At 54.7% G+C, this 115,343-nt stretch carries 88 protein-coding genes, 2 tRNA genes and 2 pseudogenes (2 of these 92 running past the window's edge); 46 read left to right on the forward strand and 46 right to left on the reverse strand.

What is annotated here, in order from left to right:
• The 3 genes from ACR3E0_RS13405 to ACR3E0_RS13415 form a co-directional block, all read right to left on the reverse strand.
• A protein-coding gene (locus ACR3E0_RS13405; RefSeq protein WP_480479317.1) for a hypothetical protein crosses the window boundary here: on the reverse strand, positions 1-393 show its start. Its footprint begins 435 nt before the window's first position; 393 of the gene's 828 nt are visible here — the first part of the coding sequence; it begins with the start codon at positions 391-393; its stop codon lies off the left edge, out of view.
• A gap of 75 nt (positions 394-468) precedes the next feature.
• On the reverse strand, positions 469-1,887 hold the full coding sequence (locus tag ACR3E0_RS13410; protein ID WP_480479318.1) for a TolC family outer membrane protein: 1,419 nt from the start codon (positions 1,885-1,887) through the stop codon (positions 469-471).
• A gap of 95 nt (positions 1,888-1,982) precedes the next feature.
• On the reverse strand, positions 1,983-2,636 hold the full coding sequence (locus tag ACR3E0_RS13415; protein ID WP_480479319.1) for a protein-L-isoaspartate O-methyltransferase family protein: 654 nt from the start codon (positions 2,634-2,636) through the stop codon (positions 1,983-1,985).
• A 227-nt stretch (positions 2,637-2,863) separates the two neighbouring features.
• On the opposite strand from ACR3E0_RS13415, the gene ACR3E0_RS13420 reads away from it, so the two are divergent.
• Positions 2,864-2,937 (forward strand) — tRNA-Cys (locus tag ACR3E0_RS13420).
• 73 nt (positions 2,938-3,010) lie between these two features.
• Here ACR3E0_RS13420 and ACR3E0_RS13425 read toward each other — a convergent pair.
• Together ACR3E0_RS13425 and ACR3E0_RS13430 are read right to left on the reverse strand one after the other, a co-directional pair.
• Positions 3,011-4,189, reverse strand: coding sequence for a tyrosine-type recombinase/integrase (locus tag ACR3E0_RS13425; protein WP_480479320.1), 1,179 nt, complete (start codon positions 4,187-4,189; stop codon positions 3,011-3,013).
• Between the two features lie 137 nt (positions 4,190-4,326).
• Positions 4,327-4,923 (reverse strand): hypothetical protein, encoded by a 597-nt coding sequence (locus ACR3E0_RS13430; RefSeq protein WP_480479321.1) that lies wholly within the window; start codon positions 4,921-4,923, stop codon positions 4,327-4,329.
• A gap of 760 nt (positions 4,924-5,683) precedes the next feature.
• Here ACR3E0_RS13430 and ACR3E0_RS13435 point away from each other — a divergent pair.
• From ACR3E0_RS13435 to ACR3E0_RS13450, 4 genes are read left to right on the forward strand one after another with little or no spacing between them, the layout of a single operon-like run.
• Complete coding sequence (locus tag ACR3E0_RS13435; RefSeq protein WP_480479322.1) at positions 5,684-8,038, forward strand: DGQHR domain-containing protein; 2,355 nt, start codon at positions 5,684-5,686, stop codon at positions 8,036-8,038.
• On the forward strand, positions 8,035-8,841 hold the full coding sequence (locus tag ACR3E0_RS13440; protein ID WP_480479323.1) for a DNA adenine methylase: 807 nt from the start codon (positions 8,035-8,037) through the stop codon (positions 8,839-8,841). The genes ACR3E0_RS13435 and ACR3E0_RS13440 overlap by 4 nt, the downstream gene beginning before the upstream one ends.
• Complete coding sequence (locus tag ACR3E0_RS13445; protein ID WP_480479324.1) at positions 8,838-9,356, forward strand: hypothetical protein; 519 nt, start codon at positions 8,838-8,840, stop codon at positions 9,354-9,356. The genes ACR3E0_RS13440 and ACR3E0_RS13445 overlap by 4 nt, the downstream gene beginning before the upstream one ends.
• Positions 9,356-10,495: a DGQHR domain-containing protein gene (locus ACR3E0_RS13450; RefSeq protein ID WP_480481043.1), complete on the forward strand. Its 1,140-nt coding sequence runs from the start codon at positions 9,356-9,358 to the stop codon at positions 10,493-10,495. The genes ACR3E0_RS13445 and ACR3E0_RS13450 overlap by 1 nt, the downstream gene beginning before the upstream one ends.
• A gap of 887 nt (positions 10,496-11,382) precedes the next feature.
• Here the strand turns inward: ACR3E0_RS13450 and ACR3E0_RS13455 are convergent.
• Positions 11,383-12,903 (reverse strand): hypothetical protein, encoded by a 1,521-nt coding sequence (locus ACR3E0_RS13455; protein ID WP_480479325.1) that lies wholly within the window; start codon positions 12,901-12,903, stop codon positions 11,383-11,385.
• A 577-nt stretch (positions 12,904-13,480) separates the two neighbouring features.
• Entirely contained in the window at positions 13,481-13,699 is a 219-nt protein-coding gene (locus tag ACR3E0_RS13460; protein ID WP_480479326.1) for a hypothetical protein, read from the reverse strand.
• Between the two features lie 991 nt (positions 13,700-14,690).
• Between ACR3E0_RS13460 and ACR3E0_RS13465 the strand changes: the two genes are divergently transcribed.
• Positions 14,691-14,791 (forward strand) — tRNA-Ser (locus ACR3E0_RS13465).
• 408 nt (positions 14,792-15,199) lie between these two features.
• Here the strand turns inward: ACR3E0_RS13465 and ACR3E0_RS13470 are convergent.
• From ACR3E0_RS13470 to ACR3E0_RS13480, 3 genes are all read right to left on the reverse strand, one after another.
• Complete coding sequence (locus tag ACR3E0_RS13470; RefSeq protein WP_480479327.1) at positions 15,200-16,132, reverse strand: peptidoglycan DD-metalloendopeptidase family protein; 933 nt, start codon at positions 16,130-16,132, stop codon at positions 15,200-15,202.
• A gap of 16 nt (positions 16,133-16,148) precedes the next feature.
• Complete coding sequence (locus ACR3E0_RS13475; RefSeq protein ID WP_480479328.1) at positions 16,149-16,487, reverse strand: STAS domain-containing protein; 339 nt, start codon at positions 16,485-16,487, stop codon at positions 16,149-16,151.
• Between the two features lie 142 nt (positions 16,488-16,629).
• On the reverse strand, positions 16,630-17,760 hold the full coding sequence (locus tag ACR3E0_RS13480) for a DUF7005 family protein (RefSeq protein WP_480479329.1): 1,131 nt from the start codon (positions 17,758-17,760) through the stop codon (positions 16,630-16,632).
• A gap of 173 nt (positions 17,761-17,933) precedes the next feature.
• Here ACR3E0_RS13480 and ACR3E0_RS13485 point away from each other — a divergent pair, with 173 nt between their 5' ends.
• From ACR3E0_RS13485 to ACR3E0_RS13510, 6 genes are all read left to right on the forward strand, one after another.
• Entirely contained in the window at positions 17,934-18,914 is a 981-nt protein-coding gene (locus ACR3E0_RS13485) for a hypothetical protein (RefSeq protein WP_480479330.1), read from the forward strand.
• A gap of 63 nt (positions 18,915-18,977) precedes the next feature.
• Positions 18,978-20,231: an NHLP bacteriocin system secretion protein gene (locus tag ACR3E0_RS13490; protein ID WP_480479331.1), complete on the forward strand. Its 1,254-nt coding sequence runs from the start codon at positions 18,978-18,980 to the stop codon at positions 20,229-20,231.
• Between the two features lie 46 nt (positions 20,232-20,277).
• Positions 20,278-22,515 carry an NHLP family bacteriocin export ABC transporter peptidase/permease/ATPase subunit gene (locus ACR3E0_RS13495; protein ID WP_480479332.1) on the forward strand — a complete coding sequence of 746 codons (2,238 nt, stop codon included), beginning with the start codon at positions 20,278-20,280 and terminating at the stop codon, positions 22,513-22,515.
• Positions 22,516-22,528: 13 nt separating this feature from the next.
• The gene (locus ACR3E0_RS13500) at positions 22,529-25,501 is read left to right on the forward strand and encodes an NHLP bacteriocin export ABC transporter permease/ATPase subunit (protein ID WP_480479333.1); all 2,973 of its coding nucleotides are present in this window, start codon (positions 22,529-22,531) and stop codon (positions 25,499-25,501) included.
• A complete protein-coding gene (locus ACR3E0_RS13505) occupies positions 25,498-26,430 on the forward strand; it encodes a M23 family metallopeptidase (RefSeq protein WP_480479334.1) in 933 nt (310 codons plus the stop codon). Before ACR3E0_RS13500 ends, ACR3E0_RS13505 begins: the two co-directional genes overlap by 4 nt.
• Before the next feature lie 7 nt (positions 26,431-26,437).
• On the forward strand, positions 26,438-27,631 hold the full coding sequence (locus ACR3E0_RS13510) for a hypothetical protein (RefSeq protein ID WP_480479335.1): 1,194 nt from the start codon (positions 26,438-26,440) through the stop codon (positions 27,629-27,631).
• A gap of 63 nt (positions 27,632-27,694) precedes the next feature.
• On the opposite strand, the gene ACR3E0_RS13515 is transcribed toward ACR3E0_RS13510, so the two are convergent.
• The 10 genes from ACR3E0_RS13515 to ACR3E0_RS13560 all read right to left on the reverse strand — a co-directional run bounded on the left by ACR3E0_RS13515 (position 27,695) and on the right by ACR3E0_RS13560 (position 40,907).
• Positions 27,695-29,314, reverse strand: coding sequence for a hypothetical protein (locus tag ACR3E0_RS13515; protein WP_480479336.1), 1,620 nt, complete (start codon positions 29,312-29,314; stop codon positions 27,695-27,697).
• Positions 29,315-29,376: 62 nt separating this feature from the next.
• Positions 29,377-30,528, reverse strand: a complete 1,152-nt coding sequence (locus tag ACR3E0_RS13520; protein ID WP_480479337.1) for a YcaO-like family protein — start codon at positions 30,526-30,528, stop codon at positions 29,377-29,379.
• 74 nt (positions 30,529-30,602) lie between these two features.
• On the reverse strand, positions 30,603-31,898 hold the full coding sequence (locus ACR3E0_RS13525) for a TfuA-like protein (RefSeq protein ID WP_480479338.1): 1,296 nt from the start codon (positions 31,896-31,898) through the stop codon (positions 30,603-30,605).
• A 3-nt stretch (positions 31,899-31,901) separates the two neighbouring features.
• A complete protein-coding gene (locus tag ACR3E0_RS13530; RefSeq protein WP_480479339.1) occupies positions 31,902-33,716 on the reverse strand; it encodes a sulfotransferase in 1,815 nt (604 codons plus the stop codon).
• Between the two features lie 25 nt (positions 33,717-33,741).
• Complete coding sequence (locus ACR3E0_RS13535; RefSeq protein WP_480479340.1) at positions 33,742-35,592, reverse strand: PP2C family protein-serine/threonine phosphatase; 1,851 nt, start codon at positions 35,590-35,592, stop codon at positions 33,742-33,744.
• The gene (locus ACR3E0_RS13540) at positions 35,589-36,368 is read right to left on the reverse strand and encodes a hypothetical protein (protein WP_480479341.1); all 780 of its coding nucleotides are present in this window, start codon (positions 36,366-36,368) and stop codon (positions 35,589-35,591) included. The genes ACR3E0_RS13535 and ACR3E0_RS13540 overlap by 4 nt, the downstream gene beginning before the upstream one ends.
• Complete coding sequence (locus tag ACR3E0_RS13545) at positions 36,365-37,450, reverse strand: ABC transporter substrate-binding protein (protein WP_480479342.1); 1,086 nt, start codon at positions 37,448-37,450, stop codon at positions 36,365-36,367. Before ACR3E0_RS13545 ends, ACR3E0_RS13540 begins: the two co-directional genes overlap by 4 nt.
• A 16-nt stretch (positions 37,451-37,466) precedes the next feature.
• Entirely contained in the window at positions 37,467-39,701 is a 2,235-nt protein-coding gene (locus ACR3E0_RS13550; protein ID WP_480479343.1) for an MFS transporter, read from the reverse strand.
• Positions 39,701-40,465, reverse strand: coding sequence for a hypothetical protein (locus ACR3E0_RS13555; RefSeq protein WP_480479344.1), 765 nt, complete (start codon positions 40,463-40,465; stop codon positions 39,701-39,703). The genes ACR3E0_RS13550 and ACR3E0_RS13555 overlap by 1 nt, the downstream gene beginning before the upstream one ends.
• A gap of 16 nt (positions 40,466-40,481) precedes the next feature.
• Positions 40,482-40,907, reverse strand: a complete 426-nt coding sequence (locus ACR3E0_RS13560; protein ID WP_480479345.1) for an ATP-binding protein — start codon at positions 40,905-40,907, stop codon at positions 40,482-40,484.
• Between the two features lie 260 nt (positions 40,908-41,167).
• Between ACR3E0_RS13560 and ACR3E0_RS13565 the strand changes: the two genes are divergently transcribed.
• Together ACR3E0_RS13565 and ACR3E0_RS13570 are read left to right on the forward strand one after the other, a co-directional pair.
• Positions 41,168-42,127 (forward strand): pyridoxal-phosphate dependent enzyme, encoded by a 960-nt coding sequence (locus ACR3E0_RS13565; RefSeq protein WP_480479346.1) that lies wholly within the window; start codon positions 41,168-41,170, stop codon positions 42,125-42,127.
• A 265-nt stretch (positions 42,128-42,392) separates the two neighbouring features.
• On the forward strand, positions 42,393-42,722 hold the full coding sequence (locus ACR3E0_RS13570) for a Nif11-like leader peptide family RiPP precursor (RefSeq protein WP_480479347.1): 330 nt from the start codon (positions 42,393-42,395) through the stop codon (positions 42,720-42,722).
• Positions 42,723-42,881: 159 nt separating this feature from the next.
• On the opposite strand, the gene ACR3E0_RS13575 is transcribed toward ACR3E0_RS13570, so the two are convergent.
• The 4 genes and pseudogenes from ACR3E0_RS13575 to ACR3E0_RS13590 form a co-directional block, all read right to left on the reverse strand.
• Positions 42,882-44,342 carry an NAD(P)/FAD-dependent oxidoreductase gene (locus tag ACR3E0_RS13575; RefSeq protein ID WP_480479348.1) on the reverse strand — a complete coding sequence of 487 codons (1,461 nt, stop codon included), beginning with the start codon at positions 44,340-44,342 and terminating at the stop codon, positions 42,882-42,884.
• Between the two features lie 24 nt (positions 44,343-44,366).
• Positions 44,367-45,623, reverse strand: a complete 1,257-nt coding sequence (locus ACR3E0_RS13580; RefSeq protein WP_480479349.1) for an FAD-binding oxidoreductase — start codon at positions 45,621-45,623, stop codon at positions 44,367-44,369.
• Between the two features lie 198 nt (positions 45,624-45,821).
• Complete coding sequence (locus tag ACR3E0_RS13585; RefSeq protein WP_480479350.1) at positions 45,822-46,151, reverse strand: Nif11-like leader peptide family RiPP precursor; 330 nt, start codon at positions 46,149-46,151, stop codon at positions 45,822-45,824.
• Positions 46,152-46,803: 652 nt separating this feature from the next.
• A pseudogene (locus tag ACR3E0_RS13590) lies at positions 46,804-47,450 on the reverse strand (IS6 family transposase).
• Between ACR3E0_RS13590 and ACR3E0_RS13595 the strand changes: the two are divergent.
• The gene (locus ACR3E0_RS13595) at positions 47,370-47,603 is read left to right on the forward strand and encodes a hypothetical protein (protein WP_480481108.1); all 234 of its coding nucleotides are present in this window, start codon (positions 47,370-47,372) and stop codon (positions 47,601-47,603) included. The pseudogene ACR3E0_RS13590 and the gene ACR3E0_RS13595 sit on opposite strands and share 81 nt — an antisense overlap.
• Before the next feature lie 138 nt (positions 47,604-47,741).
• Here the strand turns inward: ACR3E0_RS13595 and ACR3E0_RS13600 are convergent.
• Positions 47,742-48,449: pseudogene (locus tag ACR3E0_RS13600) on the reverse strand (IS6 family transposase).
• 1,065 nt (positions 48,450-49,514) lie between these two features.
• Here ACR3E0_RS13600 and ACR3E0_RS13605 point away from each other — a divergent pair.
• The gene (locus ACR3E0_RS13605) at positions 49,515-50,183 is read left to right on the forward strand and encodes a hypothetical protein (protein WP_480479351.1); all 669 of its coding nucleotides are present in this window, start codon (positions 49,515-49,517) and stop codon (positions 50,181-50,183) included.
• 951 nt (positions 50,184-51,134) lie between these two features.
• Here ACR3E0_RS13605 and ACR3E0_RS13610 read toward each other — a convergent pair.
• A complete protein-coding gene (locus ACR3E0_RS13610) occupies positions 51,135-55,511 on the reverse strand; it encodes a hypothetical protein (protein ID WP_480479352.1) in 4,377 nt (1,458 codons plus the stop codon).
• 558 nt (positions 55,512-56,069) lie between these two features.
• Between ACR3E0_RS13610 and ACR3E0_RS13615 the strand changes: the two genes are divergently transcribed.
• From ACR3E0_RS13615 to ACR3E0_RS13635, 5 genes are all read left to right on the forward strand, one after another.
• Positions 56,070-57,641: a TolC family protein gene (locus ACR3E0_RS13615; protein WP_480479353.1), complete on the forward strand. Its 1,572-nt coding sequence runs from the start codon at positions 56,070-56,072 to the stop codon at positions 57,639-57,641.
• A gap of 50 nt (positions 57,642-57,691) precedes the next feature.
• The gene (locus ACR3E0_RS13620; RefSeq protein ID WP_480479354.1) at positions 57,692-59,848 is read left to right on the forward strand and encodes a type I secretion system permease/ATPase; all 2,157 of its coding nucleotides are present in this window, start codon (positions 57,692-57,694) and stop codon (positions 59,846-59,848) included.
• Positions 59,835-61,142: an HlyD family type I secretion periplasmic adaptor subunit gene (locus ACR3E0_RS13625; protein WP_480479355.1), complete on the forward strand. Its 1,308-nt coding sequence runs from the start codon at positions 59,835-59,837 to the stop codon at positions 61,140-61,142. The genes ACR3E0_RS13620 and ACR3E0_RS13625 overlap by 14 nt, the downstream gene beginning before the upstream one ends.
• 345 nt (positions 61,143-61,487) lie before the next feature.
• Positions 61,488-62,540: a hypothetical protein gene (locus tag ACR3E0_RS13630; protein WP_480479356.1), complete on the forward strand. Its 1,053-nt coding sequence runs from the start codon at positions 61,488-61,490 to the stop codon at positions 62,538-62,540.
• Between the two features lie 485 nt (positions 62,541-63,025).
• Positions 63,026-63,574, forward strand: a complete 549-nt coding sequence (locus ACR3E0_RS13635) for a LabA-like NYN domain-containing protein (RefSeq protein ID WP_480479357.1) — start codon at positions 63,026-63,028, stop codon at positions 63,572-63,574.
• Between the two features lie 1,010 nt (positions 63,575-64,584).
• Here ACR3E0_RS13635 and ACR3E0_RS13640 read toward each other — a convergent pair.
• The 3 genes from ACR3E0_RS13640 to ACR3E0_RS13650 form a co-directional block, all read right to left on the reverse strand.
• Positions 64,585-65,718, reverse strand: coding sequence for a CaiB/BaiF CoA transferase family protein (locus ACR3E0_RS13640; RefSeq protein ID WP_480479358.1), 1,134 nt, complete (start codon positions 65,716-65,718; stop codon positions 64,585-64,587).
• A 16-nt stretch (positions 65,719-65,734) separates the two neighbouring features.
• Complete coding sequence (locus tag ACR3E0_RS13645; protein ID WP_480479359.1) at positions 65,735-67,123, reverse strand: MmgE/PrpD family protein; 1,389 nt, start codon at positions 67,121-67,123, stop codon at positions 65,735-65,737.
• Between the two features lie 110 nt (positions 67,124-67,233).
• Positions 67,234-68,613: an MmgE/PrpD family protein gene (locus ACR3E0_RS13650; RefSeq protein WP_480479360.1), complete on the reverse strand. Its 1,380-nt coding sequence runs from the start codon at positions 68,611-68,613 to the stop codon at positions 67,234-67,236.
• Positions 68,614-68,738: 125 nt separating this feature from the next.
• Between ACR3E0_RS13650 and ACR3E0_RS13655 the strand changes: the two genes are divergently transcribed.
• From ACR3E0_RS13655 to ACR3E0_RS13705, 11 genes are all read left to right on the forward strand, one after another.
• Positions 68,739-69,683 (forward strand): LysR substrate-binding domain-containing protein, encoded by a 945-nt coding sequence (locus tag ACR3E0_RS13655; RefSeq protein WP_480479361.1) that lies wholly within the window; start codon positions 68,739-68,741, stop codon positions 69,681-69,683.
• Between the two features lie 95 nt (positions 69,684-69,778).
• A complete protein-coding gene (locus ACR3E0_RS13660) occupies positions 69,779-70,588 on the forward strand; it encodes an enoyl-CoA hydratase/isomerase family protein (protein WP_480479362.1) in 810 nt (269 codons plus the stop codon).
• 5 nt (positions 70,589-70,593) lie between these two features.
• Complete coding sequence (locus ACR3E0_RS13665; RefSeq protein WP_480479363.1) at positions 70,594-71,526, forward strand: hydroxymethylglutaryl-CoA lyase; 933 nt, start codon at positions 70,594-70,596, stop codon at positions 71,524-71,526.
• Positions 71,527-71,654: 128 nt separating this feature from the next.
• Entirely contained in the window at positions 71,655-72,647 is a 993-nt protein-coding gene (locus ACR3E0_RS13670; RefSeq protein WP_480479364.1) for a TRAP transporter substrate-binding protein, read from the forward strand.
• A complete protein-coding gene (locus tag ACR3E0_RS13675) occupies positions 72,648-73,130 on the forward strand; it encodes a TRAP transporter small permease (RefSeq protein WP_480479365.1) in 483 nt (160 codons plus the stop codon). It abuts the gene before it with no gap.
• Complete coding sequence (locus ACR3E0_RS13680) at positions 73,127-74,431, forward strand: TRAP transporter large permease (RefSeq protein ID WP_480479366.1); 1,305 nt, start codon at positions 73,127-73,129, stop codon at positions 74,429-74,431. Before ACR3E0_RS13675 ends, ACR3E0_RS13680 begins: the two co-directional genes overlap by 4 nt.
• An 8-nt stretch (positions 74,432-74,439) precedes the next feature.
• On the forward strand, positions 74,440-75,516 hold the full coding sequence (locus ACR3E0_RS13685) for an alcohol dehydrogenase (protein WP_480479367.1): 1,077 nt from the start codon (positions 74,440-74,442) through the stop codon (positions 75,514-75,516).
• The gene (locus ACR3E0_RS13690; protein ID WP_480479368.1) at positions 75,464-76,999 is read left to right on the forward strand and encodes an aldehyde dehydrogenase; all 1,536 of its coding nucleotides are present in this window, start codon (positions 75,464-75,466) and stop codon (positions 76,997-76,999) included. Before ACR3E0_RS13685 ends, ACR3E0_RS13690 begins: the two co-directional genes overlap by 53 nt.
• A gap of 51 nt (positions 77,000-77,050) precedes the next feature.
• On the forward strand, positions 77,051-78,262 hold the full coding sequence (locus ACR3E0_RS13695; RefSeq protein WP_480479369.1) for an aminomethyl transferase family protein: 1,212 nt from the start codon (positions 77,051-77,053) through the stop codon (positions 78,260-78,262).
• Positions 78,263-78,321: 59 nt separating this feature from the next.
• Positions 78,322-80,577, forward strand: coding sequence for a molybdopterin guanine dinucleotide-containing S/N-oxide reductase (locus tag ACR3E0_RS13700; protein WP_480479370.1), 2,256 nt, complete (start codon positions 78,322-78,324; stop codon positions 80,575-80,577).
• Positions 80,578-81,718: 1,141 nt separating this feature from the next.
• On the forward strand, positions 81,719-82,738 hold the full coding sequence (locus tag ACR3E0_RS13705; RefSeq protein ID WP_480476947.1) for an IS110 family RNA-guided transposase: 1,020 nt from the start codon (positions 81,719-81,721) through the stop codon (positions 82,736-82,738).
• Positions 82,739-83,136: 398 nt separating this feature from the next.
• On the opposite strand, the gene ACR3E0_RS13710 is transcribed toward ACR3E0_RS13705, so the two are convergent.
• Positions 83,137-84,159, reverse strand: coding sequence for a permease (locus ACR3E0_RS13710; protein WP_480479371.1), 1,023 nt, complete (start codon positions 84,157-84,159; stop codon positions 83,137-83,139).
• 85 nt (positions 84,160-84,244) lie between these two features.
• Here ACR3E0_RS13710 and ACR3E0_RS13715 point away from each other — a divergent pair, with 85 nt between their 5' ends.
• Positions 84,245-85,102: a LysR substrate-binding domain-containing protein gene (locus ACR3E0_RS13715; RefSeq protein WP_480479372.1), complete on the forward strand. Its 858-nt coding sequence runs from the start codon at positions 84,245-84,247 to the stop codon at positions 85,100-85,102.
• Here the strand turns inward: ACR3E0_RS13715 and ACR3E0_RS13720 are convergent.
• The 3 genes from ACR3E0_RS13720 to ACR3E0_RS13730 form a co-directional block, all read right to left on the reverse strand.
• Positions 85,086-85,286: a hypothetical protein gene (locus tag ACR3E0_RS13720; RefSeq protein ID WP_480479373.1), complete on the reverse strand. Its 201-nt coding sequence runs from the start codon at positions 85,284-85,286 to the stop codon at positions 85,086-85,088. The two genes, ACR3E0_RS13715 and ACR3E0_RS13720, sit on opposite strands and share 17 nt — an antisense overlap.
• A gap of 30 nt (positions 85,287-85,316) precedes the next feature.
• Positions 85,317-85,448, reverse strand: a complete 132-nt coding sequence (locus tag ACR3E0_RS13725) for a hypothetical protein (protein ID WP_480479374.1) — start codon at positions 85,446-85,448, stop codon at positions 85,317-85,319.
• Between the two features lie 316 nt (positions 85,449-85,764).
• Positions 85,765-86,799: an aldo/keto reductase gene (locus ACR3E0_RS13730; RefSeq protein WP_480479375.1), complete on the reverse strand. Its 1,035-nt coding sequence runs from the start codon at positions 86,797-86,799 to the stop codon at positions 85,765-85,767.
• Between the two features lie 169 nt (positions 86,800-86,968).
• Between ACR3E0_RS13730 and ACR3E0_RS13735 the strand changes: the two genes are divergently transcribed.
• Positions 86,969-87,874, forward strand: coding sequence for an AraC family transcriptional regulator (locus ACR3E0_RS13735; protein WP_480479376.1), 906 nt, complete (start codon positions 86,969-86,971; stop codon positions 87,872-87,874).
• Between the two features lie 137 nt (positions 87,875-88,011).
• Here ACR3E0_RS13735 and ACR3E0_RS13740 read toward each other — a convergent pair whose 3' ends face one another.
• The 6 genes from ACR3E0_RS13740 to ACR3E0_RS13765 all read right to left on the reverse strand — a co-directional run bounded on the left by ACR3E0_RS13740 (position 88,012) and on the right by ACR3E0_RS13765 (position 97,139).
• On the reverse strand, positions 88,012-89,622 hold the full coding sequence (locus ACR3E0_RS13740) for an FAD-dependent oxidoreductase (protein WP_480479377.1): 1,611 nt from the start codon (positions 89,620-89,622) through the stop codon (positions 88,012-88,014).
• Between the two features lie 165 nt (positions 89,623-89,787).
• Positions 89,788-92,931, reverse strand: a complete 3,144-nt coding sequence (locus ACR3E0_RS13745) for an efflux RND transporter permease subunit (RefSeq protein ID WP_480479378.1) — start codon at positions 92,929-92,931, stop codon at positions 89,788-89,790.
• A 1-nt stretch (position 92,932) separates the two neighbouring features.
• Entirely contained in the window at positions 92,933-94,060 is a 1,128-nt protein-coding gene (locus ACR3E0_RS13750) for an efflux RND transporter periplasmic adaptor subunit (RefSeq protein ID WP_480479379.1), read from the reverse strand.
• Between the two features lie 313 nt (positions 94,061-94,373).
• A complete protein-coding gene (locus ACR3E0_RS13755; protein WP_480479380.1) occupies positions 94,374-94,649 on the reverse strand; it encodes a nuclear transport factor 2-like protein in 276 nt (91 codons plus the stop codon).
• Between the two features lie 1,179 nt (positions 94,650-95,828).
• Entirely contained in the window at positions 95,829-96,257 is a 429-nt protein-coding gene (locus ACR3E0_RS13760; protein ID WP_480479381.1) for a DUF3768 domain-containing protein, read from the reverse strand.
• A gap of 336 nt (positions 96,258-96,593) precedes the next feature.
• A complete protein-coding gene (locus ACR3E0_RS13765) occupies positions 96,594-97,139 on the reverse strand; it encodes a TetR/AcrR family transcriptional regulator (RefSeq protein WP_480479382.1) in 546 nt (181 codons plus the stop codon).
• Between the two features lie 475 nt (positions 97,140-97,614).
• Between ACR3E0_RS13765 and ACR3E0_RS13770 the strand changes: the two genes are divergently transcribed.
• On the forward strand, positions 97,615-98,316 hold the full coding sequence (locus ACR3E0_RS13770; protein ID WP_480479383.1) for a transglutaminase-like cysteine peptidase: 702 nt from the start codon (positions 97,615-97,617) through the stop codon (positions 98,314-98,316).
• Between the two features lie 189 nt (positions 98,317-98,505).
• On the opposite strand, the gene ACR3E0_RS13775 is transcribed toward ACR3E0_RS13770, so the two are convergent.
• From ACR3E0_RS13775 to ACR3E0_RS13785, 3 genes are all read right to left on the reverse strand, one after another.
• Positions 98,506-99,558 (reverse strand): helix-turn-helix domain-containing protein, encoded by a 1,053-nt coding sequence (locus ACR3E0_RS13775; RefSeq protein ID WP_480479384.1) that lies wholly within the window; start codon positions 99,556-99,558, stop codon positions 98,506-98,508.
• 1,486 nt (positions 99,559-101,044) lie between these two features.
• Positions 101,045-101,368, reverse strand: coding sequence for a hypothetical protein (locus ACR3E0_RS13780; RefSeq protein WP_480479385.1), 324 nt, complete (start codon positions 101,366-101,368; stop codon positions 101,045-101,047).
• An 875-nt stretch (positions 101,369-102,243) separates the two neighbouring features.
• On the reverse strand, positions 102,244-102,576 hold the full coding sequence (locus tag ACR3E0_RS13785; RefSeq protein WP_480479386.1) for a Nif11-like leader peptide family RiPP precursor: 333 nt from the start codon (positions 102,574-102,576) through the stop codon (positions 102,244-102,246).
• 254 nt (positions 102,577-102,830) lie between these two features.
• Between ACR3E0_RS13785 and ACR3E0_RS13790 the strand changes: the two genes are divergently transcribed.
• From ACR3E0_RS13790 to ACR3E0_RS13810, 5 genes are all read left to right on the forward strand, one after another.
• A complete protein-coding gene (locus tag ACR3E0_RS13790; protein WP_480479387.1) occupies positions 102,831-103,538 on the forward strand; it encodes a VOC family protein in 708 nt (235 codons plus the stop codon).
• 221 nt (positions 103,539-103,759) lie between these two features.
• Positions 103,760-104,083, forward strand: coding sequence for an ArsR/SmtB family transcription factor (locus ACR3E0_RS13795; protein WP_480479388.1), 324 nt, complete (start codon positions 103,760-103,762; stop codon positions 104,081-104,083).
• A complete protein-coding gene (locus ACR3E0_RS13800; RefSeq protein WP_480479389.1) occupies positions 104,073-104,543 on the forward strand; it encodes an SRPBCC family protein in 471 nt (156 codons plus the stop codon). Before ACR3E0_RS13795 ends, ACR3E0_RS13800 begins: the two co-directional genes overlap by 11 nt.
• Positions 104,536-104,937, forward strand: a complete 402-nt coding sequence (locus ACR3E0_RS13805) for a GFA family protein (protein ID WP_480479390.1) — start codon at positions 104,536-104,538, stop codon at positions 104,935-104,937. Before ACR3E0_RS13800 ends, ACR3E0_RS13805 begins: the two co-directional genes overlap by 8 nt.
• 10 nt (positions 104,938-104,947) lie before the next feature.
• Positions 104,948-105,376: a YybH family protein gene (locus ACR3E0_RS13810; RefSeq protein WP_480479391.1), complete on the forward strand. Its 429-nt coding sequence runs from the start codon at positions 104,948-104,950 to the stop codon at positions 105,374-105,376.
• Between the two features lie 347 nt (positions 105,377-105,723).
• On the opposite strand, the gene ACR3E0_RS13815 is transcribed toward ACR3E0_RS13810, so the two are convergent.
• From ACR3E0_RS13815 to ACR3E0_RS13825, 3 genes are read right to left on the reverse strand one after another with little or no spacing between them, the layout of a single operon-like run.
• Positions 105,724-107,052 carry an ATP-binding protein gene (locus tag ACR3E0_RS13815; protein ID WP_480479392.1) on the reverse strand — a complete coding sequence of 443 codons (1,329 nt, stop codon included), beginning with the start codon at positions 107,050-107,052 and terminating at the stop codon, positions 105,724-105,726.
• Positions 107,052-107,711 (reverse strand): response regulator transcription factor, encoded by a 660-nt coding sequence (locus ACR3E0_RS13820; RefSeq protein ID WP_480479393.1) that lies wholly within the window; start codon positions 107,709-107,711, stop codon positions 107,052-107,054. Before ACR3E0_RS13820 ends, ACR3E0_RS13815 begins: the two co-directional genes overlap by 1 nt.
• A 44-nt stretch (positions 107,712-107,755) precedes the next feature.
• Positions 107,756-108,355: a PepSY domain-containing protein gene (locus ACR3E0_RS13825; protein WP_480479394.1), complete on the reverse strand. Its 600-nt coding sequence runs from the start codon at positions 108,353-108,355 to the stop codon at positions 107,756-107,758.
• Between the two features lie 199 nt (positions 108,356-108,554).
• On the opposite strand from ACR3E0_RS13825, the gene ACR3E0_RS13830 reads away from it, so the two are divergent.
• Positions 108,555-109,643 carry a hypothetical protein gene (locus ACR3E0_RS13830; RefSeq protein ID WP_480479395.1) on the forward strand — a complete coding sequence of 363 codons (1,089 nt, stop codon included), beginning with the start codon at positions 108,555-108,557 and terminating at the stop codon, positions 109,641-109,643.
• Positions 109,644-109,864: 221 nt separating this feature from the next.
• On the opposite strand, the gene ACR3E0_RS13835 is transcribed toward ACR3E0_RS13830, so the two are convergent.
• On the reverse strand, positions 109,865-110,053 hold the full coding sequence (locus ACR3E0_RS13835; protein WP_480479396.1) for a hypothetical protein: 189 nt from the start codon (positions 110,051-110,053) through the stop codon (positions 109,865-109,867).
• A 331-nt stretch (positions 110,054-110,384) separates the two neighbouring features.
• Here ACR3E0_RS13835 and ACR3E0_RS13840 point away from each other — a divergent pair, with 331 nt between their 5' ends.
• The 5 genes from ACR3E0_RS13840 to ACR3E0_RS13860 form a co-directional block, all read left to right on the forward strand.
• Positions 110,385-110,774 carry a hypothetical protein gene (locus ACR3E0_RS13840; protein ID WP_480479397.1) on the forward strand — a complete coding sequence of 130 codons (390 nt, stop codon included), beginning with the start codon at positions 110,385-110,387 and terminating at the stop codon, positions 110,772-110,774.
• 403 nt (positions 110,775-111,177) lie between these two features.
• Positions 111,178-112,209: an L-glyceraldehyde 3-phosphate reductase gene (gene mgrA / locus ACR3E0_RS13845; RefSeq protein WP_480481045.1), complete on the forward strand. Its 1,032-nt coding sequence runs from the start codon at positions 111,178-111,180 to the stop codon at positions 112,207-112,209.
• A gap of 507 nt (positions 112,210-112,716) precedes the next feature.
• Positions 112,717-113,484, forward strand: coding sequence for a MerR family transcriptional regulator (locus ACR3E0_RS13850; protein ID WP_480479398.1), 768 nt, complete (start codon positions 112,717-112,719; stop codon positions 113,482-113,484).
• A 23-nt stretch (positions 113,485-113,507) separates the two neighbouring features.
• Positions 113,508-114,791: a winged helix-turn-helix domain-containing protein gene (locus ACR3E0_RS13855; protein WP_480479399.1), complete on the forward strand. Its 1,284-nt coding sequence runs from the start codon at positions 113,508-113,510 to the stop codon at positions 114,789-114,791.
• Between the two features lie 154 nt (positions 114,792-114,945).
• A protein-coding gene (locus ACR3E0_RS13860; protein WP_480479400.1) for a peroxiredoxin crosses the window boundary here: on the forward strand, positions 114,946-115,343 show its 5' portion. 262 nt of this gene lie beyond the right edge of the window; the window shows 398 of its 660 coding nt (coding positions 1-398); its start codon is at positions 114,946-114,948; its stop codon lies off the right edge, out of view.

The raw sequence follows: 115,343 nt of genomic DNA on the forward strand, positions 1-115,343 counted from the left end.
CTCGAGCGCTTCGATCTTGGCGCTCAGACTGCCAGTCAGGTCTTCGGAAGCGGCGGGTTCAGCCTGTATTTCGGACGCGTCGGGCGCAGTCGGCAACCCGGCCTCATCCTGGTTTGCCGCCGTTCCCGCACGCACAATATCGCAGGCCCGCAACAGCATCGGCTTGGCCGAATCCTCGGCGCTGTATTCCGGCTCCAACTTCAGAGGACCGGCATCACCTTCAACCTTAGCGGGTTTGCTGACGCGGAGCGCATCCGTCAAAACAAGCCGTCCCGGCTTGCGCGCGGCTCCTTGGTCATCTGGTCCGGAACCCTTGCGGCCCTCTTCACTGACCAAACGTTTGACCGAGGACAACACGTCCTCGATACCGGCTTTTACGACATTATCTGTCATTGTTCTTTACCGCTCTTACCTTTGGGTACGAGTGTAGCCAATCAATCCGGTTCGAACAACAGATAGTATTGCCCGTCAGTCGCGCCGCAATGCTTTGAGAACCCGATCCAGATCGCGGCTCTGTTTGCTGACCTGTGAGGGCGCCTTCTTGACGAGGTTATAATACAACGTCGGGTCGTAGATCTGTACCGCCAGACCCAGCCGCTCGGCTGTCAGCAGCCCCTGCGCCTGCAACAGCTGATACGCGGCCAGCGACCGTTCGGTGCGCGAGGCAACCTCGGCCAGTTGTGCATCCAGCAAATCCTGCTGCGCGGTCAGAACATCCAGCGTCGTACGCGCGCCCAGCGTCGCCTCTTCCCGAATCCCGTCAAAGGCGACCTGCGAAGCCCGGACCCGCTCGGTCGATGCTGTCAGGCTGGCCGTTGCGGTTTCAAACCGGACATAAGCATCCGTGACACCCTGCGTGATATCTTTCTGTACATTCAGAAGGTTCGCCCGGGAGGCATCCCGGCTGGCCATCGCACTGCGTACGGCAGCGGCCAGACTACCGCCGGCATAAATGGGTTGAGTCAGGCTCAGCGAAACGCTCGCGTCATTTGTGTAATCGTCGTCGTCAAAGTCTTCAAGGACCCCTGCGTCGGCACTCAGGCTGACATTCGGGCCCAGATTTGCGCGCTGCTGTTGAACGATCAAATCCAGAGCCCTCACCTGGTGCTGAGCGGACAGGATGGCAGGGTGATTGCGCTGTGCGAGGTTGAGCGCCGCGGATTGCGACTGCGGCAAGTTCGGCAAGCCGGGCTGACCCGCCGTACGCCCCGGCAATTTACCCACGGCGTTCACATATTCCGCCTGCGCTGTACTGAGGTCACCGCGTGCATCGGCAAGATCTGCGCGCGAGCTGGCCAGCTGTGCTTCGGACAGGGCGACGTCCGTGCGGGTCACCTCACCTACTTCGAACCGATCATTCGAGGCGCGCAGTTCTTCACTGGAGAGGTCTACGTTGTTCTGACGAATCTGAACCGTTTCTTCCTGCAGCAAGACGCTCAGATACGCGGTCGCCGCGCGGAACAGGACCTGCTGTTCAATGTCGATCAGAGATTGACGGGTCGACAGAACAGTTTCCTGCGCCGATTGCTTGCCCAGCACGGATGCTCCGCCGTCGTAGATCAGCTGGCTGAGTGTCAACCCGGAGAAGAACCGGGTCGGATTGCTCGACGAAACCGTGGTTCCGCTCCGCGTCTTCGTATAGTCCTGACTGACCCGTGCGGTCCAATTGATGATCGGTCGCAACGCAGCCAGAGCGATGGCCACGTCTTCATCTGCGGCACGCAACAGCGCACGGTTCTGCTCCAAAAGCCCGCTTGTGTTGTACGCTCCAATAAAGGCATCGGTCAGATTGTCAGCCCACACCGCACGTCCGGGTATACTGCTGAAGGCAATACAAGCCGTCACAGCAAGCGCTTTGACCAGCTTACCCTTTGCCATTCCACGCATAACCAAATCCTCTCAAATCAAAATTACGCTGCCCTGAAGGCAGTTTGCGTCTTTGTTTTTAACTAATCAAGGCAACAGAGTATTCTATCGTCTGACTATAGCGAAAATGCACACTCGGCGGAAAAACTCTCAAGAACCGGCGCGTTGGCGTTAAACGCATCGCGCCAACTGATGCGTCCGGCGGATTTGCGCCCGACCCGGACAGTGCCCAGCCCGTTTTCGACGAACAGGCATGCGATGCGGCCGTGGTCCTTGAGTTGATCCACCAAACCATCTGGCACACGCTCCACCCCGCCCTGAACCATGATGACATCATAGGGGCCGTGTTCGGCCGCACCCTGCGCCAATGGGCCGGTGTGCACGATTGCGTTGTCTGCATCCGCCTCGGTCAGCAAGATTTGCGCTTCGGACGCCAGAGCGTCCTCCTCTTCCACGCCGACAACCAACTGGGCCATCTTCGCCGCAACGGCCGTGGAGTATCCCAGCCCCGATGCAATATCGAGGACGATCTCATCATTTGTAATGTTCAACGCGTCCAGCATCTTGGCCAATGTCCGCGGCTCGAGCATGCAGCGCCCGTTGCCAAGCTCGATCATGCCCTCGACATAGGCCGCCTCCCGCTGCGCATCGGGTACAAAATTTTCACGCGGCACGGACAGCATGGCGTCAATGATCGGGAATTTCGTCACGTCAGACGGCCGGATCTGTGTATCGACCATTGTGCGGCGCCGGGTTGCGAAGTCTGTCATTGGATCGGTCGTCCTGTTCCCTTGGATGCCCGGCTTGTGCCACATCATGCACCGACCGGCAACGCCTCAGATGCCGCAACCCTGCCCCCGTGACAAGTACGCCATCAAGAACCCCGCGATATTCCCTGGACCGACCGTCAAAATTGCCCGCAATCCTCTGGACGCCCCCGGTGAAAGCTGATAAAACCCCAGTCGCATCACGGCAAGTATCTGATTTTACTTGAAAAGGCGAGTTGGCGGAGTGGTGACGCAGCGGATTGCAAATCCGTGTACACCGGTTCGATTCCGGTACTCGCCTCCACTACTTTTCAATGGGTTAGAAGCATTGGCAATTTCTGCCGAAGCGCATTTTACAATCCATTTTACAATTCCGTTCACGCTTTGCTCTCCTTGGCCTCACTTAGAAGCGTCAAAACGTCATCAGTTTCACCCGGCGAAACCTGCGCGTAACGCTCAATCATTGCCGCAGCAGTGCGTAGAGACCACCCCATGCATCCGGCGATCTGAGAGAGAGATAGACCCGCCCGCAAAAGCCTCGTGGCTGCCGTACCACGGGCGTCGTAGAGCCGCAGGTCATAGCCTAAGCTCTGAGGTGTTAGCCCTGCCTTGTCGCGCCACTGACGCACGCCCTCAGACGCGCGATGCTCGGTCAAGGGCTTGCCACTGGCGTTGGTCAGGATAAGCAGTCGATCATCAGGTGTTGCGTCAATCACTTGGGCCATAGCTTGACCGACCGGCACAAACGCAGATTTGCCACGCTTGTTGGTTTTGATGCGAATCCGACGACCGCCCGGCGTTGGCTCAACGTGGGCGCGCGATAGCCTTATCAGATCGCCGGGGCGCATACCTGTTTCACAGGCGGTCACCAAAATACGCACCACCCATTCCGGCGCCAGCTTTTTGACAGCCTCAACGTGTTCTGGAGCCCAAACAACATCGGATCTGTCAGACCGGTACACTTTTTTGAAACTGCAATGGTGCTCGGCGAGCTTTCCAGCATCCCGCGCCCAATTCAAAATTCTGGTTACTACGGTTCCGGCATAGTCATACTGTTTCGGCGAGTGAGCCCATTGCGCGCGCCATTCATTCACCTCGGCACGCGATGCGGCCTCTTCAAACATAGCCACCGGGTCTTTCTTGAATTCTGTTGAGAACCGAAGCGCCCATTTCTTGTAGTCAGTTTGCGTTCGCGGCTTTAGCGCCTGAAATTCTGCAGACTGCAGGTACGCTTCAACTAAAGCCTCAGTCATGTTCCGATCAACCTTGGGCGCGGCGGCGTCCATCGCAGCGGTGTAAGCTGCAAAGAACTCGGCATTTTTCGGAAATGGCCGGGGGTCTTTCCAAAAACCAGTTCCTTTGCGACCACGAAGCGAGAAATAGTAACAGACAGAGCCATCGGCGAGTTTGGCTCGCACGCGATGAACTTCCGGGGGCAAGTTACCGCGCGGCACGGCGAGCCCTCCTTGCTGCGACCAAGCTATCATTCTCGCTGCCATCTGAAGAATGAAGCCCTTGAGCTTCATCAAGACGGCGGCGAACCAAAGCAGGATCAAAATAGCCTCGCCGCCCCGGAACAGGCGTTATGCGCATCGACGCGCACCAGTCCCGAAAAGCAGCGTTCGTGCCCGAATACCCAAGGCGATGTGCAAGGTCATCCGATGTGACCAGTTCAATACCGAAGCTGCCGAGGTTATACATTGTCGGCCTCCGCGAAAAAAACGGCGGTGAAGCTGAGACTGAGAGACGCCGCAATATGACCGCAAATATTGGAAAGGTTTAGCACGATCCGAGGCGCGGCCCCGCGCCCCTCGGCTGCCCCGATCACTGCGCCAGGAACACTTTCTCCCTTATTCAAATCAAACATGGGGTCAGCGTCTGATACAATCGCCAACCGCCTTTGCTGCCGCTCTGCCCTCTCATTCGCAAAGATCAGAAATGTATCACCAACGACAAACAACTTACCCGGCGCCCGAGTATACGCTGATCTGCTTTGAATTTGATTGGGATTAGGTTGCTGACCATAGTACGCGAACTGCGCTCCCGCCCAATACGCCTCGCGAACATCGACTCCGCAGTCGATCAGTGCAAATGCTATAGCCCCTTGAACAACTGTCTCGAGCGAAAGCTGCCGTAGCCTCCCGCGCCCCGGTCCTCTTGATGCAACGGATTTCACCCCTTCCGGCACGAACACCTTGTTCATGTCGAAGTGGTTTTGCCAGCGACGGGACGTATTCCCCATCGCAATCAGCGCCTTATCGGCAGGAAAATATAGTCCCTCGGACGACATGGGAAACGCTACCTCCACGCATATTAAATTACAACAGGCATGGTGAATTTATTACCATAGGTAGAATTATGTTGCGCGAAATGGCGGTTTTGTACGGTGGCGCTAATTGGCGCAACGAAACAAGTGCCCGGCAGCCAGAGGCGGAAGGAATAAGGAAATCACCACTTAACGCCTTGAACAAAAGCGTTTTTTGTTAGGCCAATCATTCTCAATCGACTGCACAAACTCTGTTCTGTGGATCAAGGGGGGCGTCACGGCCCCCAAGCATAACACCAAGTGACCCAGCGGTATTTCTGATCAAAGTCGCTTATTTGTCCAGCAAGTCAAACCCGCGTATCGCCAAAGCACGTTTTGGAGCACTTCGTCATTCCTGTACTTTTTTAGACTATCCAAGCGACGGTTGCAGTCTGACACTTCCGACAAGCAAACAAGCACGAGTTCCTGCTCCAATGCCTCAACGTCTTAGGAGAAGAGATTTCCTTCAAAACCGGAATTCATGGGGGCATTGAATATTGAACCGAGCGAAACGAGTTCTGCTTTTGATCTCTGTTGTACCAGTTAACGTTTCAAATCAGATACGGCGTTACGCGAACTCTAGTCGTACAAACAACACCAAGTGGCGCAATACCCGATGAGCACCGCAACCTTTTCGAGAGCAGCACATCCGCACCTCTACCTAGCGGGTATTTTCGGTCGCTTGACATTCCACATCTTGTGCTGCTCTTTATGCTTCAACAGCAGATGTTGAAATCAATTTTACGTGACGACAAACAAAAATATGCAAACTGGCAATCAGGTATCGGTTCTAACAGAGGACACAAACTTTCTGTCCCCGCTTGTTGATGACGAAAAGTCGCTTAGTTCAGAACAACGTAAACGTAAGAGCCCTAACAACTACAAAAGTGTCCACCCTGCAGACGCCCCGGAAGCCGAGGCGAAGGGTTGGGTCATTCAGAAGGCTGGCGTACGTTCCAGCCGATTGAAGCGGCCCAAATCCCACGACAAATGGTTAGAAGACCGCGTTTGGGCATTGATGCGCAATATGGGCTTCAGCGTTCTGAACGGCGACAACTTCAAGATTTCCTTTGAACGCGATGATGGCTCGACTGGCCGCAAACAGATAGATGTGTATGCGGAGGATGAAGAAACTGTCCTCGTTATTGAGTGCAAGTCACGAGAAATCCGGGGGCGTCGGTCGTTACAGAAAGATCTTCAGGAAACCGTTTCTCTCCAAAAATACTTCCGAGACTCGATCAACTCCCGTTTCGCCGGAAAAGCCAAACCTAAGATTATTTGGGTTTACGCCACCAACAATATTCTTTGGTCAGCACCTGATATCGAACGAGCCAACGACGGCGACATCAAGGTGATTACCGAAAACGAACTTCAGTACTTCGAAACATTCGTGAAACACATGGGCCCGGCAGGGAAGTACCAAATATTGGGAGAGTTTCTTAAGGGGCAAAAAATTCCTGGCCTCGCCAAAGTTAAGCTGCCTGCCATTCGAGGAAAAATCGGACGCGACGTCTACTATAGTTTTGTGACGACACCGCGTCATTTGTTGAAGATAGCCTTCATTAACCACCAAGCACTAAATCACCCAGATGGTAGGCCAGCGTATCAAAGGATGATCTCCTCATCTAGGATCAAAGAGATTGGTGGCTTCATCGAAAGGGGCGGCTATTTCCCCACAAATATATTGGTGAATTTTTCTGATTCACCACGTTTCGACCTCATCTCAAATGCCGAGAACACTGATCCGAACATCAAATTCGGCTGGATCACCCTTCCTCCAAAGTACCGCTCGGCATGGATCATCGATGGGCAGCATCGGCTGTATGGATTTTCCCGATTAGACGACGAGTATCTTGACCAAAGCCTTTTTGTGCTCGCGTTTGAAAAAATGTCTGTCCAGAAAGAGGCAGACCTGTTCATCACGATCAACCACAAACAAAAGAGCGTACCAAAGAGCCTACTTGTCAGCTTGCTAGCCGATATCAGAATGGGTGACAGCGACCCTTCCACAGCCTTGTCCGCGCTCGGTTCGGCAGTGGTGCGTACTTTGAACACCGACAAGACAAGCCCGCTAGCGCGTCGGTTCTCAATCCATGGCGTGCCTCCTGAACCGAGTCAGAATTTGACGATTTCCGAAGTAGTAAACGGAATACGCCGATCCGGGCTAGTCGGTAGAATTGCAGGTAAGACTCTCGTCCCCGGCCCATTGTCTGGCGCAACCGACGAACAGACGGTAGAAAGGGCGTCAAGCGTGCTGAACGAGTATTTCGAGGCCGTTCGGCAATCACACCCTGAACGGTGGGAGGCGGGCCGTGAAGCCTATATCGCGGTCAATCCCGGCATACGTGCCCATTTGATGGTGATCGCTGAAGTGGTGGCTTACTTGACGCATAAGAAGGGATTAGATTTTCCGCTTCTGAAACCGGAAACATTTGCGCAGCATGTATGCGAATTCTGCAGGCCCGTATTTGAGTTCATTGCTTCGGGAACTGACGAAGAAATCAAGTCTCGTTTTTCTCGTCGTTTCGGCGAAGGCGGAGTGAAAGAATACAGTTACCATCTTATGAACATTCTTGCTGAAACGCACAGCGATTTTGGAACTGAAGAGTTTCAACGGTGGTCTGAACAGAGTAGTTCCGAAAAAATAGACGAAGTGAACCAGTTCCTGATGAAGCTTGCAGAGCGGCTAACCAACTGCGTCATAAACACGCTCAAGGAGGTCCATGGTACACACCGGCTCGCGAGCGACGAACAAGCCTTTTGGGAAATAGGCGTTCAAAGCGACCGTATTCGTACAAATGCCTTCAAGGCCCAACAAAACGACAAAACGCGGAGAAAGCCTAAAGAAGCTTATCTGAATATTGTCGACTTAGCAGAGATCGTGAAGCAGCAGAACAACTGGCCACATTTTGAGCATGTATTCAAAAACGCGCGCCCGGGAGAACGGGCAGGTCAAAAGTACTATCTTGGCTGGATCCAAACGTTTAATGAACTGCGGAACATCGCTGCCCATAAGAACCAACTCAAGACATACACCGATGATGATCTTGAATTCGTCGAATGGTTGCGAACCGAAGTTGATCCAAAGGTTCCAGAATGACCCAAGCGAGCTTAAAACCATTCCTGAAGTGGGCCGGAGGAAAACGCTGGTTGTTCGAGAGCGGACAGTTCTCGCTACCTGACTTTCCCGGTCGCTATATCGAACCCTTCCTCGGCGGAGGGGCTGTGTTTTTTGAGAACCGCCCCCAAAATGCTATTCTAAGCGATGCTAACGCGCGGCTAATTGAACTTTACGTCGCAGTGCGTGACGAACCAAAGCTCTTTGAACGACATCTTCGTCACCATGCCCGCGAACACTGTCAGAGCTATTACTACCGTGTAAGGAGCCGCAAGTGTCGCAAGCCCGTCACGCGAGCTGCTCAGTTCCTTTATCTTAATCGCACCTGTTGGAACGGCCTATACCGAGAAAACCTCAAAGGGCAGTTCAACGTGCCAATTGGGACAAAACAAACCGTTATTTTCGATACAGATGATTTTTGCGAATGGTCTTCGGCCTTAAGGCGGACCCAAATTGTCAACCGTGACTTCGAGGTGACAATTAACGAAGCTAAGCAAGGTGATTTTGTGTTTGTTGACCCGCCCTATACCGTCCGACATAACATGAACGGGTTTGTGAAATATAATCAAAACATTTTTGCGTGGGAAGATCAGATACGGTTGAGAGATGCCCTGGTCAGAGCGTCGAAACGAGGTGTATCTTTTGCAATGACGAATGCTGACCATGAGAGTGTCCGGGAACTCTATTCAGGCTTCGGCGAACATAAAAAGCTATGGCGACAGAGCGTAATTGCAGGGAAATCCACTCATCGAGGAAAATCCAGCGAACTACTGGTCATTGGATGACGAGCTTTTTTAGAAAGTTACGGTTTGATCCGTTCGGTAGAGCTGCGACGGAAATCATTGTCACCGTCATTTTCACATTCTTACCAATCCTCCTTTTTTCGATTCCGATCATTGCAGGTGGTGATGAGATTTCGGCTACGACAGTCGGCGGGAATTTCTGGTCCTATTGGAACTCGGGTGAACTGGTGCTTCCGCTACTTGGTCTTTGTGGCACAATTGTCGCTCTGATTTCATTGAACAGTAGCTTGCTTCCAGGGTGGTTGAGAACCATTGGCCTAATCCTCGCCCTGATTGTATCGGCAGGAGGCGGCTATCTTCTCGGCACAAACCGTGGTTTTGGCGAAAGGCTTCTCACCGAAGTTGTGGTTGCTACATTTGTCGTCTATCTGATCGTGATTTTCTTGTGGTTTATCCTCGCTGTAATGGTAAACCACGGGCCAAAATCCGCGCCTGATCACGAAGATAGGGCTGACGATCTTCTTCTAGAAAAACAACGTCGGGAGGCGGGTTCGTGATGAAGAGCCTCAAAGTTCTAAAAGTACACCAGCCCATCGGCGAATTTTATATCGGAGCGATCCCGAGCGACGATCTCTTAGAGATTTCGACAGTAGATGTTCGTCAATTCACTCAAGGACACGGAGAAAGCATCGATGGCATTCAAAGAGAACTTTCGAAATCAAGATTGAAGGATTTGCGGGATTACGTAAACCGCGACTACGCGACTTTCCCCACATCAATAATATTGGCGATCGATGAGCGTTGCGTTCACCTCAATCCAGTCCTTGATTGCGATGGCCTTTATGACCTTCAGGTTACAGGTTGGGGAGGCGATGATGAAGAACCGCCGATTCCACTGGAAGCATCTGCTTTTGTCATTGACGGTCAACATCGCCTTGCCGGTCTTGAGAACCGCGATCCCGAAAAAGAGCCTTTCTATGTGAATGTGTCTATTTTTGTTGGTGCTGACGTAGCAGATCAAGCTGAGATCTTTTCTAGGGTCAATCTGGCCCAGACAAAAGTGAACAAGTCGCTTATGTACGACCTTCTTGATTACGCTAAAGAAAATAGCCCCTTTAAGACGGCGCATGATGTGACTGTTGCTCTAAATCGTGATGAAACTGGACCATTCTACAAGAAGATTAAGCGCCTTGGGGTGAAAACTCCGGGTGTCGACACTGAAACTCTCGCCCAAGCCACAGTAGTCGACGGTTTGCTAAGGCATCTTCCAAGGAACCAAGAACAAGAACGATCAAAGAGCATTCTCGGTTGGGGTGCTAAACCTGAACCACATGAAAACTGGACTGATCGTATCTTTGTAAAGTTCTATCGAGCTGACGATAACGTTTCCATTTTGATTACGGTTTCGAACTATTTCGACGCAGTGAAGGAAAGATGGCCTCAAGCGTGGTCCGACCCTGACGAAGGGCAAATTCTCTGCAAGACTACAGGTTATATTGCGTTAATTCGTTTCTTGAAGGATGCATTCTTATCGCTAGTAGATGAACCTCGAGTCGTTGGGAAGGCCGAGTTTTCGGAGATCTTCAATAAAGTTGCGTTAACAGACACCGATTTTAACAAAGAGCGCTTCATTCCCGGCAGCTCTGGCGCAAGTGATCTGTACAACACTCTTAAGGATGAAGGCTTAGGCTCTTGATCCATGCCCTATCCAAGAGGTCCTTATGGACAAACACAGGGCTTCAATTCTCGGATGGAGCCCACCGGCACAGAAGTTCGAGGTCTTGGCCGTTTGCAAGGGCGAAAATCTGGATCTCGTTTCGCACGGCAAGCCCTTGAGTGAATGCAGAAAAATCACCCAAAAATGTGGCTTGATAGACCGAAGGACTTTTCGCGCGAAGAGTTCGCCCTTCTCAGTTGACCTTGCTGCAATTAATCTTGGGTGCCCTTCCAAATACAAGCGGCCTTTAGTGCGCGATTTCGTGCGTCCAATGCGGACTGAGCTTTCTTGACCTCTTCTTCTAAGCGGATATAGACAGGTAGAAACTCGTCACCATCCCGTGCGACTATTTGGGCGGCGATAGCCAATGCACGCTTGTATTGCTGTAGGTTAGTTTCAATGTTTGTAGAAGTCACGCTTCCCTCCACTAACGATTGGACTGATTGCAGTTGGCGCCCCGCTTTGTGCGTTTCTCTATTCAATCAACGTCAGCGCAAATCACTCATCAATCAACATCAAAGATGACCAAAAAGCACAAATCGCTGAGTAGCCAAACAAATGTCAGCTAGATTATCCAAACCAAAAGTGTCGCCTCAGCTTTGTTGCCGCCGGTTTTGAGCGCGCAACAAAATTACTTGGTTTAAAGCCATCGGGTTTCTATCAGCGGCAATCCCATGGTCGAATACTTACATGCCCATGTAACCCATTTTTCTGCTGCCACTGCTTCGCAATTCACGCCCTTTCGCACCTGTAAGATTGGGATACGTTGAAACCCTTGCTAAGAGCCTTCCAGTCAATTCTTACTGACGGACATCGGGGAACACCTAGTGGTTCGATACGAATTGGAAGCACATGTTGAATGAAGATCAAACGAAGAAAGAGCCCACTGTTTCGATAGCCTTACTTACGGCAGTGATGAGACCCGAGGACTCTTTAATGGCACCAAGAATCATCTTGCCATTCAGTTCAACTTTCTCTTTTCTTGGCTCTTCTGCAGAAGCTTCTTGCGCAAGCTCATCGAAATCACGCGCAAGTGTCTCTGGTTTCTCGACCTCGCCAGATTCAATCGCTTGATCTATCAGTTCCTTCAGCTCCGCTATAGCTTGAACCAATTCAGTGTTTGATGTGTTCTCTTGGAAACCGTTGAACGATTTGTCTATTTTAACTTGCGCATCCCTACCAGCCTGAGCGAGCACCACACCAGTTGAGTTTGAAACGTTCTGACTGTTATCCACGTTAAGCTCCCTTACGTTGAAATTTACTATGCCCGACCGCTCCTCAAGGGTCTTGAGCAGACCGAGCACTTGATTTTGATTACTTGTCCATTTGAATTTAGAGTTGCGAAGCGCATTTTGCACTTGCTGGTGAAGCGTTGGATCAAGATCGTGTATCGATACGCTCGCGAGATCAACTATACTTGGTAATCTATCTTGTTCTTTTGGCGCAAGTGACCCAGACCTCGACATCTTCTGCTCTGCAGTCCTCACACGCTTCAATACGTCTTTGAGATAATCCTCAAAATCCTCTGGGAGGAAGCTATTCACGATAGGTATCAAGCCGCGCTCTACAGAGCGAAGAAGTACCTTTATGCATTCATATTCCGCATGCAGCCTGCGCAAGAATAGCGCCAAATCACGCACATCGCGGGTATTGACTTTCTTTTTCGTTTTAATCGCCCAAACTGGGATGTCGATGCTGCTAAAAACACGCACCCTATCGTGAAATATATCAAGGTATTTGGAGGTATTGTTTTGCACTTTGATGAAGTCTTCACCAAGTTCGACTGCGTCGTCAGGCTCGACTATATGAACAATTGCAGGGCGCATGTATTTTATTAGTCGCCGCACCTCGTGCAAGCTTGCAAAACTGCTAGCGGATACTGTTCGAGCAGCAAGCGCCCGAGTATGCAGCAGTCCAGAACGACCAAAATCAACGTGCTCAAACTGGTCTTTTTCTGTTCCTTCATGAGTTCTAACTTTCAACTTTAGGCTGCATAGGAAATCGTTGACGGCATCGAAAGCAACAGGCGCGGATAGGTTTGAAAGGTCAATATCAAAGTGATACTCAACCCGCCCGGAGCACTGCCCATCAAAAAAAAGTAACCGATTTTCAACCCGCCATTGTCGTGAGGCGGACGGTACTGTCATCGCAGGCATATTGTGAAACTTGGGGCCCCTTTTTGCATCACACACAAATGGCTCCATGATCCAGCCTGAGAGTCCCCGCAAAGGAAGACCAACGTCTTCTGTCGGTTTTATGCCGCCGAGTGCTCGAATGAAGTCTTTATGGCGTTCAGGTAAGTTCCAAGATGGCCTCTGCAAATAGGTATCAGAGCTTCCGGCAAAGCGCCTAAGATCACAAATCGGAAAAATTACAATAGTCTTCAATGAAAGTGGCCCCTAAACAACCATTAAAGAATAAGGGCCACTCCTGGAATTTGGAAGTGGGGATGGGTCTTTCAACCCATCCCCCGCCTACTGATAAGCAGGCGTCACTATAGATACAGTAATACTATGTATCCATAGTCACCTTCGGAGACCGAAGGCCCATCGTCGAAATATACTAGGATCGTACATATAGTTTCTCCTTTCTAGTTTCGACAAGAAGCATCCGATGCATTCGACCGCCGAGCCTAGAATTTTTCCTCGGCATTGAACTTTTTTGAACGCCACGACGGATTTACCCTCGATGACGGACGACTATCTCTGCCCGCGATGGATGCGGTCTGTCGGCAGTAGCGTGTTTAGCGCAACGACCGACAATGCCACACTACTTGTCGAGAGGTCGCAAATCAATGTTTGACGACTGCGATAGACAACAGCTGCCGTAAGCAGTGTGTTCTTTGCCTTGGACTTCGCCATTAAGTCTATGGAAATCACTTTGTTGGTGCGCAATTGCAGAACTCTTCTGCCCTTGTTGAAGACATCGATTTGGAAATCGCATTAGGGGTATGGGAATGGTGCTTCAAAGCATCCCTTTGCCCGCGCCCAGCCATGCCCGCTCAATCACACCAATCTTGGAGTCCAGAACGGGCATGTGGTCTTTCAAGAGGGGAGTAGCGCCAGAATTCAGGCGGGTCAAATCCACCTCATAGGTGCCGTGCCCCAGAACTTCCCAAAATCCTTTGCGCGTATCTGGGTTATGGCGCAGGTATGGGGTTTCGGAAGAGAACGAGATTTTCAATATGCGTTCGTCTTTCCCATTTGGCTGGATTTCTATGTCAAAAGATGAACGTTTCAGCGTCTTATCCTCAACTCTGTAGAGTATTTAAAATACTCCATTTTTTTTGATTGTTGCGCCGATTTGAGAGAGCGTCCGGTCCGAGATTGAGAATTTTCGGTGCGGTACTCTTCCCGCGCCCGAGAACCGGTCAAAGCTACATGCGCCCACCACAAACGTCTCTGGTTGCGCCTGCTTGGCCGACCTGGACCTCGGGCGGGATGCAAGCCGATTGAACTTGATGCCAACTAGCAGTCGCGGAAAACAACAACCACAACCCAAAGCGCTGGCCGCCAGAAAATGAAAAACCTCACGGGGCACATGCGCTCGAATTACCCATGACAGATCGCTTGCCAAAGAACCTATGAGGGCTTGGGCTGGTAAGCGTGGTGGTGGAGGTGAGTGCGTCTCAATGTTTTTAGTTTTTTTGGTATATATAAATTTTCTCACGCGTAATAGGGCTATCACCACCCTCACCCCTTCCACCACATCCTTTATTTTCATATAGTTAGAGGGGTAAATAGTGGTGAGTTTGTGGTGACCGTGGTGACTTTTGGATGCTGATATGGTGTTTTTCGCACCATTCCTTCTCTGCCGGACTACGGCAGAGGCCGCACTAGTCTCCTGTATTTGAGTAATCGGGGTGATTTTTTTGCACCCCACACCACCCGGGGCGCGGGACAGCAAGCGCAAGAATAGGGGAGCCGATGACCCCCGGCGTTGAGGTGAATGAATAAGGCTTGATAACGGACAGCCGCCATGAAAGGCATTTCGGCGCTTTCTATAGAGACCTCCGCGCAATGACTGCCCATTGCGCCCGATTGAGGTGGGCCAGCGACTGGCCATGTGCTGAGGGCCAATCATGCGAATTTGTTTTGAAGCGCCGCAGCTTTGCGGCTCGAGAAGACCAATAAAACCCTTTTACCCGCTGCTGCTAAACTATTGATCTTTCGTGGGCGGGAAGAGGCGCATTTTACAGATTTATGTATTAAAAACAGCAATCTAATGTGGATTGCAAATCCGTGTAAACCGGTTCGATTCCGGTACTCGCCTCCAACATTTTCAATAGCATAGCTACTTTCCTCCTTTTTGGTGTCACCTGGGGTATCTTTTTCATGTTCCGCCCCCTTTTCGTTCTTCGTGTCGTGCCGATTTCCTACCGCTTTGCGCGCAAGCATGACTCGTCGAGCTTCACCGGCATGTTTCCGAACCATATCCAATCTCAATTCAAAGAAGTCCTTGCGAGATCGTTACCGCGCGGCTCACATCAGTGGTGCAGAGCCTCACCATCAACCGGCCTCGATCAAATGCCCAACGTTTAAGCTGTCGAAAGAAACTGCTATCTGGCAGCCAACGCCTGTCAACAAGGCCGCAATCCCATGGTGCTTACGGATGAAGTTCACGAAAGCCAATTACCTGCATAAAGCCCAGATCCCCCGACGAGACCCATATTTGGTGTGATACCTAGTCCGGAATGATAAAAACTCGGTTGCGCCGCAACGCTTTCACGCCTTGGAACTTGAACGGTATTGGCTCACCGCTCAGTGGGTTGCCCGATCCGTCGGGCCGATGCGCATGGATGTGCAGATGCGGATCTGAGGAGTTTCCCGAGTTGCCGACTTCACCCACAAGCTGCCCGATCTTGACCACATCCCCCTTTGCAACCGAAACACTGCCCTGGCGAAGATGTGCCAGACAAACCTCGACGCTGCCAAACTCGGGATCGTCACACTGAATGCAGACATGGTTTCCCAAGGGGGCTTTTCGGTCCGAAGCGCCCAGCGCCTGGTCTTCGGCCCCGTCGCTGGCGGCACTCACATGGCCGGCAATCGGTGAAACCAGTGGGTGTCCATGTATCCAGAAATCAGCCACACCTCGCGGCCAAATCTTCCGGGTTTGCAGGCCGAGTGGACCCACGGCAACAATGTCGACCCCATAGGATTGGCCACGAAGGTCCGGAACATACATGCATTTCAGGTGATGATTCAAAAACCGGCTCGCCCCACCTTGTATGACCAGAAATCGGCCGCCTGATACCGGGCTGTGCAATTGCAACTGGTTCATTTCGGTAAGTCGTCGGCGCGTCACAACAAGGCAAAACGCACCCATTGCAAGGCTGATCGACAAACCAACAAGAGCGTCCAACCACGTGCCTACCGGTAAGCCACTCTGCACTATGATGGATATCGTTATGGCGACGCCACTAACCAGAATGATCCACCTGTCCCATGGCGGCGTGCGCGGCAGCATGATCTGGAAGAACAGGCAAAACACAACAAAAGTCAAAACGCCGGATGCTTGCACGGCCAGACTGGATGCAAGCACAACCTGAGCTGCCATCAAAGGCGGCAGCACAGTGTTCGACAGGGCTGCCAGAAATGGGCGCGGGAAATACATCGCCGCGCAAATCCCCCTAGTTGTTGACTTGGCCCACACCGTCCTCAAGGCTGTCGGCAATCGACAGAATGCGATCAAACCCGCTCATTTTGAAGACGTTGCGAATATTGTCGTTCATCGCGCAAAGAACCATTTGCGCAGCAGTTCCCTTGACTTTTTTCGCGCCCATCAGGAACACCCTCAGCCCTGCACTGCTGACGAAATCAACTTCTGTCATGTCCACGAGCGTCGATGTTGCCGCACCGTCAAGTTGGGCGATCAGTGCACCTTCGAACTGAGGGGCGGTCGAACTATCGATACGGCCAGTAACAACCAGTTGCGCGTAGCCGTCATGCTGGATGACATTAATCTCCATCGGTTGCTCCCATCTCGCCCAAGGGCTGCTTCTGCTCTTCTTATTCGGTGCTAAACTGGCAGGCTAATCAACCAAAAGTCAATTGATGCCACCGCGCAAAACCGCAAAAACTTCGCCATGCAGTCCAAGCTTCGGTTGCCTGTCATTTAGCGCACGCCCAGTCGAGGTTCCGGATGAATCGGTTTTCTATATCCTCTGCCGCGAAGTCTTCGAAGCACAATGCCGAAAGGGCCAGCAAAACCTGCCCGAGACCTGGGGCGGCGCCCAGTCGTGGTACAACATGGTCCTTGTGCAACCTGTCCAGTGCCGAAGCCGCATGTGCCAGCAGCCTCAGCATGCCGCGCTCGGCGGCAGGCGTGAGATCCGTGTTCAAGTATATCCGGGCGCGGGCCTGAGGCTTGAGTGTTCGGTCTGATGTCAGCCCGATCATCTTCAGGAACAACTCCGCATCGAACTGACCGGTCGCGGCAACAAGCCCGGCATAATCCGCCAAAAGCTCGTCATACAGGTCGTTGCGCATTTGCCCGCAAACGCGCCGCGTGAAGTAATGGGCGCACTCATGTTCCAGCCGGATCACCCGTGATAACTCAAGGACCTTGTCCTGACCCCCGGGCAAATCATCGGAGGTCACGTTGCTGTAGGTTCCGCGTGACAGAACTATGAACCGATCCTGATAGAGGGGTTTGTTGGGCACAATTTCCGCTTTGAAATGCGCCGTCCAGCCAAGCTCGGGATTCCCACTGGCAAGCCAGTCTTCCTTGAGCCGCGCTATTCGGTCCCAATTGTTGAAGCCCGCCACCATTGCCGCCCCCATACTGCGGGGCACAGCAACGGGCTCGCAGCGATACAAGAAGGCACGCAGGAGAGCTTCGAAATCCGATCGCGTGGCGGGCTCGAGGACAGGTATTCGCCCGGCCGCTGTCTGGTGTAGCGTCACGGTCAAAGCCTGAGGCGCTTCCAGTTTCAAACCCTCCCCGGGCTCGGGCGCCATTGACAGGTCCCCCCGCTTGGTCGCGGCCAGATAGGCCGGGTTCTGACTTTGCATCTCCGAAATCTCGAAGCGAAGCTGCGGGAGCTTGGTGGACAACGTCAACCAGACGTCAGGGCTGCTTGCGTAATTGTCCCATGCTTCTACGAAGGGTTCATCCGGTAATGGGAATTCTGGAACCTTGTCCGGACATTCGAATGGCGGTGAAAGCGCTGCCATAAGGCTTTCGGCATCTGCGCCAGTCACACCTGCGATGCGCAACGCGTTGGGTGCTTGCTCAAGCATCGTAAATCACCTTTACTTCTCAATACATGCCAGGTGCGGTTACGGCGAAGGCACGGCGTCACCAGACATTCTTAGCAATCTCAGAAGGTTCCATGTCAAGACTATTGCTGCACGTAGGTCACTCCAAGACAGGCACCAGTTTTCTTCAGGCGCTGCTGAGGGAAAATCGATCCATGTTGGCACGGTACGGCTATGATTACCCGCCACCTTTCTGGCAGGAGAACGAAGAAGACCACGCCGAGGTCGGTCAGGGCAATGGCCTCGTTGCAGCACAATCGCCGCATGCGATGCAGGCCTTGCTGCGCGACCACCCTCGCCCAGATCGGGGGCTGATCCTGTCCAGCGAAGAGTTCTTTCCGCAATTGGCGACGGCCTCCGATCCCAAGCGTTTGGGGCAATTGGCCCTTGAGGCTGGTTATGACGAAGTTTCTATTTTACTTGCGATCCGAGACCCTGTTTCGCACGCGGCGTCTCTGTGGATGCAATATGTCAAACGTGCGGGGGGAACTGCGCCGCTAGAGCGTTTCTTTGAGTTTTATTCCGTCCCCGATCTCGTTCTGCGATTTCTGAACGCGTATGGCGATCAACCGAACGTATCGATCAAAGTGTTCAACTACAGCCGTCACAAGGCGCATCTTGCTGATCGACTCGCAGACTGGCTTGACCTCGATACACTAGAATTCGATGCACCAAAGGCCCAAACAATCAATCGGGGTTTGACCAGCGCTGAAACAGTATTGCAACTGGCGTTGAATGCGGAAATCGGCCGGCGCGGACGCATTCTCTCTGACGCCCTGTGCAGTGCGTTGCCAGAGATCACCGCGCACGCGGCCTATCCTGCAAAAAGTGTGCAGACCGCAATGTTATCCAGACTGTCATCAACCCTGGAACATCTGAATGTGCGTCTTGAGGCAAACGAACAGTATCAAGATGCCCTGCATGAGCCGGAGACGCGACTTTCCCAAGACCAGACAAATTCTCTTACACCGTTTGAGCTTACACAGTCTCAACTTACGGTTGCCGGATCTGTTTTGGGACAAGAGATCGGGAAGCTATTGAAGTCAAAAGTCGATGGGCCCGGTGAAGCAACCGATGATTCTCTTGACGGAACGGTTTTCACCGCAGAGAATTCAATCAAAGGGTCCACCGAATAGATGTGTGGCGGATAGCCGCAACACATCCGGAGAAGGACCCGCAAAAACGCCGGGACCTGAGAAATGAGCAAGAATATCTTCCGCAAAAGTGCGATGGACCGACTTGCCTCACCAGAGCAACTCGACAGGTTGGTACCGGTAACGGACAGCAAGGCCTGGCTCGCCATATTGATGCTGATGTCGATGCTCGCCGCAGCCGTCGCCTGGAGCTTTCTGGGCTCACTCCCGTCTCGCGTAAAAGGTGATGGCATCCTGATCATCGAAGGCGGGCGCGTCTTTGACGCTGTAGCGCAGGCCGACGGGATCGTGGAACGGCTGGAGGTGTCGATCGACGATCTCGTCGAAAAGGATCAGATCGTTGCGCGCCTTTCGCAGCGGGATCTGCAGATTGAGTTGGACAACATGATCGCGACCGTCGGCGAGGCAAAGACCGAGTTGAGCCGGGTTCAGGCTGATGTGCAACGGCAGTCAGAATTGCAGGACGGTGCGCTTCAAGAACAGATCGACGCAACCAATGAGCGGATAGCCGTCGCCGAGGAACGGCTGGCGAATGCACGCGAACGTCTGGAAGAATTCGAAGACCTGTTGGAACGTGGACGGGCCACCAACGATGCTGTTCTTGAGCGGCAACTCGCCGTTGACTCCATCCTCAAGGAGTTGGGTGAACTGCGGCAGGTGCTTTCCGACATAGAGGTGCGCCGTTTCGACGCCTTGGTGAGCAGTAACGAGCGGGTCGAACAGGCCCGGCAGCGTGTTGCCGAAGCCGAACGCCGGCAAACCGCGCTCGAAAGCCAACTAGCGCGCGGTTCGGTCATCATTGCGCCCGCTGCTGGGCGCGTCACCGAATTACAGGCCACGGCTGGCGAGCTTTTGGGGCGCGGCGAAGCTGCATTGTCATTTGAAACCCTGGGCGACAGCCTTGAGCTGGTTTTGTATGTCGGTCCATCCGACGGCAAGTCGGTGGAACCGGGCATGCAGGTTCAGATTTCACCGTTGACTGCGGCCCGTGAGGAATATGGCACCATTCGCGGACAGGTCACGCAGGTGTCCGAGTTCCCTTCGACCGTCGATGGCATGATGGCGGTGCTGCGCAACAGCGAGCTTGTGCGGCAGTTCTCTGCTTCGGGCCCGCCCTACAGGGCGATCGTACGACTCGACCGGGATCCGAATTCGGTTTCCGGCTACGCCTGGACGTCTGACAGGGGCGCAGGGCTGGAACTGCGCTCGGGCACATTGACCGAAGGGGAGGTGACCGTACGCACCCAGCGTCCAATTGAAATGGTGATCCCGCTGCTGCGGGAATGGACGGGGCTCTAAGGTGCCCCGCGCTGCACTCCAATACTTGCACAAGGCTTAATCTGACGTGTTTTTCGGCTCCCAATCCAACGCCTCAGACGATCAGAGCGCTGACGAGGAACTGCAGGCCTTCAAGGACGCGGCCCGTAAAAAGGGACGCAGGAAGTCCGTTCCAACCGTACTTCAGATGGAGGCCGTGGAATGTGGCGCCGCAGCTCTGGCCATGGTTTTGCGCTATTATGGTCGTTATGTCCCACTTGAACGTCTGCGCACTGAATGTGGCGTAAGCCGGGATGGCTCGAAAGCGTCGAACGTTCTGAAGGCCGCGCGCGGGCACGGTTTGACGGCAAAAGGATACAAATACAGCCTGCCCAAGCTGCTCGACGTCAAGATGCCTTGCATCGTGTTCTGGAACTTCAATCACTTTGTGGTTCTGGAAGGCATCCGAGGAAAGAAAGTCCACATCAATGACCCGGCGATGGGTCCGCGCACGTTGAGTTTTGAAGAGTTCGACGAAGGTTACACGGGCGTTGTACTCGAATTCGAACCGGGTCCAGAGTTCAAGAAGGGCGGTGAGCGCCCCAAGGATCTGGCCGGTCTTTTCCGCCGCCTGAGCAGTTCAAAAACAGCCGTGACCTTCGTACTTCTGACCAGCCTGTCTCTGGTCATACCGGGGCTGGTCATCCCTGTGTTCTCAAAGATCTTCGTTGACGAAATTCTGATCCAGAACCTCGACAACTGGGTCATGCCACTGCTGATCGGAATGGCGCTCACCGGACTGATGCGCGGGGCGCTGACATGGTTGCAACAGATCGCGCTGGTGCGGCTCGACACCAAGATTGCATTGACACAGGCATCAGCCTTTCTGTGGCATGTTTTCCGACTGCCCCAAGGATTCTTCGACCAGCGTTTTGCCGGGGACATCCTGTCACGTGTAACGGCAAATGACCGCGTGGCGACGTTGTTGTCCGGTCCACTGGCAACCAATCTCGCCTCACTTCCGACAGTTGTCTTTTATCTGGCCGTGATGTTCGCCTTTGACCCTATCATGGCGATGGTGGGTGCCGGGCTCGCTCTGCTGAACGTGCTGGTCCTCAGGTTGCTGAATCGAGTGCGCGAAGATGGCAGTCGCCGGCTGATGCAAGATCAGGGCAAGCTTGCCGGAACGTCGGTTGCCGGCATACAGTTAATGGAAACTCTGAAGTCATCGGGTCAAGAGGATGATTTCTTTGCCAAATGGTCCGGATACCAGGCCAAGTATCTGACTTCCCGGCAGGAGTTTTCCTTCTTCAGTACGATCTTGAGTTCGGTGCCCGTCTTGGTGTCGGCTTTGATCACCGTGGCGATACTGTTTCTCGGCGGGCTTCGGGTGATGGACGGGGCGATGACTATCGGCATGCTTGTCGCATTCCAAAGCCTGATGCGAAGCTTCACCGGCCCGATCGAACAAATGGTCAACCTCGCAGGCAGCCTGCAGGAGATCAAAGGCGATCTGGCTCGCCTCGACGATGTTCTCAACCATGAGCTTGACCCCCGGTCCGGCGTGCAGGATGAGAAAACGCCAGCCGAAGCAGCCCTCATGAAGTTGAATGGTCGGATCGAATTGCGCGACGTTGTCTTTGGCTACTCCAAAGTCGGCCCGCCCCTGATCAACGGGTTATCGCTGGTCATTGAACCGGGTCAGCGTGTGGCCTTGATCGGCGGATCCGGCAGTGGCAAATCAACGGTGGCCAAGCTGATTACAGGGCTCTATGCGCCGTGGAGTGGAGAAATCCTGTTCGACGGTAAACCCCTGAACGAAATTCCCCAGCGGGTGTTTTCGCAATCGCTCTCGACCGTGGATCAGGAGATTTTCCTGTTCGAAGGGTCGCTGCGCGACAACCTGTCGATGTGGGACGCGATGGTGCAGGAGCGTGACATAGTGAACGCGCTGCGCGACGCTGCCATTCTGGACATCATCGAAGCACGCGCCGGGCGGTATGACACACAAGTGTCAGAGATGGGGTCGAACTTTTCCGGAGGACAGCGCCAGCGGATCGAAATCGCCCGTGCTCTTACGGTTAATCCTTCGATCCTCGTGTTGGATGAGGCGACCGCAGCGCTTGATCCGATTGTGGAAAAACAGATCGACGACAATGTCCGGCGGCGCGGTTGCACAAGCCTGGTTGTGGCGCATCGGCTTTCGACCGTTCGGGACAGCGACGAAATCATTGTGCTGAGCCAGGGATCGGTGGCGCAGCGTGGCATTCATGAAGAAATGATCGAACAGGACGGGCCCTATCGCAGCCTGATGCAGGCGGAATAGGAGGTTTGAGAACATGACGCAAACAGACATGATTCAAACCGAAACTCGGGACGCTTTTGACGCCGAACTGCTGGGCAAGATCACTGGAACGCGCATGGCGGTGGGTGGACACCGTCCCTTCCTGATCGAAGACACTTCGAAAATCTGGCTGGTGCTGGTGGGATATATCGACGTCTATGCGATCGAGATGTCGGGAGACCGGGTGGTTTCGACCGGGCGGCACGTCATGCATGTTGGCCCTGGCGCGGTGCTGTTTGGTGTCCCCAGCCTTGAACTGCCCAATGGAAATCGGCTGGCATTGCGGGCTGTGGCGTCCATGGGCACGCAGCTTTACGAAGGCCATGCTGCAGATGTTCAGGGCGAAGACTTTGACATTATCGTCGTGGACTGGATCGACACGTGGGTCGGGCTGTTGTCGCACGCCATGGTCCAGAACCGAATTCCGCGCAACGCGCTCGTGCTTGAAGCGGAACCGGCTCAGGCGTTTTCAGAGGGCTCAGATGCCTGTGCACAGTTCCAGGATGTAGTCTGGGGCACGCTGGACGAAGGCGAAGCCAAGTTTCTGGACCGCGACGAATGCCCATTGGAGCAAGGCGGGGTCGCGGTTCCCATCACGGATCAGAGCTGGATCAGTTTTGGAACCGACAGCACGATCAGTTGCGCTTACACCCCGACGCTTCTGTTTTTGGGCGGTCTCTGGGAAGCCATGGACAATTTCCATCGCTATTTCCTCCCGATCATTCAGGAAGAGATTGATCAGGCTCGCACAGAGGCGACAGAAGTACGCGCGGCACGGTTCGGACAGCGACAAGCCCGTTTTACCGGAGCCCTGGCCACACTAGGGAGCGTGTTGCGCCCGGATTTGGAGCACCTCGCGGAGGCCGCCGGGGATACCGACACCGGCGAAGACCTGCTTTTCACGGCGTTTTCTCATGTTGTGCGCAGCCAGGGCTCTGTGGCCAAAAAACCCAAGCAGGGTACGCATCGCAAATGGGTTGATCAGCTCAAGGAATATGCCCGCGCGTCAGGCCTGCGTATGCGGCGCGTTGCACTGCGCGACAACTGGTATCGGTCGGATACCGGGGCGCTTGTCGGCTATTTGGACGAGGACGAAACACGACCCGTCGCCCTGATGCCAAGCTCTGCCTCTGGCGACTATGTCATGATTGACCCGGCATCGGGTACGCGCACCAAACTGACCCGGCAAAATGCACGCGAATTGAATGCGTTTGCCTACATGTTCTATGTGCCTTTCCCATTGAAGGGGCTGGACGTTAAGGAGGTCCTCTCATTTGGGTTGCGCGGCATGCGGCGTGAATTGTGGCTGGTGCTCTGCTTGGGGCTGCTGTCCGGCCTGCTCGGCCTCGCAGTGCCGATTTCAATTGGCTATCTGTTCTCCGACGTTGTCCCACGCGCCGATCTGAACACGTTCACGGCGGTCATCGGTGCTTTGATCCTGGCGGCTCTGGGTGTCTTCATCTTTGACATAACCCGTGGCTTCACCGTTTTGAGAGTGACCGGCAAGATGGACGGCCGCATACAATCCGCTGTCTGGGACAGGTTGCTTGCGCTGCCGTTAGGGTTTTTCAGAGATTATACCTCGGGCGATCTGGCTGACCGGGCCAACAGCATCAATTCGATCCGCGAAGTTCTGACCGGCGCCACGTTGCAATCTGTTTTTTCGCTCATTTTCTCGCTCTTTTCCTTCGCGCTGCTGTTCTACTACTCTTGGGAACTCGCCTTGGTGGCCACCGGGCTGATCCTGATCGTCATCCTGGTGACGGCGTTTTTCACCTGGGCGATGGTTCCGCACAAACAGGCCGCGTTGGAAACGATGGGCAAGATCGAAGGTCAGGTCTTCCAGTTTCTCGCAGGTATCGCCAAGCTGAGAAGTTCCCATAGTGAAAGCCGCGCCTTTGCGCGTTGGGCAAAGCTCTACCAAAAAACCAAAAGTCACACCTACGCCGCGTCCCGTTTGAATGCCGGGCAAGAAGTGTTCAACGCCATGTTTCCGGTGGCTGCTTCGATCACCGTGTTCGCCTATGTCTACTACCAGCTGAATGACTCCAGCCTTGACGGTCCCAGTTTCACCATTGGCGATTTTCTCTCCTTCAACGCAGCACTGGGCCAGTTCAACGCCTCGGTCATGGCGTTCGCCGCGGCTGCTTCGCAGATCATCGAAATTGTTCCGCTCTATCGCCGCGCAGACCCGATCCTCAAAGCGGTGCCCGAAGTCCGCAGCGATGCCGTCGACCCGGGAGAACTGACGGGTCAGATCGAGTTGTCCAACGTAACTTTCCGCTATGACCCGGAAGGTCCTCCGGTGCTTGACAACGTTTCGATCAAAATTCGCCCCGGCGAGTTTGTTGCCTTTGTTGGCGCGTCCGGTTCTGGAAAATCCACAATCCTGCGCCTGATCCTTGGCTTTGAACAAGCCGAAGCGGGCGGCGTTTACTTTGACGGGCAGGATCTGCAAGGCTTGAATCTTGGTGCTGTGCGCCGCCAGATCGGTGTCGTTTTGCAGGGCAGCCGTCTCACGTCAGGCACGATCTTCGAAAACATTGTAGGCTCCACGCGGCTGACACAGGACGACGCAATGGAAGCGGCGATTGCCGCCGGGCTTGAAGACGATATCGAAGCCATGCCCATGAAGCTTCACACGGTGGTTTCCGAAGGCGCGGGTACTTTTTCCGGCGGCCAGAAACAACGGTTGATGATCGCACGCGCGATGGCCCAAAAACCCCGCATCCTGATCCTTGATGAAGCCACCAGCGCGCTGGACAACAAGACCCAGGCGATCGTGAACGAAAGCCTCGACAAGCAGAACCTGACCCGGATCGTCGTCGCACATCGCTTGACGACCATCGTGAACGCGGACCGGATCATCATGCTGGAAGGCGGCAAGATCATCGAAGAAGGGCGCTATAGCGAACTGATGGCCCGCGATGGATCGTTTGCCGCTCTGGCGCGGAGGCAACTCCTATGATCCAGAGCCAATGGCTGGCCTTGTTCCTGACCTTTGGCCTCCCACTTCTGTTTGCACTCGACCTGACCTTGAGACGACCGCGAAGCTGGGCGGATTGGCTTATGCGATCGGCACTGGTGTTGAGCTTGTCGATCTTTTTGTTTCTCGGTGGCGTCGTTTGGCTGGCCATCGGATTGCCGTGGCGATGGGTCCTGATCGTGCTGGCAATTGCCGCAACGATCTGGTCCTGCCCGATCCGTCACTCTGCTGGAACACGATATCTCCCGAGCAGATGGGGTGGATGGATATCACTAGTGGCGTTTACAGTGCCCACTGCCGTATTCCTGTCCTATCTTCTACAGATCGAAACGGCGGAAAGAGTGCCCTCCGCGGCTGTGGACTTGGCCCTGCCACTCAGCGGTGAACGCGTGGCCGTCATGCATGGCGGGCAATCGATTATCATCAACCACCATTTCACAACACCAAGCCAGAAATATGCCGTGGATCTGGTCGCCCTCTGGCCCGACGGCCAGCGTGCCAAAACCCTGTCCTCTTCAAACCCGGAGGATTACGCGATCTTTGGAATGCCCGTGATTGCGCCCTGTGACGGGGATGTGCTTGCGGTGCGCGACGACCAGCCTGAAACGCCCATAGGGGGCGCAAACCTGCAGGCGCCGGCCGGAAACTTCGCGCTGCTCGCTTGCGACGGTGTCACCGTCTTGCTGGCCCATCTTCAACCGGGCAGTTTGATTGTCGACGCGGGAACCCATGTCAGCACGGGACAGGAATTGGGACGCGTCGGCAGCTCCGGCAACTCGTCGGAACCGCATTTGCATGTCCATGCCGTGCAAGGCAGGGTAGATGAGATCACCGCCGCGATCTCAACGGCGACTGCGGTCCCGATTACATTCGATGGGCTTTTCCTGACCCGAAACATGGTTCTGAGGTAGCAGGGACATGACCACCCCTTCAAGCTCGGCCACATCATCCACGATCGCAGATGATGTGCTGAATGCACCCGCCACCAAAAAGTCCCTTGCTCCGCATTGCCGCAGCATTGGCGACGTCCTGCGGCTGGTCGCGCCGCGCATTCGCCCCGAGCTTGTCGACGCAACCGGCATGGCCCGCCTGTATCACGTGGCCGATCAACTGCCGGCAGAGATGGCGCCGTTTTGGGGTCTTGAACTTCGGCTGGGTGATCCTGCGGCGCGTGCAGACATTCTGTGGGAAGTCGCGCAGGGCAACGGATCGATCAGCGCACTTTCCGGAGACCACGTGTCGGCACCGTCAACATCTGTTTTAAAGCGGTCTGCATTCTGGAATGATATCTCAGCCTTTGCACTTGACTGGCGCGACGGGGCGCGGTGGAAACCAATACTTGGCAATGTCTGGCTGGAAGTCGACAGCGCAAGCGCCGACGGGCGCGAGTTGGAAAGCTGCCTCGACAAACCCTGCATGTTCTGGGGGCCAAACAAACAGTCCAAAAGCTCAGACCGTGCTCTTCTCGCCGCGTTGCCCAAGCTTGGGCAGCGGTTCTTCCAATTGGAGATCGACAGCAATCAGTTGGCGACGTTTGCCGATGCGCTTCCCGACGGTGCGACCGTCTTTCAGATGGGTGTGATGGGAGCCCGAGATGTTGTTGTTACCCGATTATGCCTGAAAGGACTGGATTGCGACGCCGCAATCGCCTGGCTTGACCAGATCGGCTGGCCCGGAGACTTGGGAACGCTCGAAACGGTTTGGAGGACATATGCAGACCCAATGGGCGAGCCTGCTCTCAATGTCGACCTGATGCCGGATGGCGTTGGACCCAAGCTGGGTATCGAACTGTACGCGAAGGAAAATGCGTTCTCAACGCAACCGTGGGACACTGCGCTCGGCCAGCTTCAATCCGCAGGTCTGGCCCTCCCCGAAAAGATCGGCGCGCTGCGCGAGTTGCCGTTTCTTGAGCACTATGCATTACCCACTTGGTCCCCTGACGGTCCGCAAGTGATTTATCCCGCCCTGTCGTGCAGTCTGCACCATCTCAAGCTGGTGATCGTTGGAACCGAGGTTATTGAGGCCAAAGCCTATGTCGGTGTGCTTCGCCCACCCTTCAATCAATCACCAACCCAAGGTGATGAGGCCGAGGGCGGCGGCGGTTGGCGGTAAAAGGCCAACAAAGAAACGGCGACCAAAAAGGCCGCCGTGTCAAACTCTGGTTTTGCCGTCAATCTAAGCGATCTCGACATCCCGCAGCGATGGATTTTCTGCTTCCTTCCTGGCTCGGTAGTCCTTCGTGATCGCCATCTCGCAGAGATACCCATTCGAGAACAGATTATCGAGCATCGCCATGGCCGCCATCGGACCAATGTCCGGATGGTCGGACAAACGATCAAACACTTCGCCGTAGGTATGCGTGCCCTCGGAAATCAGCGCACCGGTGAGCAGATGCAGTGTTCCTCGCCGGAAATCGCGCCGTGTGGTCGGGGAGATCAAGGTGAAGCCATCCTCCTGCTCGACGAATTTCAGATCGTCGCGCCACTTCATCGGCATCTCCTGATAGGGTGCGGCGACCATCGACCGGGCCACGATCTTTTCAAGCACCCGCTTAAAGTCTTCTCCGTCTTCAAATGTCGCCTCGTCAAACACCCGATAGCCATAGCGGTTTTCCAGCGTGGTATAGCAGGGGCTGATCAGCCGTACAGACCGGGTGACCATGTTGATCAACAGGCCAGAGACACAGGCGATCGATCCCTGGGGTACGTCGAACCCGTCTGGCAGATTGTCCGTATCGATGTTTCGCAAGTCGTCTGACTCGACCAATTGCTGCAGCATACGCTCGCGACCGCCGGGCACCTTGGTCCGGAACACCTCGGCGTCAGCCTGTTGCATCAAAAGGATCGTGTCGCGCATTTCCGAAGGCGTGAACGTCTTGTGCAGCCGCCGCATGATGTTGCGCGACAGGACGCTGATACGCGGCCACGGCGCCGGAACTTTGCTGTAAAATCCGATCAGTTCGCCGACCCAGTCCTCCTTGGCACGCGCCGTCGCGGTACACAGAGACGCACCGGTCACCGATTGCCAGATCTCCAGCAGCTTTACGTAGTGCGGATTGTCATGGGGTTCCGTACTCCAGTAGAGCATCCCATGCGCGGCCGGCCAGCCCAGTACGTCCGCCATACCCTGCGCGACACCCGCCACCATCTCCTGATTTTCCGGAACGGAAACGTCGTAGACCTGCTGCAGTTTCGGCGCGTCGAACGCGCAGAAATGGCAGCCAACAGAACACCCGACGGCCATCTCGACCGCATGGCAGGGATGGTCGATATCCCAGCCGTAGCTGCCAAGCTCATTGCGTGTGGTTGCGATGCGTCGTGCGCGCCAGACCGTATACTCATCGCTCACCGACCGGGTGGACAGCACCATTTTCTTCTGAACAAAGCCGATCTTCTCACGCCGGAACCGCCATAAAAACCACGCGCGCAACCGCGGATAACCTGCCAGGGTCTCGTGAATTTCGGTCGGCAATTCTTCAAAACTGTCTACCGGAAACGCGTGGCGGCTAAATTCGGCGTTGAAGCCCGGCTGCTCCCAAAGCAGGGCAAGCTCTTCGGGTTCAAACGTCACCCCGATGTCTTTCAGCATCTTGCGCTGATCGTCCGAGAAATTGCCACCGCCATCCAGTGCCGTGCGGAAGTCACGATCACCTTCATAGCACTCAATGAAGCGCTTCACCTGACAGAGGCTCTCCATCTCTTCAGGCGAAAAATCGCTAAACGTGTCGACATAACGGTTGCGGTTGCGCATTTCTACGGTGGATTCTCCCCGCCCAGTCTCGATGGTGCCAGTCACGATATCGCTCCTCCAAAATCCGCGTTGCCACCATAGTTCCGCACTATTTCACGCGACACAACCTAAAATAGTGCTTTGTCGAATTTGAGCTTGGGGGCCAAAACCCGAGCAGCAAAGAAACTGTGCACCGGGTCGCTCAGATCGAACCCGAATATCGGGCCACGGCCGTTTTTCTCAAGCGCATCCACAATCCTTGTGATCGCGATGTCCGACCTTTGCCCCCAATCCAGGTACGGGGCATTGGAAATCGTGGCCCAGGAGGTATCGGACCTTAAGCGTCGAAAAAATGCAAAGATGGGACTCGCTGCCGGACCTTCCACCGCGTGGACGGGTTTGCGCAGAATGTCGTCCCGGGCGCCATGGATCATGCCTAGCCTGGACTGAGCCGCTTCGGTGATGGCGCGGTGAAGCGCGATCTGAGGCTGTGCATGGCATCCCCAACCGACATTGCAACTCGACCGGGCGGAACCCGAGCTTTGATCCAACAAAACAGCCCAGATGACAGGCAAATTCACCGCTCCGGGAAGTGCGAATAGTCGCATTTCCGAACCCGTTTCGTGGCAACGATCAAGGATCAGCCGCGCGACCGGATCGTCGACGCTATCGGGGTCGATGATCTGCGCTCTCTGCCGGAGCAACAGCTTGCCATTCTGTCGAAGGGCGCACATCGCATCGCGCTCAATGACTTCGTAAAGACCGTGCAGATAGGCCTCTGCCAACGAATTCCCAGAGGCGAGACCATTCGAACTGGTCTCGTAGAAACCTGGCCTGCGCAGGAAATAGACGGCGCTGGAGGGCACAAAACACGGTTGGCCATTGCTCAGGTCTATGCCCAGAGTCCATTCCCCCACGAACCCGTCGTCATAGTAACGCGGCAACATACCCGGCAGCTCGTGGGGGCGCAGGATACGGTCGGCACCCCCCTCTCGCTCGTTTGGAAGGGATTGGCCCGAGGCCTGCCAAATCTGGCTGGACAACGGGTTTTCGGCCCGATGCAACTCGCAGGCCTCCATGGCAGCGGACACGCACGCAGCAGCGTCAGACAACCCCTTGCCATTGGAGACCTGAAGCACCTTGCCACCTGGGCGCACGGCGACCCAGGACGGCACGCCAAGCACATCCAACTGCGTGATGGGTGCCACGCGAGTCACACCGCATGATTTCAGGTCCGGTTGGATACGGGTCCAGGTTTCGTCCACCGAAAACTTGCGCATCTGGCCGATTTGGCTCGATTGCTTCCTCAGTCCTGCTGCGAATTGCAATCCGCTCAGATCATGCACGCTGGTTTTCATACATCGGCCCACGCGAACAGCTGATTTCCAGCGGTTGACGTATCCAGCAGAGCGACGTCCTCATGCCAGTCCACAGCGCCAAAATACAAGGGCCCCTGTTGCACGAGCCAAACGGCAATCGCAGTTGCTTCTCTTGCCACATCCTCCGGCGGTGTGACGCCAGAGCGTGCGGCCCAATCAAGCAAAACAGCCATTTCGGAAGGCACCTCAGGACCAAACTGACATATCAAGTTAAGGTCATCGACAGGGCGCCGCGCAATCCAGTCGCTTGTGGCGTGGCCCTTAAAAACGGATGCGAGCTCGTCAATTTGCAACCCGTGCATTGCAAGCCAACTTTCTTCGGTTTGGCCCAAAGCCTCCGCATATTCGCGCGCTGCCTGAGCCGCAAACCGGGAAATCTCTGCTGCTGTCGGGCCTTGCCCTGTCAATGCACACCAGTCTTGAAGAAACCAATGACGTCGACTCAGTCGCCACGCGTCCGACAAGGCTCCGGGCTGTTCGGCGCGGGCCTGCAACTGCTCGCCCAAGGAAAGCAGTCGACCATCTGGGCCATTCACCAGGCGCGATAGCCGCGGCTCAACATCAAGAAGCACGGGGCTCGGGAACGGCCACTGGTCAGCCTTCTTGCCACCGCCAGGCCCGCTACCAGCCAGCAGTATCAACGCGCCCCTTGCATCCAAGGTTTTCAATCGGATCCGGTTTTCAAGCGAGTGCCTCAACTCAGGGCCGTCCAGCCCCAGCTGATCGGCTGCGGCGACGATCCGCTCCACCGTTCGCGTCACGTGCCCCCAGGACTTGACCTGCGCGATCAGATTGTCAGCCTGCGGGTCATTCCCGAATATTTCTCCCACGACCCAACGCAGATCAACCAGCGGAACGGAGAGCTCGATATACCCCATCTCAGCCGGGCCATGGCTGAGCGCCACTTCGTCATCACCTTCGATCTTGCCGCTATCGAACAGTCGAAAAACCTCTCCCAACCCGACCATTCCATACGGAGCCAGCTCTAACGCCCGCAACGCGCCCATGCTTGATGCCCCGAAAACCTCGATCCCGGCCTGAAGCGCCGAAAGGATCTCGCGCTGCCAGATCGGTGTCTGCGCGTGAAAATACCCGTCGATGATCAGCACGCGGGCCGGCGGGTTCGCCAGAACGGCATAAAGGTCACCAAACCCGATCGGTGGTCGAAAAACGGCTTCGGGATGCAGGGCCACCGCCTCTTGCAGGGGCAGAGATGGTCCCAGAAAGACGATATCTTGACCCGAGAGCATCTGGGTTTTCCGCGCTGTCATTTTTTAAACAGGCACCTCGTGCACGTCCGCTTCGTCACTTGCGGCAGAATAGGCAGAGCCACAGATTTCCTGCGCCATCTGCGCCAATTCCGGTCTGGAAATTCCTTGCAGAACGTCTGGGCCGGGTGGGCTGATATTGGCATGGCTTTCCGTCGTGAGCTGCCTTTCAGAGATACCGGCCAATCGGGCCAGGTCTCCACGGCGTTTGCCCAGATCATGCGTGTGCAACACAAGCCGCCGTTCGGGCGGAAGAGCATCGAGTGTGCGCCACGTCGCATCAGCCCAATGAACAAGAAACCGTTGCGCAACCACTGGCATGAAACGTGTGCGTGCCTCTTCCGAGGCAATTTCCGCCCAATCAAAGTGACCAAACAAGCGTTGACCATACGCTTGCATCCAGCCTGGTGGGGTGCGGCCTTTGGCTTGAAACCCGTCATGCCAGCGCAGCAGCATCTTCAAATAGCTCTCGAACCACTCCGCAGGCGCCCGGATGGGCAGCACGAAGCCCGCGTCTGGGCACTGGGCCACCAGCTCGGGTGCCGCGAGATGCAAGAAACTGGCAGCATCCATCTCCAACGCGCTTTCGCGGTCACGCCGTTCCAAAAACAAAGCCAGATCCGAACCTGGCAACTGACTGCTCAAAGCTTCGATCGTTGCCTTCTCGGCGTACTCGTTCGCAGCACGCATGGGGCGAAAAAGAGTAAAAAGCGACGTCGTCCCTGACCTGGGCAACCCCATGCACATCAAATGAAATCGGCGCTTTGGCCAAGTCACAACCAATGGGGCCGAAAGACGCACAGCATCGCAGTTTCTCAATGCAGCCCGTATTGTGCCGGGCAGGATAACGGGGTCGGCGGTGTCTTCTTCGGCCCTTAGTGCGACATCCTCCGCAAACAGGTGACCGCTTTGTTCTCTCAGAGTTTTTGCAATCGAAACCGCATCCAGCAGCATCGCGTACCACAGACAGGTTTGGCCGCGCCCGGCCAGCAGAGCCGGTACAACCGCCTCAAAAAACTCATAAACCTGACCGTCGCTCCAAGCCAGTTTTGTACTGCGCCAGGCGGTTATCTCGTCATAGCCGTCCAATCCGGCAACCTGTTGAAGCCCCGGCATTGCCAACAAGAACTTCCGTGCCTCTGACTGGGCCATTGACTGCACGATGGCACCGATTTCACTACAGATCCTGTATGTCATGGCCTCTGCAAGGTCAGGTCGGATTTGCGCTGCCAGGTCCGGAGACCACCCGGTGCCAAAAGGCAGGTTCTCTCCGCCTCCATGCAAGTAAACCAATACGGCATCCGCCGTTTCGAGCGCGGTCGAAACATTGCCTTTTGCCGCCTGAACCCGTACCCAAAGGTGCAGTGTATGAATGCGCCCGATGTGCATCAGGTCATAGCCAAAGTCCTGCTCCAATCGCGTGTCGTCCGCCATGGCCCGTTCCAGCCGAACCTCAGCAGACTCCAAATCACCGAGCCGGACGTCGTAAAAGGCCATGGCCTGCTCGATCCAGCTTTGCGCAAGGGTGTTCAATTCCGGGTCTGTCTCCGCCAGCGGCGCGGCCAAACGCTGCGCCTGTGCAAAGACCCCGGCGGCTGCGTCGGTCCCCTCGCGATGAAGCACCGCTATCGCCTCTCGCACGGTGTCGCGAACTGTTCGATAGGTGACCAGTCTGTCTGCGGACAGTTTTTCGGCTATCTGGGCCTGCATCAAATCGGCAAACAGCTGACCCCTTGGCCCGGCTTCCAGGGAGGGGGGTAAACTCCATCCGATACGGGACGCGCGAACAACATGCACCAGCCAGGTTGCAATGGTTCTCATGCCCTCCTCCCGTCAAGCTGCCAGGTCACGCCGCCTGCCCCGCAGCATCCCCATCCGGCTGCGCCGACGGACCCTTGAACTCTATCGACAGACAGGTGATGTCATCACTGGTTTCAGCCCCTACCGTGAAGTCCGCAACCGACTGCATGATGGCATCAAGCTGATCCGACGGCGTGGCCCCCATCAGCGGGCGCATCGCCTCAAGCAGACGCTCTTCGCCATACTCCTCAAGCTCGACCGACATCGCCTCGGTCACGCCATCTGTGTAGCAAAACAGCGTCTCTCCCGGGTTAAGCAAGCCGGTCTCTTCCTCATAGTCAAAATCCTCCCATACTGCCAACGCGGGCTGGCCCTGATCGGACTTCAGATACCGTGGTTCGGTTTCCGGGCCGACAATAACCGGCGGATTATGCCCCGCATTGCAGAAGACCATTGCCCCGGTATGCGGGTCGATTTCGGCATAGAACAAGGTGACAAAAAGCATCGCATCATTGTCGACGCATAGGTAGTTGTTCACCATCGTCACGCAGTCTGCGGGCCCCTGCGCCGAGGCGGCAGTCGCCCGCATGACGGTGCGCGAGATGGCCATGAACAAGGCCGCCCCCATGCCTTTGTCCGAGACATCGGCAATCACGCATCCGATCTTGCCTGACGGCAGGTCGAACACATCGTAGAAGTCCCCTCCGACTTCGCGCATCGGCACCATGTCCGCAGCAAAACCCATTTCCGCCAATTCGGGGAACGTTGTTGGAAGGCATTGCTGCTGGATGCGTGTCGCCACATCCAGTTCGCGGTTAACCCGCTCCAATTCGCTCCGCGCTTCCATGCCTTTGCGAAAGACTTCGAACGTGCCTGCAAGTCGGCCAATTTCGTCGTCTGTCTTCGGTACGTTCACGGCCTGGTCTGTTTTGCCTTCCGACAATGCGTCGAGCGACCGTATGACTGCATTCAAGGGAAAGAACGAATGCCTGAGTGACCAGTTGATAAACGCAAGAAACAGCGTAAGACCACTGGCAAGCGCAAGCGCGGATATGGCGTTCCCGATCCGGGTTTCGCGCAGAGCTTCAGAGGCATCTTGAATGCCCACCACGTATAGCGGCGCGTCCAGAAACGTGCTTGGAACAGGCAAGCTGGCAATCTGAAGAAATCTTCCGTCATCTTCCAAAAGGGAAATGCCCGACCGGGTCACCTGCGCGCTGATCTCGGTACGCTCCTCTTCGACCATGGTTGTGCCACTCCGTTGCAAGACGTCTCCGTCCTGCGAAAGGGTCAAAACCTGCGAACCGAATCCCTTGGCCAACTTATCGGTCGTGCGTTGAAATGGGCTGACGACGACAGCGGCAGCCACCGGACGCGCGTGCGAGAAGAGCGGAACGGCCGCGACATGGACCAAAGACCCGTCTGCCCCGAATATCAATCCCTTGGTCACGCGCCCCTGAGCCCGCAACAGATCGAGATGCTCCGAACTCAAAATCGGTGTTTCGACCAGCGGACTGTCCGAGCCGCCAAGATACTCGCCATCAAAGCTGACAAACTGCGCAGCAGTGGGATCAAGGTCGGCTTGCAGTTCCACAAGCTGAAGGTCAATCAGGTCGGTATCTCGGTCAATCAATCCCTGAGCGAGCTCACGGTTTTCCTGAAACCGGCGCGCATAAGCCTCTGCACGCTGAAATTCGACGTCTTGCAAGCTTTCCAGATTGAGCTGAAGGCTGCTCAGCAACGCGTTTTCCAGCCGCGTTTGCATCGCGCGTTCACGGCTGTGCATCTCGAAAAGCAAAAGCGCGGTCAGAACAAGAAACACAACACAGACGATAGTCGTGATCCGACTGCGCAAACTGAGCTTTGCAAGTGTTGCGGTGTCGGAGCCGGACGTCATTGGGCTGCCTCCGTCCCCCGCTTTGCATAGACGAGCGACAAGGTGCCGCCGACATCTTTCAACGCGACACCCACATAGCCTGCCTGCAAACACCGTTCATGTTCTTCCGCGTTTGCCAGCAGCGGCACCGTGACCGGATGGCGGTCGCCCTCATGTATCGGTTGGCCCGGCAAAGCCCGGACCAGAACAAAACGTAAAGCATCATATTTGCGGATCAATCGTTGAACCGTCAGGCCGCATTGCAACAGGTTTGACAAAGAATAACTGTTTTGCGGTGCTGCCATGGAAATCACGGTTTTGCGCCCCAATGTCCGCGCCCGCTCCATACGATACCCGGTCAGATGGCGTTGCACGCCAAACCCGCGCCAGTGCGGCAAAACACCTGTCCCGTCCAAATGCGCAACCACGGCCAGCTGCGCCTCGTCCTTTATCCCAAGGTCACGGCCAAAATTTGCCGGATCGGAGGCAGTCGGCAATCCAATAACAGTATATCCGACCAGTTGGTTTTTGGGTTCGGCATGCTCCCAAAGGCCCCAGACTTCCCCTGCATTGGTCAGGTGCGCGGAGAAGAACACATCTTCTTCGCGCACGAACGGAGCAGGCTGCTGGTCACTCAACTGGTGCAACTCAGCGTGCAAGGCCGTCAGCCTGTCCAAATCGCCTATGTTCATTTTGCTCAACACGAGACCGGATGGCAGGGCGCGAGGCCAAACCCCTTGCAACGGCGCGTTGCCCCCGGCCACGTTGGCCGGACCCTTGGACGCAGCGGCCATCATTCGGTCTCTCCTTCGAGAATGAGGGCGAACTCCAGTATATCCAGAGGTGGAAAAACGCCGATGCGCAGCGCCACGTTCATGCGCACGATATAGGTAAACCGCGCCAGTGTACTGACCGGAATTGCCTCAGGCGCTTCACCCTCCAGAAGGATCCGTTCCATCAGCGATCCGTTGAGTAGTCCAAGGTTGTAGTATGGCGTGACCAACCCAACCAACGCATCCCCATCAAGAATTTCAAACTCTGTGCCGGTAAAGCTTGGAATACCATGCGACAACGCCTCACCAATAATGGTCTTCTGGTTGGTCCCTACAAAGTTATCCGGCCCGATATACAGAAACTGCACGTCCTGTGCGGCCATCCGGGCAATCAACTCTGGCAGGGTCGAAGGGTCAGGCTGGCCTTCGGAAACCTCCTCTTCGCCGCTGTCAATCTCTGTGCCGGGATCGGCCTGCCGCTCTTGCAGAGGCACCGGAATGGCCACAAGCTCAATGCCGGTCTCTTCGGTGAGTGCACGCATCTCGTGCATGTTCAGGACCGAGTTGACCTCGCGCGGATTGAAGATCATCCCAATCCGGACCACGTCGCGGTAGGCCTGCATCGCCTTGAGTTGAGAGCCCAATGGCACGGTATGCGAACTGCCCGTCAGGTTTCGCTCACTGCCATCAAAACTTGGCACGATTTTTGACTGAACCGGATAAGACACCATCGTGAAAAGGACCGGCGTTTGCGATGTCGGAAACGCGGTAGCATCATCTTCATATGTACCTACCGCAGCCAAAGTTGCAGATGTCCCCCATGTATACAACAGGTCGGGCTCCAACTCCTTTGCCTGCTCAATCAGCCGGGCGAAACGCGAGCTGTCGCGATCGGCACTGAGGCAGGTGACATTGAAACTCAGCTCACGACTGTCCAGATAAGCCTGAACCCCTTGTTCAACGGTTGTCGGACCGCGCCACAACACCATCACGACATGCGGTGCGCCCTCGATATGAGGACGCTCGCAAAGGTCCGGCAACTGGTCCTGCGCCTGCAAACTTCCGGCGCCGAACAGTATCCCAAACGTCAGGACGCACCAGTTCACAAGAACGACGTGTGGGTTACACAGCCTCAACATCGTACCCCCTTGTGCCGCGCGTTTTCAGGTCGTCATCCTCGGACCGCAAACCCGAAACCAGGAAGAAGGCTGCAAAACCGGTGCCGGTGACAACAGACAGCCCGCCAAGAATTGCAGCCGCGCCTGCAAAGCCCCAATACTGCGATAGAACACCGGCAATCAGGGGTCCGATGACCGAACCGGCCCGTTCGGTCATGCGATAGATACCCAGCACCCGGCCCGGCCCATACGTCTCGATCTCGCGTTTCGCCAGTATGGTAAACAGGGCCGACTGTGCCGAAATGCTCATGGCTTGCGCCACCCCAAGGGTCAGAACCGACCACGCCACGGCCGAGACCGTGGCGCCATAAGCCAGGGGCACCAGCCCCCAGCCCGTCAGCAGGGCCCCGACGCTCACCATGAAGGCATGCAGACCGAACCGGTCGCATAGCCGCGAGAACAGCGACATAAGGATCAGCGCCGACGCCCCGTATAACATCGTGATGCGGCCAATTTCATTGCTTGACGCCCCGATGTCGGTCAAGAGCAGCGGTACCAGGAAGAACAAGAATCCCGACAACAGGAGTTTGGCCGGCAATGCTGCAAGCAGCGCGGCAACGACAAAGCGCGGTTGACTCATGCACTCAAAGACAATTTTGGGTTCGAAGCCGAAATGCGTTGACTTGTAAGACTGCGCGCCATCGCTGCGCCCGTCCAACAACCGCATCGCCAGCAGAATGCTGAACACGCCCAGCCCCGCCGCGATCAAAAGCGCGAGCTGAAAGCCAAACTGTTCTGCCAGAATGCCGCCAATCGCCGGCCCGCAGACATCCGCCGCCATGATACCGCCCACAAAAACAGACATGCCGCGTGTACGGTTGGCCGTTGTGGTCTGGTCTATCGCCTGCCCCTGGCAGGACAAGAAACACAATGCGTACCCAACCCCGGAAACAGTTCGGGCCAGGATCAGAACCGCGAGGCTCGGAGCAAATGCGGTCACCGCAAGCCCGAGGCTTGCCAATGCCGCGCCGATCATGAAGCCGTTCCGGCGCCCGACCCGATCGGCCCAACCCGCGGCAAGCGTTCCGACCACCGCAGCACCCAACATAAAGGCCGAGATCGGAACAGCGATCAGAATGGTGCTGTCCATTCCGTCGAAGCCTTGGGCGGGTCCGCTGCCTAGCACTTCCGATATGAACTGTGGCAGAAACGGTCGCGTCAGTTCTTCCGTCATCACAAACAAGAACGCCGCGCCGCGAACACCTGCCAGATGGGCCGCCGTACCGATCTTGTTGCGCCCATCCTCGACGAACTCACCAACAGATCTGAGGCGGGTGCGCATCCGATCTGCATCGGCGGCATCAGCCAGTGAGGTTTCAATGCGCGTCTTTAAATCCGCCATCCGTGCCGACAGCGTTTCCAAAAGGGCATTCCCCGCTCGTATCGCGCGGCGCATAGACGCCCCGCCAGCCGGTCTTTCCTGCCGACGAAAATCCCTGCCCACAAGCGCATTGAGCAATCTGGCCACCTGTGCCAGAGGGCCCCCGATGCTGGCAGATGTCACGACCAGCAAAATCTCAACTGCCAGAACCACAGCCACAAAGACCATGACCAAAATATCGGCCGCAGCGTCTAACAGTTGCTGCGCGACAAAAGTCTGGTCGATACGGGTGACGATCTGACCGAATTCGGTTCCATCTGCGGTTCGCAGCGGCAGGGCAACGACGCCGCCTCCGGTGGTGTCACTTTGCGTTAGTATTCCAGCCGCGGACATCTCCGGTGCCAGCCGGCGCAGCAGTTCGCTTTGCAACGTGGATGGCAATATCTGCAGGCCACGATCCCGCGCACGATCGGGCTCTGCCTGCTCAGAGCCACTCGACGCCTCGGTTTCCGATCTGGCTTGGTTCGGGCCCGACTGCGCCCGGCCAGAAGTGTACATCACCACGCCGCTGGGAGACGTCAGCACGATGCTCGAAATGCCGTGGCTGCCTTCCAGCGCGCGGTCAAGATATTCGTCTACCTGCGCCAACCCTTCGTAGGGTATTCCCATCGCCACCGCACTTTCGATGCGGTCACGTACGCGTTCGGTGACGACCATCGCATTGGTTTCAAGAATGGGTCGAACATTGCGCTCGAGCAACCCGATCGACCGCAGACCCAAGGCACCCACGGACAGAACGAGGCACAGGGCCGCGAGCGACAGAATAAAAAGGGCCAATCGTCTGGACATCTGATCCATCAGGTCACCCCCCTACCCGGCTCGGCTGTTTGCGATGGGCGGGACAAGCGCTGCAACTCTGCGTCCAGATCATCCAGCTCTGTTTGGCTCGTGCGGTAAGCTTGCATGGCACTTTGCGTCAGCTGATCCAGCTGGTCGCTGCTCACGGCGGGTGCTGTTTCGGATGACACACCGCTTTCCAACTGCGCCGTCAGCCGGTCCAGCCTTTGATCGATGCGCCGCGCGGCCATCAGGCTGGCCACTCCGATCACACCGATGCAGGCCACAAGCAATACGGCAGCTTCCATAGACAGAATGCGGGCGGACTCAGCCAGAATTTCTTGCGTGCCGGTTGGATCGTATGACACTTCCACGCGACCCACTTCGACTCCGAAAGAGTTTATGATCGGTTCGGATACCATTGCGATATCCTCGGGCAACGCGCCTTCTCGCCCTTCCGTTTGCGACTGCAGCGCCAGGATTTCCTGGCCATCCAGGGCAATCAGCCGAATGGCCAGAATCTCGGTGTCAGACTCAAGCCTGTCTTCAACCTGCGCCGATACATTGGATACGATCTCTTCGACCGCGAGGCCAAAATTCACCCCGGTCTCGATATTTGCGCGCAGGTCCGAAGCGACAATTCCATAGCGCCCGTCAACAGCCTGCGTAAGCGCGGTGGACAGCTTTGCCATCGTTAGGGCGACTGCCGCAGCCAAAGCAATGGCAAGTGCCACCGCCAGATAAGCGATGAGCCTTGCCGCAAAGCTCCCAACCAGCAAACGCACCATTGTCTCCGCCTTCCTACTCGCCTTCTCGGCCTAGCGTTTTACGCAGACGCATCACATTCATATTGCCGGCTCTTTCATAGCTAACGTCGTCCATGACCTGACGAACGAGAAACACGCCGAGCCCGCCGACCTTGCGATGGTCAACATCCAGCGTCACGTCTGGCTCGACCACATCCAGAGGGTTGAACACCCGACCATGATCTCTCAATTCGCAGATGAGATCCTCGTCTTGACGCCGCAGGGCAACCTCAAGCTCCGACGTCTGCCCCTCGTCAAACCCATAGTTTATGGCGTTGGTGACCAGTTCTTCCAGCGCAAGTTTGACTTGAAATGCGTCGGCATCAGGCACATCCATAGCGAGAAGGGTCCGATCCAGTTTGTCCAGTAAATCCGGTACAGCTGAAAGTGTGTTGGTGAGCTGGATTTCGGCTTTCATCATCTGAAATGTCACCTTCTAATCCACCGACCAAAACAGCTGCATAACTCGCGATTTTGTGCTGGCTTTTGTTTTCGATACTATAGCTTCGCCCAAAAGACAGCTAGAAGAAATTTCGACCATCCCCCTCGGAGGGCACGGCTGTGCAAATCGAATCTTCAAAAGCCTACTTTCGGAAAGCCCATTGGTCGCCCTTGTCTACCGGAACGGTATTTGCCTCGCAGTCTGACAGAATCCTTTCGAGCATCGCAGAGTATCCCGCGATGACGCAAACCCCATTGATTGCAGACACTCACAACAGTGACAGCTGTGTAACATGTTGGATCAAGAACGAAGGCAAACGCTTTGCGGATGAAGGCCTGTCCTGCTTCAAGGCGCTCGGTGTTCTTGGGGTGCTGGCCGCAAAACCGGACCTGGCAAACGCGGATAGGTTCGTCTGCGCATCGGACGGCAACCATGGTCGCGCTGTCGCCTGGGCCGCACAACGACTTGGGATCGCCGCGACAGTCTATATGCCGAGTTCCGTGCCACAAGAGAGCTTTGATCGGATCACGCAGTTTGGTGCGCAAACCGTCGCGGTCGAACGCGGCTACGACCAGGCGATTGCAGCTGCAGCCGAAGACGCCCGGGCGACTGGTGCTGTCGAGTTTTCCGATACGGGGCGCCCCGGTTGCGAGGAAATTCCCTACCTGACGCTCTTTGGCTACGGACGGATCGTGGATGAAATCCTCGAGCAATTGCCATCACCGCCCACACACATCCTGGTGCCGGCAGGTGTCGGGGCTTTGGCGGCTGGCGTGGCGGCTCGGTTCGCTACGAGACTCGGCGCCCGGATGCCTCGCATCATCACCGTCGAGCCACTTCATGTGGCACCGGTTGCCGCCAGTTTGGAGGCTGGGAATCTCCGCAGCGTTCCGGAAGGAGCCGCAACTTCAATGGCCTGCCTGGCGTGTGAGACACCATCCAACGTGGCTTGGGATATCCTCCGTGCCAGACTCTTCGGAGCTGTCGCCATTTCTGACCAGGTGGCCCAGAAGGCAATGAATGATCTCCGGTCTTCGCGTGCCAAATCCCGGGTCTTCACTCAGCCATCCGGGGCGGCTGCGTTCGCAGGGTTGCGGGAAATCCTCTCAGATCCGGCGCTGCGCACCCGCGCCGGGCTCGACGGGATGGCCAATGTGGTCTCTCTCGTGACCGAAGGTCCATCTCTGGCTTCGCGCTAAGCACAACCGTTGCCCTAAACCAATCACCGTTGTTGGTTCGCTGAAGCCGGGGTGCCGAATCATGCAGCAGGCGGTGGGGTTAACTGCACGCTGGAAGACTGGAGCACGGACTTTCAGCTTTAATATTACTGTGCTTGATTTTTGATAGGTGCTCGGTACAATTTTATAGTGTGAACAAAAACAAGGCCATTTGGTTTGGTTGTGCGCCCGGTCCTGCACCAGTTATTGATTTGACCCATGGCAAAACGTGAGAAGGGACAATGCAATGAGTGTCGAAGACCTAAAGGAATATGCCCGCCGCTGCGCCAGTGACTCCGATTTGCGGGCCAAGGCGAAAGAGATTGGCGCAACCAATCTAGATGGCCAGATTGAACATGCGGCGTCCATGGGTTTGAATTGGACCAAGGAAGACATGGTGTCTTTCCAGGAAGAGCTGCAAGCCGATGGCGAGCTTGGCGAAGATGATCTGGAAAAAGTTGCCGGCGGCGTTGTGACCGCCACGGCCGCCGCCGCTGCAGCCGTTGTTGGTGCAGCGGCAGCCGTAGTCGGCACAGCCACTGCAGTAACAACAACTACAACCGGTAGCGGTTGGTAAACCAGTTAGCAGAACGGTTCGAAAGGGCGGAGTAAATCCGCCCTTTTTTGTTCATGACCTGAGCAGGGATTCTACCTCAGGCTAAAAAACGCAACGTGTGGCTATGAGAACCACGAGCCCCACATCATCCATCAGGCAATGGGGGCAAGGTTTACTTCTTTAGGTGACCAAGGCGGCAGGCGTGAGAATTCGCGACGTATGTGCTGGCATGCTCCATTCACCATACTCATCGACCGCCAACACATTGCGGATTGCAGGCAGCGCTGCAATTGGCGTCGCCTTGGGCGGGCCATCATAGGCCAATTGATAGGAATTGTACCCACGCATCATGGTCAGGTTCCTCTGCGCCTGTGCGTGCAAGTCTGCGTCGGACGACGACGCACCACCAACATTCAACCCGCCGGGGTTGTCCAAGGACTGCCCCCATTCCATAAGCACCCCATTGCTGTTTTGTAACAACGCACGGAGCCAGCCAACATAGTCCTGCGACCGCTTCTCCATGTCGTAGAGACCCGAAAGACCGGCGTAGAACACCGAAAATTCTTGTCGCAGGCGACTCTCGTACTCGGCCATGGCAATATCTTCCGGTACCGCACCCGAGAGAGTGGCCTTGATCGATCGGGCTGCCAACAGCGCCCCATAGGTTGCCAGATGTACACCTGACGACAGAAGCACATCTACGAAACAGGCGGCATCACCGATCTGCACGACGCCCGGCGCACTGAAGGCGTTGGAGGCATAAGAGTAATCCGCGCACAAGCTCACCTGATCGTAGGGCGCATGCTTTGCCGGCGTGGCATTGTGCAAAAGCTCGGTGATCCGTGGGCATGTCGCCAGCCAGTCCACCAAACCTGCCCGGGGGTCGACACGCAGATTGGCCAGGCAATCACGCGGTGCAACCACGCCCACACTGGTCAGTCCGTTTCGCAAGGGAATATACCAAACCCAGGCTGTTCCATGGTCAGTCTCCAGAGTCTCGAAAAAGACATTCCCCTCCAGAGGAGCATCCAGTCGCCCTCCGCCGGTCCAGTATCCCCAAACTGCCACTTTGCGAAAAAAGTGCGAATGCTTGCGCGCGTCCAGTTCAGGAATGTTCAGGCGCATTTGTCCGGTGGCGTTCACAACAAATCTTGCGCGCAACGCGTCTTGCGTCGCGCTCTCTCGGTGAGCGTAGGTCACGCTGCGACCGTGCTGTGCGTCACCGTCACCAACGGAGATTGCGTCACATCCTCTAAGCAGCGTCGCGCCGCATTTCTGCGCGCTGGACAGCAGGATTTCATCAAAACTCGCACGATCGACATTAAGGGCAAGTGGGGGATCGTCGGCTTGGTCTGGACCGAAAGCGAGGGTCCAGATGTCCTGTTTGTCAGCACCCCAGCAGAATGTGGCACCCCGCTTCACGGTATAGGCTTCGGCATCGACGGCGTCCTGCGCGCCGATCAGGGGCAAAACCTGCCGCAACGTGGCAGGCAGCAATGACTCACCGATGCGATAGCGCGGCCCGGTCTCTCTTTCGAGAAGCACGGTGGACAGACCCGCCTTGGCGCAAAGCCCTGCCATCACCGATCCAGCGGGGCCACCGCCGATCACTGCGACATCTGCCGTGTGCGTTTCGCTCATGTTCGCCTCCCGAGGTGAAAGGAGCTATGTGTTCAAAACACGCTGCGTGGCTGCCGCAATCCTGCGAAGCTGCGCAACGGTTACGGGTTCTGTCTCTTTTGATCGCTGCAACTCCCCGATGTTCACAAGGCTTTGCGGATCATATTTTTTCTTCAAAGCACAAAACTTTGCCCAAGTCTCTGCGTCGTAATAGTCGGCATAGTCCAGCGACCGGCTCAGATTCTCAGCTTGCACGTAAAGACGGCCGCCTGCGTTGAGAATGGAGGAAACGAAATCCTGCTCGGCTTCGATCAGCGCGGTTTCCACCTCGGGTTTGCCGATGCCACGGCACAGAGCCATGACGCCCATAAGAACAAAATCTTCATCCCATGGGTACAACAGCGGAGGCACCGGCGCACGCCGCTTGACAAGATACCGGAAACCGATGGGCTCCCCATTCAGAGACGGTCCAACCCAACCGCCACTGGGTTCAAGCGTGGTGGAGTGTCGGTTGGCCCAGTCTCCAAGCAATGTCCAGAAACGGTTCTCTTGATCGACCGGAACCATGGCCGAGAACCAATACAGCCAGTCGATGCCATCCGTTCCCGGCAGATCGTTTGTTTCGGATGGGTTAAGAGGATTGGTGACAGGAATTCTGCCTGATTGACCAACCTCAAGTTGATTGGCCGCGCCCGGAATGGCCTGAAGCCGAAGGGTTACGTCCAGGACCAATCCAAATTGACCCATTGCAGCAAATACCCAATGAAAATCAGGCGCATCGGGGGTCAATTCATGCAAGTCACCGCAGCCATCAATCAAAGTGAGAGCGGCGACATGGGCCCAAAAACCGCCATGCGTTTCTGAGATTGAGACATAGCCTTCATTGGATTTGCCACGCGCTGCAGCTTCTCGGGTGGTTGGCGGCACACGTAACCCCATGCCTCCGGCGTTGACATAGCCGCCCAGTGTAGGGCCCGCCCATCCACCATTGAAAACCGGCAAGCTCATTCCATGAGCGGTCACGAAATCGCGGATGTCCCACATGATGGCGCCGCCACCGACCCGCAGCAGATCGGGTTCCACGACTTCGAACTCGTTAAGGCCATGCGTCAGAAACAGTGTTTCTCCTCTTCTGGGCAGGCTGGCACCGCTCAGGCTATGGCCGCTGCCCCGTAGACGCAGCCGATGTCCGCGAGAGAGTTCCTCGCGCCATTGCGAGATAGCTTCCTCAGCAGACTGGGGGCGACGCAGAGAAGGCTCGAGCGGTGTAAGATATAGTTTTCCGTAATCAGCGAGTGGCATCAAAGTGTCTTTTTGCTCATGTCTGACAAAGCGAAACAGAGTGGCTGCACCCTGCCAGCCTTATTTGAGAAGCGCGAGTTACGATAGCAAATGGTCTATCGCCAGGCCGCTTCACTTTCTGTCAACAAAATACCCTCCGGACACCTGTCCGGAGGGCTGCGTTGAAAATACGCAAGCCCCGAAGGCTGCGCCAATCTGTTACCAGCCACTGCCGGTTGTTGTAGATGTAACCGCAGCCGCGGTCCCAACCACTGCGGCGGCTGCGGACACAACGCCCGCTGCTGCTGCTGCTGTGGCTGTCACAACGCCGCCGGCAACTTTTTCCAGGTCGTCTTCGCCAAGCTCGCCATCGGCCTGAAGTTCTTCCTGGTAGGCAACCATGTCTTCCTTGGTCCAATTCAAACCCATGGATGCGGCATGTTCAATCTGGCCGTCCAGATCAGTAGCGCCGATTTCCTTGGCCTTGGCGCGCAGGTCCGGATCTGCGGCACAACGACGGGCATATTCCTTTAGGTTTTCAACACTCATGCTAAACCTCCCAGCGATATCAACGCCACCATACCGAATTCCGAAACCGGTGCTGTTCATTAATCACCGTATTTCCGAACACTGACCGAGATGGCATACAGGTCAGTGTCGCTATAGTTGTGAAGAACATGCGACAAAAAATCAAGCGACGGTTGAAGCGGATAGAAAAATAGTACCGTCGACGATCATGACCAACCAGTTCATCCAGAAGCGGTTTTGCGGAGGCAGCATCTCTGATCGGAACGCGGACAGGATCCCGACAGTCAACAAGTTTCAGTGCCTTCGACTTCCGATCCAAATAGTCCACCTGCCCGCGTCGTACATCGAAAAGGAACCACACGGTAACCGTCCGAGGGCGGGCTGACCCAGGACTTAAATTCCCTGAATCCGCAGTACGAGGCCCGCGCAGCTCGTGTCATCAGCCTCCGACACACAGGTTGGGCGTTATTGCGCCTGCGCTACAACAAAGGGGGCCTTTCTGGCGACACGCTCGAATAATCCGTCTTTCACCATCTCTTCGCCCATGGGCCGGTTGACCCCAAACGGACTTCTGTCTTTTGCCCAACTCGACCGGAAAGCCACTGTCAAGCGTATTCGCAGGTGCTGTCAGACGAATTCGAACCGGTCTCAGTTTGCCGCGGAAACCGCGAACCTATCCGGAACAAAGTTGACGCCACTCGGCAAGAGCGGCGGTGCGCGTCAGCTTGAAGCTGTCTCGGCTGGCGAGCAATCTTTCCTGGTTAAAGTGGTTATGGGCAGAGGAGCGGACGGAGGCGAATTTCTGCAAACTTCGCATACGCCTGAAACGCTGCATGGCGCGTTCTCTTCATCGGAACGGCAGGTGCGAACTCTCAACGCGGTTGTTGAGCTACCTGCCCGTCCTTTGTTTTTCGATTGCACCCAATTGTCTGAGCGCAGCCCTGTAGGATGCAAAACGGACGGTCACGATCTCATCGGCACAACTATGGCGCTTCATTAACGTCTTGAGGGATTTCAGTGCTGCAGCTTTGTTACGGCGTTTGGTGACAACGATTTCCAGCACCTCGCCTTCGTGATCAACAGCCCGCAAAAGATAATGCCGCTTGCCATTCGCCTTCACGAAAACCTCGGCCACGTGCCACTTCTATCTGGAGAACGCGCGCAGCTGTTGAACACGCTTCCGACTGATCTCAGCAGCAAACATCGGGCCAAACCTGTTCCACCAATATCGACAGTTTCGTGGCGCACGTCGATGCCCCGCTCGTGCAGCAGATATTCGACATTCCGAAGCGAGAGCGGAAATCGGATGTTCAGGATCACCGCAAGGCGGATAATTTCGGGACTGGTTTTAAACATTTGAAAGAGGCAGGTCTGGTCACGGGCAAGCACTACGTCACCGCCCTGCCCCACAAGCAAAGTTCTTCTGACAAGACCCTGAATTGTGCTCTGAGTGTACGGCCTGCCCATCTCTGATTGACAGCGCATGCGCCAACTTTCCGGAATTTCGGCACAATTCCGGATCAGGAAACACAACTCAAGTGAGACGAGTAGGCTGGCGGTGCTGTCAGACGAATTCGAACCAGTCTCAAGTTTGCAGCGGCAAGCGTGAACCTATCCGGAACAAAGTTGACGCCACTCGGCAAGAGCGGCGGTGCGCGTCAGCTTGAAGCTGTCTCGGCTGGCGAGCAATCTTTCCTGGTTAAAGTGGTTATGGGCAGAGGAGCGGACGGAGGCGAATTTCTGCAAACTTCGCATACGCCTGAAACGCTGCATGGCGCGTTCTCTTCATCGGAACGGCAGGTGCGAACTCTCAACGCGGTTGTTGAGCTACCTGCCCGTCCTTTGTTTTTCGATTGCACCCAATTGTCTGAGCGCAGCCCTGTAGGATGCAAAACGGACGGTCACGATCTCATCGGCACAACTATGGCGCTTCATTAACGTCTTGAGGGATTTCAGTGCTGCAGCTTTGTTACGGCGTTTGGTGACAACGACTTCCAGCACCTCGCCTTCGTGATCAACAGCCCGCCAAAGATAATGCCGCTTGCCATTCGCCTTCACGAAAACCTCGTCCACGTGCCACTTCAATCTGGAGAACGCGCGCAACTGCTGAACCCGCTTCCGTCTGATCTCAACAGCAAACATCGGGCCAAACTTGTTCCACCACTAGCGTATGGTTTCGTGGCTCACCTAAATCCCACGTTCGTACAACAGGTCTTCCACATTTCGGAGCGAGAAAGCAAACCGAACGTACAGCATGACTGTTAGGCGAATGATCTCAGGGTTTGTTCTGCAATACTTGAAGGACGAACGTTTATCCATGTCCGAAGGCTACGAGAGCGCCCTACCCGCCTCAACCTAAGTTCTTCTGGCAAGACCGTTCAAACGTCCCCTGCATGTCACCGCAGCTACGCATCGTCTCCAGGTAACCCATCTCGACCAAGGACTGAATTGCAGCACCTAGTGAGATCTTGTCGATACTGCCACTCAGGGCATGATCGTGAATTGTCGAAACATCAGTTGATTGATCAGTTGTATCGTCACATATCAATCGCACTGCACGTAGAACATTTAGTTCTATATCTGAGAGACAATCAAGGCCGAGGTCCCTTTCGAAGGTGACCAACAGCTCGCGACCTCGAGCAAATGTCGTTGTTCCAATTCTGTCGCCTGTCATAAAACTGGGCTCGCAGGTCTGTTCGCCTGTAACGTCTCATGAATCGACCTGCAGTCTCTACAACGCGATGGCCTGCAACTCACAGAGCGGGCACAGTCTGCTTGCGGGGACAGTGCACGCAACTCAATTGCAAGAGAGAGGCTTGGAGTAAAAACAATTTGATTATCACGCCTTGTCTGTCTCAAGGTTCTCGTACCCGCCAAAAGAAGCCGTCGTGTATTCCAGTGTTACAAAAGTGAGCCGCAAATTACCCTGACTCACGCGCCAAAAACAAGTCACAATGATTGCATGTTGACCCAACGTAATCTCCCACTGCTTGAGCAAGCTGCTCGAAGCCTGACGCATATGCAGCACCAAAATGGCAACCGTCCGCGATCACAACGAAACTCAATCGCCTTCAGAGGTCTAAACACAACCCACCTGATAATGTCTGACCAATCCCAAAATTAACCAAACTCATCACACGATTCATCAATGGGTTCTTGCCACGAGCAAAACAAAAATATTCGGCGCCATGATTTTTCCACCAAATTCTATGCTACGAAAGAACCTGCGATCATGGGTAGTGCGTTCCTTCAGCACTCCAATGGCCACACCTGAACACCTGGCAGGAGGCGCGACCCATGCGCCGCCACTTCGCACTTGCTTGCGTTTCCAACTTTTTCCGTCTAGTACGATGAAATCATTTTGATTATTTTCGTGGGGGAAAAATGTCCATTTCAGCTTTGCTCGAGGCTAGAGAATGGCGGGCCGCAAGAGTGCATATCCGTCGACTGATCGAGTTCAGTGTCCTGCACGGCGTTGCGATCGCCATTACAATTTTTGTATCATACCCCGTCCAGCATTTCCTCATACGAGACGGGCTGGACGAAGCCTTGTTTTTGACGCCTGCGCTTTTATTTTTTCCGGCCATTATCAAAGCATTAGCCGCATGGATGTATGGGTGGTGGGCAGTCCTGTACATACTGCCGACAAGCCTTGTTCTACATCACTACTTTTTGGGTAACCTTGTCGAGTTGAAACACCTAGCGATTGTCGCAGTCTACGCAATGACCGCACCCGCAGTAAAGCTTTGCCTGGAACGGTTCGGCCTGGATTTTGCAACATCAAGAGAGCTGCATACATGGAGATCTCTTATTATCATAATGATTATTTCATCCGTGATAACGGCGAGTTCGATACTAGCCTTTCTTGGTGACCCAAGTTCTGCTTCGGAGGTTGTGCTTTTTGCTTTGCTGTTTGTTTTGGGCGATGCTTCAGGGGCGGTACTGTTCCTTTTTTCATTTTTGATCTATTTCCGCCTTAGGGAAAAGTCGGTGGGTGGCCCGGCGCCCCCAAATCCGGCTCAGCCCATTTTGACAGTCAACCACGAAAAATAGACGAGAGTCATTGAACAAGCGAGCGTGCTGGGCGTCTGGCCCCAAGATGCAGGCATGTTAGGCATTAAGAAGCGTGTCAAGTGCAATTCTTTGGTACACCGGTCTCGAATGGGTTTACTCTGTCAATCAACTCCCACGGCGACAACACGAAACCACCTTTAGGTAGACCCAGGTAAGATGACATGTCATCAGGTACTTATTGAAACACGTCACAACCTTGAGTGGCGCAAGCAATCAGGTTGACTTTTTACACACACGCGGATAACCGATATATAAGAAGCACCAAAACACTATATAGGAAGTATCAAGCCGGCCGTGGTTACGTTCTGTTGAACTCCACGAACGATTGTAGCGACTAAATGGGGAAGCATTCTGAACTTATTCGGCGAGTTGCAACCAATTTGGTTGGTTCTTGCGTAGCCAATCCTTTGTCAGGCTCATTCAGTAATTGAAGCGTCTGGTTTTTGCAGAGGCATTCTGCCTCAGAATCACCTCAAAACCCTTTACCGCTGTATGTCAGTGGATCTGTTTATGTGACTGATAATGAAGACAAAATATGGCAGGTAGCACAAAAATTACAACCGTAGCACGGCTTCGCGATCTCCTCGCCACCCTAGAACGTGACCTTGGTTTTGAATCAATTTCGCCCAACGAGTTAGACATACTTTATGTAGTTCGATTGCTTTGTGACGAGTCCGCGCTAGGCACTGCTGAGACAGCAGATATTCGCAATCACAAAATTGTGAAAGGCATGAGCCAACCAACGTTCAACAGGGCGCTTCGGTCACTGATAGATCAAGGTTACCTCGAACCCGCCCCGAATTACAAAACGAGGCACTACCGGCTTGGACCCAAAACAGCGGAAGCGTAGTGTCCCTAGCGCAATCACCTCCTCCGGATTGTAGAAAGTAATGGGTCAAGCCCACTCGGCGAACGTTAAGCCCCACAAACTCATGTATTCGCCTGCACCGCGGAGAAGTCATAGAGATTGTCATCCGTTAGAGTGCCGACCGATGTGTCCTCCAAAATGGCAAGTCCCAATACCCGATCAGCATCCTCAGCCGTTTTGTCCAGGTCGACACTGACCACCAATGTGTCATCGCCGCTTGAGTCTGAGACAGCAACCTGAATGCTGCCATCCTCGCCGTCCACCAAGGGATCAACGGCGTCCAGGATCGCGGAGATATCCGCGCTTTGTAGACCGGACAGGACCACTTCGTCGGAGGTCGAAACAAGGCTGACATCTGCCAAAGTTGCGAAGCCTGTCTCTGCGTCAAGCGCATCATCATCGAATAGCACTTCGAAACCAGATCCGCGCAAAGCGGTGTCGAGACCCGCATCCGCACGGAATGCAATGACATCCTTTCCGTCCACATCCGCTGACCCGGCAGTAAAGCCCTGAATCTGGTTGAGGCCTTCCGTTGGTTCATCGATGGAGAGCAGGATGAAGTCGGAACCGCCCGCAGACACATCAATCACGTTTTCGAGGATGTGGTCGATAATTACGTCGTCGCCGTCGGTACCGGTGATCGTAGACAGCAAAGCCTTGTTATTGTCAGGGTCGGAGGATGGCACTATCGCCGCATTGGCCCATTCGCCGGGAATCTCGACTGGCTCAGGTCGAGCGAAATACACCAACACTTTATCGGTTTCGGCCACATATTGGTTGCCCGAGAGAGTCAACCCACCGTTTTCGTGGTCGCCGCTGAACCCGATGGCCTCATCATTCCCGTCAAATGTGCTGTTGATGACAGTCAGGGTTTCGGGGTCATCAGTTCCAATACCCGCTGTATTTCCCGTGAACACCGCGCCATCAATATACAAATCGACCCCGCCATCTCCATCTCCTGGATTGAGGTAGATGCCGCTTGTGAGGTTTGTAAACGAACCGCCTGAAACGTTGATGTCCGCTTGAGTTCCTGACTCGTTGATAATCCCACGAGTCGCCGAGCCGGTGTCATCCGTGATATCGACGTTCTCAACATTGAGCGTAGTGCCGGATCCTTTCAAATAGATGCCATAGGATGTTCCCTGCCCAACCTCAATATCCAGCCCACTAACGTTAACAACGATATCTTCGGTGTTGTCGGACTCGACGAGAAACCCGCCTTCTAGCTTCGAGCCATCGACCCCGATGATTGTCATCGAAGACTGGATAACAATCTGACCTTCGGTATACGTGCCACTTCCAACTACGATGTATGCACCGGCATTCGCCGCACCGATGGCATCACTCAGGTCGGTAAACGGGGTGATCCCGTTTGAGGCGTCACCGTCGGCGTCAATAACGCTATCGCCATTCAGAACGTAAATGCTGTCCGGAGGCATCACAAAGTCGTTGTCCGAAGAAAACCCATTCGCGAAGTCCCAGACCTGCGTTGCCAATAGATCGTCAGTATTTGCTAGACTACCGCTGTAGATTGGCCGGTCACCAAACTGCAGGCCGGCTGCATCCCGGTTGTCCTCGGCCAACTCATTGGGTACCCGAGCGTTGATCGCGGCATCGGTGATGTTTCCAAGTAGGTTGTCGTGCAAAGACTGCTGCCGCGCATCGAAGTCTGGCTCACCGCCAACCTTCGTCTGCACAATGTCCAGCAATGGCTCACCGCCGTCTAGGAGGTACTGAGCGTAGACATTGCCAAGCTCGACATTCGCCGCGTTCACGTCCGGGGTCCCGCCGGGGAACGCATCGTAGTAGCTGTTATCTGCCTGGTTCCACAGCAGTTTGAAAGTGTCCTCGACACTGCCCGCATTAAGCACATCAAAGAGATCGGCGGGCGAGTTGGAGCCGTTCACGGTGATGCCAGAGAGATCGATCTCAGGGGTCAGTGAGGGATTATCCACGCTCAGATCGGCGTAATCGACGTCGATGTTGAGCATGGCATCCGCCGGCAGATCGATCTGCAGGCCGTTGGCTGCGTCAGCGGTAAGGATCGTGTCGAAGCCGGTAACCTCCGTGGCATTGATCGGCACCGTGATGCCGGTGAGATCAACGGCGGCATCGAACTCTCCGACAAGTTTGACGGTACCGGAACCGCCGATCTGGAGGCCGTCAGCCTGCGCCGGCGTCAGGGTCAGTTGAACATCAGGCGCGACATCATAGGGGATGTCAGCGAAATTGACCTGGTCAAAATCTGTAAGGTCAGTGTCGACTTCCACAAAGTCCCCATTTGCAGAAAAGTCATCCCAGTAGATGTCATAGGCGGGACGATCACTGCTGGGGTTATTGGGATCTACACTGTAACCGTTATGGCCCTGCAGTATAACGTTATCCAAAGAGGACACGCTGAAACCGCCGTTATCCATTCCCACCGTCTGTGTTAGATTGCCCACCTCAAAGGTGACTGATCCATCATCATTCACTGACATCTTTAGGTCTTGGAAACTGCCGTACTCAAAACCTTCCGGCAAACCGAGATTGATCCATTCTGCAGCTCCACTGGATCCGACACCAGTATACACCCGGAATGTATCCTCGCCATTCAGAGTGGAAAACTCAATGATTGGATAGTGGAGGTTCCCTTCTGAATCGAGCGCGGTGGCCCAAAAACCTGCTTGGCGGAAGCCACTTGTGGCGTCCTCTGCGGGTTCCCAAGCAGGGTCTATATAGAGCCGAATCGAAACTTCGGTCGACCCGTCAGGTATATCGAATTTCCGACCTTGCGTCTGATCAAACGCTGTCTGATCCTCGACAAACTCAGTCGTCAGTTTCAGAACAGATTCGCCGTCAAACGTTGCATCGCCGATTTCGGCACCGAAGTCCGAAACTGTCTCGAAACTGGCTGGCGCGTATCGATCTACGTACCACACCCCGTGCTCCGACGCCGATGAATCACCAAGCTCAACAGCATCACTGAATTCCTCTAAGAATGCGGAACCAAAGTTTACTTGCCCATCCACAACGTCCTGCGCGTTGTCAGCGGCATCCTCAATATCACTTTGATCGACTTCGGTGACACTCTCTTCGGCCTCGACCTGTTCAGCGATGTCTTCGGCGATTTCGTTCTGGACAACCTGCTGCACATCGGCAGCCGCTTCAACTACATCCTCGTCATTTGCGGCGGCTTCCTCGACGGCGTCATCAACGGCAGCATTTGCATTGGTCGCCGTGTTCGCCACAGCGGCGATATCGCCCGCGTCAAGATCACCCTCTAAAGCACCTTCAAGCACCTCCTGAACCGTGCCGGCGTCGCTCAGAATATTGTCCGGCGCGTTGTCGGGATCTGCCGCGGCTTCGCTAATCTCCTCAGCCAGCTGCGCGATGATTTCGTCTTCTTCCGCACCTGCGGCAACGCCCAAATTGACGATGTTCACCACTTTCGCGCCGGCCGCAAACAGATCATCATTCCCCGATGCAATCGGGTCTTCATTCAACAAGTCGGTATCTTCATCCAAACCAAGCGCAGAATTGACCTGCGCAATCGCATCATCGACCGTGATTGTGTCGGTATCGTCCGCTTCAAAGATCTGCTGCACCAGGGTTGTCACTGGCGATATCACCGTGGAACCGGCCGGTGCCTTCAGAGTTCCTTCAAAGTTCAAGCCAGTTGAAATATCAACGCCCCCAACGGACACGATTGGTTCATCGCTATTGCCACCGAGCGAAAACGCCCCCTCGGAGTTTGTTGTGGTAGAGACTTCACCCTCGTCAAGTAAACCATTGTTGTTGGAGTCGCGAAATACGGTGGCGCCCGAGATGTAGCCATCAACTACGAAACCAGTGGTAGAACTGGAACCGCTGGCGTCATCACCTCCGCCGCCACCTGCGGCAGCCGCCCCACCAGCTACTGCAGCGCCAAAGCCCGCAAGAAGTCCACCCGGTGCTGCTGCCGGTACAACTCCAGCCGCTTCCAACCCCGCAAGCGCTTCAGCATCAAGCACATATTGCCCATCGGCCGTAACTGTGTAGTTGTTCGGATCGACACTTACGCTGCTGCCATCCTCCAGTTCAAGCCGCAGACTGCCGTCTGATTGAACCGTCGCACTTTCAACACCGCCTAGGTCACTAAGCAGTGTACCACCCTCTGCTGACGCCGAACTCGCGAACATCGGAATGACCAAGAGACTAATTGCGCCACCGGCGGCGGCGCGCCTTTTTTGGTCCTTGGCCCAGTCAGACAGAAACTTCACACGTGCCGCTTTTTCAGTTGGTATCTCGACTCGCTTGCAGCCCGGTTGATCTGCTAGTTCACTCTGTGTTGCTAGGTCGGAACTTACAGCGACATTCGAAATCAGTGTTCCACCATATGAAGCTGAGCGGAATCGCCCAAATGAACCCAAGACTGATGCAATCCCTCGATCAATGAACGGCTTGTTGAACGTAATCATGTGTGAGCTCCATCAATCCTAATATAGTCATTTTGACTACTTATAGCCACTTGAGTTGTCAACGACTATCTCAAAAAGATCTGCTTTTCATTGGAGAGTAAGTGGTTCATGCCTCGGACCCGTCAGAGAATCAACAAATATTCATGCAAGATAAAATCCATATTGATTTTTTAAGTGGCTTCCAACCAGTCTCAAAACGCTAAGTTTTGGCGTACAATTCCGACACGGAACGGCCTTTTCGGCCACCAGCATCAGCGCATTTCAAGTCAAAAATTATTTTTAGTCTTCGCCAGGTCTCACAGCAGTTAAATTTTTTCTATTTAAAAATAATATGTTATGTCTGTTTTTATCAAACCTTAGCTTATCACGTTGACTATATGCCCGCAATTTTATAATCATTTTGACTTGTAAAACAACTTGCCGTCGCCAGAGTTGGTCGACCAGGACAAGTGACAATGATTAGGAAATCAGGCTGCTTCGTGGTGTCTTGCCCATTTTGAAGGTAGCTTTTTGGTGCCGAGAGGAAGCGTCGTGAGGTATCCTCGCTGGAGTTTGGCAATGAAGGGCCGTGCAACGCGACACATATTGCAAGCCAGCCAGCTTCTGCATGTGGTTACGTTACGACCAGCTTTGAAAGATCAGACCACGTTGGGTCGAGCCGTTCTGAGGAATGACGCCGGAACGCCGTACGAGTACAAAAATCCTAACAAGCACCGATCGATTCCAGCGAAATGGCGCGGCGGAGTCGCTCTCCGCCTAGTGGCTCTTGTTGGATGTGGAGCATGCACAACAATCTATGAAAAAGGAATAGACACTGCAGACCAACTAATCAAAGAAGCTGGCTTACATGACGAGACTGTAAACCGGAGATCGACTCAACAAATCAGTTTGGGTACTGGTTACAATGATACAGAGTTTGGTAGACGAATTCACGACGCGGTTCTGAAGTTCCCGGCGCTCACCGGCCAGAACGCGCGTATTGCCGGATCTCTAGCGCGTTTGGATGCACTGAAGGGGAGCCTACGGCCGCAAGTCTCGTATGGTGTGACTGCAGGTCAGGATCTCATTGATGGCACCAGTGAGGCGTCAGCGAATGCTGGTATCACAGTAAGGCAGCTGCTCTTTGATGGAGCTGCCACCCAAAACCGAATTGCGAACGCGCAAATAAACCAGCAGATTTTGAGCTCTGAGTTCGATGTTCTTTTGTCAACTGTGGCGCGTCAAATGGCAGCTGCGGAGTTGGATGTTTGGCGTCAAAGAGAGCTCTTGGCGCTCGCCGAAGAAAACGTCGCAGCTCATAGATCATTTGTGCAACAAACTCGATCTCGAGCGCTGGGAGGCGTAATCGCCGAAAGCGATCTTCTGTCCGCAAGTAGCCGCTTGTCGGATGCGAACGCGAGGCTAGCGCAAGCTGGCTCCGCACTTGCCGGAGCAGAGGCAAACTACAACGCACTGATAGGTCCAGTACCCCACCCGCTTAAACGCCCGCCAACCCCACCTATCATGGCAGCTCAGGTTGCGCGGCAACGCATCCAAACGGCAGGTCAAGCAGCTATCGCCCGTTTGAGGTTGGCCGACGCCCGGAGCCAATATGATATCGCACTTTCCGGGCGATACCCAGGCGTTTTTCTAGAAGTTAGCGGGGGTCGATCCGACGTGTTTGGCAGCAATCCGGAAAACGAGACCTTTGCAGGATTCTCGATCGATCAGTCCTTGTTCCAAGGAGGTCAACAGAGAGCAAGGGAGCGCGAGAGTGCAAGCGCAATTGCCGCCGCAAAGAGCAATTTGGACGAAGTCGAAGTCCAATTGACAAGAGTAATCGAAGTAGCATTGGCCACTCGCGAGACCACCGCTTCCGAAATCGCAGCAGCTGCGGAAGCCGCCAGGTTCAACGCAGAAAACCTGGCTGCAATCCTGCAGCAGTTCCAGATCGGCAGACGGGATACATCAGATATTCTGGACGCTCAGCGCGATCTTGTGAACGCGAAATCGCGCATCATCAACTTGGAGGCTAACAGCATCGAAACCGAGTTCCTCATTTTAGAAGCAACGGGCGATTTGGCCTCCATTTTTGGCATAGATCGAAGCGCACTCACGCATCGCGGCTTGGATAGAGCGCTTAATGAATAGTCAGTGTCAATTTCGCTCAACTGTACTGATCGCAGGAGCAGTTGCTGCCGATGCGTGAAACAAGCTCTGGTGTGGCAGCCAACGACCCGCATCCCTTCGAACTATGCCTTGTTGCTGCCGCTCGGCATTTTGGTTGGTCCGTGTCACTTGCAAGCCTGCGAGGGTTCTCGTCGGTATCGGATGGTAATCTATCGATTGAAAACTTGGTGGATATCGCAGAACGAGCGGGATTCATCGTTGGTGTTGGTGAGATAGACTTAGCCAAAACGGATGCGGATCTTTTTCCCCTGATACTGACGACGCCCAAAGGTCGCGCCGCTCTGATAACCGGAAGATCAGGTGACCTTTTTTCTGTTCTGGACCCTGCCGTGTCTCCTACAGAAATTGGAATGCTGGACCTAGCCGAAATAAAAGGTACATACGAGAGCCAGGCCATCCTTCTGCGAAGGCGTGACAGAGCGACCGATAGCCCAGACCAACCAACGGTCGAGGGGCATTGGTTTTGGTCAACACTACTAAAAAGCAAATGGGCATACACCCAGGTGATACTAGCGGCTGCCGTCTCGAACGTGCTCGGTTTGTCAACGTCGATTTTTATCATGGTCGTCTATGACCGCGTGTTGCCAAATGAGGCAATTGAATCTCTTTTGGCTTTGACCTTCGGGATTGGTCTAGCGCTGGTTTTCGACTTTCTAATTCGTTCGTTGCGTACCGGATTCATAGACAGGGCGGGTCAAAAGGCAGACTTGGTGATGGGTCGCCTGATCTTCGACCGGCTTGTCGACATGCAAATGCACGCGCGTCGCGGCTCCGTCGGTGCAATGGCAAGCATCATGCGAGAGTTCGAGTCTCTGAGAGACTTCATTACTTCAGCAACACTGGTTACCATCGTCGACCTGCCATTTGTAGTACTGTTTATTTTCGTCATCAGCTTGGTTGGCGGCCCATTGGCTTTAGTGCCTGCCGTGGCTGTTCCAACGGTGTTGATCGTCGGTATCGCAGTGCAGCCAATTCTGAGTAGGATGGCACAAAGAAACCATTCGGAGGGCCAAAGCAAGCAAAGCGTTTTGGTTGAGACTCTTTCTGGACTCGAAACCATTAAGACAATTGGCGCTGCTCGGGTAATGAGAGCAAGGTGGGATCACGCACTTTCCCTTCAATCTGAGTCTTCCGCGCGCTCTCGAGCGGCTTCGCAGTTTGCGCTGAACTCAACTGCTTTTGTGCAGCAGGCTGCACAAGTGATGGTGGTATTCTACGGGGTCTTTCTCATAACCTCTAACACGGTAAGCATGGGAGCCCTAATCGCGTGTGTGATTTTGACCGGTCGAACCCTCGCGCCGCTTGCGCAGCTAGCACAAACAATGACGCGATTCAGCCAGGCCAAGGCTTCATACCGTTCGATAAACTCGCTTATGCAACAACCCGTCGAAAATCGATCGGATCGCAACTGGCTAGCCAGACCTCATCTTAGCGGTCGAGTTGAGTTTCGGAACGTCAGTTTTACCTATCCAGATCAAAAAAATGAAAGCCTTACAAACGTTTCATTTACAATCGAACCTGGTGAAAGAGTTGCGATTGTTGGCAAAGTTGGGTCTGGCAAAAGCACGATCGGACGGCTGTTGGTGGGCCTGTATCATGCCAACTCAGGGCAAGTTATAGTTGACGATAGTGACGTTACTCAAATTGCGCCGTTTGATCTGCGAAGCAACATTGGAGCATTGCTCCAAGATATCTGGCTGTTTTCCGGAACTATTCGGGACAACATCGCTGTAGGTGCAGAAAGGCCGAACGACGAGCAAATCCTTCTTGCTGCAAAGCAGGCTGGCGTCCACGACTTTGTTTCCAAACATCCAATGGGATACGACTTAAAGGTTACAGAACGTGGCGCTACATTGTCTGGTGGTCAGCGCCAGTCGATTGCGCTGGCGCGAGCGCTGCTCGGGCAAAAACCTATCCTTTACCTCGACGAGCCGACCAGCGCTATGGATGTTCAAAGCGAACAATCGTTGATCGACAACCTCAACGATTTGGGCTCGGAGCGAACCATTTTGCTTGTGACTCACCGCACCGCTCTTTTGGAGGCAGTTGATCGCGTAATTCTGTTGGAAGGTGGCAAACTTTCGTACGATGGGCCCAAGGAAAGGCTTCTTAGACGCGTTAAGCCCGCACAAGAGGGACCAGTGGTCGTTTCAAATGCCAGGCGATGATACCTTTCAGCTTGTACTCAAAAAGAGGACGAGCGATCGCGGCTTTCGCGCGTCGATCCTGTTGTTCCTGATTTTGACTTTGCTGGCCTCAGTAATTGTTTGGTCCGCATTCACCGAGATTGACGATGTTACGCGGGCGGAGGGACGCATAGTGCCCGGCAGTAATCTGCAAGTCGTGCAGGCTCCAGAAGCAGGAACTATTGAGCAAGTGTTTGTGCGCGAGGGGGACATAGTTGAAGTCGGACACTTGCTTATGCAAATGGACCGCACCCGTTTTGCGGGACAACTAGATCAAGAACAACAGCAGGCCTATGCGTTACAGGCTCGATTGGTTCGGTTACAAAGCGAGATTGATGGCTCCGAACTCGTCTTTCCATTGGAATTGAGGATGAGGGCACCGGGGATTGTTGCCTCAGAAAGCAGCCTGTCGGCGGCTCGACGCACTCAGCTAGAAACTCAAGTTCAAGTATTGATGTTACAAGCTGAGCAGCAGCACGAAGCCTTGTCCGAAGCTGAGGAACTCCTTCAACTCGCCGAAAGTACTCTTTCTCTGGTGAATGAACAGATCGAGACTATCGAACCATTGGTAGAACGTGGGCTTGAACCGAAAACCTCCCTGATACGCACGCAGATAGAGGTGAGAGAATGGCAGAGCCAATTGGCGCAAACGTCTTCGCGCATTCTGCGGGAACGATCACGTTTGCGGGAAACCGAACAGCGTATCGCAGCTTTAGAAAGCCAGTTCAAGTCGGACGCACTAGAGGATTTTTCTCATACTAACAATGAGTTGGCAAGCCTCACGCCGTCAATTCCTGTTTTGGAACAACGCGTTAAACAAACTGACATCGAGTCACCAATCCACGGCGTCGTTAATCAAGTCTTTTTCTCACACAAAGGGGCGATCGTATCCACCGGGGCAGACCTTATCGAGATCGTACCACACGCAGATGAGCTAGTTGTCGAAGCGTTTGTCGCTCCAGCCGATATTGCGTTTCTTTACGTCGGACAATTGGTCAACGTTAAAATTACCGCATACGATTTCTCTAGGTATGGCGCCTTGGTTGGCGAGATAATCCGGATTGGCGCAAGTCCAGTTGCGCATCCAGAACGCGACTACAACGTATTTGCTGTCGAAATCGTCACATCGACCACCTTATCAGACTCTGTGGGAGAACCCTTGCCAATTGTGCCTGGTATGGTCGCAGAGGTGGAATTCGTCTCTGAAAAAAAATCGGTCCTGGAATACATCACTCAACCCGTTGTTCGTGTGCGCGAGCGGGCATTCCGCGATTAACAACTCGTTCGGGCTTCTCCCGCCAACGGGATCCTCGGCCGACTTTTTCCCGCTCCTTGCCGAGTTTCAATCAACGCCTAGGGAACTCTACTTTCTCGGATTTCAAATCTCCTAAATGTCCCGAGTTCTTAAGCCCAGGCGTTAGGACCAATGCGCAATGCAATATCATCATCGCCCAGCTAAGTAAATTTTTTGTCATATTGACTTTTTATAAATGCTGTGTTGACGTTGACATCGAGGAAGTTGGATTACCCTCTCGAAACGCTTGAAACTGCTGAGGCTGGAATAATGCATGAAGATGCTAGTTATGGTGAACTAGTAGCCGCGAGCAGGTCGGACGCTGTGTTGAACCTGGCGATCATCGCTTCTGGAGCTATATGGATATCCTTGGCGGCTTCAGTCTTGTTGGGGGCTCTGCTTCCATCAAGCACGATTTTTCCAATTTTTTCCAAGTATTTGTTTTTCACACTAGTGATCGTTACGCTCTCGGCTGTAGTCTGCGCCATCCTTACCAATGTACGTTTTTGGCTCACACCAAACGAAGGCACCGCTTCGAAACAACTTCTCAACCCTCACAACTCAGATAATCAGACGGTTCTCCGCGTCGCACACGGGTCATCACCAGACAATTTCCAGCGTAGAATCTTGACAGCCGAAAAAAGTCAAATCGAATACTGCAGGAAAAGTGCTCTACGACATGACAAGACTGAAGGCAATCGCACCCGTCAGCTGTGGCGGAATGTGACGAGACTTGAAGAAGTAGCTTGCCGAATTCCATCGGAAGAGAAATTCGCTTCTGTTCGCCGCAAGGCAAGTCGTAAACTGTCCTGGTCCGGCGATTTGCCGCTGAGTTTGTGGTCTGACGCGACGACCGTTGACCCCCTTAACCCCAAGAAGGCTCTGTATCCGGAACAAGTTTGCAATGAGCTTGTTGATCGGCTTGTTGCGGCAGCAACTAGCATCGAGCAAGAGTCCAAGAATAGATCGACCAGCATTGTTGGGTACTTTGGGCATGATGACAGTTTGGACCGAAAGCCCATTGAGACTTGGGCTGACGAAACGGGAAACACTGTTATCTGCGTGTCTCCCGACGAAAACTGGAAGACCGTTCAGTCGTTTCTTAGAATAGCGGATCTTTGTTTCGTGGACGCCGATATCATGGGCGATCTGGAAGAAACTATATCGTTTTGCCTTGAGCTTCGGAATTTCGATCCAGGCGCCACAATAATCCTGGTCTCCAGCCAAGTTAGGGGTCACGACTTGACGGCCGAAAGAGCGGCAATTTGCGACGCCACGCTGAAATCACCCCTCACTTTAGCCGCAGTGACCGAAGGAGTTTCGGCTGCAAAGACGAATTCAGACGGGAGGCTTTCTTTCGGGAACTATCCCCTTCTCTAAGGGCAATCTATTGAGAATATGCAGCTTGATCCAGGACCGCAGCAGGTTTGTTTTTGGGATGGTGAGATTGAGTGTTTCCCACCCGCGTTGGGGTGGTGGCTGGATTCCCAAAACAATACCTAAGTCTCTCGCACTATTACACATTCCTTCAGCGCACTGTCGAAATAGAAGAGCGGCACACAACATCATTCCCCAACTCTTGCAAGCGCTCTCGGCGTAGAGCCTAACCGCCTCTCGCTTTGAAGGCTGCGGAGCACAAACAACCAAAATCCTAATGCAAAATTCACCCAATAGGAGCAACGGAAACAAACTGGGACGCCCTTTGTGCATAGGTACCAATGTTACTAAATTGGGAAAACCAAACCGATGCACGCCCATGAGGTTTCCATGAAACAAAGATGCCCGGCTACCCTTTACTTTTCTACATTCACCCAAGTCGACAACCCATAGAAACTGTAAACCATTCCTTTAGAAGGTAAGACTGGATGTTCTATAAAGGTGAAAGGTTGGCGCTATTTATTGATGGTCAAAATCTATTCGCGGCGGCAAAAGCTCTTGAATTTGACATAGACTACAAACTGCTCCGAGCAGAGTTCATGCGGCGTGGCCAACTGGTACGTGCGTATTACTACATGAGACTTTTGGACACCGCAGAGTATTCGCCCATTCGTCCGTTGTTGGATTGGCTGGCACATAACGGATTCACGGTTGTTTCAAAACCTGCAAAGGAGATCACCGATCCACTAAGGCAAAGCAGAGTAAAGCTCGATATGGATATTGAATTGACTATTGATGCACTGGAACTGGCACCGCGCGTCGATCATGTTGTGTTGTTTTCAGGAGCTCGGGATTTGCAGCGCCTTGTAGAAAGCTTGCAAAGACAAGGTTTACGGATATCAATCGCGTCTACCATACGCACTCGGCCTCCTTTGATTGCAAACGAACTGCGTCGACAAGCAGACAGTTTTATCGAACTTAATGACCTAAGGGGGACAATCGGTCGCCAGAAAGGAAAGTTGGAGCCAGGCGGCTAGGATTTGCCTCGGAGCACCTGGGGCATCCATAAACAGACCCACCCGGCTTATATACAGTGACTTGAAGTCAAGACTTAACTGAGGGTTCAGAACGTGAGCTCAGAAACGATGTAAATGGCCGATGGCGACAAGCCCATATCCTTCGTTGCGGACCGGGGTGCGCCGCCACTCCTTCAACCCTGCAACGGCATGCTCGATACCGTGACACTTGCAAAAGAACCCCTAGATGGAGGTTGTTGACATAGTGCACTGGGCTCTTGATGGGTTTCAAATGCTCAATCCCAGATAGTTCGGAAAAGTTCGAATTCAGCCCACGCCGCGACCTCCACCTTGGCAACTGCGTATTCCGAAAGCACACTGCATGACGTCCATTTTTGCAGCAGCATGGAATCCAATTTGATGCAACAGGCGCAACGGTAGCCGAGGCGGGAAGCGCGTAGACCTCAAATATCGCAGCGGTTCCCGCCTCGGCGGCCATTTGGGTCGAGCCAGAACAGCCCTTTCCCGACTTTGGTTGTGTATACGCGATGCTGCGATCGAGTCCGCTTTCCCGACATTCGCTGCGTGCGCGAAATCCGGTTATGCTCGTACTCACGGTCTGCCGGACAAACCGGACTTGTGCGGTTGCAGCTAATGCTGTTGCAGAAAACCTTCACTCCCGCAGCGCGAAATTTTCCGAAATGCGGCGAACTTCCCGTTTGCGTTCATTCGCCCTGCGAAATTTGCCGGAGCCAAACCGCGCCTCCGCCGCTGTCAAATTGGACAGACGAGACGCGGGACTATGCGGACATTATGACCTACACCTGTTTTGCCTACGTGGAACTTCTTTGCAATCGCAACGCAAACAATTCTGAGGTGCAGCAGCGTGCCTCGACGGTTAGATCCCGTCAACACGAGTTGAATTTAACCTGACCCTTCGCAATGATTTGACACAGCGATTATGGAACGAGAAAAAGCGAATAACGAAGGTGCAGACTACTGATTTCCTGATAGATCAAACCACATAACGGCTATGGGATGCCGAACTCCCCAAATACACTTTTTGTGTGCTGACCCAATTTCGGGGGCGGTGGCAGGCTGTCATCTGCGTCGATAGAGCGAATAATAGGCGGTGCAGCCATGGTAACTTCCGAACCCTTGGTCGTCGCCACTCGGACACGCTTCAGCCCAGCATGATCTGCAAGTGCCGACACAGAATTGATTGACCCATAAGCTATATCTGCCTCGGCTAAAAGGCCGGTGAATGCCTGCCGCGACAGGGATGCTGCGACACTGCCGATGATGTCGTGCAGTGCCTCAACATTTTCGACTCGGGCATTGTTGCTGTTAAACCGTGCATCCGTCGCCAGGTCCGGTTGCCCCAATACCTTGTCGCAGAAACGCGCAAACTCGCGTTCGTTCTGGATGGCGATGATGACTTGGGAGCCGTCGTTCACCTTGAAGGCGGCATAAGGCTGGATTGTCGGATGCATCAGGCCGACCCGTTTGGGCGCCTTGCCGCCGTATTCGTACTGCATCAAAGGAACGTTCATCCACTCCGAAGCCACACCGAAGAGCGATACGCTGACGCCATAGCCTTCGCCGGTGCGTTCGCGATAGAGGAGCGCTTCGACGATCGCCGCGTGCGCTGTCATCCCTGCGCCAATGTCGCAGATCGAAACGCCGATGCGGCCAAGGTCCTCCGGTGCACCTGACACATCCACCAGACCACTTTCAGCCTGAACCAGGAAATCATAGGCCTTGAGTGAGCTTGCCGGGCCATCCTCGCCATAGCCGGAGATATCGCACGTAATGAGACGTGGGTTCACTTTGCGCATCTCTTCCGAGCCGAATCCAGCGCGTGCCATTGCACCGGGCGCAAGATTTTGAACGAATACATCGGCTTTGGCCAACAATCGCCTCATCAGCGCTGCATCTTTTTCGGACTTCAGATCGAGTACAACCGATTCCTTGCCGTGATTTGTCCAGACAAAATAGGAGCTGTCGCCGTCAACGGCCGCATCATAGCCCCGCGCGAAATCGCCCCCGGCGCGCTCGATCTTGATCACCCGCGCGCCCATATCGACAAGGCGCGATGTACAAAGCGGAGCTGCCAGCGCCTGTTCGACGGACACCACGAGAAGGTCAGAAAAAGGATTGCTCATGTGGCTCTCTCCAGATTTAGGATTGAGCCGCGCCGAGTGCTTTGGTGACCTCGCGAAGATCAACGGCAGCTTCCAACGCGAGAATGTCAGCAGACACCTGGCCAACACGCTCGACTCCAAGCGCAACAGTTGCCAAAGTTCGAAACTTTGCCGTGATCTCGTCCGGTGTCATGCGATTATTCGGGTCGCCTTTGGCGTAGATCTGTTCACCAGAGAAAACCCGTCCGTCGTGGGTCTTTACGTCAACCAAAGCAGCAACCGTGTTGGGGTATTTCTCGGCCAGTTCCATGTCAGCCTCGATCTTGATGCGGGGCATCAGATCGTTGATTTCCGGATCGACCAGAGTTTCGTCCGAGAAGCGCTCCAGCGTGACCGCCCCGTCCTTGAGACCCAAAGACACGGCAAATGGGGTGCTGAGACGCGCAGCGAGTGGGCTCTGAGGTGCGTAGTTCATGCCCTGTCCAGGCATCGTTTCCGACTGAACAATACTGACTTCGGCAATGTCTTTCGTTTCGAGACTGTTTTCCGCGACCAGTTCAAGTGTCTTTGCCACGGCTGTATGGCTACACTGGATTGTCGGAAGCGATTTCAGGCCGCCAACGCTGATCTCGTAGTATTCGCCCAGCCGATCCAGCAGCGGCTCGGGATTGGGTTCTTCGGAGAAGGCATTGAAGAAGCCCGATGAGTATTCAAGGATGCCACGCGGGCCTGTTGCACCACCCTTGACCAGCTGTGCGAACAAAACCGCCTTCATCGCGGCCATGGCTGGGTGCAGGCTCTTAGAGAAATCGCCATTGTCGACACCGTAGCGAAGCCCGCCTGCGGCGTCCGCGGCGAGACCCATGGTCATCTCGATGCCAACTGCATCCAGCTTCAGAAGCTTTGCCGCAGCAGCAGCTGCGCCGATGCCACCAAAAGTGGCCGTCGGATGCCAAAATTTGTAATGGGTCGGCATGGTGCAACGCCCGATGCGCCCGGCCACATCGAAGCCCAAGACAAAGGCTTCGATGATCTCCTTGCCGCTCGATTGCAGTTCCTCGCCCAGGGCAAAGGTCGTGGCGACGAGGGAAGATCCGAGGTGGGAAATCGACGGCATATGCGTGTCGTCAAAATCGATTGTGTGCGCCATGGCGCCATTAGTCATTGCGGCTGTAACAGCGCTGGTTTTTCCCGCTTCGCCAAAGACGGTGGAGTATCCACCCGCTTTCTGAGCCGCGGCGAACCCGGTCACCCAAGAAACCTCTTCCTTGGCTTGAGCACGCCCTCCCAAGGCACAGCCGAGAGTATCAAGGATGAAGAGTTTCGCCTGTTCGGCGACTTCGGTTGGCAGATCATCGTAGCTCGTTCGAGCAACGAATTCTGCAAGCTGTCGGGTCAGGTCCGTTTTTTCTGTCGGTTGTGCCATGAAAATCTCCGGTTCGCGCAATTCTTGACGAGTTGTCTGTTCGAACCAGAAATCGCATCTGACAGGGCATTCAAAAACTAAAATGCATGGATAGGTGCTATATCAGGTTTTTATGATGCAGCTTGCTTGGCGCAGGTGTCTGGGTCATTCTGACCCCGCAACCATTCATCAAGGGAGGCAGGGTCCGCTGCCTCCACGGCATCCCAAAGATCGGATGCCGAGTCTTTGCCCAGCAAAGCCTGAGCCTTGCCCTTGATCTTCTGCTCGCGAAACGCGAGCCCGCCTGTGCGATCAATGTCGTGGGTGATTTCAACGGTTCGGCCATCATTGGCCGTGATCCGGGCCGTTGCTTCCGTTTCCGCCAGCCCGTCAACGCCATTCACCACAACGCGGTCGCGCAGGGCAACGAGGTCCGGGGCGTGGCAGGCGGCATCAGAATAGGTGGTCAAGGCGGTTGTGTCCCGGCCCGCGAGAACCATCGCTGAACACAGGCGGTAGCTGAACTTCGCTTCAAGCCCCGTTTGGGGTTCAAGGATATTGCAGACCTTCAGATAACGCGGTGGCACCGAAAGTGAGACACTTGCAACCTCGTCCGGGTTTACGCCCAGACTGTCACGCGCTTCGATCAAGGCCTCCAGCGACGCGTGTGCACCGTGACAACAAGCATGAAACTTGTGCAGCACCGCTTCGAACATCCATGACTGGCCTAGGCTGTCCAGTATCTCGTCCGGATCCCGCATTTCTGCGGCGTGCGTAGTCGCGAAACCCTGGTCGGTCTCCAGCGCGTCAGGACGGGACACAAAGCCTGCCTGGGCAAGAAGCGCTGACTCAACACCATTGGACGCGGCCATGCCGGCATGAAACGGCTTGCCCATCGTTCCGAATTGCGCCCGCAAACCCGAGGCGCGCGTCGCGACCAGCCCGAGGGCGTTTCCCGCGCCCTGCACGTCCAGCCCCAGCAAACGGGCCGAGGCCAGTGCCGCGCCGAAGGCACCTGCTGTTGCGGTGGAATGAAACCCGACGAAATGGTGGTGGCGCCCGAGCCAGGCACCGATGCGGGTTGCGGCCTCCATACCGACAAGCGATGCTTCCAGAAACGTTTTGCCACTCGCTCCGGTCTTTTGCGCCAAAGCAAAACTTGCGGGAAAGACGGCGACGCTGGGATGCCCGAGATAGGCGAAATGGGTATCGTCGTAGTCAAGGGCGTGACTGATCGTTCCATTGGCCATTGCGGCTGCCCGCGCCGGCAGCTTCTGCGTCGTTCCGACAACTGTAGCTTCAGTGACACCGCCTTCGGCGGCGACATAGTCTCTGACGATTCGACTGACCGGCTCGTCCTGCCCGGCGATCGAAACAGCCAGCCAGTCGAACAGTGATATGCGTGTCATGCGCCGCGCCGCCTCAGATCGGCCCTCATCCAGAGAACCCGTCGCAAAAGCAGTGATGGCTTCAGTGATCGGAGCAGAGTTCAAGGTGTCAGATTTGGTCATTGGCAGTTCGTTCTCACAAGTCAGATCGGGCCTTCTTGGATACCACGCCCATTCTCTTGCATTGACGGGGATAAAAGTATGCGAAAGTAAATATAGTCACGATAACGGAATTCGAAGGTATTGGCGTGGATATCAAGCAACTTAAAACGTTCATCTGCGTTGCGGAAACCGGATCTCTTAGCGCGGCTTCGGACCGTTTGCGACTGGCGCAACCGGCTCTTTCGCGTCATATCAAGCTGTTGGAGCATGAGATCGGCGTTCAGCTTTTTGCACGGCATGTCAGGGGCATGACGCTGACCGAACCGGGAGAAAAACTCCTTGGGCGTGTTTCCGGGCTGATCCGCCAGTTGGAGCAATCGGTTGACGACATCCGCTCGAATGACGAAGTGGTCAAAGGCAATGTGGCGATTGGGTTGATGCCAAGCGTGAACACCGTCTTCGCCGTCCGTCTTGTGGAACGGGTAAGGCGCGAGTTGCCGGAAGTCACACTTCGGGTGGTCGAAGGGTATTCAGGCCACCTGATTGAATGGCTTCAGCGAGGCGATCTGGACATTTCGTTTCTCTATGGACCTGCAGCCGACCTGCATCTGCGCTGCAAGGAACTGCTTTACGAGGATATCGGGCTGATCAGCCCCCCCGGATCATTGCCCGCGTTGGGCCCACAGATCCGGATCGCTGACGCGGCGCACCTACCGCTTGTGTTGCCCAGCCGTCCGCATGGAATTCGAATGCTTGTCGATAACGCCGCTGTCAAGGCAGGTGTGTCTCTGAACATCGCGCTGCGGGGTGACGCGTTCTGGGTGTTGAAATCCCTTGTGATCGATGGGTCATATCACGCCTTCATTCCGCTCTCGGCGGTCACGGAGGAGGTCAAGGCGGGACTGCTGGAAGCCCGGACCTTCGTTTCGCCCTCTATCCGCCGACAACTTGTTATGGCGATGCCGCCGGACCGGTCAAACACAAGGGCCACAGATGCCGTCATCAATATTCTTTCCAGCGAGATCGCCACGATGATCGAGGAGGGTGTCTGGAAAGCTGACCCTGACGAAACTCTTATGGATCGCAATTGAAGCCGCCTCGAAAGCCATAGAAATGTTGCATGGCATTGTTGCCAACATTTTAATTGTTTGATTGCTCGAGACCGCTGATCTTGTCGAAAACGGCAATGGATCACCTCATGATAGCTTTCTCATTTTCGACACTTGAGATTACAACGCCGCGCGACCATGTGCAGCAGGTCACCCTGAACCGGCCGGCATCTGCGAACGCCTTCAATACGCAGATGGCACGTGATCTGGTTCAGTTCTACGAGGATCTGGCACTTGATCCTGGCGTCATACGATGTGTGGTTATGACTGGCGCTGGCGAGAAAGCTTTCTGTGCCGGTGCGGACCTCAAGGAACGCGACGGGATGTCGGATCATGACTGGGGTCTTCAGCATCTGGTCTATGAACGTATGATCCGAGCCATTCTGGGCTGCCCTGTACCGATCATCACCGCCGTCAACGGTGCGGCCTATGCGGGAGGGTGCGAAATCGCAGCAGCGGCCGATTTCATCTATGCCGCTGACAATGCGCGCTTTGCCCAGACCGAAACCCGGATCGGCATCATTCCTGGTGCCGGTGGCACCCAGACCTTGGCACGGGCCATCGGCGAACGACGCGCCAAGGAGGTGATCCTGTCGGCCCGCCCGTTCAGCGCCAAGGAGGCGTTGGATTGGGGGCTTGCCAATGCGGTATACCCGATCGGCGAACTGGTCGGCGCAGCGCTGGACACAGCCGAAGGCATTGCCAGAAATGCCCCAATCGCTGTCCGGCAGGCCAAGCAAGCGATCTATCGCGGGGCGCAGATGTCCTTAGCCGACGGTCTGGCCTTCGAGATCGAAGCCTACAACCGCACGATCAACACCGAGGACCGGCGCGAAGGCGTGCGGGCGTTCAACGAAAGACGTCAGCCAAAGTTCAAGGGGCAATGACTCGCATGACTCTCCCCGATAACGTCACCTTGCGTGAAGTTGGCCTTCGCGACGGTCTGCAGATGGTCGGTCAGGTCCTTCCGACCCAAATCAAGCTCGACTGGTGCCGAGACCAGGTGGCTTGCGGGTTTTCGGAGATCGAGGTGACGTCTTTCGTTCCGCCATCCTCCATTCCCCAATTTGTCGATGCGGCCGAAGTTCTGAAGGAAGCAAAGGCCATCGGAGGTTTTACCGCGGCGGTGCTTGTGCCGAACCTCAAGGGCGGTATCCGCGCGCTCGAGCGCGGGGCTGATAAAATCACTTTCGTTCTGTCAGCCAGCGAAGCACACAACATTTCCAATGTCCGGCGCCCGACCGACGCGTCGGCGGCAGAGTTCGAAAAACTTGTAGAAGAACGTGATACGCGCGGGTTGAAGGGCAAGGTTGCCCTGTCGGCGGTTATCGCGACCGCATTTGGGTGCAGCATTCAGGGCGAGGTGCCCGAAGACCGCGTTCTGGCATTGTCCGAAAGACTGGCCGCCGCCGGGGCGAACGAGTTGAACATCGCCGACACCGTCGGCTACGGCAATCCGCTTCAGGTGCGCAGAGTCTTTGCCTCCATTACCAGCTTGGTCGGACCGCTCCCACTGGCGGCGCATTTCCACGATACGAGAGGCACGGGGCTGGCCAATGTGGTGGCGGCCGTCGAGGTTGGCATCCGGCGTTTTGATGTGGCGCTTGGCGGGCTGGGTGGCTGCCCCTTCGCACCCGGCGCAACCGGGAACATCGCGACGGAGGATTGCGCCTACTTGCTCGAAAGCATTGGCTTGGGCACTGGGATCGATTTCGAGCGGCTATTGAAGCTGCGCGCCAAGCTTGAGGAATGGCTGCCGGGTGAACGCATCGAAGGTCGGTTGAAACAGGCAGGTTTGGCTAAGACCTTTGTTTCCGCCGCCTGACAGAGCGTTGCAATTATGTTATAGCGTCCATATCCGCGTTATAATTTTGTCACCGCATGGCATTTGTAAGGCTGCACCTGCAAAGGCGTCCTTCCTCGGAGGGGGCGCATCAACCATGGGAGGACAATATGATCATCGCAAAACTATCAAAATATGCTGCCGTATCAGCTCTCGCCTTGGGCCTGTCGGGCGCAGGCGCGATGGCGGAGTCACTGAAGCTGCTGAGCTCTTGGGCATCAAACCAGGCGACATACCGCGTGAACGTTGAAACTTTCGTGGCAAAGGTCGAAGAGTACACGAACGGTGACGTTGAGTTCAGCATTATCGGACCGGAATCGATCAGCCCGCTGGAGCAAGTCGAGCCACTGCAAACAGGCATTGTGGACCTTGTTTTTTCCCACCCCGCATATCACGCTGGCACATCCAAAATCGGCATGGGGGCCGACGGTATCGCCGTTGACCCGCAAAGGTGGCGGGAGACAGGCATCTTTGATGCATTCGATGAATACTATCAAACACTCGGCATCAAGGTCATTGGCATCATGCCGCTTGGCGAAAGCGGTTTCCGTTTTGTCACCAATCAGGCAGTCGATGGGCGAGATCATTCCTTCGAAGGCATGAAGCTGCGTGCAAATGCATCGTATATCAACATCATCGAGAAACTTGGCGGCAGTCCGGTTCCGCTGAGCGGCGGTGAAATCTACTCCTCGCTGCAAAATGGCGTCATTGATGGTGCACCGTGGGGCGCGGCCGGCATCGTGGACTTCAAGCTTTACGAGGTTTCAAGCCACGTTTTGCAGCCGGACTTCGGATCGCTGTCCAACTGGATGTTCATGAACCTCGACAAATGGAACAGCCTGGACGCCGAAACTCAGGAAGCGATCACAAGGGCCGCCGCTGAGACCGAGATGTACGCTCTCAGCGAGATCACCCGGATCGCAGCTGACGAGTTGGCCGTTCTTCAAGAGAAGGGAATGGCGATCACAAACATGAATGAAACTGAACAGGCGAACATTGACGCGTGGATGTCCGAGGCAATGTGGGGGCTCGCAATGGAAACCGACGCGGACGTCGCCGCAGGCATTCGGGCATTGGCAGTCGAAGCGGGGCTTTCTCAGTAAATGCACTTACTGAAGCGTGTTGAAAAGAGAGTTGCGGAGGGGATGCTTATCCTCTCCGCACTTCTTCTGGCAGGAATCGTCGGGCTTTTCGTGATGGAGATATTCATGCGTTATGTCATGAATTCACCAACTAAGTGGGGCAATGACGTCATTAGTTTCATCATGCCTGCAATGATTTTTTTTGCTCTACCTGAGGTTACGCGCCGCAATCAGCATATCGCGATCACCTTTCTTGTGGAAATCATGGGGGGCCGACTTGCAGAGTATTGGGGGCGCGTGTTGGCGTTCGTTTCAGCAATTGTTTCGGTTTTTGCTGCGTATATCGTCGCTTCATCTGCACTGAAGCAATTCTCGACAAACATCATGACCAACACTGTTGTTCAGGTGCCCAAGTGGGCGTTGTTGTCACCTATTGCGCTTAGTTTCGTAATCGTCGCTTTGGTCTTTCTCGTCACCGCCTTGGCTGGGAGATCAGAGATATGAGCTGGGCCGAAACACTTCTCATCCTGCTCGGGCTACTGCTAGGTTCCTTTGCAACGGGCCTTCCGGTTTTCATCGCCTTTTTTGCGATCTGCATTGGCGCAGTCCTCATGCTGTTTGGTTCGAACGGATTCGGGCTGGTCGCGAACTCGATCCTGACGGCGACTTCCATTGTATCCCTGAGCACGGTGGCCATGTTCGTTCTCATGGGCGATCTGTTGTTTCGTTCTGGGTCGACCGATGTTTTGTTCGATGCGGCGAACCGGGTTTTTGGTCGTTTACGCGGGCGATTGTATTTCCTTGTAATCGCTCTTTCGACAATATTCGGCGCCTTGTCAGGCTCTATCGTCGCGGTAACGGCCATGCTCGGGCGTTCGGTTCTGCCTTCTATGAATCAGCGCGGCTACGACGAAGGCCTCTCAATAACCACGATCTTATCCGGAGCCAGCTTGGCACCAATCATCCCGCCTTCAATCGTTGTCATTATCCTTGGCTCGTTGGTAAACGTCTCGATCGCGGGACTGCTTGTGGCGGGGTTATTGCCGGGGCTTCTGATTGCAACATTAACCGGGCTCTATGTCTGGGTGCGGATCAAGCGCAATCCGAACCTTGCTCCTGACGACGCAGCCGAATTGGCGGAAGACGGCGACAGTATCGGATGGATTTTGTTGAAGTGCCTGCCTTTTCTGATGGTTATTTTCTCGGTCATTGGGTTCATTCTTCTCGGCGTTGCCACGCCCTCTGAGGCCGCAGCCAGTGGGGTCGTTGGTGCCTTGATCACAACCGCGCTTTACCGAAAGCTTAGCCTGCCATTTCTTTTTGACAGTCTGAAAGAGGCAGCGCTGTTGACCGGTTCGATCATGGCAATCTTTGCCGCTTCGAGCCTGTTTGCCCAGATCCTGTCTTTTACCGGCGCTTCGCAAGGCTTCCTGAAATTCTTCCTGGCGCAAGACCTCACCGGCCTAACGGCCTTCCTGGCTATCATGCTAATCACCTTGGTGGCCTGCATGTTCATTGATGTGATTGCCTACATGTTGGTCAGCGTTCCGATCTATGCGCCGATCGCGGATGCCTTTGGGTTCGACCCGATCTGGTTTTGGGCAATCTACCTGATCAACGTCACCCTTGGCTCAGTGACACCACCGTTTGGCTACGCGCTTTTTGCGCTTAAGGCTGCTTCCCCAACCCTCCCGATGGGCAAGACCTACCGTTCTGCGTGGAGCGTCGTAGCCATTTTCGCAATAGCGATCACGTTGCTCTACCTTGTTCCCGGCATAGTCACGTTGATCCCATCTTTGCTGTGAGACACCTCATGACCGATTACACCAGCTACGATCTCATCGAATGGGGTCAGCCCTTTGAAAAACGCCGTAATGAGCTGCCGGAACCGGTCGGGACCGAAGTCTTGGTCCGGGTTACCGCCGCGGGGCTCTGTCACTCAGACCTGCATGTCCAGAAGGGATTTATGGACCTTGGCGAAGAGGGACAACTTACCTTTGCGGAACGCGGTGCCCAATTGCCGATGACTTTCGGACACGAGATTGCAGGCGTTGTTCAGGCAGTGGGTGCAGACGTAACGACTGTCTCGCCGGGACAGCAGGTTCTCGTCTTTCCCTGGATCGGATGCGGGGAATGTGAGGCATGTCGCGAAGACCGTGAGAGCGACTGTTCGGCCATGCGGATCATCGGGTTGAAGCAAAAAGGCGGCTTTGCCACCCACTGCCTTGTTGAGAACGAGAAGTTCCTTGTCGATATCGAGGGGCTTGATGCGGCCGACGTCGTGCCGCACGCCTGTTCGGGCATCACCGTCTACAACGCCTTGGAAAAGATGGGCGCGCTGCGGGTCGGCGAGTGGATGGCAATCATGGGCTGCGGCGGGCTTGGCATGAACGCCATCGCAATCGCGCGGGCCATGGGGTTCGAAAACATCATCGCCGTCGATATCGACGACACCAAGCTCGACTCAGCGCGCGAGATGGGCGCTGCGAAGGTAATGAATAGCAAGCGTGATGACGCGGTCGCCGAGCTTCAGCGTCTGGCCGAAGGACGCCTGATGGGCGTGATCGACACCTTCGGCGGAGCATCGACAGGCAGGATCGCCGTGCGCGCGCTGGCGAAAGCTGGGCGGTACATCGTCGCCGGTCAGGCTGGCGGGGATTTCAAGATGCCTCAAGTCTGGCTGCCGCAGAAGGCGATGACCGTGCGCGGCAGCCATGTTGGAAACTCACCGCAACTGCGCGCTCTGATCGAAATGGTCCGCGCAGGCAAGATCAAGCAGATGCCGATCGAGCGGCGTCCGCTTTCACAAATTAACCAGGCAGTCGAAGATCTGGAACATGGCCGGGTCACAGGCCGCATCGTTTTCCAGCCCGACCAGCACGACGAGTGACATCATGAAAACCTATCAGCATTACATCAACGGCGCCTGGGTCGAACCAGCGAGCGGCGAATATTTTGACACTGACAACCCCTACACGGGCGAGGTCTGGGCGCAGATCGCCAAGGGAAACACCGAAGATGTGGCGCGCGCCGTTGCCGCTGCCAAGACCGCCTTCGAGACGGGGCCGTGGGCCGAGATGCGCCCGACGGCGCGGGGAAAGCTGCTGGTCAAGCTGGCCGAGATCATCGAACGCGAAGCCGATCGCCTAGGCGAACTGGAGGTGCGCGACAACGGCAAGCTGATCGCCGAGATGGGCACCCAGACCCGCTATCTGGCCGAGTGGTACCGCTACTATGGCGGTCTGGCCGACAAGGTCGAAGGCGCGGTTCTGCCCTCGGACCGGCCGGGCATCTTCAATTACACCAAGCATGAACCCCTTGGCGTGGTGGCGATGATCACGCCCTGGAACTCGCCGCTCCTGCTGCTGGCCTGGAAGCTCGCCCCGGCACTAGCGGCTGGCAATACCGCCGTGGTAAAACCGTCCGAGTTCACCTCGGCTTCGACCCTCGAGTTCATGGAACTGGTCAAAGAGGCTGGTTTCCCCGATGGCGTGGTGAACTGCGTGACGGGGTTCGGCCTCGACACCGGCGCGCCATTGGTGGAGCACCAGGACGTCGCCAAGGTTGCCTTCACCGGATCTGACTTTGCTGGGCAAAAGATCTATGAAGCGGCGGCGAAGAAGATCATGCCGGTCACGCTGGAACTGGGCGGCAAATCCCCAAACATCGTCTTCGAAGATGCCGATTTCCAAGCCGCCGTGATGGGCGCGATTTCAGGTATCTTTGCCGCGACCGGTCAGACCTGCATTGCCGGGTCGCGGCTTCTGGTGCAACGCTCGATCCATGACGCGTTCGTCAAACGTCTGGTCGAAGTGGCCGGAGCAGCCAAAATTGGCGATCCGATGTCAATGGACACCCATGTCGGCCCTGTGACCACGCAGCCGCAATACGAAAAGATCCTGCACTACATTAACGTTGCGCGAGAAGACGGGGCGACGTGCGTTCTGGGGGGCAAGCCATATACCGGCGACGGCGCGAAAGGAGACCGCTTTGTCGAGCCGACGATTTTCACCTGTGTTTCCAATGACATGCGCATCGCGCAGGAGGAGGTGTTTGGTCCGATCCTGTCGGTTATTCCCTTCGACACCGAAGAAGACGCGATACGCATTGGAAACGACATCATGTTCGGATTGGCCGCTGGGGTTTGGACCTCGGACATCGGCAGGGCCTTCCGGATGTCGGACAAGCTCAAGGCGGGTACTGTCTGGGTCAATACATATCGCGCTGTCAGCTTCATGACACCCTTCGGTGGCTTCAAACGCTCCGGTCAGGGCCGCGAAAGCGGACAGGAGGCAATCAAGGAATTCTGCCAAGTGAAATCCGTCTGGATCGCCCAGCAGACCACGGCGGCAAATCCCTTCATCATGAGATGACCGCGGGGCTTTCCCGCCCTTCAAAGAGACTTTCATCACGGAATCCAGTAAATGCACGAAAGCATCCTGAGCAAACGCTACACCATCAAGGCAGTGCCGACCGAAGACCGCCGTCCGATCGAGCTGAGCTCGACTATGAAGGCGCACCCCTTGTCCTTCATGGAGTTGCCTTTCGACCCGGAATACTCGCTTTACTGCAACCGCATGACCCCGGAACGGTTGAACCACGTTACCGATGACGAGCAGTATTGGGCTGTCCGACAGAAGGTCATCCTGCGCAATACAGGGGAACTCCCGCTGGAAATCTCGGGGCCGGATGCCGAGATATTTGCGAACCGGGTGTTTTCACGTGACGTGAGCCGGGTCAAAGTCGGTCGTTGTTCCTACAACTTCGTCCTCTATCACCATGGTGGCATGATCACTGACGGCGTCATGCTGCGTCTCGCGGAAGACAGGTTCTGGATGGCACAGGCCGATGGCGAGCTTTACACGTGGTACATGGCCCACGCGCATGAGTTCGACGTGACGATTTCGGATCCCAATGTCTGGGTCTCACAGGTGCAAGGCCCCCGATCGATGGACGTACTGCGTGACGCCATTGACGGTGATTTCCCCGATCCATGGCGCTATTTCGACATCGCGACCATCTCGATTGCAGGGGAAGAGGTCATCATCACCCGCACCGGGTTTTCCAATGAGCTTGGGTGGGAATTCTACCTTCGGCCGGAAAACGATGCCGAGAAGGTCGGCAACCGCATCTGGGAGGCGGGTCAAAGGCACGGGATTATCCTGACCGGCACGCCAGTATTCCGTGCGCGCCGTATCGAAGCAGGGCTGATGAGCCAGGCGGAGTTCGACAGCACGACCACGCCCTTTGACGCTGGGCTCGGCCACTTTGTTCAGATGGACAAGCCGGACTTCATCGGCAAAGAGGCGCTGGAAAGGGCCGACAAGCGGTCGCGCACGTTCGGGATGCGCGTACGAAGGGGGATTGCTGCACGCGGACATACGATTTCTGTGGATGGTGACATCGCTGGGCAGGTCTGCTCGTCAACCTGGTCACCTTTCCAGCAATGTGGCGTCGCGCTGGTACGAATGGATGACCCAGAAATGGGGCCGGGCACCGAAGTTGAAGTAACCGGAACAGATGGAGCAACCTACAGCGCGCAGATTTGCAGCTTGCCGATGTATGATGCCGAAGGCGCGATTGTCCGTGGACGAACCAACGAAACCCCCGAGGGCCCTGAGCCCTGGGAAGGCTAACGCGGTCAACTCATCTGGTTGGTCGCGGAACTCCAGACTTATGATAAATGAAAGTGACTATGAGCAATCGGGACCTACTGACGAGCGCACATTGGGGCACCTATCGGGTCGACGTTGCAAAGGGCAAGGTTACCGGTTTGCGCGGGTTCGAGCATGATCCCGATCCATCGCCGATTGGTGCAGGCATCGTCGATGTGTTGGAAGGACCGGAACGCATTACCGCCCCAATGGTGCGCAAAGGTTGGATGGAGCAAGGTCCGGGTGAGACCGGCGAGATGCGCGGTTCGGATGAGTTCCTGGAAGCCTCCTGGGAGGAAGCAAACCGGTTGGTTGCCAGAGAACTCGACAGAGTACGGCGCGACCACGGCAATCGGGCGATCTATGCGGGGTCCTACGGATGGGCCAGCGCGGGTCGTTTTCATCATGCACAGAGCCAGCTCAAGCGTTTTCTGAACTGTATTGGCGGCTTTACGTTTTCAAAGAACACCTACTCCTTTGCTGCGGCCGAAGTGTTGGTGCCTCATGTATTGGGCACGTTCCGGGGGCATCTCGATGAAACAACCGGTTGGGAAAGCATTGCCTCGCATTGCGAGCTGTTTGTCGCCTTTGGTGGCGTGCCGTTGAAAAACGGGCAGATCAGCCAAGGCGGAACCGGCGCGCATGTTCAGAAAGGTGGGCTTCTGACCGCGCATGAGGCCGGGATAGAGTTCGTAAATATCTCGCCTTTGAAGTCGGACCTTCTGGATCACGTCAGCGCAGAATGGCTGGCGATCCGCCCCAACACGGATGTGGCGCTGATGCTCGGCCTCGCGCATGTGCTTATCAGCGAAGATCTGCATGACCGCTCTTTCCTGAACCGCTACACAGTTGGGTTCGAGCGTTTTGCCGGTTATCTGTCAGGCGATCCGGATGGCATTTCAAAATCACCCGAATGGGCTGCGGAAATCTGCGAAATTTCTGCCGACACCATCCGTGACCTGGCTCGCCGCATGGCACGCAGCCGTACTATGATCTCAACCGCTTGGGCACTGACCCGACAGGACCATGGAGAACAGCCTTTCTGGGCCGCAATTGCGCTGGCCGCCATGCTTGGGCAAATTGGGTTACCTGGCACCGGTTTAGGTTTTGGCCACTCAGCGACGAACAACTCTGGATTGAATCGCACCCAAATCAATTATGCCTCCTTCCCTCAAGGCAGGAATCCTGTGCCGGAGTTCATCCCGGTAGCTCGCATCACAGAAATGCTGGAAAATCCTGGCGGGTCCTTTGATTACGATGGCCAGATCTATGAATACCCTGATATCCGGCTTGTCTGGTGGGCAGGCGGCAACCCATTCCACCACCATCAGGACCTCAATCGGCTACGCAAAGCCTGGTCGCTCCCGGAGACGGTTATCGTCAATGAATGGTGTTGGAACCCGCTTGCGAAACATGCCGATATCGTTCTGCCTTGCACAACACCGCTGGAACGCTCCGACATAGCTCTCACGCCCAAGGATCCCTATCAGGTCGTTATGGACAAGGCCATCGAACCGGTGGGACTGGCGCGAGATGATCACGAAATCCTGCGCGGCATAGCTGCAGAAATGGGTGTGGAAGAAGCGTTCACCGAGGGCCGCAGCGCAGAAGAATGGCAGCGCTGGATCTGGGATGTTTCGCGTCAGCAGGCTGCGGAGCAGGGCGTTGAATTGCCCGATTGGGAGACGTTCCAGAGAGACGGCTGGGTCAAGATACCTGAGCCAAAGAAACCAACGATTATGATGCAGGCGTTTCGTGAAAACCCCGAAGTCTATCCTCTGGACACACCGTCAGGAAAGATTGAGATATTTTCGGAGACTATCGCAAGCTTTGACTACGATGACTGTCCGGGTCATGCAACCTGGATAGAACCGGTCGAATGGCTGGGCAGAGCAGGGCCGGATCATCTTCATATGATTTCAAACCAGCCGCACAACAAGCTGCACAGCCAACTGGATCATGGATCAGTGAGCTGCGCCAATCGTCCAAAGGGGGCGGAGCCCGTTACGATGAACCCGACAGATGCCAGGAAACGCGGGCTTCAGAACGGACAGATTGTTCGCATCCACAACTCCCGCGGAGCATGCCTTGCTGAACTCAGGGTCAGTGACAGTATTCGGCCCGGCGTTATCCAGATCGCCACCGGCGCATGGGTTGACCCGGATGGAAGCCTTTGCCGCCGTGGCAACCCGAACATGCTTACCCTCGACAAAGGCACGTCAAGTCTGGCCAGAGGGCCGATTGCACAATCCTGCCTTGTGTATGTCAAAGCTTTCACAGACGTGTTGAGCGAGTAGTTGGTACTATACCTGCGTGACGAGCCAAGCGCAGAATTCAGCAACCTCAGTATTTTTGCCCTGGAAAACACTACACATGGGCGACCCTTGAATTAGTAGTTTGAAGGACATCGCACGCTGACTGAATGGCAGGTTTGCCGGCCTGAAGATCAGCGGCAAGCTAAGGCCGTCCGATACTGAGAGAACCGTGCTTGTGACGCAGATCCAGGCTATCGCTGCATTTGCGCAAGCGCACAGAAGCGGTTTGGTGGAGCTCGGCGTGAATCCGATCATCCTTGACACCGACGGGCGTGCGACGCCGGTAGACGCGTTACTCCGGCTCGCCCGGGAGTAACTACCGAGTCTCGCGAAGACGACATTGGCGCGCGCGCAGTTCTTGTCGGCTTCGACCCGCATAGTGTGAATTCGGCGTCTAATACGTGCTGCGGTTAGCATGGATGTTCGGTCCTTCCGCTGCCCGGCGGCATCGAATTTGACGCGCATGCAGCATTTCAGGTGCTGCGCGCGCACGCAGCGAGAAACTCCAATTCACAGGTTGGGCTCTTCGCGGCCATCGGGACCGGTGCAGCATTCCTCCTGGGGTCTACAACTTCCCCGTTGCGGACGGCCCACACGAGACATTCATAACCAACCTAGAATGCTGCGGTCGCAGCCCGCATTGCAGCCGTTCGCTGCACGCGCGAAATCCGAAGGTCGTCGAACTAGCAATTCGCAGGACAAACCTGACTTAGAAGAGTCGATCGATCTCCTGACGCTAGTTTTGTCATTTGAAAACCAGAAGCATTCACTCGCTTAAAAGTTTGACGATAGTCGGGTTAGGGCTTGCCTCCAACGCCCCAATACTCCTTATCAGGCTCCCGATATCCAGTCCCTTCATCGCTGTCATAGCTGCATACCCTCACAACAATGATTACGAAGAGTGCCATGAGGATTGCTCTGGCATTCGGGGTTTGGAGCAAGTATTTCACTATTCTATTCTAATGTTGCACGATTGACCTGGCAAAGAAGCCCCGCGCCTTTTCTTTGCGCCCGCCAGTAGTGCCGAACTAGACTTTGCGGATGAGGTGGGTGGCTCCTGCTCCACCGGCATCGAATGTGCCAAAGTGCAGTTGTGATTGACTGCAAGGAAAGGAGCCACCCAATGACAGTAAAGACCGTCGGCCTCGATCTGGCCAAGGATGTTTTTCAAGTGCACGGCATTTCGGAGAATGGCCGTGTGATCTTCAACAAGGCGATCAAACGCGCGAAGCTGTTGGCGTTTTTTGAGACGTTGCCACCGTGTACGGTTGGCATGGAAGCCTGCGGCTCGTCTCATCACTGGGGCCGTCAGCTGCGCAAATTGGGGCACGACGTGAAGCTCATGCCCGCTGGATACGTCAAACCCTACGTGAAGCGCGGCAAGAACGACGCCGTTGATGCTGAGGCAATCTGTGAAGCGGTCCGTCGACCGACAATGCGATTTGTCGAGATCAAGACGGAAGAGCAGCAAGCCATTCTCTCAATCCACCGGACTCGAGATCTGGCCGTCCGGCAGCGCACCCAACTGGCCAACATGATCCGCAGCCTTTTGCGTGAGTTTGGGCATATCTTGCCCATCGGGATCGAAGCCGTGACGGCTTTTGCAAAGCGTCACCTTGATGGCGACCATCCAGAAATGCCGGAGATCGCCAATGGCATGCTCGGTATCCAGTGCTATCAGTTCCTCGGCCTGAACGAACGCATCGATGGCTATTCTAAGATGATCCAGCAACATGCCCTTCTGAATGCAGATGCGCGTAGATTGATGCGTATGCCTGGTATCGGCCCGATCACGGCGTCGGCGATTGTCACTACGATTGGCGATGCAAAACAGTTCCGGACTGGACGCGATCTGGCAGCGTGGTTGGGACTGACCCCGCTCAACAAATCCAGCGGTGGCAAGGAACGTCTGGGCAAGATCACAAAGCAAGGTGATCGCTACATTCGCAAGCTGTTGGTCGTAGGTATGACATCGCGCGCTGTGATGGCGAAACGTTCGCCAGAGAAGGTCGATTTGTGGACAGCAAAGATCATCGCAGACAAACCGTTCCGACTGGCAACAACTGCCATGGCCAACAAGGCCGCTCGGGCCATCTGGGCAATGCTCACGAAGAAACAGGAATACCGGCAGCCTGCGTTCTAACCGCGCCGATTGCCCACGAGATGCAAGACGTTGAAGTGATGATGCGGAAGTAAGTCAACCAAGAGCAAGGACACTCCGGGAACGGCAGCGGCCCTCTGAGGTCGATAAGCCGATTGGAACCTCGCTTGCGGAACTCATCAGGGCCAGTGGAGGCAATGCCAAAACATAAACAGGCCGGACAGACGACGGTACTGACGAAAACGACCGCAAAAATCACCAGAAAACACTTGCAATGCAGGAGCCACCCACAGAGGAGGCAATGCCAAAACATAAACAGGCCGGACAGACGACGGTACTGACGAAAACGACCGCAAAAATCACCAGAAAACACTTGCAATGCAGGAGCCACCCACAGATGCCGTTCTCTGAATGTCGGCTTCACGCTACATGACTGAATCTCAGACGATCCACCCAAAGACATACCCCGCCCCGAGCGACCCCAGAACTGCAAGCAGCAGATAGAGCATGAACGGTTGCAATTTGAGCACCGGTGCGATGGCCATAGCACCCCAGATGCTGACCGCGCCGCCCGAAACCAGGAAGGCCATTGCCGCGCCTTCGGACATGCCGTTGTCGATCAACCCTCGTGTCAGAGGGAGCGCGGCGTACCCGTCGATATAGGCCGGAGCGCCGACGAAGACAGCAGCGGGGATGGCCCACCATTTTTCTTCGCCAATGTAGCCTGCCAGTGCCCCCGGTGTCAGTGCGGCGTTCAGGGCATATTCGGCGACAAATGCCGGGATCAGGCAGATCAGGATCAGTCGCGTGGTTGCCCAAAACTGTCTGCCGAACGATCTCCGCCGCGCCTCAGACCGCCATACCCACGGATCAAAAGGCTGATCCCTACCGCATCGTGCAGCACTCAGTTGGCGCGCCAAGCCATTGTTTCGAAGCGCATTCATAGCCCAGGGTGTCTTTGCGAACAGCCCGGTGATCGCGCCACCGAACAGGCCCAATCCGAAGGCGGCAAGCGTCTTGCCAATCGCAAAGCTCAGACCAAGGGTCGCCGCTGTTGTCGCGAGCATTGCGGGGTCCGTTATCGGAGAGGACAGCCAGAAGGCCATGATCGGAGCAAGCGGTACGCCCGCAGCCAACAATCCGGCCATCAAAGGCAGCACGGTCACACCGCATACGGGCGTGATGGCTCCAATTAGCGACGCAGCCAGAACCGCTCTCAGTGTCCAGCCCTCGAAGGCCCCAGCGATGTGGGTATCCGCGCCGCTTGCGATGATCCAGGCTGCAAGCACGATGCCCGGAATGACGATGGGGGCCACGACAATCAGGCCCCATAGGACAAACTGTGCTGCGTTTGCGGCTTGTTCCGGCCAGGCAAGACAGACGCCTGCCAGCAGCAGCAAAGACACGCCCCACACCAGGGGTTTCCGGTTAGATGGTTGGTGGGCAGCTGTCTGATCTGACATGGGATACTCCTCTGACCTTGAAAAATAGTACGGCATAAGGCATCTGTAAAACGCATAGTTTCAATTTCCGATATTGGAGAAACAGATGGAAAATCTGGATAGCGATCTTCTGCGAACCTTCGTCGCCGTGGCTGATGCCGGAAGCGTCACCGACGGTGCTGCCCGCATCCACCGGTCGCAATCTGCGACAAGTCTTCAAATCAAGCGCCTCGAAGCGATCCTGGGTCAGCCGGTCTTTGACAGGCATGGTCGCGGGGTGGTCCTGAGCGACACGGGGCGAAAGCTATTGCCAGTCGCTCAGGAAGTGACGGCACGTCTCGACGCGACACTACGAGAGATTTCACAGAACACAGTAAGCGGCAAACTGCGTTTGGGCATACCCGACGATCACGGTCGCGCCAGACTTGCGGCAATCATTGCGACCTTTGCCCGTCAACATCCGAAAGTCGAACTGGATGTCACCTGCGCCTTGAGCACAAGTTTTCCAGAAGCCCTCGATAAGGGGTCGCTGGACCTTGCGGTCTATGAGGTCGAAAGCCCGTCCAGTCACGAGGAGGTTGTTTATGAAGACCCGACATGTTGGGTGTCGCCGGCGCACCGGCACTTTTGGGCCGATGAAAGCCTTCCAGTGGCCTTGTTCGATCATGCGTGCTGGTGGCGCGACGCGGCGGTCAATTCATTGCGAGCCCGTGGAAAGCCATATCGCGTTGTCTACTCCAGCCAAAGCGTCTCTGGTGTGATCGCAGCAGTAGAAGCCGGGATCGCAGTGGGTCTGCTCGGTCGCTCCTCGCTGCACGGCGGTCTATCGGTGGTGAACGATGCATTGGGCCTCGGAAACACGCCTGCCTCCAAGCTGGTGATGGCATCCAGCAAGCCGAAAGAACAAGGGCCTCAGGACGCTATGAAAGCCGCGATCCGAGCCGCATTTATGGCCAACCCATGAAGAACCGGGCCTTCGTTTGATCGAAGCCTATGTCCGCGTCGCGGGACGAGCCTGCCTCGCGCCCCGCAGTTTTGCGGTCATCCAGCAGGGTGACGATGGAGATGCCGGCAACCGCGCCGATCACGATCAATGTGCTGATCCACTGCAAAGCTTCCAACTTCTCGGACAGTATCAGCCAAGCCAATGTGATTGCGAAGACCGGCACAAGGCTCAGTTAGACGCCAGCTTTTGAGGCCTCGGTGTTTTGCAATCCTATCAGGAAAACATAAAACGCTGCGCCATAGTGGATCACGCAGGTTCCAAGCGCTGAAAGTGCCATGAAACCCGTTCCGGTCATCCAGCGCACTGATATGAAACTCGATCAGAGGGTTACTGTTGCCATAGTCTTCGAACGCGAGCGTTGCGCCGCAAATCTCGCAGAATTCACCAGAGCCAGCAGAACACCATCGTGCAAACAGCCCGGACAGACGACAGTACTGACGAGCAAGACCGCAAAATCGCCAGAAAACTCTTGCAATGCGGGGGCCACCCAAAGAGGACTTTGAGCATGTCATTAATTGCGGCAATGCTGCGTTCCCGAAACAGACATCAGAATTAACTCAAAAATCTGTCCCCGAGCGCAGGCTGTCTAAGCGGGTCGCCGAAGCGGCCCGCGGAAGGCGTCATTTTGACTGAAGCATGTGTGATCGGTATTCGCCTTGCCGCTCAATCATCCAGCCCGGGTACTCTGGCGGAAGCTGCGTAATATCATCGAGCGCGGCTAGATCTTCTGGTGAAAGGGTGACGGCGGCGGCACCAATGTTGTCGGCAAGCTGTTCTGGACGTTTTGCTCCCAGTACAACGCTTGTGACAACCTGCTGATGGAGCAGCCAGGCCAACGCGACCTGTGGTATCGTGTATCCCTTTTCCGTTGCGATAGTCCGCATCACGTCGATTGCAGCATAAGCCCGGTCTTTATCGATCGGCGGGAAGTCGAAACTCACACGGCGGCCTTCGGCAGTCTTGCCTTCGCGATCGAACTTGCCAGAGAGAAAGCCACCTGCAAGAGGGCTCCAGACCATCAGACCGATCTGTTCGGCTTGCAGCATCGGTGTTAATTCACGCTCCAGGTCTCGACCCGCGACGCTATAATACGCTTGCAACGACGTAATCGGCGCAAGTTGTCTCGCCTCCGTAATCCCTACTGCTTTTACGACCTGCCACGCGGCCCAGTTCGAAAGGCCGAGATACCGGACAAGACCTTGTCGAACAAGCGTGTCTAACGCCTCAAGTGTCTCGACGATCGGCGTGGCCGGGTCGAAACCATGTATCTGATACAGGTCAATGTGATCAAGCTGCAGCCGCTTCAGGCTCGCTTTTGCCTGATCCAGGATGTGTCCGCGTGAAGAGCCGCGCGCATTTGGTCCTTCGCCCATCGGACCGTGAACCTTGGTAGCAATCACAACATCTTCCCGAGCCACACCGACATTCCTGAGAGATTGCCCGAGTATCTCTTCGCTTTTGCCCGTCGCGTAGATATTGGCGGTATCGATGAAGTTAATGCCCGCATCCAAAGCCATTTTTAGCAGTCTGTCCGCTTCGTCCTGCTGGAGTTTGCCGATCTGACCCCACATATCGTCCGATCCGCCAAACGTCATGGTGCCAAGGCAAAGCTCTGAGACAAAGAGACCGCTGTGACCGAGGCGATTGTAACGCATGATTCTTTCCTTCATTGAAAGTGCCCAGACCAATGCGATCCGGGCTCAATGACGATATGCGATCTCACAGTCACTCCATGCCACTCCGATCCTCGCGAAACCTTGCACGATCCTCTCAAACCTCGGGGATTAGTCTGGTCACCTACCGGTGAAAGGGTAAAGTGACGATATGGCTGAACCGCATCTTGAAACACTGACAGAATGGGCTTTAGATCTTTGGCGGATCCATGGGCGCGAAACTCCGCTCCCCGGTGTTTTTCTTGCGGTATCCGAAGAACCCACAGGCCCTCTGCACGGCGTTTATCAGCCCTCGCTCTGCGTAGTTCTTCAAGGGGCTAAGATCAGTCGGGTCGGACACAGAACTTATCACTACGATGCAGGAAATTGCCTGATTGCCTCATTGGATGTGCCGGTGCGCGCAGAAATCATCACCGCTTCGAAAGCACACCCCTATGCGGCCATGATCGTCAGTATCGATCCAGTGGTTGTCGCCGAGTTGCTGCTTGATCACCCAACCACAGGAATGAAAGCTGAAATCACATCTGAAACACTCGCTGTGCATCCTCTTTCCGGCGATCTTATCAATCCGCTCGAACGGCTTTTGGCATTGGCCAAGCGTCCTCGTGACATCCCGGTCCTAGCGCCGATGATACAGCGAGAAATCACATGGCAGCTTCTTAATGGGCCGCAAGCCGGACTGCTGTGCCAAGTGGGTTTGGCCGACAGCCGCGTTGCTCGCATTGGCAATTCGATTGCCTGGGTAAGGGAAAACTTCGCGGAAGTTCTTAGCGTTCCCCACTTGGCAACGCTCGCTGGGATGAGTCCGGCAACGTTTCACCGGCAGTTCAAGGCCGCGACTGCGATGACACCCGTTCAATACCAGAAGAGCCTGCGTCTTCAGGAAGCTCGACGATTGCTTTTGTCGGAAGGGGCGGATGTGGCTCAGGTCGGTTTTGCCATTGGCTACGAAAGCCCTTCGCAATTCAGCCGCGAGTACCGCCGGATGTTCGGCGCACCCCCCGGGCGCGACGGAGTTCAGCTGCGCAGTGCCATTACGGCCGAAAGTCACGGATAGATGGTTCAGAGCGCATAAGGGCTTGAACCAGCGCCTATCGGATAGAGGCTGAAAACAAATCCTTAAAGCCGCAAGGCATGCGAGGGGTGTCGTTAAGCAATAGTCAACAGAACTGGTCGGAAAGCGCATCATGGCAATCAGTTTTGCAGGTAATCCCAAGCTTGAGATATCACAACCGAGCCTTCACCCACCGCAGAGGCCACGCGCTTGACCGACCCTGCGCGAACGTCGCCTACGGCAAAAAGCCCGGGATGAGAGGTCGCAAAAGATGATCCCGCACCGGCCTCGGTGCCTGTGACCACAAATCCGCATGAATTGAGATGGCAGCTTTGTGACAACCATTCGGTGTTGGGTGCGGCTCCGACCATTATAAAGGCGGCGCTACATTTGAGGTGCCAATCCGAACCGTTGCGCTCGATGACGACGCTGGACATGGCTTCGTCTCCGAGAAGCGCCTTTAATTGGGAGTTGTAGTGGATGGTGATCGCCGGGTCGGCCTCCAACCTTGACAACAGGTAGTCTGACATGGAAGAGGCTAAGCTCTCTCCTCGCACCAGCACATGGACATGTTTTGCTGATCTGGAAAGATACATTGCGGCCTGGCCGGCAGAGTTGCCGCCTCCCACCACGACTACATCAGTGCCCTTGCAATAGCGCGCTTCCATTTCGGTGGCCGCGTAGTAGATGCCTAAACCCTCAAAGTCCTTCAATCTTTCCAGAGGCAGACGCCTGTACTGGACCCCCGTGGCGACGATCACGGAACGTGCCCGCAGCTTTTGTCCATCATCCAGCGTCACACAAAACACTCCGTCTGATTGCGGCTGCAATTGGGTGGCTCGTTTCGGGCGAACAAATCGAGTGCCAAACTTCATGGCCTGGACTTCTCCACGCCAAACCAGGTCAGCACCCGATATCCCTGTAGGGAAGCCCATGTAATTCTCGATCCGGCTGGATGTTCCTGCCTGTCCACCGACTGCAAGGTCTTCCACAACAATCGCAGATAGACCTTCGGCACCGGCGTACACCGCGGCCGCCACTCCGGCCGGACCACCTCCAACAATCAAAACATCTAAGACTTCTCCACAATCGTAAGACTGCTCGAGCCCAAGCAATCGGGCGACCTTAGCTGGGGTCGGGTTGTCAATCACCAAGCTGTCGCCAAAGATCACCGCCGGTTGATGACCTGTCAGGCGACAGTTCTTTGCAACGTCACCGGCATCCTTGGAACCCAAATCCATCGTCTTGAACGGGATCTTGTTTCGAATTGCAAACTCTTCGATTTGCCGGATATTGCGATTCTGGTCGGCGCCGATCAATTTTAGAGAACTGTCTTGATCTTCGATTTGACGTCGGCGACGTGCGGAAAAAACAGTGATTACGATATCTGACATTTCCGGAATGCGGGACATTGCGTCCAGCATCTTCTCGCGCGGCACAGAAATTGCATGCGTGTTCTCTCGTGCGCGCATCGGCAGCGAGTAAACCCCGCCGCTGAGAAACGCGATCTCTCCCAGAAACTGCGTCGGCCCAAGAGACACCGGTAAATAAGCTTCGCGCGTTTGTGGATCGATCACCTCAACCCGACCGTCGACAATATAGATAAACTGGTCCATTGGATCACCGACCTCGGCAATCATCTGGCCCGCCTCAAAACTCACCTCAGTACCTAGTTCTTTCAAAGTTTCGACATGGCTCTGGTGCAAGGGCGTTCGCGTCATTTCGCGAAGATCGGCAGCGAGGCTTTCCATGTTCGGTTCTCCTGATGAACGGCGCTGTTACAAGACCTAGCGGCTGTTTCGAGATTTTCACCTATTCCTTCGGCACGACGGCCTACGTTATGGACCTGCCGACGTTATGCATGCTGATACGCGCGCCGTGAGCCTTACAAATTGGTTGATCACTGCCCTGTTGACTTACGCCGTGACTTGTCGCGTTGGGAAAACCGTGCGCATGGCCACATAGAAAACAGGTGTGAAAAACAGCCCAAGCAGAGTTACGCCCGACATGCCAAAGAATACTGCCGTTCCAAGAGCCTGTCGCATCTCTGAACCGGGACCGACTGCAATCATCAAGGGCACAACGCCGAGTATAAACGCGAATGCGGTCATCAATATCGGCCGCAAGCGCAATTGGCTGGCTTCAACAGCGGCATCAATTGCTGACAACCCACGTTCTTCCTGCGCTTGTTTGGCGAACTCCACGATAAGAATGGCATTTTTTGCTGCAAGCCCCACAAGAACAATCAATCCAACCTGCGTTAGAATATTGTTGTCCATACCTCGAAACATCACCCCCAGCATCGCGCCCAATACAGCGAGAGGAACGATCAAAATAATGACCATCGGAAGCGTCCAGCTTTCGTAGAGCGCCGCGAGAAACAGAAAGGCAAACAGCACCGAAAATGCAAAAATGTATGCTGCCGTATTGCCCTGATTTCTTTCCTGCAAAGCAAGCTCGGTCCATTCAAAATCCAACCCTGGCGGCATGACGGCTTGTGCAAGCGCTTCCATTTCAAGCAATGCCTGGCCCGTTGACACACCGGGCGCTGGCGACCCCTGAACTGGCACAGACACCTGTTGATTGTAGCGCTGAACCAATGCGGGGCCTGCGGTTTCTCGGACGGTAACCAGAGTGCCCAACGGAACCAGTGCACCCGTTGCGGAACGGACGCGCAGACTTCGAATATCACTCTGGTTCAGACGGAACGGCTCATCCGCCTGCGCGCGCACCTGAAAAAGACGCCCGAAAGCGTTAAAATCGTTTACATAGGCCGACCCGAGATTGATAGAGAGTGCTTCGAATATCTCTCCAATCGGGACGTTGAGCATTTGCGCACGAACGCGATTGATCTCAAGGTATAGCTGCGGTGAACCCGAAGAAAAGGTTGTGAACACGCCCTGAACTTTGTCCGACTGGCTAGCACTGCCCATGACGGCATACGCAGATTGCAGTACCCGGGACATGTCAGCGCTTTCTAGCTCTCGAAGCTGAAGCTTGAAACCGCCACCAGTACCAACCCCGCGGACCGCCGGAGGCGCAATGGCGATGATAAAGGCTTCGCGCAGGGCCTGCATCCGGCCAAATAGCTGGCCCACTATGGCACCTGCAGTCAGCCCGCTTTCTTGGCGGTTTTCAAAGCTTTCAAATGTGGTGAAAATCACACCTTGATTGCTTGCATTGGTAAAGGTTGCCCCGGAAAAGCCCGCAAATGCCACGGCGTTTGTGACTCCGGGTGTTTCCAATGCTATTTCAGTGGCTTGCTTGATGATATCGTCGGTCCGATCTAGTGCCGCACCGTCCGGCAGTTGCACCACGACGATGGCGTATCCCTGGTCCATTTCCGGGATGAAACCGGTCGGCACTTTGGTCGTGATCCAGTATGTTCCGCCCATCAATCCGGCAAAAACCAGCAGGACGATGCTGCGCATCCCGGTTGTGCTGGACAATGCGCGCACGGTCCGACCATAGGCAGAAGCCATCGCATCAAACCCCCTGTTGAACCCGTTGCTAAGTGGGTCTGTGACAAAGGCCAGTGGGTTTCGTGTTGGTGCACCGGAGTTTGGCCTCAAGATCACGGCGGCCATCGCCGGCGAAAGGCTGAGTGAATTGATGGTTGAAATAACTGTTGCGACGGAAATCGTCACAGCAAACTGCCTGTAGAATTGGCCGGTAATGCCGGGAACCAGAGCGGCTGGCACAAAGACAGCAATCAGAACCAGTGTTGTCCCGATAATCGCGTTTTGGACTTCGTCCATGGTGCGGGCAGACGCATCCCTGGGAGACATGCCGTTCTTGATGTTTCGTTCAACGTTTTCGACCACAACAATCGCATCATCCACGACGATCCCGATGGCCAGAATGAGCCCGAAAAGCGTCAGCAAATTCAAAGAGTATCCAAGCGCCAGCATCACGGCAAATGTCCCGATAAGCGATACCGGAATGGCGATCAAAGGTATGATGGCCGTTCGCCAGCTCTGCAGAAAAACAACGATCACGACGACAACCAGCAATACCGCTTCGAACAAAGTTCGATAGACCGCGTTCACCGAAGCCTCGATGAATTCTGTGGGATTGTAGACAACTTGATACTCTAGCCCGGATGGGAAATCCTGTGACAGCTCTTCGACAACGGCCAGAATCTCATCCGCTGACGCCAACGCGTTCGAGCCCGGTCGCTGGAAAATGCCAAGGGCCACGGCCGGTTTGTTGTTCAAGTAAGAGTTGGTCACATAGGAACGCGCTCCAATTTCAACCCGCGCCACATCCCTGACCCGTACGACGCGCCCGTCATCCGTCGACTTGACGATAACGCGACCGAACTCACGCGGATCTTCCAATCGGCCTTGCGTTGTGAGCGTCACTTGAAAGGCGCTATCCGTCGCATTGGGCGGCGATCCCAGCGACCCGCCTGAAACCTGAACGTTTTGTTCGCGCAGCGCCGCGACGACGTCTCCTGACGTCAATCCGAGAGAGCCAAGCCGGTCCGGATCCAGCCACACGCGTGCGGAAAACTCCCGCTCGCCGAAAATAATCAGATCACCAACACCATCCAGGCGCACAAGGCGGTCCCTTACCCGTGAACGTGCGTAGTTGGACACATAGAGTTGGTCGAAGGTTTCATCTGGCGACAGCATGTGAATTACCATCATCAGATCAGGTGAAGACTTGTTCGTCGTGACCCCCAGCGCTCTGACCTCCTGCGGCAGGCGCGGTTCTGCAATGGCAACGCGGTTTTGGACAAGAACCTGAGCAGCGTCGAGATTGGTGCCCAGTTCAAACGTCATCGTCAGCGACATAGACCCGTCAGCCGTCGAATATGACGACATGTAGAGCATGCCCTCAACACCGTTGATCTCTTGCTCCAACGGGGTCGCGACCGTAGCGGCAATTGTTTCGGCGTCTGCTCCGGGGTAGTTAGCCCTGACCACAATCGATGGAGGGGCAATTTCCGGGTATTGCTCAACGGGCAGTTCGAAATACGCGATCAACCCAACGATGGTTGTTACAACCGCGACCACGATCGCAAAGATGGGGCGAGTGACAAAAAAACGTCCCATGTCAGTTTTCTGCGACCAACGGCAGTTCGATCAATTCCGCAGCAACGACGCTGCCCGGGCGGGCACGAACAAGGCCCTCAATAACCAGCGTCTCCGACCCATCCAAACCTTCGCGCACGACCCTGTAACCGTCTATTCTGGGACCCGGTCGGATTTCCTTGGGGATGACGTTGCCCTCAGCATCCACTGTCATCACAAGTCTTCTATTCTGATCCGAAGCAATCGCCTCGTCTGGGATCAAAATGCCCTCATAGGGGAGTGACCCCGGAACGTTCACGCGCCCGAACAAGCCTGGCGTCAGGAACTCATCCGGGTTTGGCAGAACGGCGCGTACGCGCATAGTGCCAGTCTCGTCGTCAATTCGGTTTTCCGAAAAATCCAGCATTCCAACCTGAGGGGGTATGCTCCGGTCAGCAACAGTGACGCGAACCTCAAGGCTGTCCGCGCCTTCTTGCAGAACCGACCCGCGCGCTCGGGCATCCCGTGCGTAGGCCAGGAAGTAGCGTTCATCAATGTCGAAATAGAAGTAGATCGGATCTGTGGAAACAATCGACGTCAACAAGGTGTCTTGGGCGGTTACAAGGTTTCCAGGGTCAATTCGGGCTTGGTCGATCCGCCCAGACATCGGCGCACGGATTTCCGAGTATTCCAGATCAAGCTCGGCCAGTTCCAGGGCAGCTCGCGCCTGTTCCAGTGCACCTTGCGCGGCGAGAAAGGCTTCGCGACGTTGGTCCACAACACTCTCCGCAATATTGCCGTTTCTGATTAAAGTCTCGGCGCGTTCGAGTTGATCCGTCGTGAAAGCACTTGTGGCTTCAGCAATACTGATCTGCGCCCGGGCTTGTCTCAAAGCAGTACGAAACTGGCGCTGGTCAATCGTAAAGAGCAACTGGCCCTTTTCGACGAGACTTCCGTCCTTGAAATGCACTTGGTCAAGGAAGCCGGATACCCGCGCGCGAATATCTACATCGGCCGCAGCACCAAAACGACCAACAAATTCATCATCTTCCACTATGGGCTTAACAACTGGTTTTGCGACTGTCACGGGCGGAGGACCCTGCTGAGCCGCAAGAACGCCAGAGAGGGCGATCAAGAGTACAGTGGCGATGGAAAAAACTCTGATGTTCATGTTTATGCCCCCGAGATTGACCGTGAACTCTGGTCAAATCTGCCATCGAACACTCTAGAATAGTCCAACATGTCTGGTCTAGCTCGTTTGATGCTAATGATCAGTTTGCGCAATCTTTGGGCCAGCTCCAGCAGTAAATGACTATTTTATCCGCGGTATGTGGAGTATAGGTCCGCCCAATCCGGTCATTCGGATCGGTTTTCCCTTGCTGCGGCTTCAGCCCGCTATTCGGAGATTCACCGCGAGCGCGAAATCAACTTCAAATTCTCTGTGCTTAAGCAGGTTGCCCTGAGGCCGTATTGTTTCATCATGGTCACTGCACTGGAGGCGCAAAGAACCCGCGAAGAAGCGTGATCTGGCCGTACTTATTGAATGTGAAGTGGTTGATGCCTTCGAAGATGAGCTCTGTCCCGTCAGACAATGTCCCGCGACCTTGCCAATTTGCGACCGCTTCGTTCTCCACTACGTGAACAAAGCTTTCATAGAGACCCACCTCCTCGAACGCACTCAAAAAGCCTTCTCCTTGGGCAAGAATAGCCTCCGGCGTGCCTTTGATTGGGAAGCCAAACGGGGTCGTCGAAGATTGCATCAGATGCGAAGGCAGACGCCCACTGGGCGGCATCCATACCGCGTTCCTTCAAAGTACGTCTTCACCCATCCCGGTCTGCCTGTTGACTGGGTGGCATCTCTGAAATTGCGTTGCATCCCGCTTACCGAGCCACCCTCAGTTCAAATTCGTCTCGCGAATGAACCCGCACTGCAATAGAAGTAAAGCGCTTCAATCACAAACCCAAAAGCCACCGCGGCTATCGAGAGTTTGCGTTCCTAAGTCTGTCTGCCCAACCGTTCGCGAACTCATACATTTCCTCAGGCCGATCACAATAAAGAGCCATTAGAGTGCACGCGGCCCACATTGCAGCTTCAAAGTCACGAAGAGAACAGTGTAGGTTTTGCGCGTTCGAAAGCGCCGTACCTGGGGTAGATCTGATATGCTTCAAAAGAAGTTTCCTGTTGCTTTCCTGGCTTTCGCAACGGCTTCCGGATACGCCTGTTTACTCCGAGTTCTTCTGACCGAATACGCTGACAGCCTGCGATACTCGTCCATCGCGTAGCTTCGAACCTGATCAACGTTTGCGTTGCCTACGCTTCAGGTTACATCCACACCCCGTAGGCTATGTTTGCAGTAGCAGTGAACAGCTGAATTCAAAAAAGTCATAATGACTTTTTACAGAAAGATCTAAGCCAATCAAGCAGAAAATTTTTTCGATACCGTGCTATCCATCACTTCATAATGCTGGCAACTTGCCGGCAAACGCAAATGACCAAAAGACGGTGGCAAGCGAAGTAACAATCATTCGGTGTTCTGGCTAGCACTGAGTGCTTGTGCAACTTGTCCTGTTGCGCAACAGGCGGAGCAGTTTGAGTTCTCGGAGTCGACGCAACTCACCGATCTGAATGGAACCGAAACGACGGTGGATTCAGCTTTCCAGAAACCGACCTCTTGATTGGGTTTCACATTGGCCGAAACGACCCTGGCTCAATCAGAACAATCACACCTGTCAGGCGCCGCACCATGCACCCAACGGGATCAGAAACACTACCAGCGATATGTCACATCAGTGACCCAGAAACAGGAGGCTAGACCTGTTTCTCAAGCCATTCCGCTTTCGCTCGTACTATCTAACTGCCTCGCAGCTAGAATTCCGCCGGCATTGAGGAGATGTGGAATGTACACCATGTTTGGAGCGACACAGTTTCATTGGCGGATTCAGATCTTATCCAGACTGAAATCTTCCTCATCCAGTAGGCTGAAATCGTGATTGGAATAAACCGTCAAAACTCGTCTCGTTTTGTCAAGATCCAAAGGGTCTTTTGTACCCTCTGCATACGTAGCATCATACAACACAATTTTAAACCAAAGGATCTCGCCGAAGACCTCAAATGAACCCACCTCATGGGTCCCATAGGGATCTGTATCTATGGAAAAATCGCTGTATGCCCTAACAGCGTCCAGACAAGCAATCTGAAACTCCCCAGACCGATCAGAGACACCCTCAGACAGCTTGATTCGGCCCAACTGTGGCATCAACGGCCAGGAAGACCTAAAAAGATCGTTCTGATCAGCGATTTGCGCCTGTTTTGTGCAGCAATACCTGTATTGAGACCGACGAACGGCTGCGTTTGCAGTTGATCTCATTAACCCCCCACCTAAAATCGCCCCAGTTGTTACGCGTGGTTCCCGATTGTGAACCGCCCACCATTGTAAGCTGGGCAATCTTTGACCTTAAAGCACTCACAGTTTTGTGTCTTTGACCATGTGTCTCAGTTCTTAAGTACAATTTGTCTCGTGGTTCAAGCCTTCGCCGCTTATTCGCGCAAGTCGGAACACTTGCGACCAGACCTCCCGGTCGTATTTGATCTAATCTCAATATTCGAAAAGAACATTTGGCAGATATAACAGGCATCCATACTCAGGCCGGTTCTTTGCCAGGAGTCAGACAGCGCCAAGCGAAAGAGCCAAATAGCACGCTTGTCAGAGTTTTTCTCCACTGCACGCGGCTTCTACGGGCAGAACAAGCAACCGCGCGATCTTTTCAAAATCGTCACCCCGATCAAGAGACTGAACGGTTAATAAGGCGCCGCACAAAACTGCAAGAACGGCATCTGCATGTTCATCTTTGTGATCGCACTTCAAAGCGTCCGCAATCCAACTAGACACCGATTGATAGTAGGTTCTTGTCACCTTGGCTACTGTCGGAGGCAACGCTGAGATTTCTGATCCGTAAAGAGTGCATAGACACATCTGCCCGTCTTGGCGAGCAGCTTTCCCCCAAATACTAATCAGATGATCCAGTGGCTTTTCCCGTTCGGGTGAGCCCAATGCAGTCAGCAACGAAGCAACATACCTTGTAACTAAGGCTACCGACAACTCCTGTCTGCTATCAAACACAGCTTGGATTTCCCCTTCAGGAATTCCTGAAGCCTCGGCGACGTCGCAGAGATCGAAACTAAAATAACCGCCCTGGCGAGCCAATTTTTCCGCAGTGTCCAGAAGACGATCAACTTCTGTGGTTCGCATCACGTCATTTCTTTGTGTCACTTTTAGATCCAGGACCTGGCTTTGATGGAGTTGGTTTAGAAGAGAGCAGTCGATTTAAGTATCAACGTCAAGAGTTCTTGTCCTAGCCCCTTAAAACTATGCCATTTCGCTGGCTGCGAGAAGGGGCCTGGTGGGTTGAGGAAGCGACATTCAATCGAAGGCATCACGTAGCTGCCGCGTGAGGTCGAACTGAAACCGGCGGCAAGCGGTAATGTGGAAACGTCTTGGCGACGGACGTGTCGGGTGATCCGATTGCAGCCTTACTCAGAGAGGCGGATTGGTCGATCAGCGATGTTCGTGTCGAACGGCCACCCGCAGAATAAGCGTTCGATCAAGTCCATGGTCTTCAGTTGCGTTAAACCTTGAAATCAAAGTCGGGGCGGTAATCCTACGAGAAAAAGGGGGGCCGCTTTTCTGGTTGAACGCCGGCATTGAGTCCCGTTAAATAGTCATTATGACTATTTATAAAAATCATAAGCGCCGCGCAAATGCGTTGCGCGCGGTGATGTTTAGCTTAGGCAAACAACTGTTACGCATAGACTACACCACCTCGGCTGAAGTATTACGCCGATGTTCCAAATTAGCCCGGGACTGCCTTGTTCACACTTTCGCCTGTATTCTGGCTCTCAGTGGTACACTTCTGGAAACCGAGGCCAGCGAGACACTGTTTCTGACAAGTGTCGCGCCATTGCCCCCGCCAACAGGCGCACGAAAGATTTGTAGACAATACACTTGGGCGTGTTCAGGCGAACAAAGTGTCGTGCTTTCCCAAGAACAAGAAATGGAGACTCTTAAGCGCCTGAATCAAAGAATAAACTCTTCAACTCCGAGAGTTTCTGATCAGGCTCAGTATAAGGTTAAGGAGCGCTGGGTCTTGCCAACGTCGCAGGGCGGAGATTGCGAAGACTTCGCCCTGCTGAAAAAAAAGGAAGCAATCAGGGCTGGGGTGGATCCCAAGAGTCTGCTTCTTGCCACAGTTCTGGACGAGCATCGAAATGGGCACGCTGTTTTGATTTACCGATCAGAACAGGGGGATCTAGTTCTTGATAACATCACCAATCTTATCAAGCCCTGGGCAGATACGCGCTACTTGTTTCTCCGCATGCAAGATCCAAAGCAACCCCATCGTTGGGTTGGTGTGTACGGCGGTAGCTGAACAATGGAGCGTGTCCTGCGAAAAGCTCACATCAGGGCGGTGTGAGTTCATTGATCGCAGCGTTAGCTGTATTAAGAAAACAAATGCCGCACGTTCTGTTGGGCAAATCCGCATCACACAGCGGAGGAACGCATCCGGATCTCCACTCCCGCAGATTCATTCACACCGATAATCGGTGGATTAACAACATCAACGAGATCCGAATTGCGAAAGCCATTGCTCAAGGCGGCCTGGATCACCTTGGATCCCCAGAGCCCTTTGACTCTTGTCTTCGCCGATTGACGTCTCTCCAGCAAAGGGCGGATTGAACCGGATCCCTACGGCAGCGCCAGGTGCAAACCCAAAACGATTGCGGAATGCGCGACTAAACTGACTAACGCTGGGAAATCCCCAGCGTTCCGCGGTCCGTGTCACTTCTCCGTGCTTTGGAGCTGCCTCGGCGAGATCGCCGAGCGCACGCTCCAAGCGTCTGTTCATGATATAGCGGGCGATACCGCCATATGGGGAAAAATCCCTAAAGATAGTCGCGCGCGAGGCACCGAAAGCTTGCTGTAGAGTGGTTGCGCAGAGAGCAGGGTCACGCAGCCTTCGCTCCAAGAAATCACGCATAGATCGAGCTCTGGCCCGCTGCACCATGTCTTCGCTTTGTGACATCGCACCACCTTCCAGCAAGCCACGCACCAATCCGGCAAAACCTGAAGCGATAGTGCTGGCGTCTTCGATGGTAGCTTGGTAAAGCTGAGAATACGTCGTCTCCATAGCGGAGCTCAAGATGCGCCCGGCAGCGCTATCCAAACAGAAGTTAGTCTGAGCGTTCATTTGACCTGGCTGGAAGTCGATGGCCGAGTGGGGCATGTACACGCCAAGCTCCGTTATATCTCTTACGGCCATGTCGATAGGCCGTGAGTAGTCAACAACCGTAAGTATTCTTTGACCCGAGTTTTCAAACTCTCCGGAGTTGCTGCTTAAGAACTGGTTGCCCGTCGTGTACTTTATTCGCACAAACCCGGACACATCACTATCCAATTGGCGCCGATGTCGGCTCAGCAACAGGTTGCGGGACCGTGTTTTGGAGAAAACGACGTTGTCGGCACGAAAAGCGGTGGTCTGCAAAAAGCTCTGGCCAAGATCGCCGTTGAGAGCTGCAATATCGTACATGTTACGTCGCGATGCGCGCCACTGCTCAATTGCGGCCTTGGAAGATTGTTCAGTCGGCTTAATCCTGTAGTATGGCAAACTCATTTGCTGACTCCGGGCATCCGCTTGAGCGTCGGGCAGTGAATTCGCGCTCACAGACCTACGAAGGTGTTTTGACTGATTGCAATCGACCAAACCACCACAAACAATTGCGCCATTCTGGCTAGATTGCCCGACCTTGCAGAGATCCCAATTGTTAAGCCAAACGATGCAAGAGCTCACTTCGCTCGTTTCTCGATTGCACAATGAAGCAAGTCAAATTGAGGAGCAAGTTAAAGGGAGTTAATCTTAGCGAACTGGTTCGATCAAACCAAATGTGTCCGCATCGCCATTGGCTCAGCACATACCCCGTTCCGGCTACCACTTGATCGAGAGGTCTAAGCCGGTAGTACGGGCATTTCAGTTGTAACTCAGGGTTTGTATTGGCACCGGACCGGTTGGCTGCAGGCGACCAAAAATGGCTTGGACATGGAGAGACTGCTTCACTTACTTCGAAGCTCGCCTCTCAAACATGTGCATGCATTTGCGGCCTTTGCTTGCCTCAAACCAGATCAAAAAGATAAATTTTTTTCAGAAAACTACTAAAAATTTGGCTTAACTTATTTATAATAAAGTAAAATTTTTAAATAGAGACCTTTAGATTAAATTATTATTATTCATATTGACTTTTTTTGCCCTGCGATTATCCTATTCAACGGTGCAAAGTACTGCCACTCACACTGCGGAAAGGACTGGCCTTGACCCCCTCGGCCAGTCCTTCTCCACCGACCTAATAATCAAAAGTATTCTAGGCCTAACCGGCCACTCTCTTTGCGTTACGTGCGTGGGTTTACCGCAAAAGCTCAGACCTTCTCTGCCCTCGCTCAGCAGGCAACGAGGTGTTAACTCCGTATGTAACCCTTTGGCGCTTGGATTAGCAGGCGGGTTTAGGTTTCCTAGAGCACCGAACCCCGTCCTTTTTCAGAAGTGAAAATCGACAGGTGAAAAGCTCTCTTTGCTCTTTAGGGTGTTGGGCTCCTAGGTCTGGCACGAAGCTCCGAATCGGTGCGCGATGAAGAGATCATATGGCAATGAGGGCACCATACTCAAAACAACCCAAGGGATTATCGTGAGCACGCCGGCCTTTCGGGTCACTGCAGCAAACGGTATCGAACACGAAGCAATGCACAAGCCAATGATTAGCGCAAGACCGCACTAAACCTTAACAAGCTGAAGGCCTCAACAGCTATGACAAGAGAGCCGCCAAACTTAACCACAACAGCGGAAACGGTGTTTACAAACCTCTTTCCCGTAAATAGATATTTTAGTCATTATGACTTTTATTGACAATTGTAGCAATGTTGGTTCAGATCAAGTGTCGGCCCGGGCCTTTAGTCCACGCCTTACCTGCCCGAAGGTGATCGGTGGGTGATTTCCAGGGCTGATAGAAAGGCTGGGTCAAGCCGCTCGCGGGGAGAGCGGTTTGACCCTCCGTGTATCACCGGGGCGGATTTGCCGGCGCGTCCGATTCAGGCACATCCGCCCGGAATTTCTAGTCGATTGGTAGCATCTTGGACATAGGGCCAAGCGTGTAGCGTTTGGCTTTGCAATTGTCGGCGAACTGAAGATAGTCTTTTTCGACCAAGGACCGCAGCGTCCGGTTGAACGTAGGCTGGCTCATGTCCTGCAGAATGCTGTGATTTCGAAGATCAGCTGCTTCAACGACATCGTCGTCAGAGTAATCGGCAATCAGACGAACAGCATAGAGTAGATGTAATTCATTCTTTGGCAGTGAAGCCAAACCAAGGTTTCTTTCCAGCTTTGTCAGCAAATCTCGAACCTGCGCAACGGCCAGTAGTGAAGTGTTGTTCTTCATAAATCAAAATCGCTCATTGTCTTCCGAATGGACTGCTTTGTGTTCAACAACGGCCAACACCGCGATGAGCTAAGCCCTCCGCACATGCCCGAAACCCGAAGCTCCAGCGGTCCCATTTCCTTGCGCAGACCGCAGATCGGAAATCGTAGCTATTATACGAAATACTAGACTGGACCATGATTAAGTTTTGTTAATGGCTCTGAGGTGACGTTATCGTGCCTCGCATTGCCGAACGCGCGGCACGACCATGAAGGGTTCCGCGCCGCCTGCCCTGCAAACGGCTTGGTTGATGCATCTCACGGCGCGGCTCACCGTGTCTTCGGATCTCCCGTCTGATTCACAGGGTTAAAGTGAGATTTCCTTGATGAGCGCGTGGGCCATCAGATCAGGCGCCTAGCCGGTGACAGTTTCCCGCTGGTTCACGGTGAGTGTGGCAAACAGTTCCGCAAAGAGCTTGCTGGTATGGTCCACCAGCTTTGACTTCTTGCGCACGCGGCCCCCGCCCCACCGATGACCTTTTCGATCAGCTTAAACTCCGCATAGTCGCGTGCAAAATCCGGAGACTGAGCAAACCTAGGCCCACATTTCGTGTGCGGATATGCGCCATGTCATCGGGCAGTTTTGCTGAGATTCTCGGAGCTTTCGGTGTAGCTGCAACATCCTCGCGTTCAGTGGTCGAGCTGCCAGTGGCGATTTTGGATGGCTCTCCAAGCCACCCAACGTTGGGTCAGCGCATCCAGTTTTGAATACCCGCAAGGTTATGCCATGCGCGACCGCGAGTTCCCGGATCGCTACCACTCCACAAATTACCGTCCGGCCCAAAGTCCAGAGGGTCGCTTCGAAAGTTTGCAAGTTCCGAAAGTTGCGTTAATTTGCTACCATCCACTGCCAGTTGTTGTGCTGGTAACGGCAGCCGCAGTCCCAACCGCCGCGGCAGCTGCCGCTGTCACAGCAACCGCCGCCGCAGCGGCCGTGGTGGTCACAACCCCACCGGCAACTTTTTCCAGATCATCTTCGCCAAGCTCGCCATCGGCTTGCAACTCTTCCTGGAAAGAAACGATGTCTTCCTTGGTCCAATTTAAACCCACGGATGCTGCATGCGCAATCTGACCGTCCAGATCCGTGGCGCCGATTTCTTTGGCTTTGGCGCGCAGTTCTGGATCTGCGGCGTAACGACGAGCATACTCCTTCAAGTTTTCAATACCCACGTCAAACCTCCCATACATCAGAAAAGTTCATATTGATCTTTTTAACGGGGATGCCTGCCGTTGGCCACTTGAAACGATCTGTAAACGACAGGTCTAAATCGGGCTGATACCTGATACTGCCGAAAACCAGCGCGCCGGTCGACGCGCTGGCCGGGAAAGTGCTCACGTCGCAGCGGGCATGAGCGGGATGATGCGATAGTAACCGGTTTCGGTATCCTCGTCACGGGCCGCTTTGCGGATAAAACTGCCGTTTGTTGAAAGAACCGCAACGTCCGCTACGTATTTGGTGGGAAAAGTATCTGGGATTGGAAACACTTGTTATGCCATCATCTTTGGGTTCCGGAACCGCCGAACTTGATCATCTCTTTCTGGTAGTAGCGGACGAAAAAACGGCCACGAAGATGATGGAGGATGCTGACCTCAGGGTGAATTACCGACGGGTCCATCCCGGGCAAGGAACAAGCAATTTATGTGCCTGTCTGGATGACGTTTTCATTGAGTTGTTGTGGCTCGATGGCAGCGAAATCAGCGATGAGACCGAGGCTATCACGCTATCATCAAGAGCCCGCGGTAACGGTTCACCGATTGGAATTTCATGGCGTGGATTGTCACCCTTTGAAAACCAAAGCGGCGGTACGACACCTTATTTTGCGCCCTTCTTGCCAGAAGGGGTAAGTATCCCCGTTGCAAAAGCGAGCCTTGATCCATCGCTACCATTCGTGTTTCGCACGCCTGGGGGTACACCGCCAATCAAACGTACTGACGGGTTGGTAGGGGATCGGCAAGCCCCCAAGCTCGCAACTTTGGGCCGTTGCGAAGTAGTAGTACCAAATGCGGACTCCGTTCGGGAGCTTCTGGCACCTTTCGATGGTGTCAGCGTGCGATCTGGCGACCCTGCTCTTAAGCTGACCTTGTTGCGCTCAGATGGAACCGTTGGATTAAAGGTGGACTGGACACTTTAGGTTGGGCCGAGAGCCGTCGTTCGTGCACCTCGCAGCATCGGTCGGTTTGGGCTCTAAACGGACCTAGGCTGTAAGGCCGGTCAACAGCGGGGAACGCGGGACTTTGCTGCCGATTGAAGTATTGGTCCCAATGTCAGGTTTGAGTTCCGCTCAGACGCCTCTTGACTTACGTTCAAGTTAGTTTAGTGATTACTAAACAGTTTAGAGATGAATGAAATATCGTGAGCACCGACGCGACTTTCTCAGCACTCGCGCACCCCGTCAGGCGTGAGATGCTGGACAGACTTCTGGATGGACCGGCTACGGTGAGTCAGCTCGGTGCAAATCATGGCATATCTCCGGGAGCGATTTCCCAACACCTCCGGGTGCTTGAACAAGCAGCCATGATCCGCAGGACATTGAATGGTCGGCAACACCACATCGAACTGGACGAAAGAGGCTTCCAACCGGTCTTAACTTGGGTGGAAAAGTATGGCGCATTCTGGGGTGCCAATCTGGAGTCGTTGGGCGAGTTCCTAATGCGCGAGAAATCTGATGAGCAGTGATGCTGCTTCTGATGTCGATGAAGTCAAAGTCTCGGCCTGGTACGCAGTGGGTGTTCGCCAAGTATTCTCAGCCTGGGCTGAAAGGCGCAAAATAGAGAAGTGGTTTGGTCCTAAAGGCTTTCGCGCCGAAGTCCTCGAGATGGACTTCAGGATCGGCGGTCGCTGGCGCTTCAAGATGATCTCGCAGTCCGGAGATGTCTCCTATCATCGAGGTCATTACCTAGCTATCGAACCTGACAAATTGCTGTCGTTCACATGGGAAAGCGAAGAAGACATTGGTCTGACAGATGGGCGCGAAACGCGCGTAACTGTCCATTTTTCTGAGGAATCGGGTGGCTCATTAGTGACGTTGGTGCATGAACGACTTCCCACACTCCAGGCAAAGCAAGCTCTCGAATTTGGATGGTCGAGCGGTATGCCGAAACTTCGGCGACTTTTGGAAGGGCAGCAGGATGGCTGAGATTATTCGTGGAGGCTGCGCCTGTGGCGCCGTGCGATATGAAGTTCGCGCTGAAATTGAGTTCTCGTTCAATTGCCATTGTCGCAAGTGCCAGAGAGCGACTGGCGGTGGTCATTCCTCGGCATTCGCGGTCCCAAAAGTTGAGTTCAAATACTCCGGGACAATCAGGGAATTTGCTTCCCCAAGTGACAACGGTGCAATCACCCACGCCGGTTTCTGCCCGCAATGTGGTTCGCCGATGACCAGCCGCACTGCGAGGTTTCCTGAGCGCATATACATACATGCCGCCACAATGGACGAACCTTCTAACTTTACACCAGCATTCGTAGTTTTTGGCGATGCGGCGCAGCCTTGGGACCTACCAGACGATCAACTGGCGAGTGCCCCGCGGTAAGATGAGCATCTTGAAGCAGAAAAAAGCAGCAATCGACAGCGGATTGGGAAAACTAGAATTGGAGCCGATGGTGTCCGCGAAATCCTTTGTAAAAGAATACGAACACGCTCTCGGCACTCAAGATTGGAACTCCGTTGCGCCGCTCATCAGCGACGACGCGATAGTGATCTTTTCGAATGGCTCCTTGCATACGGGGAAAGAGGCGATCAGGGCGGCATACCAACACAACTTCAACACGATAAAGGGTGAAGAGTACCGGATCGAGAACGTTCACTGGCTGGCGGAGACTGCGGACGCCGCCGCTTACAGTTTCGAGTTTCATTGGACTGGTGAAATTGAAGGACGGGAAGCGTCCGGTTCGGGACGTGGCACTGCCATATTGGTTCGCATTGATGACCGTTGGCTGCTGGCCGGAGAGCAGTTGGGGCCAAAGTCGTAGCAGCGGAACGCTTTCTTCGGCTTTGCAGCGTTTGGTATGCCAGGGCTCTTCATGACCATCGGAGCGACCGCAGCATCCTCCGGCCATGCTCGGATCATGTCGATGATGACGGCCCTTTCCGGACCTTCATACCATAGTCTCCATGCTGCGGCGCGGCCCGTCGAACCTGCCGTTCGCTGCGAGCACAAACTCAAATGCTGCCTGAACTCGCGAAATGCGGACAAAGCGAAACTTCGCCGCGCGCGCACCAACGACCGATTTGGTGTTGCAGCTAATCCAGAAAATGGATTGCAAAAAAAGAGGGAGATGCGCCATGAAGGTCCGCGGAATAAAGCAATGCGATTTACTCACTTGCTTATCTTCACTTCGGAGACCAAGCCACCTAAACGTCTCGATGTTCCGAGTTCTAACTTCGCGCCGTAGGCGGCCAATAAATCCACGCAAATAGAGAGGCCCAAACCAGTTCCCTCTACAGAAGTGTCCAAGCGACTGCCGGAACGAAGAATCTCAAGCCTTTGGTCTTCTGGGACTCCAGGCCCGTCATCTTCAACGCAAATTTCGATACCCCTATCTGTGCGCTTTGCTGTGATTTGGAATGTTTTTCGGCTCCACTTGAGTGCATTATCGAGGAGATTTCCGATTACTTCCTCGATGTCCTGAGGGTCAATTCGGACGTGAAGACCGGTCTCACAATCTGAAATAAGCGTTTTTCCCTCGCGTTCCGCCATAACCGAGAACAGCCGGGACAGTCGTTCGATCGAGTTCGACAGGTCTGTCCTAGAATGGGTTAGCTCTCCAGTGTTTGAAGCACGCATGCGCGCGAGCGAACGGCCAAGCTGAGCGTCAATTCGAGACAACGCCTCTTCCGCAGGCTCTGTGTGTACGCCGGCGTCAGACAGATCTGCCAATTCGTTTCGCAAGATGGCTGTCGGCGTTTTCAGAGCGTGCGCCAGATCCGCTGCCTGCCTTCGCGAACCGGAGACGATCTCTCGGTTTCGATGCAGCAGTTTATTGAGGTCTTCTACCAGAGGCGATACCTCGTCCGGGTAGTCTGCGGGCACCAGTTCATCACCCCGATCCCAGCGATGAGCGACATCGGCACGCAACTTCCTGAGGGGGCCGATAATGGCGGACATCAACAAAAGCGAACTGGCCACTCCGATCAAACCGATCAATCCGAAAACCGAGAGCAGGTATCTTTGTGCGGCACTGCGTTCGTTGATCAGTTGGTTCCTGCTTTCGGCGACAGTTACACCCCACTCCGTTCCGTCTTCGAACGTAATTTTTTGATAGACGCTGCGAACGGCCTCGTTGTCCGGACCTGTAGTGTTCCAAATGATTGTTTCGCCACTTGCGCGCGGAGGTTCGGAAATCGTTTCGTCAAAAAGCGAGGCAGAGGTATAGATGGCGCCAGTACCGTCTGTTACTTGCCAATACCGCCCTGAGTAGGGCGTACCATAGGCCGGGTCGAATACAAACTGCCGCAAGGTTTCAGGGTCATCCGTAGTCGCACTTAGGCCAACGACAACTTGCGTATGATGGTCTTGCAGCGCAAGGTCGAACTGATCCAGGACGCGCGTATTGATATAGGAAAACACCACCAGCGTACCAACGCCTACAGACAACGCACCAGAGGCGATACCTCCGAGCAAGGCCCGTTGGCGTAACGACAGCATTAGGCAGGATCAATCATATAGCCCCGTCCCCTGACGGTTGTGATCAAATCAGAGCCCAGTTTTTTGCGCAGACGCGTAACGAATACAGCGATCGTGTTGGAGTCCCGGTCGCCGTCATATTCGTAGATGTGTTCGGACAATTCTGTACGCGACACCATCCGACCGATATTATGCGCAAGATAAGTGAGCACCGCGATCTCTTGCGCAGTCAGATCGACCGGGATGCCTCCGACGCTGACCCGACCGTTTCTGGTATCTAACACCACATCCCCCATTTCGATTACAGGGTTCAGCTGACCGCTTTGCCTGCGCAAGATCGCCCGTACCCGTGCGGCCAGTTCAGGCATGTGAAATGGCTTTGTCATATAGTCATCTGCGCCCGCGTCCAGACCGTCGACACGTTCGCTCCAGCCATCTCGGGCCGTCAGGATCAAGACCGGGGTTTTGACGCCCGCGTTACGCCATTCCCGCAGGACCGAGATACCGTCGCGTTCGGGCAGGCCGATGTCGAGGATAATCATGTCATAAGGTTCAGTCGACCCAAGATGCAGGGCATCCGTACCATTGTTTGCCACGTCGACCACGCGGCCCTCGGAGCCCAGAAGCTTTTTGACTTGTTCACAAAGCTGGGGTTCATCTTCAGCAAGGAGAATTCGCATATCCGGAGACTATAGTTAAAATTCGGTCAGCTTCACTCTATTTTTTATCGGCCATTGCCGTTTCCACCGCCGTTGCCGTTACCGCCACCGTTGCCATTGCCACCGCCATTACCGTTGCCGTTTCCACCGCCATTACCGTTGCCGTTTCCACCGCCATTGCCGTTGCCGTTGCCGTTTCCACCGCCATTGCCATTGCCGTTTCCACCGCCGTTGCCGTTACCGCCACCGTTGCCGTTTCCACCGCCGTTTCCGCCACCGTTGCCGTTTGCAACGGTGTTAGAAACGCTTTGACCAACACTGTTATTGGTTTTGGCGGCTTCGGAGATTTCGCGCCCGATGCTTGAATTGTTCGACACGACGGTGCCGGTTTGGGCGTCCACAATCACGCTGACGATCTTTCCGCCCGGCTTCTTGACCAGAATGCGATAGTAAATCTTGTCGGCTTGGAAGGCGCGTGCATCAACGGGTGTCCCACCGATGGCTTTTTCCACACCTTTGATGACGCGTTTCAACCGGATTGCGCTTCCCGACAGAGTTGCCATGCGCAGTTCAGACTGTTTGAGTTCGCGTGCATCCGCCGCCGCTTGTCCTCCGGACAAGGCGCTCAGCAACGCTGCAACCAACAATAAAGCTTTGGTCTGCATAGAACCCTCATACTCTTGGGCCGAGACTACAGGGCCGGATGTGAACCGGCGATGAACAAGCAGTTAGCCCTGCGTTCAAGCGCGCTCAGGTTAAATGAAATCCAGCGTAGTTGAGTCGAACACGGATCAAACGGCCAGGACACGGTGTCTAAGTTCTGTTTTTCGATAGCTGTTGCTGTGAATTCTATAGGAGATTGAGATGAACATGACCAAGTGCGGACTGTTGAAAGCCTCGACAATAGCGATTGCCCTTTTAGGTTCGACGGCCATTGTGACCACTGTTGCAGCTCCTGATTTTGCTTATGCCAAACAAGGCAATGGCAATGGTGGTGGGAATGGCAACGGCAATGGTAACGGCGGCGGAAACGGCAATGGCAACGGCGGTGGGAACGGCAACGGTAATGGCGGTGGAAACGGCAACGGGGCGAAGGGATCTAGCGGAGATCACGGCGCGGTTGGCAAGGGTGCCAGCGGAAGCAAGGCCGGAAAATCCGGGGCAGGAAAAACAAAGTCTCGCTCTGCTGGGGTTGGTCAGAAAAAAGGCGGTGGGTTCTCTCTGAAAGATCTGTTCAGTGGGAAAAAGAAAGCCCGTAGAACAGAAGCCGCCGCGACGGGTGCTAACAAAACGCACGGGACCCTTAAGACCAAGGCACCAAAATCCTCAGCGCAGACGGTCATTGTGGACGAGTCAAAGCGCCCCGTATCTCGTGCCAAGGGCAATCGTATGGCCGCGTTGCTTGGTGCCCATCCATCGGAACTGGGCGCGCTGAATGCGGCCAACGCCAGCCCCACTGCACTGGCCAATGCTGCGCCGAATTCGCGCGTTGGCAGAATAGCCACCTACCGAGACACGGTGTTGGCCGGTGAACCCTTGCGTGAGGATCTGGTCGAGCAGCTAGAGGTTTTAGCAGGGCTGGAGCCACCGGAGCGCCCGTTGCAAGATATCGAAGATGATTTGGAAACTGCGCTGACTGAAGTTCAAGAAAACCGGGACAAAGTACAAGAGCTTGAACAGGCCTTGGCTGACGCAGGCGGAACAGATCCCGATATCGAAGCGCAGCTTGAAGAGGCTCAGGCCGCTTTGGAGGCCTCAATTGATGAAGCGCAAGACCTGAACGACGAAAGACAGGCTGCCATCGATTACAATGACGCGGTCGAAGAGGTGGAAGAATTGACAGAGCTTGTTGAAGAACAGGACCTGGCAGAACGCGAAGCCTTGGAAGCGGCGGCCAACAAACCTGTAACTGACGCCGTCGAAGAACAGGTCAAAGCCCTTTTGGGATTATAACCCGAAGCCTTTAGGTCCTTGTTGATCTACACTTTGGGCGTGCCGACCGCAGGCGCGTCCATGGATGTTTTGACGATTTTTGAAGCTGAAACTCGTCTTCTGTTGATAATGTCACCCGTCCAAAACAAATCCCACCCCAAATGATGGGGTGGGATCGGGGGACAATTCTGATGTTTAGGGTGAATATCGAGAATTGTTCGGGGGGGTCAACTGATCTGCCTTCAGGCGTTCTGACGAGCCTCGGAGAGCCGCAAGCTTTTGGTGATCTCGATTAGTGCATTTTCGATAGGAGGGAAGCGACCACTGTTCGAATTGATCAAGGTTTGCAGACGCTCGTCGGCAGCTTTGCCGGAGGTCTGCATTGCAGCTGGTGTGCCACAGTCTTTAGTCACAAAGGCAGGCTTGACCATGTTGTTCCCCTTGTTTTCGTCAAACGATACACATGTCGTTCGATCCAATTCAGGGACTATGACTCAGCGTGGTTGAACGCACCGAGAATATGCTGTTCATGTTCGGTTAATATTGTTTACGGAATAAAAACAGATGAATTCCGGTCGCGCGACCGTTCGATTGCTCCCTTTTAACTTGACGGTTTGGAAGGTCGCTAGGTGGGGATGACGCATCAAACGCACAATCGCATCAGATCAGAAGATACCAGCCGCAAGCCAGTCTCCGCCTATGGGTTAGGCACACCGTGACCGGAAGCATACTTAGAATTTGAAGGCAAATGAGGCCCCAAAGATGAAAACAACGTTAGTAATCGCAGCAACACTATCTGCCATTCAGACTGCGCCGGTTGCGGGTGCGCGTTTTGACTTACAGACCCTTGGGCTTGGACAACTTATCGATTCACATACAGCAGTGCGGCCTGTTCTCGTGAAATCGAAGGCGGGACACTGTCCACCTGGCTTGGCCAAAAAAGCAACTCCATGCGTGCCGCCAGGTCAAGTAAAACGATATCGGGTTGGGGACTACATCTACGATGGGTATGTGCGCATCGACAATCCCAGCCGATATGGACTGCGGCGAAACGGCTACTATGTGCGTGCTGGAGACTATGTTTATCAGGTGAACCAAGAGACGCACGAGGTGTTGAATCTGATAGGTGCCATAGCTGATATTCTTAACTAGCTACCTTCATCACTGACAAAGCATCGCTCGGTTTTTTGCCGTTCGGACGCAAATCGTAAACGGGGCAACAGGGCTCTCTGCCGCCTTTGAGGCCCCCGCAGCATGTTGGGCTAAATGCCAGTTGGCGCGGTGATGGCGGCCCAGAGCCGACATCCAACCCGCCATATTGATGCTGCGGTTGCAGCTCGCTTTGCAGACTTTCGCGGCGTCTATGCGGCGGTACCGAATGCAATCGATCAAATCGTAAGACTTTAGTGCTTGAAGTAAGACTAACCATGAGCACCCAACCTGGAAGCGCTGAAACTCGTGTCGATCTTAATGGAGGTGATCCGTTTGACAGGCCCAACAATCCATTGATTATGTGCGCATGACCAAAGCTCAACGACCGCCAAAGCCAAAACCCATGCCGTACACCCCTGAGTCGGACCGCTACGAGCGGATGGTGTATCGGCGATGTGGGCGGTCCGGTATAAAACTCCCTGTTGTCAGCTTGGGGCTGTGGCACAATTTCGGCGCAGACTCACCGCACGAAAACAAGCGCGCCATGTGTCGTGCAGCGTTCGACCATGGGATCACTCACTTTGATCTGGCGAACAACTACGGTCCACCACCCGGTTCAGCCGAAGAGGCATTTGGCGAGATCCTCAAAACGGATTTCGCGGGTTACAGGGATGAGCTGATCATTTCCTCCAAAGCAGGCTACGACATGTGGCCGGGACCTTACGGAGAATGGGGGTCGCGCAAGTACATGATTGCGTCCTGTGACCAATCACTCGCGCGCATGGGGCTTGATTATGTCGACATCTTTTATTCCCACCGCTTTGACCCCGACACGCCGCTCGAAGAGACAATGGGTGCCTTGCATCATATCGTACGGTCGGGTCGCGCGCTCTACGCAGGTATCTCGAGCTACAACTCCCAACGCACGCGCGAGGCGGTGAAGATTCTCAACGATCTTGGGACACCTTGTCTGATTCACCAGCCTTCTTACAATCTGCTCAACCGTTGGGTGGAGCGGGACGGTTTGCTCGATACCCTTGACGATCTTGAGGTAGGATCGATTGCCTTCACGCCCCTGGCACAAGGCATTCTTACGTCGAAATACCTGCGCGATATTCCGGATGGCAGCCGTGCCACACAAGGAAAGTCGCTGCTCGATGACATGATTAACGAGCGATCTCTGGCAAGTGTCCGTGCTCTGAACGACATGGCCGAAGCTCGTGGTCAGACTCTGGCGCAAATGGCTCTGGCCTGGGTGCTCAGAGGTGAGCGCGTGACCACCGCACTTATCGGCGCGTCTCGGCCGGAACAGATCGTCGACTGCGTAGGCGTTGTTGATAATCTCGACTTCAGTTCTGACGAGTTGAAAAAGATCGATGAAATCAGTTCGGAAGAAGATATCAATTTATGGGCAAGGTCGTCAGAAACAGAATGACCAATCTTATAATTGCAAAAACCCGAGAACATTTGGAACTTGAGGTCATTGTCGGCTGCAGCTTCTGCAGCTCGGCTAAATAACCATCAAGACTAACCGGCCCTTTACCGACATTCAGCACGACATAGAAATTCTGCGGGCGCAGCCCGCTTTGCTGACATTCGCTGCAAGAGCGAGATGAACTCACAATCTGTAAGACAGAACTATTGCCAGGAGAACCGACCAATTTTCCAACCTGCGCTCCCAATTGCCAACAGAAGGAGATCGGGCGAGGAAGAGTTTTCATTGGCCATATCCGCAGTGCGCCAGCGAGAGCCTGGCGGCAGTGGCCGTTCAAGTGCGTGGTATTCGACTAGTGAAGCTGGAATACGGCGTTGTAAACAGATCGACGACGGACGGAAGCAAGGCAATTGGTGGTCAGGTCAATAACTCTGTTCCATTCTATCGCTCTCCAATGGCGAAATAAGTCTTGAACCTCACGTGGCGTGAGGTCGTATCGATTGAACCATGTCACGAATCAAACTCTTAAAAGTTGGACAGTTAGCCGAGCAATCCGGTGTCACGGTGCGCACGCTGCATCACTACGACGAGATCGGATTGCTCAAACCAGCCATGCGCGGTGGATCAGGCCGACGGTTATACGACAAAGACAGCGTGTTGCGGCTTCAGCAGATCCTGACCTATCGCACGCTTGGTCTCGCATTGGATGAGATAACGCAGCTTTTAGACGACCCGTCGTTTGACCGCAGGGCGGCTCTTCTCGCGCAACGGCAGGCGGTCACCGATCAGATCGCCCAAAACGAGGCATTGATCCGCGGCATTGATGAAGCGCTGGCTCTGATCGACCGCAATACACGAAAAAACTTGGATATGACAACGCTCTTCGGCGGGTTCGACCCGTCTCAGTTCGAAGATGAAGCTAAGACACGCTGGAGCGAAAGTGAGGCCTGGACAACATCGGCAAAGCGCAGCGCCAACTACACTGAGGCGGATTGGGCGCAATATCACAAGGAGCACAAGGCGCTTTGCAAAGGCTTTGCTGAACTTGCCCGAGCAAACGCCTCAACAAAGGGTGTCGAAGCGTCGAGGCTTGCGAGGGCTTATGCCGATCTGATCAATCGGTGGTTCTATCCGTGCGATGCAAGCCACTTGGGAGCACTGGCTGATATGTATGACGGCGATGCAAGGTTTCGCGATACATTTGATAAACACGGGGAGGACACCGCAAACTTCGTGATCGATGCCTTTCGGTCCCTATCCAGTCTGAGCCAATAGCGCATCAAATCACTTCTATGTGTTTGTCTGCGGAGAATGGTTTTCCAACCCGCAATCCGCGGCTATTATTTTGGTTTTTGGTTCGTGACGTTATCATTGGTGTTTTCATGAAACTTTGTATCGATGGCTGGCTGATTGATCTGGCCGCCAGGACCGCACTAAGAGGCAATCATTCAGAGCAGCTTTCGCCACGCGCGATAAGGCTATTGCAGGTTCTTGTCGACGCTGACGGAAAGGTTGTAGAGCGCAATGCGCTGCTGAACCGGGTTTGGCCGCATGTGGTCGTCAGTGATGAAAGCCTGACACAGGTTGTCTCGGAATTGCGTCGCGTGCTCAAAAACCGCAATCTTATCGCAACCGTTGCGCGCGGCGGTTACCGCCTGAACGTGCCTTTTCAACAAACTACAGACGACAAAGGAGTGTCTCACCAGCCTCGGGATTGCCCCATCTTATCGTTGGACGCCTATACTCTAAGCCTCGAAGCGCGAGAATGCTTTGAACGCGGCGGAGAGGGCGACTTTAGGTCGTACTTTGATCTTTCGGCCCAGGCAGCAGTGGCGGCCCCTGAAAATGCAGAAATACGTGCTCTCCATGCAGAAGCACTATTGAAACGACACATCTACTGGTCTGATGGCGCCATGCTTTTGGATTGGACGCTTGAGGAAGCTGGTGCTGCGATCCGGCTCGATCCCACGAGCGCCAGGGGTTATCTGGCAGACGCTTCCGCCAGAATTGCCATTGGGTGGGTCGAGCCAGGTTTGCGCTCGTTGGAAACCGCATTGGCATTTGGGCGCGATGACGCAGACATTCATCTTGACGCGGCAAAACTTGCTTACACAATGGGAAACAGCCGGGCCGCCGCTGCACTAGCCATTCGTGCTGCGACGCTTGCTCCAGAGCAGTTTGAACCCGATTTTCTCGCTGCGCGTATTTTGGTCCCATCCGACGTCTACCGATCGCGCTTGCATTCCGAGCGTGCACTGCGCAAGGTACAATCGGAGTTGTCCCTCAATCCCCATTCCATGAGAGCGCTCTACACGCTCGGCCCTCTTCTCGCGATGCTCGGTGACCATCGTGCCGCGTTATCCAGCGTCGAGAGCGTGACGCATCACGACTCTCCGCTAGAGTACAACCGCGCTCTTGCCTTTGCGGAGATTGGGGATGTGTCTTCGGCGATAGAACGACTTCGCTTTCTTGGTCTTCGTGGCTGGCGGCATGCTTGCATCCTTGGTCAGGAGAGTAGTTTTCGCCGCGTGACTGCGGCTCCGGCATTCAGGGATCTCGACAAAGAGCTTATGGCCGTCTGAGCTACTTCAGACCAAGCGCTATCATTTCAATAGCGCAATCCAGCCTTCAGGTTTCTTTCAGCTTTCCTTCAGGAGTTGAATGGCTCGCCGGGTTAAGCCCGAGGCGAAGCGGGCCGTACGGGCCGTATCGTCCAATGCCAAAGAAGGAGCTATTATGCCGCTTTCAATCAACTCTGAAGCACCAAACTTTCTGGCCAACTCGACGGAAGGGATGATCCATTTCCACAATTGGGTCGGAGACAACTGGTGCGTTTTGTTTTCCCACCCGAAGGATTTCACGCCGGTCTGCACGACTGAACTTGGTGTGATGGCCCGCACGAAGCCCGAGTTCGACCGCCGCGGTGTCAAGCTGATCGGCCTGTCGATTGATCCGGTCGAAGATCACAACAGGTGGTCCGATGATATTCGGACCGCTACAGGTCATGCACCAAATTATCCGCTGATCGGGGATGCCGATCTAAAGATAGCGAAACTCTATGACATGCTGCCGGCGGACGCAGGTGACGCGGCATCGGGGCGCACCGCGATGGACAATGCAACGGCACGCACGCT

Source organism: Ruegeria sp. AJ12, assembly GCF_056536245.1.

What these genes read in the sequence shown, in the direction of transcription:
- ACR3E0_RS13635 (WP_480479357.1), top strand. Translation starts at nt 63,026, where the DNA reads ATGTTCTATAAAGGTGAAAGGTTGGCGCTATTTATTGATGGTCAAAAT.
- ACR3E0_RS13775 (WP_480479384.1), bottom strand. Translation starts at nt 99,558, where the DNA reads ATGAGTTTGCCATACTACAGGATTAAGCCGACTGAACAATCTTCCAAG.
- ACR3E0_RS13625 (WP_480479355.1), top strand. Translation starts at nt 59,835, where the DNA reads ATGCCAGGCGATGATACCTTTCAGCTTGTACTCAAAAAGAGGACGAGC.
- ACR3E0_RS13585 (WP_480479350.1), bottom strand. Translation starts at nt 46,151, where the DNA reads ATGAGTGTTGAAAACCTAAAGGAATATGCCCGTCGTTGTGCCGCAGAT.
- ACR3E0_RS13665 (WP_480479363.1), top strand. Translation starts at nt 70,594, where the DNA reads ATGACTCTCCCCGATAACGTCACCTTGCGTGAAGTTGGCCTTCGCGAC.
- ACR3E0_RS13780 (WP_480479385.1), bottom strand. Translation starts at nt 101,368, where the DNA reads ATGAAGAACAACACTTCACTACTGGCCGTTGCGCAGGTTCGAGATTTG.
- ACR3E0_RS13760 (WP_480479381.1), bottom strand. Translation starts at nt 96,257, where the DNA reads ATGAGATCAACTGCAAACGCAGCCGTTCGTCGGTCTCAATACAGGTAT.
- ACR3E0_RS13850 (WP_480479398.1), top strand. Translation starts at nt 112,717, where the DNA reads ATGTCACGAATCAAACTCTTAAAAGTTGGACAGTTAGCCGAGCAATCC.
- ACR3E0_RS13615 (WP_480479353.1), top strand. Translation starts at nt 56,070, where the DNA reads ATGAAGGGCCGTGCAACGCGACACATATTGCAAGCCAGCCAGCTTCTG.
- ACR3E0_RS13745 (WP_480479378.1), bottom strand. Translation starts at nt 92,931, where the DNA reads ATGGGACGTTTTTTTGTCACTCGCCCCATCTTTGCGATCGTGGTCGCG.
- ACR3E0_RS13485 (WP_480479330.1), top strand. Translation starts at nt 17,934, where the DNA reads ATGTTGGCACGGTACGGCTATGATTACCCGCCACCTTTCTGGCAGGAG.
- ACR3E0_RS13715 (WP_480479372.1), top strand. Translation starts at nt 84,245, where the DNA reads ATGGAAAATCTGGATAGCGATCTTCTGCGAACCTTCGTCGCCGTGGCT.
- ACR3E0_RS13740 (WP_480479377.1), bottom strand. Translation starts at nt 89,622, where the DNA reads ATGGAAAGCCTCGCTGCCGATCTTCGCGAAATGACGCGAACGCCCTTG.
- ACR3E0_RS13550 (WP_480479343.1), bottom strand. Translation starts at nt 39,701, where the DNA reads ATGGATCAGATGTCCAGACGATTGGCCCTTTTTATTCTGTCGCTCGCG.
- ACR3E0_RS13805 (WP_480479390.1), top strand. Translation starts at nt 104,536, where the DNA reads ATGGCTGAGATTATTCGTGGAGGCTGCGCCTGTGGCGCCGTGCGATAT.
- ACR3E0_RS13490 (WP_480479331.1), top strand. Translation starts at nt 18,978, where the DNA reads ATGAGCAAGAATATCTTCCGCAAAAGTGCGATGGACCGACTTGCCTCA.
- ACR3E0_RS13830 (WP_480479395.1), top strand. Translation starts at nt 108,555, where the DNA reads ATGAACATGACCAAGTGCGGACTGTTGAAAGCCTCGACAATAGCGATT.
- ACR3E0_RS13660 (WP_480479362.1), top strand. Translation starts at nt 69,779, where the DNA reads ATGGATCACCTCATGATAGCTTTCTCATTTTCGACACTTGAGATTACA.
- ACR3E0_RS13700 (WP_480479370.1), top strand. Translation starts at nt 78,322, where the DNA reads ATGAGCAATCGGGACCTACTGACGAGCGCACATTGGGGCACCTATCGG.
- ACR3E0_RS13445 (WP_480479324.1), top strand. Translation starts at nt 8,838, where the DNA reads ATGACGAGCTTTTTTAGAAAGTTACGGTTTGATCCGTTCGGTAGAGCT.
- ACR3E0_RS13690 (WP_480479368.1), top strand. Translation starts at nt 75,464, where the DNA reads ATGGCCGGGTCACAGGCCGCATCGTTTTCCAGCCCGACCAGCACGACG.
- ACR3E0_RS13565 (WP_480479346.1), top strand. Translation starts at nt 41,168, where the DNA reads ATGACGCAAACCCCATTGATTGCAGACACTCACAACAGTGACAGCTGT.
- ACR3E0_RS13475 (WP_480479328.1), bottom strand. Translation starts at nt 16,487, where the DNA reads ATGGAGATTAATGTCATCCAGCATGACGGCTACGCGCAACTGGTTGTT.
- ACR3E0_RS13765 (WP_480479382.1), bottom strand. Translation starts at nt 97,139, where the DNA reads ATGCGAACCACAGAAGTTGATCGTCTTCTGGACACTGCGGAAAAATTG.
- ACR3E0_RS13535 (WP_480479340.1), bottom strand. Translation starts at nt 35,592, where the DNA reads ATGACGTCCGGCTCCGACACCGCAACACTTGCAAAGCTCAGTTTGCGC.
- ACR3E0_RS13670 (WP_480479364.1), top strand. Translation starts at nt 71,655, where the DNA reads ATGATCATCGCAAAACTATCAAAATATGCTGCCGTATCAGCTCTCGCC.
- ACR3E0_RS13520 (WP_480479337.1), bottom strand. Translation starts at nt 30,528, where the DNA reads ATGCGCAAGTTTTCGGTGGACGAAACCTGGACCCGTATCCAACCGGAC.
- ACR3E0_RS13570 (WP_480479347.1), top strand. Translation starts at nt 42,393, where the DNA reads ATGAGTGTCGAAGACCTAAAGGAATATGCCCGCCGCTGCGCCAGTGAC.
- ACR3E0_RS13410 (WP_480479318.1), bottom strand. Translation starts at nt 1,887, where the DNA reads ATGCGTGGAATGGCAAAGGGTAAGCTGGTCAAAGCGCTTGCTGTGACG.
- ACR3E0_RS13800 (WP_480479389.1), top strand. Translation starts at nt 104,073, where the DNA reads ATGAGCAGTGATGCTGCTTCTGATGTCGATGAAGTCAAAGTCTCGGCC.
- ACR3E0_RS13675 (WP_480479365.1), top strand. Translation starts at nt 72,648, where the DNA reads ATGCACTTACTGAAGCGTGTTGAAAAGAGAGTTGCGGAGGGGATGCTT.
- ACR3E0_RS13470 (WP_480479327.1), bottom strand. Translation starts at nt 16,132, where the DNA reads ATGTATTTCCCGCGCCCATTTCTGGCAGCCCTGTCGAACACTGTGCTG.
- ACR3E0_RS13835 (WP_480479396.1), bottom strand. Translation starts at nt 110,053, where the DNA reads ATGGTCAAGCCTGCCTTTGTGACTAAAGACTGTGGCACACCAGCTGCA.
- ACR3E0_RS13540 (WP_480479341.1), bottom strand. Translation starts at nt 36,368, where the DNA reads ATGATGGCCGCTGCGTCCAAGGGTCCGGCCAACGTGGCCGGGGGCAAC.
- ACR3E0_RS13695 (WP_480479369.1), top strand. Translation starts at nt 77,051, where the DNA reads ATGCACGAAAGCATCCTGAGCAAACGCTACACCATCAAGGCAGTGCCG.
- ACR3E0_RS13605 (WP_480479351.1), top strand. Translation starts at nt 49,515, where the DNA reads ATGTCCATTTCAGCTTTGCTCGAGGCTAGAGAATGGCGGGCCGCAAGA.
- ACR3E0_RS13575 (WP_480479348.1), bottom strand. Translation starts at nt 44,342, where the DNA reads ATGAGCGAAACGCACACGGCAGATGTCGCAGTGATCGGCGGTGGCCCC.
- ACR3E0_RS13645 (WP_480479359.1), bottom strand. Translation starts at nt 67,123, where the DNA reads ATGGCACAACCGACAGAAAAAACGGACCTGACCCGACAGCTTGCAGAA.
- ACR3E0_RS13815 (WP_480479392.1), bottom strand. Translation starts at nt 107,052, where the DNA reads ATGCTGTCGTTACGCCAACGGGCCTTGCTCGGAGGTATCGCCTCTGGT.
- ACR3E0_RS13650 (WP_480479360.1), bottom strand. Translation starts at nt 68,613, where the DNA reads ATGACCAAATCTGACACCTTGAACTCTGCTCCGATCACTGAAGCCATC.
- mgrA (WP_480481045.1), top strand. Translation starts at nt 111,178, where the DNA reads ATGCCGTACACCCCTGAGTCGGACCGCTACGAGCGGATGGTGTATCGG.
- ACR3E0_RS13450 (WP_480481043.1), top strand. Translation starts at nt 9,356, where the DNA reads ATGAAGAGCCTCAAAGTTCTAAAAGTACACCAGCCCATCGGCGAATTT.
- ACR3E0_RS13750 (WP_480479379.1), bottom strand. Translation starts at nt 94,060, where the DNA reads ATGAACATCAGAGTTTTTTCCATCGCCACTGTACTCTTGATCGCCCTC.
- ACR3E0_RS13560 (WP_480479345.1), bottom strand. Translation starts at nt 40,907, where the DNA reads ATGATGAAAGCCGAAATCCAGCTCACCAACACACTTTCAGCTGTACCG.
- ACR3E0_RS13480 (WP_480479329.1), bottom strand. Translation starts at nt 17,760, where the DNA reads ATGCTTGAGCAAGCACCCAACGCGTTGCGCATCGCAGGTGTGACTGGC.
- ACR3E0_RS13580 (WP_480479349.1), bottom strand. Translation starts at nt 45,623, where the DNA reads ATGCCACTCGCTGATTACGGAAAACTATATCTTACACCGCTCGAGCCT.
- ACR3E0_RS13620 (WP_480479354.1), top strand. Translation starts at nt 57,692, where the DNA reads ATGCGTGAAACAAGCTCTGGTGTGGCAGCCAACGACCCGCATCCCTTC.
- ACR3E0_RS13840 (WP_480479397.1), top strand. Translation starts at nt 110,385, where the DNA reads ATGAAAACAACGTTAGTAATCGCAGCAACACTATCTGCCATTCAGACT.
- ACR3E0_RS13770 (WP_480479383.1), top strand. Translation starts at nt 97,615, where the DNA reads ATGACTATTTATAAAAATCATAAGCGCCGCGCAAATGCGTTGCGCGCG.
- ACR3E0_RS13530 (WP_480479339.1), bottom strand. Translation starts at nt 33,716, where the DNA reads ATGAGAACCATTGCAACCTGGCTGGTGCATGTTGTTCGCGCGTCCCGT.
- ACR3E0_RS13685 (WP_480479367.1), top strand. Translation starts at nt 74,440, where the DNA reads ATGACCGATTACACCAGCTACGATCTCATCGAATGGGGTCAGCCCTTT.
- ACR3E0_RS13440 (WP_480479323.1), top strand. Translation starts at nt 8,035, where the DNA reads ATGACCCAAGCGAGCTTAAAACCATTCCTGAAGTGGGCCGGAGGAAAA.
- ACR3E0_RS13510 (WP_480479335.1), top strand. Translation starts at nt 26,438, where the DNA reads ATGACCACCCCTTCAAGCTCGGCCACATCATCCACGATCGCAGATGAT.
- ACR3E0_RS13825 (WP_480479394.1), bottom strand. Translation starts at nt 108,355, where the DNA reads ATGCAGACCAAAGCTTTATTGTTGGTTGCAGCGTTGCTGAGCGCCTTG.
- ACR3E0_RS13710 (WP_480479371.1), bottom strand. Translation starts at nt 84,159, where the DNA reads ATGTCAGATCAGACAGCTGCCCACCAACCATCTAACCGGAAACCCCTG.
- ACR3E0_RS13640 (WP_480479358.1), bottom strand. Translation starts at nt 65,718, where the DNA reads ATGAGCAATCCTTTTTCTGACCTTCTCGTGGTGTCCGTCGAACAGGCG.
- ACR3E0_RS13505 (WP_480479334.1), top strand. Translation starts at nt 25,498, where the DNA reads ATGATCCAGAGCCAATGGCTGGCCTTGTTCCTGACCTTTGGCCTCCCA.
- ACR3E0_RS13610 (WP_480479352.1), bottom strand. Translation starts at nt 55,511, where the DNA reads ATGATTACGTTCAACAAGCCGTTCATTGATCGAGGGATTGCATCAGTC.
- ACR3E0_RS13705 (WP_480476947.1), top strand. Translation starts at nt 81,719, where the DNA reads ATGACAGTAAAGACCGTCGGCCTCGATCTGGCCAAGGATGTTTTTCAA.
- ACR3E0_RS13415 (WP_480479319.1), bottom strand. Translation starts at nt 2,636, where the DNA reads ATGACAGACTTCGCAACCCGGCGCCGCACAATGGTCGATACACAGATC.
- ACR3E0_RS13735 (WP_480479376.1), top strand. Translation starts at nt 86,969, where the DNA reads ATGGCTGAACCGCATCTTGAAACACTGACAGAATGGGCTTTAGATCTT.
- ACR3E0_RS13500 (WP_480479333.1), top strand. Translation starts at nt 22,529, where the DNA reads ATGACGCAAACAGACATGATTCAAACCGAAACTCGGGACGCTTTTGAC.
- ACR3E0_RS13525 (WP_480479338.1), bottom strand. Translation starts at nt 31,898, where the DNA reads ATGACAGCGCGGAAAACCCAGATGCTCTCGGGTCAAGATATCGTCTTT.
- ACR3E0_RS13680 (WP_480479366.1), top strand. Translation starts at nt 73,127, where the DNA reads ATGAGCTGGGCCGAAACACTTCTCATCCTGCTCGGGCTACTGCTAGGT.
- ACR3E0_RS13755 (WP_480479380.1), bottom strand. Translation starts at nt 94,649, where the DNA reads ATGCAATCTTCGACGACCCCGTTTGGCTTCCCAATCAAAGGCACGCCG.
- ACR3E0_RS13820 (WP_480479393.1), bottom strand. Translation starts at nt 107,711, where the DNA reads ATGCGAATTCTCCTTGCTGAAGATGAACCCCAGCTTTGTGAACAAGTC.
- ACR3E0_RS13730 (WP_480479375.1), bottom strand. Translation starts at nt 86,799, where the DNA reads ATGCGTTACAATCGCCTCGGTCACAGCGGTCTCTTTGTCTCAGAGCTT.
- ACR3E0_RS13430 (WP_480479321.1), bottom strand. Translation starts at nt 4,923, where the DNA reads ATGTCGTCCGAGGGACTATATTTTCCTGCCGATAAGGCGCTGATTGCG.